Raw genomic sequence first — 115,343 nt, 5'->3', positions numbered from 1 at the left:
TCAGCAAGTACAAATGAAATTACGATTGCAGTTGACGAAGTTGACTCACAAATGGAGAAAACAACTGAGGGTCTTAAACAAGCAGCACAGTCTGCTAATGAAAGTGCCATTTCTATGCAGGAAACTGCAGATGGCATTGAACGTATTACCACGGCAACGCAAGATGTTTTTGATCATGCGAAAGAAGCAAATGACATTGCAGGCAATGGTGGGGAAATTTTACACGTAGCTAAAAATCAAATGAAATTTATTTCAACTTCCACTAAAAAAACAAGTGAATTAATGCAACAATTATCAAGCAATATGACAGATATCAAAGCGATGACAGACATGATTACGGCTATTACTGATCAAACGAATTTGCTGGCATTAAATGCTGCGATTGAAGCAGCGCGTGCTGGCGAGCATGGTAAAGGCTTTGCGGTGGTAGCGGAGGAAGTTCGAAAATTGGCAGAGCAGTCTAAGCATTCGGCTACTCAAATTGTCGAGCTAATCGTTGGCATTGAAAACGATACAAAACAAGTAGCTACTTCTGTCGAACAGGATTTGAAAAACGTTCAACAGGGCGTCTATGTCATTGATGAGGCTACAAAGTCATTTGGTACGATCTCTCAGCATGTAAGCAAAATGACGAACCAGCTAGAGGATATTTCCGCAACAGCTGAACAGCTTTCAGGTAGCGCTAATGAAGTAACAAAATTAGTATCGACAATCGCCAACGGAATGGATAGTTTATCTAATTATACAGAGGTCGTTTTACAATCAGTAAATGAGCAAAGTGCCTCCATGCAAGCAGTCAACATGGTAGTGTCACAGGATTTATGTGCACAAGCTGAAAATTTAAAAAAGCTTACACAGAGGTTTAATGGACAACAATGAGTAACAAATTAAAAGAAACAGTTACTAAATACAGAAGGAACTAATCTCCATATTGACCATTCATCATCGAAATCAGATACCTTCATATCATCAGGGACGTCTATTTTTTGATAAAATCGGAGCGCAGACTACTTTGAAGTAGATGCGCCCCTTCTCTCTTTATTTGTAGTAAAATATCTGGCTTAACCCGATAAGGATAAACAACTAATGCCGGCTTCACAACATGGTTGCGAGACCAATCAGCCGTGCAGTTTGCGATACACCTCATAGCTTCGCCGCGCGCAATCGGATATAGCGATCGGATGAAAGCCGTTAATTTCCGAATACATCGTGTCATTTAATTTGGAAGTCCAGTTTTCCGGAAGCTGCTTCGCCCCATCGATGGCGCCCATGATCGAACCGACGGTTGCCCCGTTGCAATCCGTATCCCAGCCACCGAGTACGGCGGTCGTGATCGCCGTCTCGAAATCGCCTTGGGCGAATACGAGCGCAGCCGCACACAACGCGGCGTTGTTATTCGTGTGCACCGGATGGTAGTGCTTGAACGATTCCCAAATCCGGTGAACCAGATCCAGCTGGCTCGTTGCTTCATTCGCGATGCTAACGGCTAATCGAATATCGCTAGATAACCGGCAATGACATGGAATTTCGCTTAAGCCGATCTCTACAATACGCTCCGGATCAGTTTCTACAAACGCCGCAGCAATCATGGCCGATACGAACATAGCTCCATAAATGCCGTTTTTCACATGCGAGAACGAAGCGTCGCGCCAAGCAAATTCTGCTGCGAGCTCAGGCCTTCCTGCCGCTCCGTAGGCCAATCCGTCAACGCGAATTTGTGCTCCAATCCATTCGCGGTACGGGTTCAAATGAGTCCGTACCCAATCCTTCTGTGCTTCGGAATCCTCTCCTCGGTTCCAGCCGCACTGGTTCGCCAGCGCCGCAAAATTCGCATACGATTGCGCCTCCGCGGTAAATACTTTGCCGAAAGGCAAATGCTTGAACCACATCAATCCGGTGTCCCACGAGTCCCAATCCACCCCCTTCTCCTCCAGCATCAGAAGGCCTAGAACGGTATACCGAATATCGTCATCGGTTTCCATATACTCAATGCGCTCTAGCTCACTTTGCCGTGCATAATCGGCCAATTCAATTCCATGTTGTTCCTGTGCCCGCGACTGTCCTGGCGTATAGCTCTTAATTGTCCAAGCGTTCGCTCCTTCGAACCACAGCTGTACGTTTTTCCAGCCCGGATTTTCGTGTGTACCGTTCATGAACGACCAGCTTTCCAGCGGTTTGCCAAGCGCGCAACCGACGCTTCTGCCGAGCCAGGCACCATGAAACTTGTCCCGCCACTGCTCCTCTGTCCAGTCCACATTCATATTACGAGGACCTTCCGGTCTCGCCGCACGAATCTCCTCTAGTCCGTTCGGTTCATAATACGGGAAGTTAGCAGCGATCGGAAGCGCTGCTAACTCTTCGTAAACTGCCGTCAGCTTGCCAGCATCCTGTCCCGCGTCTTCCAGCTTCTGTTGAAACCCTCCGACCTCACAGCCCTCTTCCGTCCGCTGCTTGATTTCCATTTGCACCAAATTTTGCAGCACTTGCCATCCCCAACTTGACATGAGCTTATCCCCCGATCTTCATCATCATAGTATCATAACTGAATGAATGGTTTACTTCTTCATTCTAACGAGGGAGAGCTTCTCACGTCGTCTTGTTTTCACCCGATAACTTCTCAAAAAGGGCTAACTTTGCAGTCTGCTCGCGGTAATCGAGCGGAGCGGCGCCAACGAACTGCTTAAACGCGCGGTAAAACGGCCCGGGACTTTGAAAGCCCGCCGCGTACATCACGTCCACAATCGGCAGATCGGAGCTCGTAAGCAGCTTTTTTGCTTCGTTCACTCGCAGTTGGAGCACATATTGCTTGAACCCGGTGCCGAGCTTCTCTTGAAACAGATGTCTCGCCCGGGATGGGCTCAACGCCAACCTTTCGGCGATATCTTCCAGCGATATCGGTTCCCGAAAACGCTCGTTAATATAGTCGAGCGCAGGCTTGATTCGATAATACGACGTCAACGTGCGATTCCAGTCGGCGGACGGGGTTTCTTCGACGTAATGGCGGAGCAACTGGGCACATATTTGCAAAATTTTCCCTTGCATCATCCCCCGATACCCTCGCAGCTTACTCTCATGCTCATCTGCAAGTTCAAGGAACAGATCCCCGATTTGCCGGGCTGCCGTAAGTCCGCCGGGAATCCTGTTCTGGAATTTCGTTGGCAAGTAGACAAACGGAAGCAACAGTTCCTGATCCGCCTGTTCGATAAGAATCGGATCAAAATACAAGAACAAATATCGGCTAGGGTTGTCCGCATTTGATGCGGCGGCATGCCGTTCCAAATGATTGACGACAAATACATCACCCGGTTGAACGGGAAACGTTTTATCCCCGAAATAAAACGTTCCGCTCCCCGACAAACAATAGCCGATTTCCAAATGGCTATGCGTATGGAAAGGATCCGCATGCACATGCGGCGACCACTCAAATAGATGAATCAATGGTTCTTTCACCATGCGACCAAACCGCTCCTTAATGGTTGTTTATTCTTATTTTCCTATATTCCCAGGTTAGTAGAATGATTGTTGAAAGTTGTCTGTTCTCAACAGATGCTATCTATGATAAACTTTGACTGTTAGAATTTACCAAATAGAAAATCAACAACGTTATTATACTAACGGAGCAGTGTAGTTAAATAAGGAGGATTTCTTATGCTATATGATAATCAAAATAAAACAATTACCACTAACAGGCTAGTATTAAGACTTTTTCAAAAATCTGATGCAGTAGCTGTCACTAAACTCTGTAATAATTATAATATTTATAACAATACTTTGTACCTACCTTATCCATACTCTTTAGAGGATGCTTTATCGTGGATTGAACATCATCTTGATAATTTTAATGCTAATAAATCATATGAATTTGCTATAACAGATAAGGAAAAAGGAGAATTATATGGAGCTATAGCGCTATCTAACAACCAAAAGTTTAATAATGGTGAAATAGCCTATTGGATTGGTGAAGAATTTTGGGGAAATGGATATGCTACAGAGGCAGCGCAAGCTATATTACAATTTGCATTTGATGAAAAGCAATACCATAAAGTATTTGCTCGTTACTTTAATTCAAATCCAGCTTCAGGAAGAGTTATACAAAAATTAGGCATGGAAAAAGAAGGGGTATTAATTGACCATGTGAAGAAAGAAAATCGATATGAAGATCTAGTATATTATGGAATTATTAACTCAATAGAATAAGGAAAGACCAAGTGCTGTGAACACTTAGTCAGTACAATTGGCTTGGATGGATGTTCCCTTCTTAGTCAGTTAAGGACGAGAACCCACCTTCTGCTTTCAATCTTAGGGTGGGTTTTTACTCGTCTCAGACCATCAATTTTCTGCTACAACATTGCTAAATCCAACAAGTCTCGTCTCCTGGTCCCATTGTCTTTATTGCTTATCCCAGAGGTAATCTGGTCTCGCCGTCGTCCAAGCGATGGACAAATTTCATACCCTATGGATTTTTTCTTAACGGCCAATAACAAATTCAACCATATACTGTTTGCAAATGAGTTCATAACCAATCGATTGATATAGACGAATTGCACCTACATTCTCCTCTAGGACATTCAGATATACGTTTGGTGTAACCACTCTCCCCGTGCGAGTTAGCTCTACACAGACCTTTTTCCCGTAGCCTTGTCTTCTCCATGCGACGTCCGTTCCGATATTTCCCAGTTCAACGTAATCCTCACTATAAACGTGGTATCCTCCTACCGCAACCAGCTCCCGTTGTTCCATCACACCATAGAACGGGTATCGTAATTCTTCTCGTGTAAAAGCCATTGAATGCAGTTCGGCCATTTTCGATTCAATAAGCTCAAAATAAGTCGATCCCAAGTGTAAGACACATTTATCCACTGGTGGCAACGCTTCCTGATGGATATGCTTCATTAAAAGCAGTTTTTTCGGAGACCTGAGAAACTCAAGCTGAGAAGCGAGAACTGCCATTTCTTCTTCATTAACAATAAAGTTACCGATGGCATCATTAGGTAAATGAAGTTGTTCTTTCACGAACGACAGCATTGACCGTAGACAAAATGTCTTTTGGACGGGAAATACAGAAAAAGCATAAAAGGGAAGTCCCCTTAAAAAAGCCAATACTCCGAGCAACTCGCCCTGGTCTGTATACTGTCCGTAATGCACCGTATTTTTCTTACGGACTGTAAGGTATGAATAGTAGAGAAAATGCTGTTCCCTATTTATCGAACTCAAAATTACCTTCAACTCTGTTGGCGTTAATTCTCGAAACATTTTCCCTTCCCCCATCAACGATTGCTGGTACAAGCTGCAAATTGTTATTCTTTTCATTATGCATTCAACAAAAGGGTTTTGTCGATGATCAATGACCAAATGAGTCGTTATAGTAGCACCATAACAATAAAAAGGTCTTGTCTCCTGAATATTTAGGAGGCAAGACCGATGGCTGCAGTAATTAACCTGAAATCACTTTATCCTTACCAAGCGAGTTCTTCTGCAATTTTGGTATTAAGGCATAGGCAAACGTGAACAATGGGCTTAACCATAAGAAAGTTGCATAGGGTACATATTCGATAACCGGAACACCAAGTGTAGCTGCAAAGAAAGCACCGCTGACGCCCCATGGAATCAATGGATTAACGAGCGTCCCGCAATCTTCTAGTGTACGGGACAGCGTCTTCGCTGGAATATTTCTGCGGGTATATTCATCCTTGAACATTTGACCGGGCAAAAGGATAGAAAGATATTGCTCACCGGTCATACCGTTTACTGCAATAGATGATACACCTGTCATGAGGACAATGTTGCTGTTACGCTTCAGTGGTTGAATGACTTTACGGAAAAAGGCTTCGATGACGCCGCAATGCTGCAACAATCCTCCTAATGATAAAGCAATTAAAATCAGAGATACGGACCACATCATAGATTGCAATCCGCCGCGGTTAACGATGGAAGCGACCGTTTCGTTGGCGATCGTGCTCTTGTAGCCGCTCTGCATCACACTGAACCAGACATCGATTGCCGTCTGCTGCTGAATCAAGGCGGTCACTAGAAGTCCGGTGACAATTCCGACGATTAGCGTCGGAAGAATCGGAACCCGCTTGAAGGAACAAGCAATAACAGCGAGTGGTGATAGCAACGTTAACCAATGAATATGGAATCCGTCATGCAATGCAAGCTTGATTTGTTCTATCGATGATAAATCGATGGTATTGGTTTTTGGCGCGAGCAGGAAAAAGACAGTTGTTACGATTAGAGCCGGCAGTGTTGTGTGTACCATGTTGCGAATATGAGTGAATATAGATACGCCAGCCACCGCGGGAGCGAAATTTGTCGTATCGGATAATGGCGACATTTTATCACCAAAACAAGCCCCACAGATGATCGCTCCAGCAGCCAGGGTTGGAGAAATGCCCGTCGTTAACGCAATCCCCATGAAGGCGACGCCGACCGTACTGACTGTCGTGAACGAGCTTCCGGTGAACATCGAGACGACGATGGTGATATATAACGTGCTCACTGCAAAATAATGCGGTTTAATATAATCCAAACCATAGTATAAAATCGTCGGTACCGTACCGCTCATCATCCATACGGCGATCAGAATTCCAATGAGCGAGAGGATGAGAATCGGCATTATAGCCGTTTGAATGCCTTGAATGATGGCAGATTCGAGCTTCTTCCAAGAAAAGCCGAATAAGCGCAATAAGGTGGCTGTGCCAACCGTTGTTGCGAGAAGCGGGAGATGCGGTTCCGCTTTTAAAAGAAAGATCGATACAAACAGAAGTGCCAGAATAAAAACGATGAGAATGATGCTTTTTGAGAAACTAAGCTGTCGATCCATGATGATAGGACTCCTTATACATTGTTATAGCGGAATAAGATTCATATCCCTGTGCTTTTTTACTTTTAAGCTTTTCTGCTTTTCTGCTTTTTAGCTTTTTTGCATTGAAGTACAGAGGTAATATTAACGATAAGTATGAATAGAGTCAATGTTATGAACATACAAAGCTGGATTTTTCAGCTAAATGGAGCAGGGTGATATTCATATCGTGATGGAGAGAATGGAAAAATGCCAAAAAAGGCGACAGCTTCGAGCAGTCGCCTTCAGACAAACTTGCGTATTTTTTATTTGGATTGAATGTACCCTTCAGCTTTAAGCAATTCAGCGATCAGGACGGCACCGCCTGCTGCGCCACGTAAAGTATTATGCGATAGTCCTACAAATTTATAATCGTATATCGAATCCTCGCGCAATCTTCCCACCGAGACTCCCATACCGCGCTCAATGTCACGATCCAGTTTCGTCTGTGGTCTGTTTTCTTCTTCAAAATACGTTATGAACTGCTTTGGTGCACTTGGCAGATCAAGCTCCTGCGGTCGTCCTTTGAATTGCAGCCAACGATCCATAATTTCTTCTTTCGAAGGTTTGTTCTCGAACGATACAAATACAGTAGCTAAATGTCCATCCGTTACGGGAACGCGAATACACTGCGTAGTAATTAAAGGTGAATTTGCTTTTATAATTTCGCCATTCTCAACGCTGCCCCATATGCGGAGTGGCTCCTGCTCGCTTTTCTCTTCTTCACCGCCAATATACGGGATTACATTGTCTAACATATCCGGCCAATCCGTAAAGTTCTTGCCGGCTCCGGATATCGCCTGATACGTTGATGCAACCACGTTTGTTGGTTTGTAATCGAGTAATGCATGAAGTGCCGGTACATAGCTCTGAATGGAACAGTTGGGCTTAACAGCAATAAACCCAGTCGAAGTTCCCAGTCGCTTTCTCTGTGCAGCAATCACTTCAATATGCTCTGGATTAATTTCCGGAATGACCATCGGAACATCAGGTGTCCAGCGGTGAGCTGAATTATTGGAAATTACGGGTGTGCCCGTTTTTGCGTAAGCCTCTTCTAATGCTTGAATTTCATTCTTTTTCATATCAACAGCGCAAAAAATAAAGTCGACCTGAGCAGCAACCTCCTCCACTTTCGAAGCATCCTGTACGACGATATTTTTCACTTTTTCAGGAATTGGGCTAGACAGCTTCCATCTGCCTTGCACGGATTCTTCATATGTTTTGCCTGCTGAACTGCTACTTGCTGCAATGGACGTTACTTTAAACCAGGGATGTTCATCCAACAATTGAACAAGGCGCTGACCAACCATACCTGTTCCACCTACAATACCAACTTTAAGTTTTTCTGACATGATTTATTCAAATCCTTTCGAAATGGTATCATATTTCCAAGCATCGACGATCATCTACAGTACGAACAAGACTAAGCAATAAGCCTCTTCTAGATAACTATTCAAACTGTCTGAATTGGTGTACGTTTCTTACATATGTGCTGCGTTTTCTTCTTGAAACAATAAAAAAATCCCACCCCCAAGACCGTAGTCTTAGGGACGAGATTACTATACTCGTGGTACCACCCCAGATTTGCCAATATGTCGCCATATTAGCCTCATCAAGTACAGCATTACAGTGAATGCATATACTCTAGCTCTGTAACAGGAGCTCCTGTCACACCATCCCTTTCTAATAAAGTTCCGATGTGCTGCTCTGAGGCTTTATTCAATAAGGAACCCTTTACTCCTTTTCACCTGCCGGAGCTCTCTGTAAAAGAATTCATTTATTTACTCGTCTCTTCATCGCATTTCATACGATTATAATATAAAAACATTTCAAGGGTAAACATTATTTTTTAATTACGCCAAAGTTCCAGCATGATACAGTAATTCGGCTTGTTATTTATACATGTCTTGAATAATAGCAAGATCGAAATCATTTACGACCTCGTAAGTCCAGGAGTATTTCTTATGCATACTGATACTATTACTAATTCTCAAGATGTTCTGATCGTTGAACAACACTGAAAACATAGGGCCGCCTTTGGGATGAATATACATCCGATAACAGTCTTCTCCTATTGGAGAATAGCTATCGCTGACCCTTAATTTGATATCAGAAAAAACATTCATGATCATGTTTATCGTCTTTCTGTCCGTAATTTTGATTCCTAGATCGTCGGGTTCGTGGAATTCTTTCATCAAATGGATAGAACGAATTTCTTGCGATTCACCCATCTGATCGAGGACTAACGCCTTAAATGAAGTTCGAGATTGGATCGCAGAGACCACGAATCCGCTCAGGATAATCAATAAGACAACGGTTATGAAAATTTTCCATGACCTATTACTCATGACGACACCTGCCAATCCTTATTTTTCCCAATCATTATTTCACTTAACTAATGATCTTCTTGTACCTTCCGAACGATCTTTTCTATACAGTTTTCTAAGCCATCTATAAATGTATCGACCTCTAAGTCATAAACCTCTTCCTTGTGTACAAACTTCAGTTGTTCTTGGGCTTGCCCTATTCTTCGGTCTCCTCTTTCTTTCTCTCTGCGTTCAAGCTCTTCTACCGGACAATGTACACCAATCAATAGCATCGGATATCCTATTATTTATATCCTCTTTATATTGTTGTATGAGATTGCAGATTCGCACGATCATATTTATATTCTTATCATTGTGAGTTGGATTATTAGGCAAATGTAAACCCCACTCATTGTAATACCCTTCTTCTTTACTGACAAATCCAGATGCATAAGGTCCTTTTCCATCTAGGTTTATATGCTCTAATGTAAGATTCTCTTCATGAAAAACAGATACTAATATGTTTTCTGTTCCCAGGAAGAATACAGGATATTTTATATTTTTAAAAAAATCTTTATACTCTTTTTTTGCTGCTTCTTCAAGATATTCTTTAGAGATTATTAATCCATCAAATTGTTGATTTTCGTCTTCAATTAGATCTTGAAGCTTTATATTCACGTAATTTACATTATCAATTACTGGCATTGGATTCGTTCCTAATACAGCTATTTTTAAAGCGATAGAGGGACCACTTGGAGTTTGATGTTCAGAAATATCTTCTTTTTGATTAGAACAGCTGACCAAAATAATAGAAAATAATAAGAGGAGTAAAGAGAATTTTTTTATCACTAAGACTGCTCCCTTTTAATTTTTCGTGCTTTCGGAATCATCGGTTAGCGCTTCAACTTTCTTAGGATGTGGTGTTCCGTCCAAGCCGTAAACCTCATCATAGGCATCGAAGATTTTACGAGCGACTGGGGCGGCGCTATAAGCTCCAAATCCACCTTCCGGAATAATGACAGCTACGGCAAGCTTTGGCTTCTCGCGCGGCGCGAAGGCGATGAAGACGCCATTGTCGGTAATATGCCTTTTGCCCCCAGGAAAAACAATTTGTTGTGAGGTCCCTGTCTTCCGGGCAAAGTCATACCTGAAACCGTCAAACGAAGACAGTCCCTGCGTATTCATTCCCTTGATGACTTTGTCCCAATATTTCTGGGGGAATTCTACTTTGTTTAGGACCTCACGACCGAATTTCTTAATTACATTACCTTCCTGGTCTACGATTTTACTGACCATCTGCGGTTTTATCCTGCTCCCCTGATTAGCCAGCGTGGCGGTGTACTGGGCAAGCTGAAGTGTTGTATAGGCACCGCCTTGACCGAAGGAAGCAAATGCAAGTGCAGCAAGGGGACTACCGGCTGCCTTATAATCTTCATACTCTGCTCTCCCGCGATGCTCTTTCGGAAGTCCCGACTCTGTACTGACTCCCAGACCAAATTCGTTCATATATTTGCCCCAAACTTTTATCCCTTCAATTCCGTACTTAGCAAAAAGTTTCTCTCCTACCCAATCGATCATAAAAGCGTTTGAAGAATGTTCTATAGCAGTTGCGGGATCAATTGAGCCCCATGCTTTACCTCCTGAATTACTTACATTGGCGTTGGAATCGTTTCCAATTTGAGCGGATCCTCTGTCGTAATAGTAGTCATTTACACTAAAGAAGCCTTCATTAAGTCCAATGAGGACACTCAAGGGCTTAATCGTTGAACCCATAAGCAAAACGGACTCTAGATTATTGGCCGATCTTCCAGAGCTGTAAGGTGAAATCGTCCCGTTCCCTTTAGAATTAAACACGCTTTGATCATTTGTGCCATCCTTCCACACATTCGGGTCGTAGTCAGGAATGCTTGCCATCGCCACCACATTCCCCGTCTCCACTTCCATCGCTACGGCATATCCGGTCAAGGCCTCGGGATGTGTTCTGCCTGAGAAAGGCGTTGTCCGGAGCCACTCCAACTGATCCACAATCGCCTGCTCCGCCGTCATTTGAATCTTTTTATGAATCGTTGTATATACATTGTGGCCCTTCTTCGGTGCAACCATTACCGGTTCGCCGTCGATCAAATTTTGCGGATTAATCGGGATGCTCATATAACCGTTTTTTCCGCGCAGTTCATCCTGAAACATCATTTCCAGACCATCCACCCCGACGCGTTCAGACTCTGTATATTTAAGTCCGGGATCTTCCTGTATCTTGTTTTCCTCATCAATCATTGCATATTTTTCGTGACTTTTAACTCCTTTAAATTCCTTCAGATAACCAATTGCCTGAACGGCAGCCGTGTCGGGATCGTAATATCGTATATTCTCTTCGACTATCTCAATACCCGGAAATTTATCCTTGTTCTCCATAAAAAAAGCGACCTCAGCATTGGTCAAATCACTCTTAACCCGTCGAGGCTCATAACCACCTTGCTTTTTTGATTTTAGGTCTAACGCCGTAATGACTTCGTCAGCCGTCATTTTCTCCGCTTTCGGATCACCGTATTTTTCAAACACCTCAACAATCCGTTTGGACACTTCATCAATCTCGGGATAATTTTCAACCCCTTTTTCATGCGTAGGGTCATAGTTTTTAAGCAACGTCACATATAACGTATTGGTTGGCTTGGAATAAGCCAAGGGGGTCCCGGTAGCATCCAGGATACTGCCTCGAATCGGCTGAAGCGGAAAATTTTTAGTGCGACTGCCAGTTTCTTGTTCTGTCAGTTCCGGTCCTTCGACAAACTGCAACATTGCAAGACGGATAATAATAACGCTGAATATTATAAAGGTAATGAAGAAATATAAATTAACTCTTAAATTAAATTGTCTTCCGGCATTCCCTTCATCCTGCTTCTGTTTGTCTGGCACAAAAAAAATCACCCTGAGTTCCCCCCCCCTTTGTTCACACTCACATAAGGTCATCTTATCATAAAGAGATACTCTGTTAAATATTTCTATATAAGTAAAGTAATATTTTATGAAGCTTATTAAGTATCGGTTGGAAACATCATGTTACTCTACCTATTAGCAACCGGTAAGCGTCCATAACAACTTAAGCTTTATCATTCAGAAAAGCTTTGAATTCTTCAAGAGATGCAAATCGGTTTATTTTGACTTCACGGTTTTTAAGATGACTTTCTAAAAGATTGTCTAAATTTTCTATTGCTGTTTGAAGTGGTGTTAAGTCATCAGGATTAAGAAGATGGATTAGGTTGGGAAACCCAAGCTCTTTATATAAATCCAGATGGACCATAGTGTGATCTAATGGGCTTGGCCAATGACCCTTTTCAGCGAAATAAAGAAAGTGGGCAATTTGATCCTGTACACCAATAGCCCCGTAAAAGGCTGTTGAATAATCGTTCTGTTCACATGCTGTTACAACCTTATCTAGCACCCCTTTTACCTCTTCGTAATATCCCGACATTCTATCCGGATATGAAGGGGAAGTGGTGTATGTTTCCTTTTTGCTCAAAATCAATTCAAGAGTATCCGATACTAGCTCTTCACAAGCTTGTCGAACTTTTGAAGCAACCTCAGCTGTCATAATTGCGTCAATCAAAATCTCTAAACGAGCTGGTTTCAATGGAAGTCCCATAATCTGATCCATGTTCTTGCCCCATCCCTTTGTGTAAAAAGTCTGGTTTAATAGTGCAAGACATTCAAGTACTTTCGTTAAGACTTCGTACGCTTCTATACGGAATAAGGTCAAACTATCAGATTCCTGATTCCGTCTCATCTTATATAAATGTACATAGACGTCTTGCAACAACGCTTCAGCTCTCTCTGTGAGATGCTGCCCATTCTTTGGATCTTGCATATCGTTGATCTTATCTCGCAGCTTCATAAAACGAGCATGGTCTTCATCCGATCGAACGTACAGTATTCGACTGTCCGCAATAATCGTAGTTTTTGAATCCTCCAGTTGAGCCATTTTTTCAGCCCGTTCCCAACTAATAGGCCAAAAGTCAAAGCTTATATCATTCACAATAAACTGAATGCTCGCACGGTAACCGTCAGATGTTGCTGGAATGAAAAAAAAGTCCAAGTCCGACCGTTTCGTCGCTGTTCCTTGAGCATACGACCCATAGTAAGCAATTATTGCAATGTCATCTGAAAAATTGGTCCTGATATGATTCACTAATACGTCAGAAACGTCAAATACGTTTAACAAATAAATTCCTCCTCTAGTCTTCATCACTTATCCCGAGATCTCAGCACAAAAAAGCCGTGAATGAACTATGTTCATTCACGGCTTCTAGTAAAAGACAACTATAAATAGACCAACGTCTACTAATAGCAATCTATACGAAGCAATGATGATCAATATGGTTCAATCAGACATGCATGAACATTGGTAAGACAAAATTCACCTCTCTATACTGAGTGTGAGATGCCTACTTAGCTCATGTGCTATTCAGTTAATTATTAACCGATAACTATTGTCTGGAACATATTCATCATCAAAGCACTGATCCCACCATTTCTTTAAATTATTCCAAGTATAACCCTTCCTTACTTAATCAGCCAGCATTTTTTTGGCGAAGCTGAGCACATCCGATTTCGCGCTTTCAGCCCAAATGGTGTAGCGGACTTGCTTTTCCTCATCCACCCAATCCAAATGGTCTGTTCCCTTCGAATCTGTTGTATATATACATTCTACACCGTTAATCTGAATGGTTTCAGTCTTCTGGTTAGGATTCGTAGACGGTACAGGCGTTCCGCCAATCGGCTGGGAAGGATATAGGTAGGTGGCAACTACAGAAACCTTCACTTTTCCTTTCTCATAATTGAGGATTGTGCTGAACGATTCACTAACCTTTACAGATTTAGAGTATACGGATTGTCTGCCTTTTGCTGCCTCGGCTTTCAGATCTTTTTCCAATTCCTTGTACAAAACAGACGTCTCATCTGGGCTCTTTAAATATAGAATCCCTTCCTTGAGTTTATATCCTTTTGGCAGAGCAGTAGGCTTCGTAAGGGACGGGGCTTTCATTTCCTTGGCTTTGGCTAAATAGTCGTTATATTTATTAAGAACGAAGCCTTTTCCTGTAAAGAATATTTTATCAAGCCGGTTATATTCTTTGTCTGAAACATAATAAGCGATCATTTGTCCCGGTTTAAGTCCTTTTGTCAGTTTGTCAATTTGTTCATCGATCGAGGCTGTTTTGTTCTCTGATTTGGTTGAAGCGGCAGCTATGGGCTTCATTTGTGTTGCTGATGTACTTGCTGCATATGCATTGGCTGATCCAACCATCATCGTTGCAGCGAGAATCAATGCGATTTTCATATTGTTATTCATCATGTAACTTTCGTGCTCCTTTCGGCGTAAGGCCTTTTGATTTAAATTACATTTCGTATAACACCTTACGAACAACAAAAGGGACACTTTGTTACAAATAATTCAAAATTTACATTTGAATATCTATTTATTTACGGATCATGCCCGCGGCTATATTAGCAAACTCGTCATTAGACAACGGATCCTTCGGATCGTCGGTAATCATATACAATACTTCCTCGTTCTCACTAAGCCATGTTAATCTGCGGCTTTGACCAGTAGAGGATGACAAGATCATTTCTGTTCCCTTTAACGTCAGTTTTACTGCTTGTTTTGAGGGAACCTTTACCGTCGAACCCTTAGATCTGGCGAATGCAATCATAGTTAATTGACTCTCCCCTTTACGGTATTGGATCACTGTTGAGGCTACCTGGGACCAAGGGACGATTTTGTAAAACAGCTCATGCTCCTCCTCAGTCTTCTCGGCCTTTTCCTTAAGTTCATTCAAAAGACTTTCATATTCCGGTGTATTCCATACAGGTTCGTTCGTAATTTGAATTCTGCCATGATCAAATGTATATCCTTCAGGGACATAGGCAGGATTCTGTATCTCAGGAGCACCTTTTTCCTCAATGTCTTTTGCAAGATCATCATAATCTTTGTGCTGGATCGGGAGATAGAAATAATTCAGGGGGTGCTCTTTGGCATCCGCAGTCATTTGCTTATCCTTGATATAATAAACGGCCTGCTCACCCGGTTTTAACTTTTTCTTCAGTTCCACCTCTGTCTCCTCTCTACGTTTTTGGTTATATTCTGAGACTGAGAATTTCCACGGCTCCATCGTAGATAGAATGATTTGTCCTTCCTTGTTTTTGATTTGTACCAAATATGTGCTCGCGTATACAGTAATGGAGGAAAGAACAAAAATAGCAGAAAGTGTAGCAATGAGAATGGATCTCCGACGATTACCCTGTTGTTTCCCATGTCTCAATTGGTGGATTTGGCGTACCTTTTGCATAATAGCGGGGGTCACGTCTACATCTGCATCAACGGAGTGTATTTCCATGCTTCTCAAAGCTCGATCTTGGTCCGGCTGTTCTGGATTTCGCATAGCTCCGCACCCCCTTTCTCCTTAATCAGCTTCATTACTTTCTGTTTCATCCGCGCATATTTTTTCTTCACTGCACTTGAATTCTTATCCAGAATTTGAGCAATCTCCGAAAACGGTTTATCTTCAAATACTCTTAGTACCAGTAGATTACGTTCTTCATCCGACAGCTTGGTCATCGCATATTCCAGCGGCTCACTGAACCATCGGCGTTCCAGCGTCTGCTCCGCACTTTCAACGACCCCTGCCGGTTTAATAAGCCGATTCACCCTTATGCGAACGCGTCTCTTACGCAGCATATTGAGACAGTAATGATAAGCAATCTTGTATAGCCAAGATGAGAACGATACCTTTACTTCATACAAGTGGATCTTAGTGAATGCCTTGATGAATATGTCTTGAACAGCGTCCTGGGCATCCTGCCTGCAGCCGAGGATTCGGCAGCAGTATATGTATATTTGTTTTTTGTACGTTTCGACGATCAGTTCGAAACAATCCACCTCGCCAGCTTTAACACGCCTTATGTGTTCCTCTATCGAGTCCAACTCTTAGACACACCCCGCTTTTTCCTTGTATAAGTTATATAACACTTATTCATACGTAAAAGTGACACCTAAACACTGAGTTCGAGTGGAGTGCCAAGAAGGAGTCGCTTTTGCTGCCCCTGACGCGTAGTATGTTTCTTCCACTTGAAGTAAAGCAATAGATGATGAAGACTCTGAACTTATCGTTGAACCAACAAAGAAGGCTGCCTCCGGCAGCCTTCTTTGTTGGTCGTTGAATATTTTTTTGGTTGTTACGGGTTTTGTTTATTTCATTAATGCTTTTTTACTCCATAACTCTTTAAAAGAGTCACAATGTTCTATTAAATAATCAAATTTGCCATCACCAACGACAGAACCATTCCCCACCACAATTATCTTATCAACATCTTTTATGAAATTTAATCTGTGTGCAATAATGATTATTGTTTTGCCCTTGAATTCATTGAAAATGGTTTCCATTATGCTTTTCTCAGTAATATTATCAAGCGCTGACACAGGTTCATCAAGTATTAAAACATTTCGTTTTTGTAAAATAATTCTGGCAAATGCTAATCGTTGTCTTTCTCCTCCCGATAATTTAACCCCTTTCTCGCCGACCAAAGTATCTAATTTTTCTGGTAAAGCTAATATTTTTTCCTTTAAATGAACTTTTTCCAAGATATCATAGATTTCTTCGTCTGAAATAGTATGATCAAAGTCAACATTGCCCCTAATTGAAGTATCAAAAATTGGAGTATCTTGTGATAAATATGAGATATGATCATAATAACTATTCAAATTAATATCATCAATATCCGTACCATCCAATAAAATATTACCTTCGTTCTTTTTTAGTAATCCTACTATTAACTTTATAATCGTTGATTTTCCACCCCCACTTAATCCCACAAAAGCGACAGACATTCCTTGCTCAATAGAAAATGATAGATTGTTCAATGTTCTAACTTTTCCATAATCAAAGGATACATTCCTGAATTCAATATTCCCTTTAATTTCATTAACTGCTACTCCAGATTCTAAATTTTCATCTTCTGGGGCGTTAATAAAAGTCTCAAATCTTTTATACGTGACTTTGTTAAGCTTATAATCTACAAATAAAATATTGAAAATTGCAATAGGTGTATAAATCTTATCAATAAACAAAAATAATGCGACCATTATCCCAATCGATGTCTCGCCTGCAAGAATGCTTTTTATGCCGTAAATCAATACAATTAATTTTATAAGTGTAATAAACAGCTCGAAAATAGCAAAGAAAGATTCATGTATCATCTTAAGTTGAGAACTTTTATTTACTATTTCACGTGCTGTTTGGGTCAGTTTATTTATCTCTTTATCATATCTTTTATTTGTTCTAAAAACGACCAATTCCATAAATCCACGTATTGAGTATCTGGACATATTTTCTTGTTCTTTGAGAATTGTTGACTTAATTTTATACAAATACTTCAAAAGCAAATTCGTTACAAAAAAGATTACGACATATCCAACTGCAATAACCAACATAATTCTTATGTCATAAAAACTAATAAAGAATAAGCTAAACAGAATGGTTGGTAATAACTCATGTGCTGTTCTAAGGAAAAAAGAGAAAATGATGCTATTCCCAGCTGATGCACCATTTTCAATAACCTTTATCATTTGTCCAGTACCAATATCTTGATACGCTTGATAATCAATTCTTGATATTTTGGATAATGCAATAATTTTTAATCTTTCTGTTATACTATTCGATAAGTGTACACTAGGATATTCGTCAAGATAATTGAAGATAACCGTTCCACCTAACAATACCCCATAAATAATGATTAAATTTGACATTTCCCCTAAACTGTTGATTTTCACAGCTTGATCTAATATTTTTTGGAAGACAACAATCCCTAAACTGCTTAAAAATTGAATTGTAAAACCTAAAAAGATATATAGAAATATCCACCATTTAAAATACAAAAGACACTTTTTCAACATTTTAGATAAACTCCAATCTTTTAAAAGAGTATAAAAAGCCAGGACCACGCAATTTAACTACAAAGAACCTTCATTTGAATAAATTCACGGTTCTTCATGTTAAATAGCTAAGTGCCCTGGCTTTAATAATGACTAGCCGACACCATTCAAAGTTCTAGTTTTAGTACAATCAAAAGGACAGACTACCCCCTTGATAGCTGGTACGCGTTTTTACCCAGCCCGATAACTAGTTACTTCGAACGATACGGAAAGACATCCTTTTCACCTCAACTAAAAGATTATTTATATTGTAGCTCTTCAATAGTTATTGTTCAAGAATTTTCCCGACATTACATTGATTGAAACACTCAGTCATCGTATTTTGTAAACTTCTAATAGTAAGGTACAATAAAAGAATATCCGAAATGGGAATTATTATCACAACTGGAGGTTTCGATAAACTTGAACATTGCACACGACCAACTATACGATTTGACTAAATTAGAAACGATGCTGCATGAAGACCATATCGCGTGGAGCTTTAGAAATATGAACAAAATTATGCCTAAAAACGATATTCAAGCCCCGGAACACAAATTTCTGTTTCAAAAAAATGAACAGCCCTTAACCGAAATAAATTATGAAATCGATGGCCGGAGCATCAAAGTCAGTGATTATTTACAAAAGGTGTTCGCCACTGGATTTCTAGTCATAAGAGACGATACGATTGTGGCCGAGCAATATTTTAACGGGTATAATGAGCATTCGACTGCAATGTCCATGTCCGTGGCTAAATCGATAGTTTCCGCGTTAATAGGCATTGCGCTTGATGAAGGGGCAATGAACAATGTTCATGATCCCGTGACCTTATACTTGCCAGAGTTAATCGGCAGCGGATATGACGGGGCGAGTATTAAGGATATATTGCAAATGTCTTCCGGCGTCCGCTTCAATGAAGATTACAGTGACAAAAACGCGGAAATTCACACATTCTTGAGTGATGTATTCAGCGAGAAGGCAGTGCCTATATCGAAATATGTGCAAAAATTGACAAGATTGCAGGAGCCCGGCCGTTTCCAATATAAAAGCGTCGATACTCAAATTTTGTGCATGCTGATTGCAAGAACAACCGGAAAGAAAGCTTCGGCCTATTTAGAAGAAAAAATATGGCAGCCGCTTGGTATGGAGCACGATGCTTATTGGAATACCGATCTACATGGCAACGAGATAGCATTCACGTTCGTTAACGCGACACTGCGTGATTACGCCAAGTTCGGTAGACTTTATTTACATAATGGAGATTGGAATGGCCGCCAAATCGTATCTGAAGAGTGGGTCAAGCAATCGGTTACACTAGATGGCCGGGTAGATTTGCTGCCTGGGGCAGCCGATGATTTCTTCGGGTACCAATACCAATGGTGGGTTCCGCAAGACAGCAACGGCACTGAATTTATAGCGCGCGGCATTTACGGGCAGCACATATATGTGAACCAGAAAGAACGCACGGTCATCGTGAAAACTGGAGTTGATCCGACGATATTTAATGTTCATGATTACGAAGCGGTCGCTGCTTATCGCACGATCATCGAGCATTTGAAATGATGGATAAACAAGCTGCAGTCCTAGTAAGGCTGCAGCTTGTTTTGCTTATATATACTTAGATCTACTCGTTTCAGATCACATTCCCCCAAGGTTTGGTATAATTATCTTGAATCCGTGATTATCATAATTTCTCATTAGCAGGGAGGTATTTTCCATCCGTAACGATGAGCTGAACGATCTTAAAACACCTGCCGAATCATTAGATGATACTACAGAGCCAGTTCATGAATGGGAAGAAGAATTTTGGAACATGGAGGACGACGATGAAGATGATGAGCTGAATCCCCCACCCCGTAGAACATGGATCAAAAAAACAATTATTGTGATGCTGGCCCTTCTGCTATTCGGCAATCTGATCGCTTTTATACCGCAGATATATAATCTTCCTTCACTCCGTTTTTTGAAAAAGGATTCAGAGTTATCGCAAGAGGAACAGATCCAGAAATATAAACAATCCGTTGTTAACGTCAGTGTCGGCAATCGTAAGGGCACCGGCTTCAATATTTCCGCAAGTGGCCTCATTATTACGAATCAACATGTAATGGCAGATGACAAAGCTGGCATTATCCAATTTCTTCATGGAAAATCCTATTTGGCAGATGTCATCGTCAGTGACATAGAGCTCGATATTGCCATACTTAAGATTAGAGACCATGAGACCAACCTGCCTACGCTGCAGTTGGAAACAGAGACATCGTATCAAGAGGGCGACCCTATATATGTCGTCGGAAATCCATTAGCTTTTTACCGGATCGCCACTGAAGGCACGGTGCTAGGATTAACGTCATCAGAGAGTCGCGAGCTTCCCATGCTCATGATACAGGCGCCTATTCATAGCGGAAACAGCGGCAGCCCTGTGATCAATAATAAAGGGAATGTTATCGCTGTTGTGTTTGCCACTACAACTACAACACAGGGAGATCAATCCATCACCGTAGGGCTCGCCATACCAACCGATTATTTGCAAAAATATGCAGAGATCATATTTGAATAAGGGAGCAAATTGAATCAGGGCGCAGGCAATTTTAACGAAGCTTTTAACCCTTGACCAGTGTCACTCTCTAGTAAAAGTTGACCTTTATGAGCCTGCGCGATGCGTGCAACCATAGGAAGACCAAGACCATGACCCTGGCGAACGGGACGGACACGTCCCGTGGTATAGGGAAGCACAACAACGTCGGATAAATACTCTTTGGGGATGCCTGTTCCGTTATCAGAGACTACAAATAGATAAAAGGAATCTTTCAGTGACCGTAAGGTTTCCAGCACAATCTCGCATCCTTCCGGGTTATGCAGCACGCTGTTATGTACAAGATTCGTTACAGCACGATACAATAATCTCTCATCCCCCATAATATGTAAGCTCTCTTCTTGGATATTTAAAGTAATTGAATAACGTTCATCCAGGCCATTATTCAGAAATTCAGTTGCCACCTGTCTAGCCATAACCGAAAGCCTGATTTGCTTCAAGTGAAGCGGCTGCATTTCGTACTCAAGCATAGAAACGAGGTTCAAGTCACTCACCAGAGAACGCAGCCTCTCCCCCTGACGGCGTATGATGCCTGCCTGCTGCTTCTGTTCAGTTGTCAGCCCAGGCTGGTCCTCCAGTTCACTGGCATAACCCAGAATCATCGACAACGGTGTACGTATATCGTGAGAAATGCCTGAAATCCAATTGGAACGTGCTTCATCCCTCGCTTTAAGAGCGTCATTTTTGTCCTGCAAAATATTGGACGTAGTATTTATACTTTCTGATAAATCGAAAAAAATCCCCTTGGTATCGACTTGAACCGGTTTCTCTTTTGCAAGTGATTGAATTCCGTTAATCAGGGGCCTTATACCGCGAATGAGTCGGGTACCGATCAGCACCGATAGCAATAAGGCCAACGCCACATTACACACCAGCAATAACAAAATTCTTATAGGTAGCGACTTAAGCCAGTCAGTCAAAAAATTGAATTGATATTTTCCATAACTGTTTTTAGGATAGCCAACAACCAGCAGTCCCTCTTTATGCTCCCATACATACACGGGATATTCTTTTAGATAATAACGTGAAAACTTGGCCACATCCGTGATGTTATAGGTATGGGGAATCTCTTCAGGGAGCCGGTCACTCCACTTCATCTTCCCTTCTGAATTCAATAGCATAGCCCAAGCCTGATTCGAATCCAGGAGACTTATCGCCTGTGGAGCCAATACATAGTTTCCATCCATACCTTCGAGCCCCCGGGCAATTTGCTCTACAACTGACTCTGGTGAAGGCTCTGTATGTATTTCCTTAAATATTAGAGAACCAAGTAGAATCAGGTTGAATAGCAGTAACATCAACGAAACCAGAATTGTCGATCCGACAAATCGCCGTAAAATCCGGACAACTCCATCCATCAACAGGACTCCTGAACCATAAGTTTGTATCCTAAACCTCTTACCGTAAGCAAAAACAAGGGGTTAGAAGGGTCCTCTTCTATTTTCTCCCGAATTCTTCGAACATGTACCATTAACGTATTCTCGTAACCATAGCAATCATCTCCCCATACCGCTTGGCATAAAGCATCACTTGTTACAATTCGGCCCTGATTATCGTACAACTTCATCAGGATGGAGTGCTCTTTGGCTGTCAGTGATAATTCTGTCTCTTCTCTCTTTACGACAGCACTTTCCAAATCGATTAACTGTCCACCGAGTCGAAAGACAGGTAGTCTCTCGACAACATTGGAAGCATACACCCGCTTCAGAATAGCCATCAGCCGCAAAATCAGTTCCCTCGGCAAAAAAGGTTTGACCATATAATCGTCAGCCCCCATCCCTAGGCCCAACAGCCGATCCTCATCCTCGCCACGCGCAGACAGAAACAGCACAGGCATGTCCGAAAAAGATCGGATTGATGAGAGAAGTGAGAACCCGTCTCTGTCAGGCAGCATCACATCCAGAATGGCCATATCCGGTTTCTCCAACCTGCAAATGGATAACGCAGTGTCATAATCCTTTGCTGTGTAAATACGATAAAAGCCCTCTTTCCGCAAAAATCGTTCAATCATTTCCCGAATTTCCGGTTCATCATCAACAATCAATATTTTTTTATTCTTCACCATGTCCAATTTATATCACCCTATTTATTATACATGATAAAGTTTTGCACCCGATATTCCCCACTTCTATTTAAGGTAACCGTAAGGTTATCTTCAGCTGAGTGCAAGAAGCTCGCTCTATATTATAAGCATGATTAAACACTTATTGAAATGGAGCTGAGTTGATTGATGAACGCTTCCCCTATAATCGAAACCCATAATCTTTCCAAATCTTATGATGGAACACACCGGGTACACCAGATTAATTTAGCTGTTCAAACCGGTCAGATTTTTGGCTTTCTCGGCCCTAACGGAGCCGGCAAAACCACAACGTTAAAAATGCTGCTGGGGCTTATCAAGCCTACTGAAGGCACAGTCAACGTGTTTGGTAAAGATTTGAAGAGCAATCGCCCGGACATTCTGAACAAAACAGGTTCTCTTATCGAATCTCCATCTTATTACGGTCATCTGACCGGCTTGGAGAACATGAGAGTTATGCAGCACCTGCGAAACATCCCGAGCAAAAATATTGATGAAGCACTGAAAATCGTTCGTCTTGAGAACCAGAAGCATAAACGAGCGGACCAGTATTCACTTGGCATGAAACAACGCCTTGGTATTGCCATGGCCTTACTCGCATTTCCGAGTCTGCTGATTCTGGATGAACCTACGAACGGCCTTGATCCGGCAGGTATCGGAGAGATCCGGGAATTAATCAAGTCCCTGCCGGAGCAATACGGAATGACCGTTCTACTCTCCAGTCACCTATTAACGGAGATCGAACAGATCGCTACTTCTGTAGGCATTATCAGTGACGGCAAACTTCTATTTCAAGGAACGATGGAAAGCCTTCAGATGAGCAACAAGGCAAAGATACTGATTCAAACGAATGATATGGCCCGAGCTGAAAAAGTGCTCTTAACTCAAGGGTACATGCCCAGAGTACTGGGAAAACGGCTTGTGCTCGAATATTTGCACGATGAAGAAGTAGCCCGAATGAACAAACTGCTAGTTGAACACGACATCCCCGTAAGTCGAATTGAGGAACAACAAAAAAGTCTGGAAGATATCTTTCTTGATCTTACCGGAAAGGAGCGAAGTTTGTGATTAAAGCATTAACGCTGGAGTACTTTAAAATTCGTCGTAAAAAGATATGGGTCATGCTGACTCTATTCCTTACTGCAGAGATGATATGGGCATCCATGTCCATGAGCATCTCCATTTCCCGCAATGCAGCTAATGCTAGCTGGGAAGCACTGATCTTTAGCATTTCTTCCATGAACGGTCTGTTTCTGCCGATTATTTCAGCCATTGTTGTGTCGCGTTTATGTGATATGGAGCACAAGGGCAACACCTGGAAAATGTTAATGACCACCAATACCGGACGTAATCATGTGTATGCGGCCAAATACATATGTGCCAACAGTCTCATTCTGTACGGAATCGTTGTGCAAGCCGTGTTTATCGTAGGGTTCGGATTATCCAAGAACATCTCCGGGCCGTTGCCCCTATCACTGTTGATACAATTCATTGCGGGAACGCTGTTAACCAACTTGACCATAACGGCTTTACAACAATGGTTATCACTTGCGGTGAAAAATCAGGCCTTTGCCTTATGTCTGGGCATGTTAGGCGGTTTTATTGGAACAACGTCAAGTCTATTTCCTTCGGCAATACGCCATTGGTTTATCTGGTCCTATTACATGGATCTGAGCCCGGTCACGTATATCTACGGAGCTTCCTCCGGAACATACGTGACGGAAACGATGCCCCTCGGTTTGCTGGTAGTGGCCATTATAACGACTGTAATCTTTTATTTTGCTGGTAATACCCATGTCTCAAGGCAAGCGATCTAAGGAGGGATCTAAATGTTCAGGAGCATTTCTGCCGAATGGCTTAAACTTCGTCATTCCCGAATCAGCCTGGTACTGGCCGTTCTGCCTGTCATCAGTCTGCTGATCGGAGGTTTTAACTTCTACTTCAATCAAGCTGCCCTGCAAAATGGTTGGTATAGCTTATGGACACAGGTCAGTTTGTTTTACGGGGAATTTTTCTTGCCCATACTCATTGCCATCTGCTGTGCTTATGTATGCAGACTGGAACATGCCAACCGGAACTGGAATATGATACTCGCTTCCCCTGTACCCATAACCAGCCTGTTTATCGCTAAATTGATCATTGTAAGTATTTTGATTTTATCTGCGCAGACGTTATTTATGGTGATGTACTGGTTGGCAGGCCAGTTGTTCTCCATCCCGGGCCCATTCCCAATGGAAACGGTGATTTGGAGCTTCCGGGGCTGGATTGCTTCCATCTCCATTGCCGCTTTGCAATTAGGTTTGTCGATACGTATACGGAGCTTTGCTACACCTATAGGTCTCGCTTTGTGCGCCGTTTTTCTTGGCCTGGGTATGTATATATTGAAAATCGGCATGTTGTTCCCCTACTCCCTGCTGACCATTGGTATGAGTGTACTTAGCCAGCAAAATCTTACACGTACGGAGAACTTAGCCTTCCTTCTCATGAATGGTATCTTCATCATATTGTTTGCTGTCTGGTCCATCCATCGACTAAAACACAAGGACACTCAATCCTCCTGAATATATTAAAGAAAGGTTAACTCAGAATGAAAAAAACATTTACATTACTTACTCTGGTTATTGTTATTTTGACTTGCATGTGGCTGTTCTTCATGGACCCGGAGAAGCTAACCCCCGACAATCCGGCAGGTAAAACGACGTATTATACCATCGTAGATAATTCTATAGCGAATATAGATGATAACGGCAGGTACAATTACGAATTAACAGGTTATACAGACCGAGGGAAGCCAAAACAACTGAGCTTCTCGGCCAGCAAACAACTTCAAACGGGGGCTTATATAAAACTGTATGTAACTGTGTTTCGTGGCGTAACGCACTGGGAAGAGATCACATCAGACGAACTTCCCAGAAGGTTAAACAGCAAACTTTAAGTCAGAACAGCGGATAACCTTTTTGGTATCCTTTTATCAAATTCAAAAAAAGTGCTCATCATACTTACCTAACCGATAAATCAATAAAACAAATAGGAGCTGCCTCATAGCAAGCTCCTATTATATGTCACGTAAGTTTAATCGTCTTCTTTTTTACGTTACTTTTATTTAAAATTTTTATTGCCCTTTTAATTCCTTCTGTCCCCATGATACTACTAGCAGATGCCGCTAATACACTTAAAGAAACTAATTTAACTACATAAAAAATTCCTGTTCCGATTATTAAATCTAGGATTACAAATTTCCTTATTGTAGAGCCTTTTATAACGTAAATAACCATTTGGTTGTTTTTATCCTTTTTCAACAGCATCACACCTTAATCTGTTTTACAAAAAGGGTATGATAAGATAGCCTGGTCATATAACTGGAGCTTAATTACCTTATTTTCTTAATACAAGTTGAATGACATGGGCTAAACCGGTGTGCGCCTTTCCTTCCACTCGCTCTTGTTCTCCATAGAAGAAATGGATCACCTCATGACCTTCGCACCAAGTAAGAATTTCTTTTGGTTCGTAAAGCATACCAAGATCTTCGGGTCCGCCTGTACCATACTTTAATTGGTCCTTGGAGTATACCTCAAGCATAATAATCCCTTCAGGCTTTATAGCATTTTTTATTTTATTAAGAACTATTGTCTGAGCATCTCTATAAAAATGTCCAAATACCATTATTGCAGCATCATATTCCTCGAATGGCACACTATCTGCCAAAAGGTCTAATTTTTTTGTATGCACGTCAACTGCATACTTCTGAGCTAGTTTTTTAGTTTTTTGCAGACCACTCTCTGCATAGTCAATTGCTGTTACTTCATGATCTCTTTTTGCCAAAAAAACAGCATTTCTACCTTCACCCTCTGCAAATGCAATAACTTTTTGACATTGTTCTAATCGAAAGGCTTGTTGTTGAATAAATACGTTAGCTTCTTCACCAAACATATATTCCTCTGAATTAAAACGCTCATGCCATGTAATTGCCATGCAATAGCCTCCTATGATTAATGTATTACTATCACTATGCCTATCTATCGCTCCCTAAAACTTAGGAAAGCAAATAAAATGGATTTGGCACCTTAAACTTGCGTTTGCTTTTGGGCCAGGTCCGCCAGTTTTGTATTTTTGAGATGCGACTCCATCTTCTCTTCCGCTTCCTTCATTACAGCTTGAATCGAGCATTCGTCACCGTGAACAAAATTACATTCAAATAAGGAGGCGCTGCCCTCAATGGCGTGGATAATATCCAAAAACGTAATGTCGTCTTTTTTGCGGGTTAACCGATAGCCTCCGTTAGCTCCGGAAATCGATTCGATCATCCCTGCTTTCACGAGCCTCGTTAAAATTTTGGAAAGATAGGTTGGTGAAACGCCCTGGGATTCCGCCAACTGCTGAACGCCTACCGGCTTAACCGGAGAAGCGGTAACGAGCATGAGCATGGTGTGCAGAGCATAATTCGTCGCTTTTGTAAATCTCATGGTAGCACCTCATTTATAGACTTATTGTGTCTATAATATCCTCGAATTCGCTAATGTGTCAAGTTTCGGATTTTCATAAAAATGTACCTGCAACTTAGGAACTTAGCGCAGATTGATCGCTGAACTCTCCACTTTTTCCATTCTTATGAACCAAACTGTCATAAAGGAAAATCTTGATTGGCATACTACAAGTGCGTGTTCAAAAAGGTCGGTTTTCAGCACCGAGAAGGTTGAATGAAGCTAGAGACTGAGGAGCGGAGCGTACGTTTTGGGTACGTGAGCGCCGGAAGGACCGGCTGAACTCGAGATTCGATGCCGAGCCCACTTCCTGATTCACTTCGTGATCAAAAGCGGACTTTTTGAACAACCTCTACAAGAGAAATCAAATCATTGTGTACCAGCGGAGTACTATGAACGAATAAAATGAACATGGAGCCTAATAAGATGACGAATAAAATGATGGATTTTATCAAATACAAAGGGGTTGTCTGGAAAACACCATTAGCTGCAGCACTGTCATGGGAGCTCGCGGAGTGGGCTGGATCTAAACATCCTTACTTAGCTCCTCTGACGGTTATTTTGACCATTCAATTAACCGTTGACAAGTCCCTACAATTTGCATGGCAGCGTGTCATGGGGACCATTGCCGGCGTCCTTTTTACAGCAGCAATAGCACCTTATGTTGCTTTAAACGGCTGGAGTATAGGACTCCTTCTTTTTGCTGGGGCTCTAATCATAATGTGGCTGAAATTGGATCATGCGATCATGATCCAATTTGCTCTCAGCATTTTATTAGTGATGTTCTTTCAAAGCAAGATGCCTAGCTATCTCTTTGATCGGATACGTGATACCGTGATCGGCGCTACTGTTGCGGTACTGATCCAAATACTGATATTCCCCCCCGATTCCATTAACAAAACCCAAAAAAAGATGATCCATTTCGCGGATCATCTAGCCAATCATTTTAAAAACACCGGATTCTGGGTAAAGGAAGGCTGTTCCTCGAGTGAAGTCCAAACCTTACAAACAAAATTGCAAACCTTATTTCAAGAACTTCATCAAACGACAACCGAGCTAGATAAAGCGGAGCAAAGTTTGCGTTACAATCCGCTAGGTCACAAAAAACGCCGTGTACTGAAACAATTAACCCAAAAAATGCTTCAACTTCGTTCTGGATATGCCAATATTGCTGACATGATGCGAGTTCTTGTGAAATGGTCCGAGAGCGGCAACTTTTCGAAAGAGGATCAACGAATTTGGGCAGATCATTTGAACGCGTTAGCAGAGCTTGTGGGGGGATGGAAAAGTGTGTTAGATGATCCAACAACATCCTTGGTTTACAATGGCTCAGCTCTGCACATAAAAGCGCCTGCACATGTAGAGGACTATCAGTACCCGCTAGCATTATATATGAACGCCGAACAAGTCATTCAAGATTTCCAAAATGCGGATATTCCCAATAAAGTCTTGTAATCTTCAGCGGTATTCACATCCATGAACAGATCCGGGTTTGCGAAATCGATGCAAACTCCGGATTTTTCCTTTCGTATCAGATGTCTGGCTCCTTGATCATTCTGCAATCGCAGGAGATTCGGAAACATTTGATGCGCAAAAATAACCGGTGGTCTTGCCAAGCCATCATAATTCGAGGCTACGAAACCAATGTTGCTATTCAACTGATGTTTTTGAAAACATTTAAGCAGTTCATTGATCATCTCACCTGTAATTAAAGGTTGATCCGCCAGCAATACCATCACGGCTGTCGCTTCCAGAGCAAGTGCAGCCTGTATACCGCACCGCAGTGAGTATGCTTGCCCCAAGTGTGCTTCGGGGCAGGTAATAACAGACCATTTTCGTTTGATCGGATCCCGGTAAAATGTACTATCTATCCAATCTGCCGAGGCGTCATTTACGATTATACAAACATAATCCAACATGGAGTTCAAAGCTGCAGCCAACGCATAATTTCCCAAGTTCATAGAACCGAGCGGAAGTCGAAGTTTATCCGAACCCATTCGGGTACTATGGCCTGCCGCTAAATAGATGCCAACGATATTATTCCGGCTCATGAATAGCAACTTTTTGCGTTCTATTTTTTCGATATGTATAAATGATTTCTGCGAGAATGCTTACTGCGATTTCCTCCGGCCCCTCTGCACCAATCGCAAGTCCTACAGGAGAATGAACGTTCATCGGAACGGGTTCACCGCTTATTAAACGTTCCGTTCTATTTTTCGATCCCAGAATGCCGAGATAACAAAGTTGTCGCTCCGAAAGAAAACGAACAAGCTGCTGATCCCGCCTGAAATGATGAGTCATTACAATTACATAATCATGAGCTGTAAAATGAATCATCCCTATCGTTTCCTCTGGAAAGCCCAATAAAATTGATTCAGCATCCGGAAAATAATGCCAATCGCAAAAAGCGGGTCTCCAATCGGAGACGATGACGGAGAAACCGGTGGCCGCTGCAAATGCGGCAAGCGGTCTTGCGTCCGGTCCCGCACCAAATATGATCAGACGTGGCTTGGGATAAAAGGTATGAACGAAAACATCCGATTGCATGGATGAGACAAACTTCATTCCACTCCTCCACGATTCCTCGGACGACGTCAAATCCAATAGTACCTGCGGAAATTCACCCCTCCACTCCCCGAATAGGTGCTGATCTATAGTCAAGAAACCATAATCGATAACAGATTCATCCGGGCCGAACCTTTTAACAATTGTGACCTCGGTCTGATGATCCAGATAATTCTTCAATGTAAATAAATGATCCTTAAACAGATCATTTACCGGTTCCATCGTTACATGAACAACACCACCGCATCCCGGTTCTTCCCCCCAGGACAGCGGATCCGATGTTTGCATATCGAACACAAAGCTGCGAGAGATACCTGTCGCCAAAATATTCGGTACGCGGGCGGAAAGATCAGCCTCCAGGCAGCCAGCGCTTAATACCCCTATTTGTGAACCATCTTCAAGAAACAACATGGAGGCTCCTTCTTTACGGTAAGCGCTCCCCTCCACATGGGTAATCGTCGCAAGCACACTTCTTAGGTCGGTACGTTGAATCGTTTCCAGAATACGATGAATTTCTTCCAAACTCGCCCCTCCTCAACTCTACGTTAACCATCATTTTTCGGCTTGAAGACGGTCTCAACTGCATTATGAATTTCTTCATAGGACATGCATCTGCAAATGTTGGACTCCAGCCATATTCTAATTGTTTCTTCATTTGCGTCTGGATGAGCGTTCCACAAGCCATGACAGTTCACAATAAAGCCAGGAGTACAATAACCGCATTGAAAAGCCTGATTTTGAACAAAGGCATGTTGTACTGTTGAGTTCATTAAACCCTCGATCGTTGTGATTTTCTTTCCATTGGATTCCACAGTGAGCATAAGGCATGCTTTCATAGGCAGGCCGTTTACCAGTATCGTACAAGTACCGCAGTCTCCGTTATCGCAACCGGATTTACTCCCCGTGAGTCCGAGCTTGTCTCGAAGTGTATATATCAGTATATCCGCTGCCCTTACTCGAATGGATCGCTGTTCACCGTTCACTTGGAATTCAACTGGATAATCGCAGGATGACATACTTCACCTTCTTTCCAATACAAGTACCGCGTCAGCCATCGTTTGTTTAAGGACAAATTCCCGATAAGAGGCGGATCCTTCCGCATTATTCAGTAATGGAGCAGGAAGTTTGCCGATCGCCTCTTCTATTCTTGCTGTTAGTGGTATTGAGGTGTCGTTCAACATCTGATCAATTTCAACGGATCGAAAAGGGAATGAACAAACGCCGCTGTATGCTGTGTGAATCTGACTATCTTTTTTAAGAGCGGCTACTGTTACGAGGGGGTAGCCGACATTACCTATCTGCCGTTTTTTGAAATGAACGAATGGCAACGATAAATAGTCACGGTCTGTTAGGATTTGTACAAGAAATTCTCCATTTTTCAATCTCAATTGTTGTAAGAACACATGGTGAATGGAAGTCTCTCTGATCCCTTGTATTCCTGCTATAATCATACGACTGTTCGCCAACAGAAGCGGGAGCACGGCCTCCCTATAATGAATTTTGCCGCAGATGTTTCCTCCGAGTGTAATTTTATTCCGGGCTGTTTGGTCGGCTGCTCCCTGTGCCGTTTCACTGAGAAGCGAGAAAGGGTTCGCTGCAGATAAAGCCGATAACGTGACACAAGCTCCGATAACCAGCTTATCCTTCTGAATTAGCATGACGTTGCACTCGGGAATGGACTTCAAATCGATAACAGCTCCCAGTTGAATGGAGTTTGTTCGAGCCCATGTGATGATCTCCGTCCCTCCGGCGTAATACATCGGTTTCTTCCCTTGTTTTTGCAAAGACTGAAACATTTCCACAGCCATCTGTATGGAAGAAGGTTTGTGGTATTCAAAATCAAACGGGATCATGGATCGCCCTCCAGATCATCTCGGGGGTCAGAGGCAAATGATTAAGCTCCACTCCAGCGGCCATTGTAAGGCTATTCGCAAGTGCGGCGGGCATGCCAATTAAGCCATGTTCACCGATTCCGCGCAATCCGTAAGGCGCTTCCAAATGAGGCGTCTCAACAAATTCAACACAGTACTCTGGCTGTTCTCCATAGCGAATCAATTTATATGTTCGGAATTGCGAATTTAGAATGGCACCTCGATCATTGAATAGAAAAGCCTCCCGACTAGCAAAACTTAACCCCATACTCATAGCGCCCGTGATTTGGCTGCGGGCGAACTCTGGATTGATCACCTTACCGGCATCAATAACCGTTGCCGCTTTAACGATTTTATATGTGTAATCTCTTGTATTTAATTCTACTTCTACTGCCTGTGCGCCTACCGTCCATTCTGGACCGGGATTTCCTTTGCCGGTTTCAGGATCCAATAATGTTAAATTACGCATCGAATAGCTTCCGCGTCCGATGATTTGACCACCGATCGTATTCCCATTCGGAAATTTGTATCCGTTGGCGATTTTTTCAATTTCTATCTCAATATCGGGGCGATATTTACAGTAAACCTTGCCTCCTCCAACATCCAAGTCTATTGGTAAGCATTGCAGTGCAATGGAAGCGATATTTTTTAGCTGTACGATGGCATCGTCAGCCGCATTCAAAATTGCATTACCCACTAAAAAGGTACTACGGCTCGCCACCGTCTTCCAATGTTGGGGATCCGTTTCGGTATTTACTTCCATAGAAATATGTATCATCTGGACATCCATACGTAGCCGTTCTGCTAACAGTTGAGTAAGCGCCGTTCTTGTGCCCTGGCCGATTTCTACTGCACCGCACAGCAGATTAATGCTTCCGTCGGAATTAAAAACTATAACTGCACCCGCTCCGGCATCTGTTGGCGTATTCGAAGTTTTCCAGAAACAGCATACCCCTCTCGCCTTGATGAGGTGGCCATTGATTTCACGTAGAGGACGATCGTCCCAATGGATTAACGATTTCAATTTTGCTATGCACATGGGCAAATCGCCCATATTACTTCTATTTAATAAGGTTTGTGTTGGGGATGTATCGCCTGGTCCCATCGCATTATGAAAACGAAATTCCAAAGGATCCATGCCCACTCGATCCGCCAATAAGTCCATCGCCCTTTCTATGGCGAACGTGAGTTCTGGATGTCCGAATCCTCGAAATGAAGTGGAATAGGGATGATTAGTGTACATGCATAAAGAATCGCAATGAACATTATCGATGCGATAGGGTCCCGTACAATCGACGGCTCCCGCTCGGCTCATGACCACACCTCGATCTGAATAAGCACCACCATCATACAGATGCAGAATTTCGGCGGCCATGATTTTCCCTTCACCGGTACAGCCAAGTTTGATTCTAGCATCTAATCCAATATGGACTGGTGAAGAGATCATGTCCTGCTCCCTGGAATTAACCAGTTTTACAGCTCTTCCACCAACTGCAACTGAAGCTAAATAAGCAAGATACTCCGTCTGAATTGCAGATTTTCCACCAAAACTGCCTCCAACCAGAGGCGTGTGAACAATAACTTTGTGAAGCGGAATATGAAACGATTGGCTGATTACCCTTCGGATTACATAGGGTGATTGTGAAGTGGAATGGATGATCACTTTTCCGCCCGGCAAAATTTGTGCCGTACTGCATCGCATTTCCATCGCAGCGTGATCTGATTGCGGTGAAGTGACCCGGATTTCGATGGTATGATCGCTATTCCTCCAACCTTCCTCCATATTTCCCTTACGTATTTTTGTTCGGTTCGCGATGTTGGTTCCCGGCTCCGGGTAAACCTCTTCCTGTCGCTTGTACGCGGCAAGCTGCTCATGAATGAGCGGCGCATCTTTCTGAAAAGCTTCGCTTGGAGAAAGGACAGCCGGTAAGAGTTCATAATCCACTTTGATATGAAGAGCCGCCATCTCTGCAATATATTCTTGTTCCGCGACAACAAGGGCGACGGGCTCGCCATAATATCTCACTTTATCAATAGCAATTGGCGGCCGATCTGCCAGTGGTGACCCGGTCAAAATCGGATTATCTACTCCTGTTATAACCGCCTTTACACCCGGTATTTTCATAGCTTCCGACGAATCAATTGATTTTATTTTTGCGTGAGCATGGGGGCTGACCGCTATTTTGGCATGTAAAAGCTCCGGTCTTGAGATATCATTTATATATTTGGTTGCCCCTGTCACTTTCTCCCATGTTTCCTTTCTGGGAACGCTTTTTCCAACCGACCGTCCGATCTCATCCCCCTCCTTTAATTCAAGTCCTCTATAGCCTATATATATACAGGATTTATTGTCCGTATTATTTAAAATTACACAAATGTACGAATGAATCTCATCCATTAGGACAACCTACATCAATAAAATACTAATTATGGTGAGTAAAATAATGATACAAAAAATACCATATTTTCCACTTCGGTCTATTGTAATATCTTTACTGATTATAGCCATGACTGAAGGAATTGCGCACAGCCCTGCCTATGCCGAACCATCCTTGCCGATTGTGGCTGACCAAGGCATTTATTCTATCGAAGTTTACCCTCAGTATCATCAACTGATTGTACGGGCACAGGGACAGAAATTCAAAACATATCGCATTGCTGTTGGAAATCCATCCACTCCTACCCCTGTTGGAGAATACCAAGTTGTATATAAGGGGAAAGATTGGGGACCTTCCTTTGGCCCACGCTGGCTTGGTTTAAACGTCCCATGGGGGAGTTACGGTATTCACGGTACAAACAGACCGTACTCTATTGGGCAGCCTCTGAGTCACGGGTGCATTCGCATGCGTAATCACGATGTCCTTGAATTATTCGAGATGATCCCAGTCGGTACTAAAGTAACCATTTATGGCCATGTATTAGGCGGGCCGAATCATGAACCAAGGGATTTAGCGGAGGGTGATGTCGGAGGAGATGTGCAACTGATTCAATCCCGTTTAAAAAGTTCCGGTTACTTCAATGGGATATGTAACGGCAAGTTTCGCTCAAATACAACTGCAGCTTTAAAAAAATTTCAACGCGATCACCATTTGGCACAGAACGGTGTCGTTTCGAAAAAGGTGTATGAAGCATTAGGATTGTTGGAATGAAGCATCTTACGTTTTGAATAAAAAAAAAACAGATCGGCATTTACGCCGATCCGAACAATGTGTGCTCGTGACCTCTGTTAGAGAAACATCTCATTCATGTTTTCTAGTTTCTTTTCAGTCCAATACCGCTCTCATATGCTCAATCGTAACCGCCCAGTGAGATGCAGTCCAATACTTGGCTTTGTTCGTCACAAAAATAATTTGTGGCGATTCATGCTTCATATTTAGATCCTCTGCAATTTTATTGGAAACCGGACGGGATTCGATGACTTTAACAAGAATGTAATCCAAATCACGATTTGGTGTCTCCTTCAGATAATGATCATACTCTGCAAGAGCATTAGCACTAACTGGGCAGGTCGTACTATGCTTTAAAATAACTTGACCGCGTTCTGAAGACTTCTCCAGAATCGCACTCCACTCTTCTAAGGTCATAATTTCTTTCCACTGCATTTTTTGGTTTATCTCCTTTGAATTTAATATAAGTGTACCCACAATACTTCAATTATCTATTTTACATAGTTTTGCATACTAATTCGAGATTTTCATTGGAATCAATCCGTAATCATGCTCGCAGCCATTTTTTTGAGCTCTTTTTTACTCAATACATCTTCTTCATTTACCCAAATCGTATAGGCAATACTGCGTTTACTATCATACCAGGCGATCGTATCTCCACCAGTCTCATTATTAATATAAATTGCCTCCACATGTTTCAGCTTGATTTTCTCAGAAGAACCATTCGTCGGCTGTGTTACGCTTAGCTTTGTACCATAACCCGCTTGGATAATAATAGCCCGGCTGTTCTTAACGCTAGATAAGTATAAAAACGTATTATTAGCCTTCGACCAATCCAGTTTTTCGATAAACAATTTCTCCTCATTCTTAGATGAATTTGCCTTCATCATCAAATTTTTCTCCAATTTATCATACTCTTCTTCGTAACTCAGAGGTTCCAGAGGAATTACTTGTCCAGAAGAGAAACTTATACCCTTTGGAAGATACCTTGGTTCCTTAAGAAGAGGCGCCGAGGTACGAACCTGCTCTGTTATAAAATCCTCATAAGAACAATATTCGATAGGAAGATATTGGAATTTAATCGAATTTCGGGTGTCATAGCCGTTCAGTTTATTGATGTAATCATCCTTGATATAATAGGCCGCCAACTCGCCGGGTTTAAGGACCGTCAATACTCTTTGTCTGTATTCCTCTAGTAAATTGCTTAATTTAGTAGGCAGCGACGACTGCGGGTCAATAGTTTGGACCACTACCTTCCCTTTACTATTAAATATTTGGATATGCCCGGTTGCAGCGTAAGCAGTGAATGAGGCTAGAAATATGCAAGATACAGCAATTGACATTACCGTTTTTCTCTTGAAGGAGCGAAGTCCAGAACGTTTTTTATGGTGCATCATCTTAATGTCATGCCAGAGTTTGGACGTAATATCAATATTACGAAAATGATCATCCGATACGGAATTCTTTTTCAATTCTTCGTTTGAATCAATGATTGCTCCCATTTCTCTTCCCCCTGCCATTTACTCATTTTATCTTTTACTTTTTTCTTTATTCGATTTATTTTTTTCCGAACGGCTTCCGGACTTTTGCCGGTAATTTCACCAATTTCCGTATAAGTCTTGTCGTGAAAAACACACAAAATCAATAAGCTTCTTTCCTCAACGGGAAGGACGGCAAGCGCTCTAGATAACGGTTCACTGAATGTCCCTCTTAAAACCTCCTGCTCTGCGCTTTCCGCGAATATCTGCCCTTTCAATAGTCTGCCTAGCTTCTCGTATAATTGACGTCTATGTATCAGATTCAGACAATGATGATAGGCGATCTTGTACAACCATGCATTGAAGCTGACTGTTGGCTTATAGCTTGAGATCGATTTGTAGGCTCTCAGAAAAATTTCCTGTACGGCGTCCTCCGCATCCTGATCACTACCAAGCAGCCGGCAGCAGTAAATATACAATTGCTGTTGGTACTCCCTTACGATAGGGATGAATGCTTCCTCCTGTCCAGCTTGAACTTGATGAACGTATTGTTCAATCATTGCCGTGTCGATCATCTTCCCCTCCTCTCTGGTAACATGTATACCTATATAACAATGCAATGAACGACAAACGGACACCGATCTGCATTTTTTATTGAATAAGAAAGTGGCGGCTTTAGCAGCCTGGAGTACTGCGCTTAAACGCAAAAAAGGCTGCCTATCCGTGGCAGCTTTTGTTCATTTCTATTCTCCACCCGTATATCAATTCGCCACTTCTCTTTAAGTGACCTTCCAATCGAGGTGGTTGCTTACATTTCTCTCCAAAATTGTTCTGGGTTGTTAATACTTGCATCATCATACCTGCCTACAATTTCTTGAAGTCCCACTGGTGCATCAAAATTGACAGAGTGCCATGGATTCATATCTGGCGGACCAAAACTAACTTTCAGTTTTTTATCTGTCACATCAAATACCATACTTCTGAGTGTACCCATTCCACTTGAATAATAATGGCAGCAAGGACCATATGGATACTCCGTGGACAGTAAGTTCCTTATCTTTTCATCATTGATGTAAGGTGCATCCCGCAATAATGAATTCCAGACGGATGAATAACGTATTCCGGAATTCCAGAAATGATGTTCATCGAATTCTTTCATTTCGTGGCTTACAAAATGATTTGTAGCTACCATTAAACCACCAACTGGTTTCCGCACAGATATTCTTTTTTTATTGGACGAAAAGCTTGCTACCTCAAAAATAGAAACATTATTAGCAGCATCTGCTACCATAATATTCGAATTGGTACATAACGGCATTTCTTCAATCAGACTTGTAATGAGAAACCCATATGTTTGGGTTTTCCGGTTACACGAGTAATGCATAAACTCCTTTCATCTCTTACGAAATATTCATAGCTCCGTCCAACATAAAAATGTCCATCACTAGTGTTTGAAGGAAGTACAGCAAATTGACAGCAGTTGGGTGAGTTGTGATATGAATTTGCATAACATATCATTTTTTCCGCTTCTGTATTTACTTCATCAGCAAAACCTTGTATTTCATCCGTGAATCCGGGACATATTTTATCAATCATCATCATTCTCTTATGAGCTTTTGCCGCAGATATATAGTCTTGCCCTTCCATCGGGCTGGTATAATAGGCGATATCACCTGGATAATGCTCCTTAAATGTAATCGCCCGCTGTTTACCTACCTCATAATTGCTTCCTTCCGTCACATGGATATCAAAAATCATCGGTTCTTTCTGATCGTTATTTTCCATATCTTTCAACCTTTCTGACATGAAATTTACTAACTTTGTTGCTTTCGTCGCAATCATAACATTTTAAAAAAATTAGGTCTAATGGATACTTGATCATAGATTCGAGGACCTTAAAATGTATACAATCCTGTTCATTTCGTAGTTTTAAACCGAAAAAAAATATAAGTGATCAGTTCATCTAACAACAAAAAAAACCGCGATTTACGCGGTTACTATATCGTTATCGTGTTGACTACGCCTCACCGACTTAAAGCCCGAAGAGCTCGCCGCGGCACTGTTAGTCGGTGCAGGTGTCCCGGCAACTACTTCCTCGCCTTGGACCAACATAGTGTATTAATGAATATACTCGTGCTAATAAGTGGATATGCACCATCCCATGAGGTAAATTGGACATTGGCTCTACTTCATAACAGCAATAAAAGTCACAAATCCTCTGTTCCCTTAATAGTTTGGCGGAGTAATGCCATAAGTAATATTCGGGTTTTTTACCTTTATTCACACCTGCGTACAAATGTTCTTATAATGATTTTGATCTTCTGATTTATCATATGGTTTAATACAATTCGCCGCCCTTTCAGATAACGTTGTTGTATCTACGAACCGTTTTCAATCTATCTTCTGTTCTGATTCATCCAGTCTAAGGCGAAATCAACCATTTCTTTCATTGGTATTAAATAACTCACCGCATCTCCTACCTTTCCCTCTTTTACCAACGTAGTCTTGGATTTGAACTCATCAAAAATCATATTAAAATCGTCAGATTCATTATTGATATCATCATAAGTAGTCCATTGTTCTTTTCCATCTACACTCATTTTCACTTCCCAAATTTTAGACTTGATATAAGAATTTTTCTGGCTATACTCAGCCAAATGTAATGAAGTATTCCCATTCGTAGAAACTCCAAGCAATAGAATATATCCTTCTAAATCATAGATTTTCCCCAAAGGAGAATCCTCACTTAACGCATAATCTAATCTATGATTCATAGTTATTTTTTTTGCATCTTTCCCCCACGCAGCAAATGACATATGAGGGTGTGAACTTCTTAACACTCCATTTTGTTTTCGAAATGTTTCAGGGATAAATCCCATATACGAAGTTGGTGTTAGATCAGGGTAATATATTGGCATATTTTCTTTTATTATTTTTATTTCCTCTAAGGTTAAGTCACCATCGTAGTTCGTCGGAGCACACAAATGTTCAGATTGAGTCGGCATAACAATATTCCCGTTAATTCCTACCGCCTCTTCCAATGCTAAAATTACAGTTACAGGTCCCCCTATAACATTTCCTAAAGATTTCAAAGAGGAGTGGACAATCAAAGTCATTCCCTCTTTTACACCAAGTCGTCTTAAATCATCATTAATTGTCTTTCACGTATTCACAGTACTAGATGCTTCCATTTTTATCTCCTCAAAAAATTATTGGTTGAAATATAAAGCAAGTCTTTCAGAAAACGTCTCTCGTATTCACGACGTTCAAGCGGCTTAAGGCATAGTACCAGGTGACTCTGCCACTTAACCGGCTGAATGTGCCGGGTGAATTCGCTCCATTGCCGCCTCCGGCTCAAGGGCCGAGCTTGTCTCGGCCCGCTACGTTGAATACGATGATATCTGCAGTACCCGACTCCATTGAATTAGCTTGAATATGTATTATTGAATTTATCTATTTCCAATTTCAAAAAGTTATCATCCATATAATTTAATATGCCAGTAAAGAAATAATTACATACCTCGTAGAGTAAGTCATAGGCTTCATTATAATATTCTATCAAATTCACCGAGAGGACGCCCTCTTCAAGCGACGCAGGAGCTAAGGGGGTGGTGAATCGGGGACATCTGTGAAATGCTTGTAACAATTCCTTTCAAATCACTCCCACAATCCAAACATATGTGGTAAAATGAAATAGAACATACGTTTGGTTTGAGGGGGGGGAATGTGTGTCAGAACCAACATACAGAACTTATCAAATTTGGATCAAGCCCGGCCATCGTTTGTATGCGTACGCGGAGCAGATGTGTCAGGACGCCAAGAACTTGTACAATACGACGAACTTTTATATCCGCCAAGTGTTTACGGCACTCAGGCAGGACAAGCCTTTTCAACCCTTGCAACAACAAGTCATGGACACGTTGCTGATGAACATCGGATTGATGAACGTACGCCAACTTGAAGCCCATCAGGCGAGACTTCAGAAGCAGCTTCTGAAACCAGCCGACCAGCGGAAGGATTCCCGCTGCCACCTGTTCGAATTGCCGACGAAGGCGTCTCCTTATGTGGATTATCCCTTTCTCGATTGTCTGTTCAAGACGATGGAACAAGCGGATTACCGGGCACTCCCTGCACAATGCAGTCAGTGGGTTATGAAGCGTCTATTTTCCAATTGGCAATCTTTCTTCGCCAGCATCACGGATTATCGAGTGCGACCTGACAAATACGCCGGAAGACCGCATATTCCCGGCTACGCCCGCACCAAGGCCAAGGAAGTCGTTTTCACCAATCAGGATTGTGAGATCAAGGATCGCAAGTACCTCAAACTCCCAAAGACGAAACAGCGGCTCAATATCGGCAAGCTCGGCTATACAGAGGGAGATTTGAAGCAGGTACGCTTCGTTCCGAAATACGGGCAATATGTCGTGGAACTGGTATTCGCTTGCCCAGTAGAAGCGACAGATGTCGCGAAAGAGAATGCGTTGGCGATTGATTTGGGCATTGATCAGCTTGCAACCATCGTCACAAATACGGGTCATCGACCGGTATGCGTGAAGGGCAAGCCGATGAAAGCAATCAATCAGTATTACAACAAGTTGAAGGCACATTATACTGGGATTCTCCGCCAAGGCAAACAACCGCAGGAAGGTGCATTTTCATCCAAGCGACTAAATCGGCTGCATCTGAAGCGTCATCGGAGGATTAAGGACTTGTTTCACAAGACGAGTCATTATATTGTCAGACTAGCTGCCGAGCAGAAGATCGGGACAATCGTCATCGGATACAATCAGGGATGGAAGGTAGAATCCGATATGGGTCGGAGCAACAATCAGTCGTTCTGTTACATTCCACATCAGATGCTTGTTTCGATGATCCGGTATAAAGCCGCGGCACTCGGAATCGAAGTGATTCTCACCGAAGAGGCGTATACGTCGAAGGCCAGTTTCCTGGATCACGACCCATTGCCCAAGTATGAAGATGGAGTTACAAGGGCCTTCTCGGGCAAGCGGATTCATCGCGGGTTGTATCGAAGTGGGAAGGGCCTGATCCATGCTGATGTGAACGGAGCAGCGAATATCATGCGTAAAGTATTCCCAAAAGCATCCGCCAATGGGATAGCGGGGTTGGTCGGTAGCCAGTCCGTCAACGTGTCAACTCCACTGATGTTAAGCATCCAGTAATAAGCAGAGATGATACATCAGAAACCCCCACTTCAATCGAAGCGTCAGCATAGGTAAGTGGTGGGAGTATTCATTGAATACCTAGTATTACTTTTTCTAAAGCTTTCATGTGAAGTCCAATCCTGAACAAAAGTAAAGATATACCATATTCCACTAGCAATTTGTCGATCTAGTTGAATACATGTATTTATATTTTCAGTATATTCATTAATTAATGTTATTAGGTTAACAAATTTATCATGATCCCAATTTATATTGCATCTAATATCCAATAAAAAGGAATCCTCTCCTGCTTCCAGTTCTTCAATAAGTAACGGTGTAATCTCTGGAATAAGTCGCTTATACTATATGTACTTTATTCCACTATTGTAAAGCTTTCTTCACCCTCTCTAATAGGCAGATCAATTATAGTCATTTTCTTTACAGACGCCCGTTTCAATGACCGCATGCAATTGACCAGAAAATCAATATGCGACTCTTCCCCTTGTAATTCTGCTTCCACACTTCCATCTTTTAAATTTCTCACCCATCCAGTTAGTTTCATTCTTCGAGCAATACAATATATTTCCAAACGGAAGCCTACCTTTTGCACCCTTCCAGAAAAAGCTACGTTTTTTCTGACTATAATGCTTGGTGTAAATTTTGGAAACTTAACACGATTTGCATGCCAAATTACATATTCATTTCTTAATTTCTTAAAAACACTCATTCATCCACAGACTCCTTTTTATTACTATTTTTGCTTTTAGATTATTGAAACATACCACCCTGCCTGTATCAGCTGCTTTGAAATTTCTCTGACGGACCGAGGAGCCGCCAGGCTCCGATGCGTGAATATAATGTTATGCGATACCGTCTCATCTTGAAATACCTCAGAAAAGTTCCTTACTCATATGTATTGATATGAATTTCTTTGCATCTATACTTGTAATCTTCATATCGAAAGGTTTAAAGCCATATTTCGAATAGAAAGCTAATCCTCTTGAATTCGTGCTATGACAGACTAATTTTATCTTCTCGATTCTTAAATTGTTCTTTGCTTTATCAAGCATTATATTTAAAAGATATTGAGATGCCCCTTTACCCCTATATTTAGGTGAAACAATAACATTTCCGAGCCAAAAACTACCTTCTTCGGAGTCATCTTTATAAATATTAGCATATGCCACCACCTCTTTCGTTGCATTATTGATGATGACAGTTGGTTCAAATCTATCTTTTACTTTATTTAAAATTTGGTCTGTTGTTAACGGATAAACAAACCTAGGACCAATATAAAATAATTCTTCTTCACATTGCGGAAACAAACAAATTGTTTCCAGATCTCTACTCTCAAGACTTCTTTGAGAATACATAACTACAACTCCTTTAGACGATTTCGGATAACGTTCTTGTATCTACGAACCCGAGAGGCTTAATGAAGCGCCAGCGACTGGGTCCAACGGACTTAGCCTCGCAGGGTTGTTCGCTGAATCCTCTCCTCTCTGCTTAACCACTTCTTGCGAACCAAGGGCAACGACCAGCGTATATATGTTGTTAAGCGATGTCGGATACTTCTTGAGTTACCTTCATTCTAGAATCCCTTGGTTTACTAATTCGCTTTTAGTTGATGGCCTTAAAGTAATGTCTCTTTTTAGACCAATTTTATTTCCATTTTTACCGTTATATAAACAACCGCACGTTCTACATTCTTTTAATACTGTTTTATTGATTGTATTTGTATAATATCGGAGCTCACCTTGGCAAACATCACATGATTCTTCATACGATTTATTATAAATAGTTAGACCTTCAACAATTGAAATATATAAATTAAAATATTCTTTAATCTTTCGCTCCTTAACTATTTTCTCCACTCTCTTATATGTATCTTTGACCATGTCTTCTGAAATAACCAATTCATTTGAATTTAATGATTCTAGTGTTTGATTCCAGTTACTTGTCCAATTTGGATGTGCATTTTTTATATACTTTTCGATATAAACCCAAGAATCCTTAAATTTATATATGATAACCTGCGGAACGAAGTTAGTTCGTTGTGAAACTAGATCTAGAAATATTTCATTAACCTTATTTAGATGGCCATATATATTCATGACATCACCCTAATATTTATTTTGACCGATTTCGCTTAACTACATATTCACGAACTTCGTTAATAACTCCATATTATGCGTATTGCTGAACTTCGTAAATACCCAATCTACAAGTATCTCCTTCCACTAGGCTTTCTACCGTATTTCTATATATGATAAATAAAAAAAACAGGAGAATGCAAGCTTTCAAACTCTAGCCCACATCTCCTCAAAATGTATTGAATCCTATTCATTTCGTAGTTTTAAACCGGAAAAAAATATAAAGTACACTGCAGCCCATATATATGATCATTCCTATAACGGTTAGGATTGTTTCCGTAAATATTTCAGATTCTTCTATCGTATGAGTAAATTGACTAACAAGATACATTAGTAATGTAATGACGAGCGCATCAATAATCAACCGATTATATCTTAACTCCTTCAGTACAGGGAGCATAACAAGTAGATTCCAACTAACAGCAACAAACTCCAATATAAGTATGCCAGCCGAAGCTCCCCGGTAACCTAGTCCCGGAATAGCTATAAGGAAGTAATGAACCGTAACGGCAATGCATATTCCGCAAATAAGACCAAGTAACGGCGCTTTTTTATGGTCCTGGACCCAAAGTATGCTTGTACTAATTTCACGTAAACCGACAAGCAGTGGAATGATAAATAAATATCGTATCGGCTCCGCGGCTTCGGTAGTGCCGAAAAGAGAAACAGAAATTTCTGTATTATAGACGTAAAGAAATAGACTGGATGTACAGCCCCACACCCAACATACCTCCATTGCTCGTCTGGTTCGCCGATGAAAACGCTCATAATTTCTTTCCCGCCAATCTGTTACCATTTTCATTGTTAATGTGTGAGAAAGCGCCGCAGTAACAAGGGTAGGCATATAAGTGACAAGTGCAGCCATACCTGTAAGGACTCCGAAAAAAGCTGTCGCTTGTACGGAGGAATAGCCCGCAATTTGCAACCTATTAGGGATGACTATAGCATCCAGAACATCGGACAACGGAATGAGCAATCTTGTAAGGGATATTATGAAAGAACTATGTAAAAACCACATCAGATCCTTTTGGAGATTCATATCCGTACCACTGATTGAGATCTTACTTTGTTGACTAAAATAATAAAAATAGTATGAAATTAACACTAAAAAAGCAGAAATCGCACCGAACGATGTACCTAACATACTCTTTCCCGCTGCAAATGCTGGACCACGATCCAAGAGAAGAAAAACGATAGACATCATAAACAACACTCGAACAGCTTGTTCAATGATTTCGGACACGGCGATCACATTGTATAACTCCATGCCTTGCAAATAACCGCGGAGTAGACTTAACAACGGAACTACGAAGAGAGCCGGGGCCAAATAGCGAATGAAATAATCGAGCTCCTCGTTGCCGAGAAACTTTGCAATGTCATCGGAGAAATAAAAGGAAAGAATGCTTGCGCTTCCCCCTATAAGGATTAAATACATGGAGATAATTTTAAACCAGATCCAACCATGAGAGGAATTTCTCGCGGTAAATATGGCTATTGCAGTCGGTAATCCACCTGTTAACACCATTAACCCTAAACCGAAATATGAGTAAGCGATCTGAAATAGACCAATGCCCTCTGCACCGATTAGCCTCGTTAGAGAGACTCTGCCAATCAGACCGATTGCTTTCACCATCAGAATAGCACTTATACGGAATGCCATTTGTTTGATGAAATGGGAACTATTCATCGTTCACCTCCATTGCATAAGACTTGTATCATCCTATGACAATGGAGATTGCGATATGATTGAAGCAATATTTTACCTGGCCTAATCGTTAATGTGAATCAGAATGTATTTCGTATGTTTATCCCAACCCAAATCAAAAGGTGCCCGAAAACGATCTGCTGAATGAGAATTTACAAGAGGATAACCTTTGTCATCAAATCCGGTTACTACTGAAAAATGGTCTACGTCATTGTCTATAACATGAGCGATTAAGTCGCCGGGTAATAGTTTGGCAAAAGCACTATTCGGATGCTTGCGTGTTGGTTTAATGAGATCTGAGAAATACCCGCTTGCAATGACCTTGCCATAACCGGAATGAAGAATGAAGTTCTTTAAGGCATCTGTCTGTACCCAAGTTCGGTTGCCTCCTGCAGAGTAATGGTAACGCCAGGGTCCCATCATTTTAAGGCCCCCGCCTTCTTCTTTATCTCCGATAACCTGGGAAGCAAAATTCGTGCAGTCTCCTCCTTTGACGTTATAATTTAAATATTTAGAATTGTATCGCCCTTTATTGCCAGCACCCCATGCAGTACCTGCATATTTATTCGCATAAGCGACGGCACTCTGCCGCTTGTATTTTTCCCCATCTTTAACCTCTTCATTATGAGGAGGAAAGTGAACGGTACCTCCTAATTTTCCCGCAATCAGCTTAGGGTTTTCTTCCAAAGGATCCAGATACCATTCTTTAAAAACAGTCCAGGCGCCATCCTTTTTTTTCAAAGTAATCGCATGCCATGTCCCTATCCCAAACGATTGAGGATGCAAAATTTTATCTACATATATATAGCTTAGTTTTTGGGAATGGGCTAATGACACTTTTGCTGTATCCCCTTCGATTCGAATTCGAGTGATCCGAATACCACTTTTGGAATCGGTAAAATGAATACCTCTATGATTCCCCCAAGTATTGAGATATGTCTTTCTTTTTTGCTCGACACGATAAGCATTACGGCTCGTAATAGAAGCTTGATCGTAATACTTCGCCACACTCGAGGGTTTGTTCACTAGAAAATTGGAACGAGCAACAAACAAATCGTTTAAAAATGTTCTTACCTCTTCCTCAGAATTTTTAGCGAACGTTTCAGATACACCACCGTACAACAGCACAATTATCGTGAATATGCTTATGCAAAATGTTTTAGTCATTTTTCATATCCTTTTTTTATGTTCAGGAAATATTATTTCCATTGTTGTGTGGTTTCCCACCTTATAGTTTATCCAAAAGCCATATATTACAAATGGTGATTATTGTTATTTTAACATTCGCGTATATACAACCAGTCTTTTTTCATGTTCGCCTTTTTGTCGGTTGTATTTACCTGTACAAGTAATTAAATTTAGTTGTTCTATATCGGTATCACCGAATATTTTTTCTATTGGTGCCTCAGCTGTAGGGTATGATTCTACGGCAATCACTTTGAAAACCAGGTATTTCCCTTCCCTGTCCGATAACACAACAGGCTCTCCAGGTTTTATTTTTTTAAGCGGATAGAAAATAGCCGGTCCAGTATAACTGTCAACATGCCCTGCCAAGATTGCGTTTCCCTTCTGTCCGGGTAAGATCCCATCAATAAATACTCCTGCCACCTTACTAGACGCTGGAACGTCCATCTGCCCATTCTTTAGCAGTCCCACTGGTTCAATCGGGGCCTTAAGTCCAATCGATGGAATCCAAACTTGATTCGGGGTAATAAATACAGGTTTTTGGTCAGTTATTGTTTTCTCTTCTTTTTTTTCTTCTGTTTTCTCTTCTGTTTTCTCTTCTGTTTTCTCTATCGTTTTCACCGATAAAGATGAGCTGGGTTGAGGCAAAGATTCTGGGGATGATTTCTTTATGTTTGAAGGTTTCGCATTATGTTGACAACCTGAAAACAAGAGGACAAAAAGAGTAATAAATACGATTAGAGTTAATTTTCGTTTATCATTCATAATTATCATCCTTTATTAAAAGAAAAGAGGAAAAGTAACTTTTCCTCTTTTCGATCTCTATCCTTACTCGCTTACGCCACCGTAACCTGTTTTCGGTAAAGCTTTAGGTTTGATGCTTTTGCTGTGTAGCTTATGCGCTTTGTGTTTTTTTGCATGCATTTTGTGTTTGTGCTCTTTTGCATGCAGTTTGTGTTCTTTCGCATGGTGTTCTTTTGCATGCATTCTGTGTTCAGCTTTATGGCTATCGACTGGTGCTGCAGATGCTGTGACTGCCGAAGCTGAAAGTAACAAACAAGTTGATAAGGCAAATGCTGCTGCTGCTTTTTTCATTTGTGATTCCTCCTGTTATTTATCTTTTCCCCGGCTTAATATCTGCATCGTCGCTTGAAGTTATTTCTGGTAAAAACAACCTGAGGATTTTTATTTATTTTTTTACATCATTAAATTTATCGATTTATTCTCTTTGTCATGCCAATGGTAAATTTCTCAAATCCAAAAGCTTCATAATATGATTCCAGATTTTCTACACACATAAGTTGAGGAATTACTCGATTATGCTCACAATGTTGAATTATTCGATTCATCATTTCTTTACCGATTCCCTCGGACTGATAGCTTGGTAGTACACATACACCACATACAATTCCAGTAATCACACCATCCGAAATAACACGTCCCATACCCACTAATTGTTCTTCATCAAATGCATAAATCGCATACCAACTTTGGTTGCACATTTGTTCCAAATCATTGACTGTTAGTTTAAGTGAATTCCATCCTAAAGATTCATATAAAGTTAGTAGTTGCTCAAAGTTATTAGGGGGTTCTATCGTATAATGTATAGATTTATCCATGTAATCACCTCATGTTTATCTGTTTATCGATAATTGGTATGCATTTCTAAGTGTTCATCGAGCAATTGTAGAAGCCGTTTCCGAGTGAACCGAACGCAGCTTCATGATCCGGTTGATTCTTTCAGAACCAAATAGCATGATTACAATATATATCGCCACGAAAAATGGTAATATCGCGATCGTTGTCTGCGCAGCAATCCAACCGAGTAGCGGAGGCAGCAGCGTTGTACCCGTGTATGCAGTCGCCATCTGATAGCCCATAAGCTTCTGCGTTTGCTTTTTGCCAAAGCGCTCAGGGGTTGCATGCAGCATACAAGGAAATATAGGTGCGAAGCCTAAGCCAATCAACATAAAACCGATAAGTGAAACAAAGATTGGTAATGGCAAGAGAAGCAGCGATGCTCCAGCCAACGCAATTAACAGTCCACTACGAATCAGGACACGATTGCTTACTTTTAAAGTAACAAATCCAGTAATGAATCGGCCCACAGTAATGCCACCGTAATACATGGATACCCATTGTGCTGCCGTAGCCGCCGATAGATCCTTTACGTTTACCAAGAAGCTGCTACCCCATAATCCCACTGTTGCTTCAGCACCGCAATAGAAGAGGAATGTTATTAAGGTTAGTTTAACACCCTTTATTCGCATCGGCCGTTCAGTAGACTCAGCATCATACAGATTATCTTGAGGCCCCTGACCTTCTATCACAGGATGACTCTGTACTTTCTCCATCCGTTTCCACAATGGAAGTGTAATAAACAGCACAACCACTAGCGCAAATTGTATAACAGCAACGGTCAAATACCCATCCCGCCATAAATTATGTTCACGAATGAATCCAGACATAATAATTGGACCAAGTGTAGCTCCCACACCCCAGAATGAATGCAGCCAGCTCATATGATGTGCTTTATAATTCGTAGCAACATAATTATTCAGCGCCGCATCGACAGAACCTGCACCAAGTCCAAGCGGCAATGCCAACACCATCAGCCATGCAATAGAAGGCGCAAAATAAAATCCGAGCAACGCTGCAGCCGTCATAAAGCAGCTTATCAGCGTGACTTTGCCTGTTCCAAGTCGTTTTAATACCGTACCACTTGCCAAGCTTGATACAATCGTTCCGGATGCAATAATAATCGATAGCACACCCGCAGCACCGAACGGTGCTCCAAAATCTGCTTGTATGACCGGCCAAGCTGCTCCAAGTAAGGAATCAGGCAGCCCTAAGCTGATAAACGACAAATAGATAATAATCAAAAATAATGTTGCCACCATTCCCCGCCCCTTATTTATTCATTTCTAGATAATACAATGCTTGGTTCTAGCGTAGCTAACGTTTGTGCGACCATGCCTTCCAAGTAGTCAGCTGAAAAATCCTCTGAAACTATAACTTCAGGCACCGCACTTACAGGCAGTTCTAGACTGCACAGTTCTGCGATTCTCCTTCCATTCGCCTGTTCTATGAAGCTGCCGTGTAAAACGACGCAATCTGGATTTAAAACAGCACAGATGGATACGATCAATTGGACAATGGCCTGCTCAACCTTCTCGGAAGATGCCATAAAGGTCGCCTCTCCCCATGGGATACCTAAGGGGATTTTCGCAATTTCACCTGCAAAGTTTCTTCGTCCTTTAAACAACTTTCCGTTTATGAGAAAACCCGCCCCTGGCGGAAAGCGATCTGGAAAATACAAATAAACCACGTCAGCACCTGAACGGATATGCTTCCTCTCGCAATAACCAACCACTGCAGCATTCACATCATTTTCCATAATGACTGGCATTCCATAGAGCTCTCTGAAATAGTCCACAATTGAAACACCAACTAAAGCTTTATAGTCGGAAACAATGATTTTTCCTTGCCATTCTGCACCAGGCAATCCAAAGCCTATCGCTCGTATAGCAGGATATGAAGCCATCAGCGAATCAATAATATGCTCGAAACATGCCAAATCCACTTGCTCTACTTCATCCATTCGCTCATAAATCATATTGCCGACAAGATTAACAATTGTACTGCGAATGATTATACGTCCTGTAGCTTCGTAGGGAAAAAGAGTCAGTGCGTATGCATAGTCTCCGTTATACTTAAAGCGCTGAGCAGGTCTGCCCCCTCCTGAAGAACAAAGCGCCGCTTCCTTAACCTCAGACGTTTGCAACAATTGCTGCAATATGGTTCCTACTGTAACGGCGCTAAGACCCGTTGCCTTCGCAATTTGTTGCTTGGTTGCTTCACCTTCTGCCTTCAGCACCTTTCGGACAAGATTGATATTCACTTCTTTCATCACAATTGCATTGCCGCCAATGCTTTTCATCGTAAACCTCCTCAATTAATAAAATACTTTATAAAAGTGTTTTATTAAGCTCACATAATGTATCTGATTCATGCGTAATTGTCAATTACTTAAGTAGCTGACCTGTCTAGGGTTTATAAAAAAATAAAAAGCCTGTAGATCAGGCTTTCTTAACATGAATATGTAAGTGATTTTAGATTTACGCGGATTCTTCGCATTGTGTTTCATTTAGAATTTATTAATAAAGAGAGAGCCATCTTTCTGAATTTCAGCATAAAATACCTCTTCAACAGACTGAATCCCATTTTTTTTCAATTCAGCAAGTACCCAACTTTCACTTAGGTTTAATTCCTTCAAGTTCTTTTCCACGATTTTACCATCTGAAATAATTTCTGATGGTAAATATGTAAAATCATCGGTTTTCACCTTCATATCCCCTTTTGTTACTGTTTGCTGGAATTCTTTCTTTAGAATGCTTAATTTTCCGTCGGGTTCTAGAATGGCATAGTGAACATCTTGGGTACTAAATACTTCTTTCTCTCGCAGCATCATACTCAAATCGTCCAGGTTTAAACGAGTACCTTTAAGTGCCTCTTTTAGGATTTTTCCATTTTTTATAACGATGGTAGGTTCTCCATCTAGAAAGACCCTTGCTTTGCTTGATTTTAGCGATATGTATTCAATAAGAACAGTTAATAAAGACCACCAAACTATACTTATTAGTCCGTTAATAAAGGGAGTTTTACTTTTCCCAGCAATTTCCGCAACTATTGAACCAATCGTAATACCTGTGACATAATTAAAAAAAGTAAGTTGGCTCAGTTGCTTCTTTCCGAGCACTCGCGCCAAGGTGAGTAATACAAAAAAAGAAACAGTTGATCTTAGAATCATCTCCCAAAAATCAACTTGTAATAATTCCCCCATAACTATCCATCCTTTGTACTTATTACACTTTCCGTTGATTATATTATTGGAATAATAGTTGATCGACATACTATCTTCAACAAAAAAACCGCGATCTACGCGGTTCCTTGTGGCTGTCCACCAATGCTTGGTAGACTCCATTCAACTTATTCTTTTGAATCGATTTGTACTTTAAGCATATCTATTACATTATTTAATGTATTTGTTCCTAGATCACCCTCGTTACGTTTTCGAACTGCTACAAGGTCAGAGTTAACCTCTTTCTCACCTAAGACAAATGTGTATGGAGTCTTCAATAGACCTGCTTCCCGGATTTTATATCCTAATTTTTCGTTTCTTACATCGACATCGACTCGTATACCTGCTTGCTCCAGACGTTTCTTCACTTTCAGAGAGTAGTCCAAATAATGATCAGACACCGGAATTATTTTGACTTGAACAGGAGCTAACCACAATGGAAAAGCTCCGCCGTAATGCTCTGTAAGGATTCCGATAAATCTCTCGATAGATCCGAAAACTGCTCTGTGAATGACAACAGGCCGATGCTTTAGGTTATCTTCTCCAATATAAGAAAGATCGAATTTTTCAGGGAACTGGAAATCCAACTGGATTGTACCACATTGCCAACTTCGTTTTAATGAGTCGAGGATGTGAAAATCAATCTTTGGTCCATAAAATGCGCCGTCGCCTTCATTGATCCGATATTCCAACTGTTGCTGATCCAGTACCTGTTTTAAGGATGACTCTGCGCGTTCCCACAGCTCTTCCGAGCCCATTGAATCCTCCGGTCTTGTTGATAATTCAATGCTGTAATCAAACCCGAAGACCTGATAAATCTGTCCAATGAACTCGATGATCCCCTTGATCTCATCTTCGATCTGATCCGGCCTTACAAAAATATGTGCGTCATCCTGACAAAACGTACGAACCCGCATCATGCCATTAAGGGCCCCTGAGAATTCATGTCGGTGGACTTGACCAAATTCTGAAATACGAATAGGAAGCTCCTTGTAGGAATGAAGCGTGTTCTTATAGACTAACATATGACCTGGACAGTTCATCGGTTTCAATGCATACTCCGTCTCATCAACTTGAGTAAAGTACATGTTATCTTTGTAGTGATCCCAATGGCCGGACATTTCCCAAAGACGCTTATTCATCATCAACGGAGTACGCACTTCATCATAATCACTATGAAACTGAAGCTTTCTTGCAAATTGCTCCAGTTCATTACGGATGATCATCCCATTAGGTAAGAAGAAAGGCATGCCTGGCGCTTCTTCTGAGAACATAAACAGTCCCAGCTCCTTACCCAGTTTACGATGATCCCGTTTTCTAGCTTCTTCAAGTAAAAACAGGTGCTCCTCAAGCTGTGACTTCTTAGGAAACGCTGTTCCATATATTCGTTGCAGCATTTTATTATCCGAATTCCCGCGCCAATAAGCTCCCGCAACACTCATCAATTTAAATGCCTTTATTCTTCCAGTGGAAGGAAGATGCGGTCCTCTGCACAAGTCGATGAACTCCCCTTGCTGATAAACCGTAATGACTTCGTCCTCGGGCAAATTATGAATCAGCTCCCGTTTGTAAGGATCGTCATGGAAGATTTGTTCGGCCTCCTTGCGGTTGACCTCTCTGCGGACTATGGGAATATCTTCCTGTACAATCTTCTGCATCTCCTGCTCAATGACGATCAGTTCATCCACTGTAATCGAATTATCCAGGTCCATATCATAATAAAAACCATCTTCAATAACCGGTCCAACTCCCAGGTTTACGGAATTATGGCCATAGATGCGTTTAACCGCTTGAGCCATCAAGTGGGCCGTACTGTGCCGATAAATATGAAGCCCATCCTCGGAATCCAGTGTAATCACATTCACTTCCGAATCTTCACGAAGTTCCCAATTCAAATCAACAAGATTTCCATTTACTTTTCCCGCTACAGCGTTTTTTTTCAGACCTGAACTAATGGATCCCGCGATTTGCATTATCGTCGTTTGTGCGGGATACTCCTTCTTACTTCCGTCTGGTAATGTTACTACAATAGACATTGTTATCCCTCCATAAATTTTGATTGAACGCAAAAAAACACACGATCCCTAAAGGGACGAGTGCGTTCAGCTCGTGGTTCCACCCTAATTTGATCCAGACTTGCAATCGCTACAAATAGCGTGCTCATCGGACCCTCATTCAGTCATCCTGTAACGGGAATGATTCGGTGTTTTCTAGTACCGTACCTATACTGATCAGCAGATCACGGGTTCAAAAACACAGCTACAAAGGGGTAATTTTTGAAACAAGTACTGAAGAAGCTTTCACCAATCGCTTCTCTCTCTGGACAGGTTGAATCAAGAATCATGTCTTTGATGATGGCTGATAGGTATGTATCTTAAACCAGTTATTTCTAATTGTCAACTATCGTTCTTCTCAGGGAATTGGTTTAAACGTCCGATGGGGAAATTTCAGATTCCTAGTCCGGCTATAATATATATTACATTCGAATCAAGTCATCCCGACTATTGGTACATATTTCGCTTCTGCTTAAAGCCAACCTGATCTGGTTTCCTTCTCTCTGCGCCATACAGGCATAATTGCCTGGCTCTAGCTCTATAAAAACTCCCTCACATGTATGATCTGGCTCTAGACCATCTCCCGTTACATCATCTGCGGCCCCCACAAATACGCTGCCGGAGGAAACGCGAAAGTACAGCACTTCAGTCATAGGCCCCCCATCCTCTATGCCCTCATCAGCTTCTATCCAATTGACTTCATAAACCCCGTCTTGACCCAGATTCAAAAATAAGCAGTTGCCCGCATTCACTTCTGCAAGCTCGTCTTCCGAAATAGACCACCAGTCTGGCGTGTCATCCAAGCGATGTTTCAGCTCTCCGAGATCGTAAACACACATTGTGGCCGTATCGGTTATAAAGCGAAATGAACCCTGCATCTTCTTTATCCCTTCCTTCCTATTGCTTAATATACTAAAGATATTGACCGAACCACTGCTCTGCCTTATCCCAATCCACGCGAAGTTGGATACATGAATTCAATTATATGGTAGCATATGACCTGGATGGATCGAATAGAGAATTAGCACTAAACAGACGCAGTTATGAAAGGATGATATCACTTGAACAATCTGCAGACAGCGATTCAGCTTTTTCTACATCAGCAAGATTTGTACAATCAGCAGTATGGTTTATTTAAAGATCATCACATCCAGTGGCATTCAGCTCCGGCTTCCTTTAAAGTTGACGAGCGAATAGAACTCTCGCCGGAACTAAAGTACTTCTACGAGCATTGCGAGATGATGGATCCCAATGCACAGCTGAGTCATAAGGTCAAAAATGCTGCAGTAGAAATCGGAGATGCAGCCGTGCTGTTTTTTGCAGCTCCCGATCATTTAGATCGTTATCAACAAGGATTTCGCTGGGTTGGTCAGCATGAACCTTATGAGGAATCGGATCGTTGGGATCGTTCGCTTGTCGTGATCGCTTTGCTCAATGATGACCCCATTACGGTGAATACGGCACTACCAGGGTCTCCGGTATATGCTTCCTGGGGGGCCGATACTCTAGCACCAATTGCTGCGTCGATGGCGGATTTTTTTGAGGCATTAGCGCTACTAATTGAAGCAGCCCGAGCCATGCAGGGTGATCTGGTAGATGAGGAAACCTGTGAAGTAAAAGAGTTATTCCTGCAGCAGATAGAGCCGAAGCTCCGTTCGCTGCTGAGTGACACTTGTACCCGACAATTGTTCCGGTTTCTCTCTTTTTGTGAGTAGCCTGTAAAGATGAACCACTGATATCTAGGCATTTTTCATATCGGAATTATACAAATGTTCTTATCCATTATAAAAAAATGAGCAGACACCGCAGTGCCTGCTCAACCATTTCGTTTTGTCATCTTTAGCTTCTCCGGTTAACTAAGCAGTCTAGCATTACACCTTAAGGGAATGCTTCTCGCGAGCAATCTGCGTGGCTTCAACCATGTTGCGCAAAGAATCAACGGTTTCTTCAATTCCGCGGGTTTTAAGTCCGCAATCTGGGTTGATCCAGAACAGGTTCGGATCCAGTACACGCAAGGCGCGCTCGATCATGCTTGTCATCTCTTCCACTCTCGGAACGCGCGGACTGTGAATATCATATACGCCCAACCCGATGCCAAGTTTGTAAGTGTTGATCTCAAAGCTATGGATAAGTTCACCATGGCTGCGCGAAGTCTCAATTGAAATTACATCCGCATCCATCGCTTCGATCGAATCAATCATGTCATTAAACTCGCAGTAACACATATGCGTGTGAATTTGTGTTGTATCCTGAACAGTGCATGTTGTCATGCGGAAGGCTTTTACAGCCCATGCCAGGTACTCTGCTTGATCTTCTTCCTTAAGTGGAAGTCCTTCGCGAACCGCTGGCTCATCCACTTGAATCATACCGATACCTGCCTGCTCAAGCGATTCAACCTCTTGTCTCAGCGCATAGGCCAATTGGTAAGCGATTTGTTCGCGTGTGATATCCTCACGGACAAATGACCAGTTCATGATGGTAATCGGACCGGTCAACATCCCTTTAACAGGTCTCTTGGTCTTCGTCTGGGCATACTTGGTCTCCTCGACCGTCATCGCTGCCTCGAATGCTACATCCCCGAAAATGATAGGCGGTTTTACACAGCGGGAGCCATATGACTGCACCCATCCATATTGAGTAAAAGCGAACCCTGCAAGTTTCTCACCAAAGAATTCGACCATATCTGTCCGTTCAAATTCACCATGTACGAGAACGTCCAGCCCAATCTCTTCCTGCAGCTTAATCCAGATATCGATCTGCTCCCGGATGAAGTCAGCATACTGTTCATTGTTCCACTCACCTTTACGCCACAGTTTACGGGCTTTACGTACCTCAACGGACTGCGGAAAGCTACCGATGGTCGTCGTCGGGAAAATCGGCAATTGCCATTTGTTCTGCTGAGCAATATGACGTTCAGCAAATGGCTGACTGCGTTCTGGATTTTTTGCACTAATGGCAGCAACGGTTTGCTGAATGTCTTTACGATTACGCTCATCCGATAGCTTGAGTACCTGAAGAGCGCTCTCGCATTGCTCCAGTTCTTCTCTAATTGCAGCAGCCCTGCCAGATGAGACTGCTTTCGTCAGAAGGATCAGCTCGTCTAGCTTCTCATCAGCAAAAGCGAGAGCATTTTTCAGTTCAGTTAGGAGCTTTACCTCATTTTTCACCGTGACGGGTACGTGAAGCAGACTGCAAGAAGATTGTACAATTAGCTTGTCGGCAGTCACGAGATCCGCAAGTTCTTCCAGTAAAACGAGTCTATCACGAAGTGATGCCTTCCAGATGCCACGACCATCGATGACTCCTGCACCTAAAACCTTATCCGCAGGGAAACCGAAAGTTTTAATCGACGACAAATTGTCAGAGAATCCATGCACGAAATCGAGCCCTATTCCTTTGACCGGCAGCTGGATAATATCACTGTAATTCTCTACCGATTCAAAATAGGTTTGCAGCATGATCTTCAGATCAGGCACTGATGAAGAAAATGTCTCATAAATCGTCTTTAACCGCTGGAGATCAGCTGTGCTTAATTTCGTAACAAGAATCGGTTCGTCTATCTGTACCCATTGCACGCCTTCTTGAGTAAGCTCCTGCAGAATCTGTACATAGAGCGGTAGTAAACGCTTCAGCCAAGCATCCGTCTCCGAGACGTCATATCCTTTAGACAGCTTCAGGAAGGTTAATGGTCCAACGATAACGGGCTTTCCTTCGATACCGAGCTTTTCCTTCGCTTCTCGATATGCCACAAGGGGTTTATTCTCGGTAATTACCGGTGTTGCCCCATCCAATTCAGGAACGATATAGTGATAGTTGGTGTTAAACCACTTGGTCATTTCACTTGCTGCAGCATCCTTTGTCCCACGGGCAATACCGTAATAAACAGACAAAGGTACAACACCGCCCTCATAAGGGAAACGTTGTGGAATAATGCCGAACATCGTAGCTGTATCCAGTACGTGATCATAATAACTGAAATCATTTACCGGTATGATATCTAGGCCCTTGTCCTTCTGCTTACGCAGATGGTCCAAACGGATTTCCTGCAGCTTGCTGTGAAATTCCGATTCTTCGAGCTTACCGGACCAGTACGCTTCGAGAGCTTTCTTCCATTCGCGATCCGCACCAATACGTGGATATCCCAAAACACTACTCTTTGCCATCTCGTAACACTCCCATACAAATTGTTACAAGTAAGATATCACGGATTCGTGGATATAGAGTAACAGTATTAAACTATATCTAGTTATAGCCTAAGGCTATATCAAAGTAGTGGACTCCCTATGTATTCCAGCATCAACTCCGTGAAGATGATACTGGATCTGTCGGACCAACATATCAACGAAAACCTCACATCTGATTGCAAATAAAATGACCGTCTTCCTGAGAAAACGGTCATAATCTTGAAAACTTACGGAGTCTCCACCATTGACATTCTTCTTGCAAAATCTACAAACTGGAACTTGTCTAAACGATGTCTCGACTCCGTATATTGAAAAAGCGTTGTATCCTCCAGGTGAACATAACCCCGTACGACAACCACATGGGTATCATCTCTGAGATCCATATACTGATGGTCCATCTCCGTAGCCCGTTCCACGCGAATAACCTTCTCCGCGTAGCTGATCTTTAAATGAAGCTCCTGCTCCAGATATTGATAAATGGAATCTGACGCAATCTCCTTTGTCAAATTCGTAACGATATCGGCAAGCAAATAATCGATATCCAGAATGATGCGTTCACCCTCAATTTCCCTGGCGCGTATGACCTTCCATACGGGCTGATCTGAACGGATATGAAGCTCCTTTGCAATGCTGTCCCCTGCTGGAACACATTCTGTTACATAAACAAGAGTTCGGCTCTTTTTGCCTAAGCGTTCGGAAAGCTCTTTATAACTGACCAGGCCCGATACTGGAAATTTTAATCTTCCTGTATCTAGTACAAAAGAACCTTTCCCTTTAACTTTGTTAATGTAACCATTCTGTGCCAGTAAGTTCAATCCCTTGCGTACGGTTTCTCTCGAGATCTGATATGTCTCGGAAAGCTCGTTTTCAGATGGAAGCTTACTTCCAGGTTGAAGGGTTCCCGCATCAATACGATCGGCGTAATCTTTGTAAAGTGTCAAAAATATATTGTTTGTCATCGCTTTATCACCATCATTATTGTACCATGTTTTGCAGCGATTTCATTACTCCTTGTCTAGATTAAGTGAAACCTGAAGGATCGGGGTCTTGCCTTGAATTGCTTTCCCCTCATATTCTTTAATCTCCTGAATACCATCCTGCCCGTCCGGGATAAGAATCGGGGTAATAATAGGCAAACCCGCTTGTTCAATACGCTTTTTATCAAATTCCAGTAAAAGCTGTCCTTTGGTTATCATCGATCCTGACTCCACATGGGCAGTAAAGCCGTCCCCTTTTAAGGAAACCGTGTTAATTCCCACATGAATCAAAATCTGAATTCCGTTAGGATCGGCAAGAATGAGTGCATGCTTGCTCTTGATCAGGTGTGCAACCATGCCGTCAAATGGAGCATACACTTTCCCTTCAGAAGGAATAATGGCAATGCCCTGCCCCATCTGTTTTTCCGAAAAAGCAGGGTCAGGGACTTCTGACAGAGGCACGATCTGTCCATTCAGCGGCGCAGATATGTCTATCTTAATCTTCTCCGAATTTACGTTCACTTCAGCTTCAGATTTTGGTGTAACCGGATTCTGAGCACTGGTGGCTTCCGTCATTACCGCCTGTTCACTCACTGCCGCAGCCAGCGAATTCCCCTTCTCCAATCGGTTAGCCTGTCTGGCCATCTGGTATCTGCCATACAAAAGCGTACCGGTAAAAGGAATCACAAGGACTATAGCCATTCCCAAGAAAAAGATTCCCCACTGGTTCGGGAAGATCGACAAGAATCCCGGAATGCCGCCTACGCCGATGGAAGAAGCAAGAACGTTATTTACGGCTAATAGTACGCCTGCGATCCCGGAACCGATCATTCCGAAAATAAAGGGGTATTTGAAACGTATATTGACACCGAAAATCGCCGGCTCGGTTACGCCCAAAAAGGCGGAGATGGATGAGGTTACGGCAAGGCCTTTCGCTTTCTGTTCTCTTACAATGAACATCATGGCAAGGGCTGCTGCACCTTGTGCAATATTAGACAAGGCAAGCATCGGCCACAGGAACGTTCCACCTTCACTTCCGATGAGTTGAATATCCACCGCAAGGAAGGTGTGGTGCATCCCCGTAATAACAAGTAATGAGTACAGTCCACCATAAATCAAACCGCCGAGAGCAGCAAAAGAATCGAAAATGCTGACAAGTCCCGAAGTAAGCGCATTACCTATCGCGAATGTGATCGGACCTACCACAATAAATGCAAGGAACCCCGTAACTAACAAGGCAACAGGTGCTACTACTAACAATTTAATAGAATCATGTACTCGTTTGTCTAAAAACTTCTCGATCTTCGCTAAAATGTAAGCGGAGACAAGTACAGGTAACACTTGGCCCTGATACCCAATCTTCTCGAGTTCAAATCCGAATAGATTCCATACCGGTACCGTGCCTTCCAGCTTGGCATCTGCATATTGATATGCGCTCATCAGATCCGGATTCACAAGAATCAGACCTAAAACAATCCCTAACAGCGGATTTCCCCCAAATTGCCGCACGGCTGACCAACCGATCAAGACAGGCAGGAAAGTAAAGGCCGTACTTGCAATAAGGTTAATGATGGAAGCCACGTCTGCCCACTCAGGGTGCACTTCGATTAGAGAGTTTCCTTCGTAGAAAATGCCGGCTCCGGTAAGAATGTTATTAATACCAAGTAGCAGACCTGCCATAACGATGGCCGGCAAGATCGGGATAAAGATATCAGCAAGCGTCTTAATGGCCCGCTGAAGCGGATTTTGTTTCTTGCTGGCAAGCGATTTCACATCATCCTTGGTTGCTCTGGCGCCCCCAGTAATTTCAATCATCTCATTGTAGACTTGGTCGACCAGACCCGGTCCGATCACGACCTGAAATTGACCCTGTGAAGAGAATTGTCCCTTCACCAGATCATTTTCATCAAGTGCTTTAGAATCTACTTTGCTTTCATCCGCAAGGGCAAATCTTAATCTGGTTACACAATGCATAGCGGCTTCAATGTTGTCTTTTCCTCCGACTGCCTCAATGATCCGCTCCACATTTTTACGATCTAATTTCGCCATAGCCTCCTGCTCCTAACTTTATGAGATTTTATTGTATGGTTTTAATCAGCCACATATATGACCCGTAAGGTGAAAGCTTAACGATTGGAGTGAGTTCTGGTTCTTCCGCTGTATTACCTAAGAGAAGCTCTGCTAACCGATCTTTGGGGAGATTCTCAGTGAACTTCTTGGGAAGTTCAAACCGAACCTCTTCCTTGCTGAAATTTGAAATAACGACAAGTGTTTCTTCTGAATTTATTCTGGCATAGGCATAAACCTGGGGATGTCCTACATCAAGACGAACGTATCTTCCATCTGTAAATACCGGGATACTTTTACGAAACTCGATTAACTTTCGATAGTGGTGATAAATCGAATTATAATCTTCTACCTGTGCCTTTGCATTGATTAACGGATAACGTTCATCGATCTTGATCCAGGGCGTGCCTGCCGAAAATCCAGCCTGATCGCTATCATCCCATAGCATGGGCAGCCGCGAATTATCTCTGGAGCGTACACTTACAATATGAGCAGCTTCTTCGGGCGTTTTTCCCTTTAGTTGGATAATTTCATACATATTCCGTGATTCAATATCCCGGAACTCGGAAATATCGTTCCATTTGGGATCTGGCATACCGATTTCTTCTCCTTGATAGACATAAGGCGTACCTTGCAATCCATGAAGCGTGGTTGCGAGCAGTTTAGCGCTTTCGTTCCGGTATTCGTCGTCGTTCGTAAACCGAGTAAGCGCGCGCGGTTGATCATGATTGTTCCAGAATAGCGCATTCCAGCCACCGCCCTGTTGCATGCCGATCTGCCAATCGGAGAGCACTTTTTTTAATTCCTCGAAATCATAAGGCTTAAGTTCCCACTTTTGTCCGTTAGGATAGTCCACTTTAAGATGATGAAAATTGAATGTCATGGAAAACTCGTTTTCCTCCGGATTAGAGTAACGGATGCAGTGTTCCAGCGTTGTCGAAGACATTTCTCCAACAGTAACCAAGTTATATGGAGTGAACACTTGTTCATTCAGTTCTTTGACATACTCATGCACACGAGGTCCATCGGTGTAGAATTTACGCCCATCTCCTGGCTGTGTAGAGCCGTCATCATTCGAGAAAGAGGGGTCCTTGGAAATAAGATTGATGACATCCATCCGGAATCCGCTCACACCCTTCTCAGCCCAAAACGTAAGCAAGTTCACAACTTCTTGTCTGACCTTCTCATTTTCCCAGTTCAGATCCGCTTGTGTTTTATCAAAGAGAGTCAAATAATATTGCTGTGTTCCTTCGTCAAACTGCCATGCAGGACCTCCGAATTTGGACTGCCAATTGTTAGGCGCCCCCCCATCCTCTGCGGGATCTCGCCAGATGTAATAATCCCGATATGGATTATCACGAGAAGACTTTGCTTCCTTGAACCAACGATGTTCAGTAGATGAATGATTGACCACAATATCAATCATAAGACGCATATTTCTGTTCTTAAGTTCCTGAATGAGCTCATCAAAGTCTTCCATCGTTCCGTAGACAGGATCGATGTTGTAATAATCCGCAACGTCGTAACCGTTATCATTTTGTGGAGAAACATACACCGGCTGAAGCCATACGATGTCGATACCCAATCCTTTTATATAATCAAGCTTCTCAGTAAGCCCGCGAATATCGCCTGTACCACGGCCGGTTGTATCATTGAAGCTCTTCGGGTATACCTGATAAACCGTAGAAGTTTTCCACCAATCTCGAGGTTGGTTTCCCCTAGTATGCATAAAAATCACCTTCCTTTTCATCTTGTATATACAGGATGATTATAGCTGAATCATACACTTGTATATACAGGAAGTCAACTACCTAAGAATATATACCCACTTCTGTGGGTTACAGACTAATATTTCGAAAAAAATACTGCAAGCAGCATTTCAAGTACAAATGGATCATACTTGCGCCGATTGCAGTATTTAGGGACAAAATAAAGGATATGTTATGAATCAAACGTAACCTTTTGGTTTTAACATCGCATATAACTTGTAAAGACGAGAATCCTTCGTTGTGTCTATTTCGATAGTCAACACAAAATGCCGCCTAGTCCTGAGATATCAGATTTCAAAATCCGTATCTCAACAACACACCTCCCGCATCATCGCTTTACCATTCAAAACAAGAAAATCAGAATATAAGCGACACCAACGATTAATAAAATCAGCGAAATAATATGCTCCTTCGATTCCCTGATGTACTTCCATTCTGCGAATGCATTAAAGCTAGATGCAATGATGAGAACGCACAGTAAAAACCATCTCATAATATTCATATCTGAGAGGTCGAGATTCAAGAGAACCACGAAAGTGATCAAAAAAAGGATCCATCCTCCCCAAGAGTAGAACTTTTTTCCGCTCGTCTCTGAAATTTTGATCTTTTCCCCTTTAACGAACCATAGTTTTAATAAAATTCGAACGATGACCAGAATAATAAATAATGATGAAATTGAGTTACTCATAAGGATGCCTCCTCCATCAATGCATCTCCAACAATATGCATTAATTCCCAATTTATACCTTCTTGTTCCCTAATGGATTATATCATAATTTTATAAATGAAAAAGCCGCATAGCTGCGGCTTTTTGGGTTTAACTTCGTATTCTCAGACAATGGACAGTGACTTAAACACATATCGTCAAAGATTTTAAAAGCGACTGATCGCTTAAAATACTTTTGTCGTCCATGATTCACAATTCCAGATATCTGTTGCAATATCGCTGTAGAACTCCGGTTCGTGGGAAATCATCAGAATGCTACCTTTATACGCTTTTAAGGCCCGCTTCAGTTCATCCTTCGCATCCACATCCAAATGGTTTGTCGGTTCGTCAAGTACAAGCAGATTGGTTTCGCTGTTGATGAGTTTGCACAAACGTACTTTAGCCTTTTCACCACCGCTCAGAACAGCAATTTTACTCTCAATGTGCTTTGTTGTGAGACCGCATTTGGCTAACGCAGCGCGTACCTCAAACTGGCTCAGGGAAGGGAAGGTTTCCCAAATCTCCTCGATGCACGTATTGTAATTGCCTTCCTTCATTTCTTGCTCGAAATAACCGATCTCCTGGTTGTAGCCCAGCTCCACAGAACCGGATAATGCAGAGATTTCACCTAAAATACTGCGCAGCAGTGTCGTCTTCCCAATCCCGTTCGCACCAACAAGCGCCACCTTTTGTCCGCGTTCCATCTGCAGATCAAGGGGTCTGGAGAGTGGACTGTCATAACCGATGACTAATCCTTTAGTCTCAAAAATCACTTTACCAGAGGCTTTGGCTTCCTTGAAGTTAAATTGCGGCTTCGGTTTTTCTTTCGTTAGTTCAATTACTTCCATCTTGTCGAGTTTCTTTTGTCTCGACATCGCCATATTCCGGGTAGCCACGCTGGCTTTGTTACGGGCAACAAAATCCTTTAACTCCGAGATTTCTTGCTGCTGCCGGTTATAAGCCGATTCAAGCTGTTGTTTCTTCATTTCATAAACCTGCTGGAACTGATCGTAGTCACCTACATACCGGCTCAGCTTTTGACTTTCCATATGGTAAATCAGATTGATTACGCTGTTCAGGAACGGTATATCGTGCGAGATCAGTATAAATGCATTTTCATACTCTTGAAGGTAACGTTTAAGCCATTCAATATGCTGCTCATCAAGATAGTTGGTTGGCTCATCAAGAAGCAAAATATCCGGTTTTTCCAGCAACAGCTTGGCCAGCAATATTTTTGTCCGCTGACCGCCGCTAAGGTCGTTAACGTCACGGTCAAGTCCAATGTCAGTTATACCCAAACCGCGGGCTGTCTCCTGCACCTTGGCATCAATCATGTAAAAATCCTGGCTGGTGAGCGTATCTTGAATAGTTCCGACTTCTTCCAGCAGTTTTTCTAGCTCTTCCGGGGACACTTCCCCCATTTTGTTGTACATTTCATTCATTTCTTGCTCTAGGTCGAACAAGTATTGAAACGCACCCCGAAGTACATCTTGAATCGTCATCCCTTTGGTCAAAACAGCATGCTGATCAAGATAACCCACGCGTACCCGCTTGGACCATTCAACCTTGCCTTCATCCGGCTGCAGCTTGCTCGTAATAATGTTCATAAAAGTAGATTTGCCTTCGCCGTTTGCGCCGATTAATCCGATGTGCTCGCCTTTTAAAAGTCTGAACGAAACATCTTTAAAGATAGCGCGATCTCCAAAACCATGACTTAATCCTTCAACATTTAATATGCTCATCTATACACCTTTTTCTAATATTATCGATCTATTATAAGCTTGATGAAGTAAAAAATTCAATATGAAGCCAAAACGTTTACTAATTCGGAAATATTATTAGCATAACGTTTGATGTCATTTAGCGTCCTAATTACTTGATCAGTCCCCAACTGATATTCTTCTTCGTTTGTACACTCAATCCACAAAGAACGCTTAAAATTATATTCTAACCAGCCTAATTTGCCTAAAAACCCACTCTCTAAGACCGTCTTCCAATCTGCTTGTAGTGTTCCATAGTTCTTTATATATCCGTTTATAAAAGCCTTAAATCTTTCTTGATCAATGCCACCCATGTCATCTTCAGACCAGTAAATTGCTGTTTCAATCAAATCTTGCATAGGATTTATATAGCCAGCTGACTCCCAATCAATAACAAAGGGGTTGTCTTGGCTCCACAAAACATTTTTAGGGTCTAGATCTCCATGACTAATTACCTTATCTGCTGCAAGCAATCCAACTGCTCTATTGGCTTCAGCATTCCAATCGTAAAGCTTGTCGATGATTTCAAGTAGCGAGGTAACCCACACTGCGTTATTTTCTTGTCCTTTTTTCAAATAATAAGACCAATTTATTAGCTGTGTAAGATCTGAAACATCATCATTGATTAAGCGCAACTCTGAAAAATCCGTCATATGTATTTTCGCAAGAATCGCACCAATCTCAGTACAATTGGCTTTAGTGATTTCATTAGGTTTCAGATTTTTTCCGTCGACCCAATTGAACACAAGATAGAATTGATTATCTATTTCATGCAAAAAAACATCATTAAATTTTTTTGCTGGAATAGCAGATACATTATTTACTACGAGATTGGCAATTCGTTCTGATCTGATAAAGTTCTGATATGCCGTAGGCCTAAGCATAATTTGAGGGTTTAACGCTTTAACAGCATACTTCCCTTGAGTCGTCTCAATAGCGTACATTCTGTGTAGAAGTCCGCCCGACAATTCTTTAGGAACGCTGACTATCTCACCGAGTTGCAGAATTGTACATAGTCTTTCAAATTGAAAATTATATTGCATATTCGTCGTTCCCCCTTACACCCATTTCAAACGGATCTTCTCATGCTCCAGATCTTCATGAACGAATGCGTGACATTTAAGCAAGAAAAGCGCCTCCATTTTATCCATCATATCATCTCCTATCACTTACACGGTGTACGTTTACTCCTAAACTTTCTTCCCCGTTATGACAAAGCCTTTAAGCATCAGCTAGAAGTTGTCTTCGGTATAGCCTGCTATGGTACAAGCAAAGGCTGCCAATCTACCGGCAGCCTTACGTGGATTATTTGTTTTGCGTTGTCAATGAATCAATTATTTTACTGATGGCATCCACATTAAAATTCTTTTCTGCCATCTGATATAATTCGTAGGTGAACCCTTCATATTCCCAAATCACGATTCCGTTTGCAAAATATACCTTTTTCCCGTCAATCGTTTCAGTCTTGACCTCATCTGTGGTGCTGATAGCGTGTTTTGCCCCACTTGAAATCAACAACGATATAAATTCTCCCTCTTTTTCATATTGCAGCTCAACCATCTGATCATCATGAAGGACACTATTCATGAACTGATAGTTATCTGACAACCAAGTTGGTGCTGGAAAGTCGGTTTCCATTGCTGCACGGGCTTCTTCTAACGACATCTGCTTAGAGGCTTCTGGTTGGATTCGCTGTGATTCATCCCCTTGCTCCCCGACATCTGAACTGCTTACTCCCGCATCGGGTTGTTCTTTATCGTACTGAGTAATTTCCATATTCCCCACCTGGAAGCGTGCCAATATGTTCTGAATTATTTCTTGGGCAAATGATGTCGTTGAGAATACACCGAAGAGAAGAACCGTTACAGCAGCGCTGACAACAATAGATTTCCCTTTGTTTTTTTTCAAGAATACCCCATCCTTTTTCGTATCAAATGTTTGAATCTTTCCTGCTTCTATTTTAAATTTTAGACGATTGAAAATTTGCTCTTTACGAGCGTTGTCATCTATTTCGACACTTGTGAGCAAGTTCGTTAAATCACTAAATTCACTGAGATCCTGCTTTTTATTCAAATTTGAACCCTCCTTCATCTAATTCTTTTTGTAATTTTTTTAAACATCTATAGAGGACTACGCCTATATTTGAACCACTTACTCCTAGCAGGTCTGCAATTTCGGAGTTTTTTAAACCAGTTGCATATTTCATTGCAATGATATTCCGTTCCTTGTCACTTAGCTTTGCAAGTGCCTTAAATAATGCTTGATTATTGTCATCTTGGATAATGATTTCTTCTGGTGATGACTTTGATAGGACCATATCCAAAATGGAATCCAGTGAAAAGACAACTCTTCTTTTCTTCTGTAAGCGGAAATAATCTGTCACGGAGTTTCTCGCAATAGCAAACAACCACACTTCAAAGTTTGATTTTTCCGGTGAGAAGCTATTGTATTTTGAGATAACAACTTCGAATATATGACTGCATATCTCTTCAGCGGAATAGTGATTATGGATTCGATAGCAAACATACTTATAGACCCGTTTATAGTACGTATCATATATTTCCGTAAATTTTTCTGCCGACATGAATTCGTCATGTAAGTCACTTTTGGTGGATCGGGAAATTTCTGTGCTCACTTGGGCGATCTCCAATTGCAACCCTCCCTTCATTACGTCATAAACAAATTGCGCAATTTGTTCTTATGAGTCTTACAATAGTTAATACGAAAAACTTATTAAAGTATTAACAAATAAAAACCGTAGAGAGTAGTTTTTGTAATGAAGAAAACAAAAAAACCGCAGTTTACGCGGTTCCTTAAGCCTATATTTTCTTGTTTTCACACTACAAAACCAAACAGGCCGGCCAAGGATGACCACCTTAGCCGCCCCCGTTTCATTTCTCTTCTTGTTCTCGTGTTTAATAATCTTTCAGATAAAATTTAGAGACAGCATGTTAGTCAGTACAATTTGCATATTCCTCAACAGAGGATTGCTCTCCTTGCCACAGCAGCTGCATCTCTTCAGAAGTCGCCAGCAGTTCAGACAAGCTGCCTTCCGCTTCGATCCGGCCATCTTTCATGACGATAATATGATCTGCCTTCGCAAGAGCTGCCCTCCGGTGGGATACCGCAATACAAGTAACATCACGCTCCTTGAACAGCCCATCCCAAACCTGCTGCTCCGTCTCCACATCCAGCGCACTAGATAGATCATCAAAGATGAATAGATCCGCACCCGTCATCAACATACGCGCAGTCGCTGCACGTTGGATCTGTCCACCTGACAGCATGACGCCCCTTGGACCTACGAATGTTTCCAGCCCTTGATCCAAGTTCTGAATGTCCTTTTCCATGACAGCTAGACGAATAGCACGTTCCAAGGATTCTTCAGCACGCTCTTTCTTCCCTTGAACAATATTCTCTCGTAAAGTATCGCTAAACAGACGAGGGACCTGCGGCGTATATGCAGCTCTAGGCGGCATTAGAAAGGTAGCAGGATCGACCTCCTCCCTATTCCAGCGAATTCTGCCCTCTTGTTTGGGCAGCAGCCCAAGTAGTGTCCGAACAAGTGTAGATTTACCGGCCCCGATACGTCCAGTGATAACTAAGAATTTGCCGCGTTCCAGACGGAGACTGATATCCGATATCCCATTCTCTGAATTTGGATAATGATATGACAAGTTGCTAACTTCGAGCTCTCTCAGCTTCTCGTTCGGATCTCTGTTGATCGTGGGTAGCTCTGGAGGATCCTCATTAAGATAAGTATCCCGTGCCTCAATGATTCGGTCTTCCTCGCCCGGGCGGAACAGTGTCCGCATCCGGTCAAAGGATACCTTTAACCGCTTGTGCTGAAATATCATGTAACCGAACAAGGAAATACTGTAGCCGATGTTTGCCATATAGGTCGTAAACAAAGCAAAATCCCCTACGGTAAAATGCCCAGCCTGCATCTCAGCAGCACACATCAGAAGGGTCAGCCCTGTACAGATGCTGAGTACATGTTGATTAAGTGATCTCATCCACTGTTTGAACAGATTGTCCTTTAGCGCTGCCTGACGGCGATCTTCGTTCAGCTTCGTAAAACGCTCATGCACATGATCCTCAGCCTGCCCCAGCTTCAGGGCTTGAACCGCCCCAAAGGTTTCCGCAATAAAGCTAGTAATGCGTCCAGTAGCTTCACGGTTCTTCTGTCCATATCGACGGGCCCGGTTACCAGATAGATTGTTAAGCAGCGTCACAACCACAAACGGCAAAACAGCGACCAGCATAATCTTCCAATTAATGCTCGCCATAATGACAACTGAAACCACTGTAAATACAAGCTTCCCCCAGAAATCTACCCAGGATTCCACATACTCGACAACCTCATCCACATCATCACGGAAGCGACTCATCGCTTCCCCAGGTGATGCTGGAAGGTTCCGTCCTGGCCAGCGCATAATGCCTGCCAGCATATTCGTACGTAGAATGGCCTGAATGTGATAGATATAGGTTACCCATTGGTAGAATGCTGCAAAAAATGTCCCCACTCTTGCGACCCTCACAACGGCAATGAAAATCAGTGGTACAGCCAGCCACAAGTAATCGGTAGAATTAGACGTGGCACGATCAAAGAACCACTGCATTCCAATCCCAATCAATAGCGGTAGGGAGTGAAATATACACCATAACAAGCCGTTAATTAAAAACAATGAAGGCTTAAATCGAAATAGGCGCCCTATAAAACCAGCGATCGTCATGCCAATTCCTCCTCTCTGCCTGTAATCAGCAGCCTGGCATAATGTGAATCCGGATCTTGCGCCAGTGCCTCACGTGCTCCGAATTCCAATATCCGACCATCACCCAGTACCATAATTTTATCCACCTGCTCCAGTGTTGCCAGGCGATGGGCAATAATGATCCCTGTACATTGACTCATTAGCTGATCCACCGCCACCTGCAGCATCGTTTCCGTTGCAGCATCAAGGCGTGAAGAAGGTTCATCCAGAATCACCAAACTCGGCTGTGTCAAAAATACCCGGGTTAACGCAAACAGCTGCGCTTCCCCTGCAGACAAGGAGGCCCCGCCTGTCGTCAGATGGGTATCCAGTCCTTTCGGCTGCGCATCGATCCATTGACGTAATCCCAGCCGCTCCGTTGTTTCCAAAATGAACGCATCCGATACACGGTTATCAAACAATGTCAGATTGTCACGCAGTGAGCCATCGAACAGCTGAACATCCTGGGTAACCATACCGACCCGGCGATACAGTGCCGGAAGCTTCAACTTCGTAATATCCGTACCACCGACACGAATAACCCCACTGTCGATATTGTACAAACGAAGCAGGACACGGCTGAGACTCGACTTCCCGCTGCCAGTGCGTCCGATAATGCCAAGGCGTTCCCCTTGCTTAACCGTAAAGTTAATGTCTTTTAACACTGGCTTATCTTCGTTGTAGCTGAAGTTGACTCCCATAAATTCCAGACCCAGCGCTCCTTCAGGAAGATGATCCTGCTCCCCGTCCACGATCTCACTGCGGTTCGAAAGCAATTCTCTGGAACGAAGCATGCCGGATTTTGCTTTTTGAAACTCCTGAACCTGGTCACCTAACATTTCAATCGGGTCGTTCAACATCTGTGTATATTGATAAATGAGGAACAGCGTTCCCAGGCTAATCTCACCGATCAAGTAGTAACGAACCCCTAATAACAGTACAGCGGTAACCGCAAGAGCAAACAGGATGACGGTGGTGTTCCACGGAATGACCCGGAGCATCCAAGCTTTTCTTCCTTTCAGAAACACGGTGCGCATCATGCGGTGAAATCGATTCATCACATAAGGCACATTACCGTTGGCCTGCACATCCTCGATCCCTGCAATGCGCTCTTCAATTAATCCGAATAGGGAAGCGCTGGCTTCACGTTCTTTTTTGGATGAATTGACGCCCAGATTACGGATGAACACCATGAACATAATCGACAGCAGCGTAAATCCCGTCATCACAATGGCAATTGGCAAGTTCACGGTAAACATAAAGCCTAAAATTCCGGCCAGCAGCACAAAACTTCCGATGACCCGCACGATAAACATCGCGAAAAAGTTCGAAATGCTCGTCACATCACCATCAATCCGTTCAATCATCTCACCTGGCGTTTTTACGTTGTGAAACCTCATATCCAGCCGCAAGCAGTGCTTCAAGAGATCCCCGCGAAGCCGGTTCGTTGCCCGCCACGAAATATCGTTACCAAGATAACTGACAGCTACCGTAATCAACTGGTTTAATACAGCAACAACGAGGAATAACCCCGCAAGCTGAATCAGACTGGCTAATATTCCGCCACCTGCTGCCGTATCAATAAAGCGTTTGATAATCTGTGGATTCAGAAGCTGCAAGCCTGTCGATGTTAACAGCAAGATGAGCAAAATCATCAGCCGCCCTTTGACCGGGATCAAATACCGTAGCAGCCATGACATTGATATTTTCTCTTTTTTGGGCACTGTGCCCACCCCCATATGCATACAAGTGTGTATAGATCAATACCACCCAAGACCTTATGTCAGACATTAGTAAATCATGACCAGTCTAGATGAAAGGCCTGGGCATTCCGATGTTTCAGTCGGAAAGTCGCTACGAAGTATCGTATAACGCAACATTACAACAAGGGACAAATTCTGACTTCGCGTAAAAACAATTCATGATTTCCAAATGATTCCTTTTCATTCTTCAAACTTCTCCTTCCTATGTGAAGAGACTATTGGAGACGCAAAAAAGCCATAGATGAACAAATGTCCATCTACAGCTTATAACAACAAGAGAACAGCATAAGTAAATACACTTTTGCAGATTCCTTGTATGCATTGCAATAATGATGAAGGTTCATAACAGGGAGTGCACAAACGTTGGCAATACAAACAACCTTAACTAGGGCTTGTTAGAATCACCTTAATCGTTCATACCTTATTCAGTTATCGATTAATCGATAGTTCCTGTCATAAACATTTTCATCGTTACCAACCCATTCACATAATTTGTTCTCATTGTATCCGTTTACACAATAAACGTCAAGATATTATTTACTATAAATACATCTATATCCATTTATATGTCGTATATTTAGAAATAAAAAGAGTCCCTAATTTTTTCGAGACCCTATTCAACATCATAACAAAAATGAAATTATAAGTCTACTTTTTTTTGCCGGATTGTGTAAGAATATGATTTGTTAAAGGAAAAGAGGAGGCAATATATATGATTCCAGCAAAAATATCAGCTTATTGTTCGAAGACGCCCTTGTTGAATGAGGTTACTGAATGGTCACCCTTGAGGAAATGGGCTCTTTCCGAAGTTTACAGAGTACAGTTTTTACAGGGTGAAACCCGCATTATTAAATGGAGCGGAAATGAGATGGCTAGGGAAGCTACAATTTATAAAGAGTTGGTTCACCCATTGGAGTTAAAGGCACCGCAGATCTTTGAGATCATTCAAATGAAGGACAGCGCAATTATCATCATGGAGGATGCCGGAAAAAGAGATTTGGAACAGCAGATAGAACCTAAGTATTTTCTAGAAGCTGCGAGGGAATTAGCAAGGCTTAGAGTGAAAGCAACAGTCAACCTTGAAAGGTTGCTCTCAAGAAAGATCATCGAAAAATATTCAGTCTCAAAAGACGACTTTCTTCAGATGTTAGACGATCTTCTGAAATCGGATAAATTAGCAGGGAACAAATTATTACTAGACGTTAAGGGAGTATTACCACAACAATTAGAGATGTTATATCAAAAGGTCCCTACTTCGCTAATACATGCTGATTATCATGCAAAGAACCTTCTGATTCAAGACAATGGAATTATGGCAATTGATTGGTCCCATGCTTATTTAAGTCCTCATCTTGGTGACTTGTATTGCTTAATTAAGGAGGCGCATCACTGTAGTAATCTATCAAGAGAAGATTTACTATCAGCATTTCTAGAGGTAACTGATATAAATATCGATCATCTGAACTGGCAAGTGCAAATCGGAGGTTTATGTTGGCTGATAAAAACTTTGCGATGGCTTGTAAATGGCGGCACAGAGACAATCCCAGGATCTGAAGCCTGGATCCCTGATCTAATGAAAGATTTAGAGAATATACATCAGCAATTCTAATATTCTCCCCTTTAATAGACAGTAAAATTACTGTTGATCTTGGAGGGGATTTATATATATATCCTCTTTCCTTCTCATCATTTCTTCCATCTATACTAAAAGTTTACCATTTCACTATACCACCGCGCCTGTGCATGATACATATCGGCATATTGACCGCCTTTGGCTAGCAGTTGTTCATGATTGCCTTCTTCTATAATTCGTCCATCTGCAAACACTAATATGCGATCTACAATCGAGGTAATACCCAAGCGATGGGAAATTAGGATCGTGGTTTTGTCACCCGTAATCTGAGTAAAATCTCGGTATAGCTGCGCCTCAGCAACAGGATCTAGGGCAGACGTAGGTTCGTCTAGCACCATGATTCTTGCCTTGTCACGATACATTGCGCGAGTAATAGCAATTTTCTGCCATTGTCCGCCGGAGAGATTATTGCCACCCTCACTAAAAGTTCCTACCATTTCATCCAAACCGTGAGGCTGTGATTGAATAAACGAATACGCATCCGTCTTACTCGCTAATGTCATGAGTTCTTCATCCGTTACTTGACGGTCCTTATCTGAAATCGTAATATTCCCCCGTATAGAAGTCTCGTACCTACCGAAATTTTGAAACACAACTGAGATGGCATTACGCACGGTAGACAAATGATCCTTCATATTGAGTCCACTTATTCTAATCTCACCTGTGGTAGGCTGATGCATGCCACATAACAGATTAGCAAAGGTGGATTTACCTGAACCATTCTCACCAACGATCGCAATTTTCTCACCTTGCCTGATGGTTATATTCAGGTTCTTCAGTGCCTGTGCCGCCGAATTAGGATAGGTGAAATTCACATCATTAAATACAATATCTGCATGATCTAGAATCTGTGGGTTATCCTCAAGCTTTTCTTGGGGCGTAGCAGCCAGTTCGAAGAAATCATGCATGAATTTAATATCACCAAAGAATTGTGCCGCACCCACAAATACTTTTGTAGTAGCGGTCTGTAGTTGTACAGCGAGTGTAGACACTAACATAAAGATTCCTAGCCCAATAGTTGGGGTCTCATAAATCTCCTTTGCAACTAGCAGCAAGATACCAATATACACACAGTTCCGTAGAATATCCGCAATTGAATTATAGATAACGTGCTTGCGAGTTAAGCTATTCTTTTTCTTAAGATAACGTAGAGATACGGTGCGCCATCGCTCCTTAATCCACGGATAAATACCATTAAATCTAACATCATTCATAGACTTACAATTTTCATTCGCACCCGATGCCATATAAAACAAATGAACGGACATGGCACCATCTTTCATGTTTTTGGTCTTGTTCTTGTAATCCTCATCTTTTTGCATAATAGAGAGCACAACAGCTGGAATGCACGTTAAGAGCAGAATGACAACAATCCACACACTAACATCTGCTAACACAGTAATAATGGTAAAGAAAGCAATCAATTGCTGAAGTACCACAATGGTCTGCTGCATACTTTGCGCCACTTGTGCGCCTCCAAACCTCTCAGCAAATTCCAACTTTTCGCGAAAATCGCCTTCATTCTCAATGTACTTGTATTCCACTCTGCTCGCACAATCGATCACGGTCTTCTTGATATACTTAGTCGTACGTTGCCGATCAACCTCTGAAAAATAATCATGAGCAAATGTATAGCCCGTCTGTATCAGATAAAGAACAATAAGGATCAGGAAGATCATAAGGGCATTCATCAGCGTTTCCTGTCCCTGAGACATCAATTGCACATGATCCGTAAACCGCCGTAGCGTAATGGAGATCCACGCAGGTACAAAAGCTACAGCAAAACCTAATAGATTTACCAATAGAGATAGCTTACTTTTGGTACGAAAGCTAACTTGTAATGCCTTCCATGCAACGCTTAGAACTGCACGGGTACCAAGCTTTTCATTAAGCTCTTTGTGTTTCATTCTCTACAACCTCCTGATCGTACCACTGCGCTTGCTCCTGAAAAAAGTTAGCATATACGCCTCCCTGTGCCATCAACTCTTCATGGGCACCATCCTCAACAATTCTACCGCCATCAATCACCAGAATACGGTCTGCTAGACGAGCAAACCCAATACGGTGGGAAACCAGAATGGAAGTCCTTCCTCCTAATTTCTGTTTGATGTGAAAGAACTGCTCCATCTCCGCAATTGGATCTAACATCGAGGCTGGTTCGTCAAATAACATAACTTCCTTATCGCTCATATGAGCCCGAGAAACAGCCACACGTTGCCCCTCTCCACCAGATAGCACAGCACCATCTTTATAAACTTGCTTACCAAGAAGGTGATTGACCCCCTGCTTCAGCTTCTGGAGCACCTTACTAGCTCCCCCCTTATGAATCGCATCTAGAATCATCGTTTCGTTCTCGATTTCTTTTACATTCCCAATGCCTACGTTCTCGCCAAGCGTCAGATGAAATAAGTAAAAGTCTTGGAAAAAAGCCCCCATCTTCTCATTCATATACGCTTTGCTGTAATCCGAATAGGGTCTACCCCAGAATTTCACTTCTCCCTCTGTAGGGTGATATAATCCGAGCAGAATTTTAACGAGAGTCGTTTTGCCGCAGCCGTTACTACCAACTAGTGCAACTGTTTCTCCACGCTTAATTGTAAAATTAAGATCCTTAAGAATAGGCTTTTCTTTGTTATAGGCAAAAGACATATGGTTCACTTCAAAGCAGATTTCCTCATCAAGTGCCGTATTTGCTTTATGCTGCTCTTCTTTGAGATCTATCGTTGGGGTGTTTTCAAAGAAGCGTCTTTGAATGTCCAGACCATAAAGACCATAATCTAACTGTTGATAGCTCTTAGGTATAGTGGACACCGCATCCGCAATACTGGTGCAAAGAATATAGATCATCAGAAGGACATCTGGTCCCATTTTGCCATTAGATACTTGAAACAAGGAATAAAGGATCATCAACACCATAAATATATAAAAACCTATTTTGCTGAAAAAGGTCAGCTGAGCGATACCATAAGCACGGCGTACCTGACTCTGCTCGATCTGATTGTAAGCGTTCTCCCATTCCTGTTTAATTTGATCAGCACTATTAAAAATTCTCGTCTCCTTAGCCGTATCACCATTCTGAGCAAGCTTCTCAAAATAATCTGCCTTGCGAAGCATTTCCCTCATCTCTTTCCATACCGTACGTGCCTTATTCGAGAAAGCAGAGTTCAGGCAAATGACCACAACAATATAGATCGCTGTCATGAGAAAAATGAATTTGGATGTTATGAACGCCACCACCATCAAGGAAATGATAGAGGCAAGCTTTGCAAGAAGTGCACAGCCTGAACTAGTTAAATCAGTAAGTGACCCACATCGAGAAATGGCTGCGTAATAATCATCGTTGACCTCCTTCTTCACAAGCTCAGTGAGATCAACACGTTGTGCGCTGTCCATCATGACCTCTTCCAGACCCAAATAGTAGGAATCATACATCATCATGTACAATAGGTCGTCATTCAGCCTTGCCGAAAGTCCAGATACGGTAAGGATAATTCCAAGCACTACAATATCGGGTATAACGGATGAATAGGTACCTATTCCCGAGGAGATAAATCCAGATAAGTTCGCGATTACATCTCGGTTATAGGCAAGTGCCACTGCAGGTAGTACTGCAAGACCGATGCTAATAACCAGCCAGATCAGAAACATTTTCTTATCAATTTTCCACGCAAGCTTAATTCCCCACTGAGCTGCCAAAAGCTTATCTTTAAAAACTGCTTTTTTGTTTTTAGACACGACAAATCTTTGTCCCTTCTAACTAAGATATATGTTAATTTTTTCTATCATATAGATTAATTCCACGAAAATACTTTTTTGCACAAAAAAAGACGCTTAGAATCCAAATAAATCCCATAATTGGATTTTGGATTCTCGCGTCTCTTCCATTTCCTATTGAGTACATATTGTTATTGTTTTTAATACTATCAAAATGTTTCCTCGTTAAACATAACTTCCCATTTTATATTTGTCAATTATTATCTGGGAAGGGTTTCCCTTCATATTCCAAATAAATTTTGCTGCCGAGGAGCAGTAGCTTTAAGACAAGTTGTCAGCTGGAATATAAAGAACAATAGGTATGAGCAAAATTTCCCGCAAGCAAATCCTCTTTACGGATATAAAATTGCAGTTCTCCGGCATCCCACCAACAGAAGCCCACCTCATCATCCGAATCGATGGCCAGTAGCAGCAAGGTATCCCGAATCTCCTGCTCAGCCCGTTCCGAGCTGCCGCCAAAATGATCGGTGATTTGCTGTATAGCTGCTTCGGGAGAATAGGTGTATTCCTTCCCTGTTAACATCATTAAAGCGGCCTCATATTCACAATCTCCGTGCTGGGTGGCGGGATAGCCGAAGATTACAGCCAGATCGTCACTATCCGAGCCGCTCAACTGGAAACACAGCTCTTCATAAGCTTCAAAATCATGCTCATCGTCTTCTACCTGTTCATCATCCACATATGCATAGTTGGGAGGTTCAAGTGACGCCCTTGTTTCAACGTGATAACCGGTATATTCCTCTTCAAGCGTAGTCAATTCTGGAGAAGGGCGCCGACGAGCGTTAACAATTTGATCTTCTTGCAAAAACAGAACCCGATGCTCAATGTTATAGGCAGGCTCATCCACACCTATAAAGAAATACAACATGCCGTTAACCGGAAGCAATGAAGAATCATCATGCTTGGCCAAATCCTCCAATTGTAGCTGAGCCAAGAAAGTCATCGGCTTCCCCTCCGAATTCTGCGGCCATTCAACATGTGGGAGAAGATCCGGATCTCCGCCTATTCGGGAGGTACAGGGTATGCCATAGTTAGCCAATCCCTGTTTGGATAATCGAATACCTTGTCGTGTATGTTCCAATAGATATTCCTCAGCATGACTAAATTGATGCTCACTGATGATGTGCTGTAACTTTTTCTTATTTTGTTCGTTTAGCTGCATGTTTTTTAAACTCCTCCTATGGCTTCATATACTAAAAATATTGACAGAACCACTTCGATAAAATGCAAAAATCATATCTATAATTGCCGTTCTATAACTATTAAAGTTTCTCTTCCCATATCCAAATTGGCTGCTGAAGAACGATGGATGTAAGATTACGGTTGATTCTTTTTGAATTCACCGTCATCTCGTTGCTAAGAACGATCACTGTTAATTCCTCGTCATTTAGCCGTGCAACATAATGACGGAAACCACTTGGATATCCTCCTGAATGCCCAACTGCTTTTTTCCCCATAACATCTTGAGTATACCATCCATATCCATATTGATACGGAAACTTTTTAGCATGGGTCATACTCATCAGTTCTGATGTTTCTTTACTTATCAATAAATTATTACGCAGGGCTCTGTCAAACAGTTCTAAATCTTCAGCTGTAGAAATGATATCCCCAGCTGCATACGCTGCAGAATTATGCATTAAGGGTCCTACTTTCCCCTCTACATGTCCTTCCGCTTTTGGTATACCAGCCGAAACCGTAAACATAGAATTAAACATGTTACTTGGCTCAAAAATATGCTCTTCTATGTAATTTGCATATGACTGTCCGCTGACTTTTTCAACAATAAGTCCTAACATCACATAACCAGTATTACTATAACTAAAGCTTTTACCTGGGGTAAACTCTAATTCAGAATCGCTAACGGTTTTTACAATATCATTTGGATTCCATTCTTTGCTGTAGTCAAATTCGAAATTCGCCTTTAGATAATCCGGAATTCCCGAGCTATGACTTAGTAGATGACTTATTGTAATAGACTCTCCATTCGGAAAGTCTGGAAAGTATTGCGAAATTGGATTATCTAAGTTTAGAAGTTCCTTTTCTACTAGTTGCATGACTGCTACTGCAGTGAATGTTTTAGATAATGAAGCAATCTGATAGAGCGTGCTTGGGCTATTAGGTAAATCAGTGGCTGCCAATCCATAACCTTTTGTAAATAAAACTTCACCCTCCTTTGCAATTAGGACGGTTCCCTGAAATTTTTCATTTGTCAAATACTGATCGATTTTATCAGAAACGCTTCCAGATAAATTACTATGGTTGTTACGTCCAAATAATAGCAAAGCTACTATAGACATGATTACAATAACAAGAATAGTAATAGAGAAAATTTTTAAGGATTTTTTCAAATTTATACCTCTCAGTCTATTTCTTTATAGCTTATTAAACACTCCCTAATTATAAGACAGAATTAGACATAACACACGAAAAAATGAAAAAATCACCAATTATATTGAGTTATATTATCGAAATTCTTTTATTCCATTTTCAAAAGCTTCCAGATCATCATGTTCTAATCCATGTAGAGCTTCCTGTAAAGCAAATGTACTCCTATAAAAGTGAACACGGTTTGAAATTTGCTTTCCACCTGGGTACAAATAAGTGCATCTCTCAAAAAACTTTTCTCCGTAACTGGAAAGAATCCCTGCAAAATCGTATGCAGGATCCCCGAATCCCGAGCCTCCGAAATCGATAATTCCTGCAATTCTACATTCCTTTGGATCCCAAATAATATTACTTGCTCCAAAGTCTCCATGAATAAAGGTTTGTTTTAAATTTTGATTATGATGGTTATTCAGAAAGGCAATAAAATTATTCTCTACTCTTTCTCTTGCTTCTGTTCGCATAAACTGGAACAGATTCTCTTTAATCCTTAAAAACAATTTTTCGATTTTTTTATGTATACTCTCAAATTCCTTTTGAGAAACAATTGTTTCCGGTATATTCATGGAATGGAATTCAATCAAAAAAGTGACAAGTTGAGAGGCAATGATATCATAGAGGTTTTGATTATTAATATTCAATAATTCTTTTTTCCAAAATGGGGAACCTTCAATTAACTGATATCCCATAAAAGTTTTGCCCACTTTCATTTCATCAAATGATTGATAGGCTGGGTAAGGAATTGGTATTGATACGTGATTTTTTATAACTTCTAATAATTCAGTTTCTCGTTTCAACTTTTCTAAACCTTGCTCATACTTAGGAAACCTAAAGACGAGAGAGTGATTAAGAATAAATACGTCATTGTTCTGTCCTATCTCATTTAGTTTAATATCATGTATAAGTAAATTTGGATAAACTTCTTGAATACGCTGAATATATGCAGAGACCATGTCAACACTCCTTCAAAATATGAATAAATTGATTTTTGCTTTCGGCTGATTTCCTATAATCTCGTTTCCCACGCTTTAAGCTCATTTATGCGAATGAGTCCGGTTCTCTATCGTAATCACTGGATGGTACGGTTCGTCTTTCGGGAGCATAGTCAACAGGAGTGGAACTAGCAGAGCCATACTTACTGCAAATATAATATAAGGAATAGTAGGGCCATATGTATCAAACAAAAAGCCACCCAATACAGGTCCTATGATCATCCCAAGATTTGAGCCAATGGAATATTTGCCAAAGGCATCCCCAATATGTCCTTCTGGAATCCCCCTAAAAAACATGGCATCGAGAGAAAGATAAACGTAGAATAGAAAATGATAAAAATTGTCCAAAGTAAAGCAAAAATGCTTAGACTAGAAGAAAATACAATTGTCGAAATGATTATGAAGGATATAACTATTGATAAAGTAGTAGCCTTACGATAACCTACGCGATCCCCAATTTTTCCTAAAAGGGAACCTGAAAAAGAGGAGACAAGCAATGGCAACAAAAAAGTAATTGCGATTTCTTTGATGTCCGCATCAAATTCAGCCTGTAGATAGGGGATTAATAAAACACCAATCATACTGTATAACAAACAGAAAAGCACATTAACAAACCAGATTTTGCGCTTTTCTGGAGATAAAACAAGTTTAGGTATATAAGTCATACGTTGCTGCTCAGATGCTCTGGATATGACCAAAGAGTAAACAAATGCCAATGCGGCAACTGCTCCACAAGCCGTAAATAATACTGTCCATCCGTTCAGCAGCTCATATCTGTTTAGAATAAAAAAACTTAATCCAACGCCAATAAGACCGCCAAAATTTCGGTTACTGCTAAAGCTTCCTAATTTTTGTGCAAAACCACTTTTTGTATCTGTGATCATTCCGTACATGGATATTGTAAGCAAAATACCTGCTACACCATGTATCACTCTGGCGAGGAGCAGAATCGATAATTCAGTCGCAACGGCATAGACAAAGTACGCTATGAAAAAACACAATAAAGAACTTATAAATATGGAGCGCCGACTGTATTTATCTGAGACCCTACCAAGAATAAGTCTCATGATCAATTGAAACATTGAGAACACAGAAATTAAGATAGTGAGTTGAAATGTAGTAATTCCCAGCTCTTTTGTATACACAGGCAATAAAAAGTCAAAAAAAATGATTGGTAAAGAAATCATAATAATAGGAATCTTTAATTTTTTATAATCCATGACAACACCTTTCTATTTTTTCTGAAGCCGATATAAATCCTTATGAACAAATCACAACGCAATATCAATTTATCCTTAAATGATGGGATTGATAGAAAACGCTTGAGTAATTCTGATTATCCCTGTTACCCTCTGTTACTAATATTTCTTTGTCGTTGCATGCTAAAACAATACCAATATGATCAAATGAATCAGTAGAAAGCAGTTTATCATATTTGTTCCCACATTGTTCCAAAGCTTTAGCCCCCATGATTAGCTTATTATTTCATACCTTTGTTCTAGATTTACTTCATGATCTTGAGGTTTTTATTTGTAAAGATTTAATGAAATGTAGTCCTCTAGTCCTCCGACCATCTCTTCAAGGGGTAAAACATGACCGATCCCGCCAAGGTAAACAATTCTTAGAAATTCCCCAAATACTCTAGCTCGACCTATATCCGTATCCATCCACCGCCTGTGACTATAATTTATTTACTCAACCCTTTTTGATAGGCCTGATCAAGTGTTAATTTCGGTACAATGGGTTCTTTGGGTATTATTGGTTTTTGCATCTTGAACCTCCTGACATTTATGATTTCGCACTGATTTCTTATAACATTAAGGTATTCACGAAACGACCCACCCTAGATAGCTCTTATCTTGGGCTGGGTCGTTTGTTGACTGATCTTCTTCCATGACTATACATCTGTCAATCAAGGGTCGATAGCATCGCTGCGTAAATATGTTGTTATAGGATTGTATGCGTCCTTCTTGAATAAACAACAGAATCTATTCAAACTTGACACAGTAATTTATCCCCTTCAATATTTCTAAGTCAGATAATTTCAAATCCAATAATTTTAGTTCCATATTTTTAATCTCTTGATGTCCATCCCCAAACCATATAGACCATATTTCAAGTCCAGCCTTATTATTCTGTAATCCTTTCAGATAATCATAAAGTTGTTCGTTCCAAGATCCTCGAAGACAATTTCCGTTAATCCAATAAACAAATTCTTTTTTAATATACACCTCTAAACCATAGGGTGGATTTGTACAAAGGGATATTTTAAGATCATGTATTTTTGTTTCATCTTCTGCATATAGCAAATCTGCGTCATCATCTAATTCAGCTGTCATGGAGTGTCCTTTTGTTTGAATATTCAATTTCTTAAATTCCCCAACCTTCATTCTAACAAAACCGATCAGGTCTATTTCAGGTAATGGACTATTTGAAACTATAAAGGAAAATCTACTCATGTTTTTCAACCTCTTTTTTGTTTTATGAGTTTCACTCCTATTTCCTATAACGTTGTGTCTCTACGAACCCGAGAGGCTTAAGGAAGCGTCAGCGACCGGGTCCAACGGACTTAGCCTCGTAGGGTTGTCTGCTGTGTCGCTTCTTCGAAACGCCTCTTGCAGACCAGGACGAACAGCCCGCAGCGTAGATACGTTGTTATGCGCTGTACCCTCTTCTTTAAACTAGTTTCAAGTATTCTTAATCCAATATCTCTTAATTACGTTTCCATCTTCTTCTATGTAATCTCTATCGGACTTCCCACCGTTCTTAATAATGGCTCTTTCAGATCCCACATTACAAGCATCACAGACAACTAATACATCTTTTATTCCCAGTTTCTTGGCCTCAATCAAGGACAGTTCCAATAGTTTTGTCGCATAGCCTTTTAATCTCTCTGACGGGCGGATACCATAACCTATATGCCCACCAGCATTATACAAATGTTCGGTTAATTGATGTCTAATATTAACTGCACCTAATACTCTATTATGTTTATCGACCAACCAAAACGTTGAATCGGAGACCCAACCTTCAGGTAAGCCAACACCCTCCTCATTATTAGACAGTGACTTCAACATCCCTTGAAAATCACTTGGATCCATACTTATGACCCAAGGAACCATATCCTCACCAGATACTTTCCACTCTTGATAAAATGATAAATACTCATTTTCAAGCTCTATTTGAGGCTTTACTAATTTTAAGTTGTTCATATGTTTCCACGTCCTTTGATGATTTTTTTGACCTTAGGGTATTGCACATAACGTTCCTGTATTTATATACGAACCCGAGAACCTTAAGCCCCGTATGGGGCGGCCGCGACTGCGGTTAGGTTCGCAGGGTTGTTCGCCTGATTCCACTACTCTGCCGATCCCTTCGGGCGAACCAAGGAGCCGCAGCTCCGCCGCGTGAATACTATGTTAACTGTTGTCTCCGACATCTTGAGCTGCTTTCAAAATACGCTAAGCTATTATTCAAGCCCTTATTTGGAATTGTATCCCATTCCCTTTCTTATTTCACTACTTCTTTTAAATAGGCTTTGTTAAACTGTGTTGTTAATTTTTTTGTTAAAGTAACGGACAGCATAGTTGTAAGGATTGCATGAATACCCGTGGAAAAAGATAGTAAAAACGAGTTGACATTGGAGTTTACTCCAATGTTATTGTGAATGTATGGAAAAACAATATTCTATAAATGAGGTTTCACGGATACTTGGTATTCCGAAGGATACGCTCCGGTATTATGACCGTATTGGAATCGTATCGCCGTCTCGGGGACACAATTCTTATCGCAGGTATTCTAGGGACGACATCGTCGATTTGATGAATATTCAAATCATGCAGTATGCGGACTTTTCTCTAGAAGAAATCAAGGGGAAGTTTCAGTTCCACAGAATGCAGAGTGTAGATCCTGCTTATTGCCAGGAGGTCGCTGAATTTCTTGATGCCAAGAAAGCAGAAACACGCAAGAAAATCGCACATCTTGAAAAGGTCAGTCAGTTGCTCGACGTAGCAGTTAAAACGCTAAGGGACTTTAATCATGAAAGTGACCAGCAGCTGGCAGTGTTCGTTCGGGAGATTTACCGGGATCTTCACAAAAAGGAACCTGAAATAACTAAGGAGGATTGTGATGGACATCAGAATTAAGAATTATTATTGTTTGATTGCCGGCGTTCTTGCAATACTTTTTGCTGTTACGCACGCATGGAACGGGCAATCCGCTGTACTGCCGACGCTCTTAGTGAATGATATAGCCTTGGATACACGGATAACATTTACGTATGTCTGGCACATTATCACCGCTGAGAATCTGGTTTTTGGCATAGTATTCATTATCCTGTCATTTCAAAGCGAGAAATCTAAGATCCGGTTTGCTGCGTGGATGATCGTGTCACTTCTGCTCATTCGTCTGATGGTCATTCTCGGTGTAACCGCATTTTATGATGTTTCGGTACTTACGAATACGTTAATCGATTCGATTGCCATCTTAATCTATGCCGCTTTCATTATACTGGGCACAAGAATAAAGAAAAAAGAGTAAGGAGGTCAATCATCAAAAACCAGTAGAAGGTTTGAAGCACTAAACTGCGTTTCACTGCCAGTGATTTGCAATACGCAAACGGGAAATTAGTTCAGAATAAACCGCCTAATGTGGCGGTTTTTCTTTTAGTCGCAAATCAACAATCAAGGATAACAGAGCCTATAAATAAAAAATTCCCCTGGTCATTCACTTTCGACCAAGGACATTTCACAATATCATCTCTTATTAAACGCACGTACTTTCTAGGTAACCCTATGCATTCAATTCGGATCTAGACATCGCAAAATCCAAACAAACTCCAGCGGTTCATCTCCTTATATTCTCTCATCAGCGTTTATGGTGTAAGTAAAAGCCGGTCCCAACTACATATGGGACCGGCTAATATTGACTTATATAGTCTAACCAAACAATAAATCCAGAATCTTTTCATCCGCTCTTCTATTCTTCCCGATATAAGGGTAACAGTGGATATGAATCGCTGGATTAAAATTGATTTCGATGATGCTGTAATTCGCATCTGTTGCTTCCTCTTCGATATGATCAATCATCATATCTACACCACAGATCGTTGCCCCTGCAGCTTTAGCCGATTGAATGGCTAGATTTTTATAACTTTCTGGTATGTCATCCGTAAAATCGATACTGTCCCCACCTGTACTAATATTTGAGTTTTCTCTCAGATAGATAATTTCCCCTAATCGGGGAATATCGTCCCAGGTTTTGAAATGATTCTTTAAGAACATCTCTTCAGCTTCCCCTAATTGAATTTTTTCAAGAGGAGTCTTATACCCTTGACCTCTAAGTGGGTCTTTGTTTTTCTCAAGAACAAGTTGTTTTATCGTGTGAATACCATCTCCGACGACATTAGCAGGAACACGATGCAATACTCCAACCACTTCATCGCCCATGACCAGAAAGCGATATTCTTTGCCTGTCATGAATTCCTCTAGAAGCACCGTCCGATCATGCTTAAAAGCTATTTCAAATGCTTTTTGCATATCTTCTCTCGAAATGTCGCGATTGAAGATCGTAATACCTAGTCCGAAATTGGTCGATTTAGGCTTGATCACAATGGGTGAGCCACGATACGTTTCATAGGCGGTCATCGCTTCATCCAGACTTTGGAATGCTTCGCCTAACGGTACACGAATTCCATGTTGTTTGAGAACTTCTTTTGTAACAATCTTATTCTCCATAATTAACACGGTACTATAGGAATCCAAGGACGTTTTTGTGGCTTGTTTCACATATTCATTGTGATTACCTTCTGAAAGCACTATAAAATTCTCATCCCGATCCATCAATTTAAACTTAATGCCTCGTTTCACAGCTGCTTTCAAGAGCAATTGAGTCGATAATTCAAGGTCCTCATATCCAGCGAAACGATATCCATTTATAATACTTTCCCCAGCGTACTTTTTTGCTTTATCCAAATGGTACGTCAGATAGGATGATTCTTGAATGTCGGTCATCACCATAGATGCAGGGCTCAAATCTGAATGAAGGATTTTTTGCTTTTCCCCATTCAGTATATGCAGGTAATCCTCCCCCCTAGGGAACAAGAGTCCCACCATTTCCTGCATCTCATGGATACAAGCGAGTGCCATCTCTTCCATCGTTGACTGACAATCTTCATGATCGTTTAAACGTCCTCTTAGGCCCTCCATTATTAATTGATCATGATTCAAATCGGCTATCCTTTGATCTTTTACATCGAAGGGTTCGTCTACTTTAAGTAGCATAAAAAGAATAAACAAATGTATAAACTGCATCGTTTCTTTACTGATACCAATCTTATGAAGTGGATTTAAATCGATTAAGCGAAGCTCTAAATAAGCTACTCCATCTTCAATAAGTTCCTGCAAGGGGTTAATACCCTTTGCTGTTTTCATGCGAACAGGGCTATAAAATTCTTTTTCGCTCAGCAATTCATTCTTTCGAATCAGCTCATTCATATCATGAACATAGTCTTTTGCCGAATCAAAGGATACATAAAACGGTTTTTCATTCCGATATCCGCATACGCTATTTCGAAGTGAGTTCATGTTCGGAAAATAGTAACTTTTATCATCATGTGAATCCCCTAGTGCAACGCATCGTTCCATATAGGTTTTATCAAAAACAGGACTTGCCCCTGTTAAATAGATGAGCAACCAGCGGTATCTCAACAGGTTACGAGCTAATTTAAAATAGATCGCATCTTTGAATTCTTTATAATCTTCGTTCCGCCCCTCTATTTTATGTAGCTTTCTAAGGAGTCTTTCATCGAACGAGAAATTATAATGAATTCCACTTAGCAATTGTCTTTTACGCCCATACTTATCCGCCAATTCGCTTCGATAGTCGTCCGCTATAGGATCGTTCATTTTTGCGATCGGAATCTCTTGCTCTTGGGGCAACATGGGAGGATTACTGCTTGGCCACAAGTATTCCCCGCTTCCGTTCAATTCTAAAGAAACAATATCCTGTAAGGCTTCCATGAAACGATAAGTCTCATCAATCGAGTCAAAAGCTGGGGTAATCATCTCGATCTGGCTCTCTGAGAAATCAGTTTGAATATAAGGATTTTTCGTTTTACTGCCAAAAGCTTTAGGGTGAGGTGTCAATGCAAGTTTTCCATCTTGATCAACCCTCACATTTTCTTTTTCTAAACCGAAATGGCCACGAAGTAGATCTTCATTTAACGATTTGTCTATCAAAATCTGTATGAGTTCACGATTTAGCAAATTCATCTTAACGACCTTCCTTTATCATCTGTTTAATAACGAATTGCTTGTGGAACATTCATTTTGCGAAAAGATCTCTTAAACCAGAAGACTAAAATGACACCCTTGAACACACTACTCAGCGCAATCGACATCCACACCCCGTTTAGGCCAAACGGCTCGGATAAGATCAAAGCTAGCGGTATTCTTAACGCAGTAAATAAAATACTAAAAATCGGCGGAACATGTGTTTTACCGATTCCGTTAAATGCACCTACTGTCATCAGTTCCATACACATAAACATTTGGGAAAAACCAATGATTCGCATATAATCCGTTCCTAACGCTAAACTAGCCTCATCGGTTAGGAATAGCGAAAAGAGTGGTTGTGGAAATAAAATAAATATAAGCGATATGATAATGCCGAATATAGACGTCAACAGCAATGCTTTATGATACCCCTGCTGAATTCGATCCAATCGACGGGCTCCGTAATTTTGTCCGAAGAAGGCAGCAATCGCTCCTTGTAGACCACCGATGGTCATATAGGAAATCGATTCAATTTGTATCCCGACTTTTTGAACCGCAATGGCATCAGCACCCCAACGCACAATGATCTTAGCAATGATGATCGAAATAACCGTAAAAGTGACCCGTTGAATTGTAATCGGAATCCCCATTCCGATGACTTCTTTCATAAGACGGCTATCCCATACAGACGAAATAGAGATCAATTCCGAATTTCTTGTTTGGATGATAAATAACACGGTCACTAATAAATTGGCTGTTAGTGTGGCAATGGCTGCCCCTACAACTCCCCAACCCTCAAAACTGCCCACTCCAAAAATCAACAATGGATCGAGGATAATATTCAAAATGAGACCTACGGAGAAGATATGAAACGGCTGCTTACTGTTTCCCATAGCGTTCAAAATGGTCGCATACAAGGTATTTAGAATTGAAAATACAGTACCCATAATGGATATCAATAAAAATTGCTTGGCCATGAGCTCAACTTCATCACTTCCCAGATCAAAGAAACCAATGAGCTGATCCCGAGTTAAAACGATAAATACCATATACAGAAGTCCCAATAATACAGACATGATTAATCCGTTCTTCACATAGGACTTAGCTTTATCTGCCTGACCGGCCCCCATACAATGTGATACCTTGATCCCTGTACCAATCGTTATCATTGTTGATAAAGCAATCGCTAGATTAATGAAGAAACTAGCCGTGCCAATCGCTGCAACAGGTCCGCTTCCTAACCTTCCAACCCATATCATGTCGACAAGACCATAGGTTGTAGATATGAAATTGGTTCCGATGATAGGAAGTGTCAATTTCATTAAGGTAGGCATAATAGGACCATGGGTCAAATCATTTATGCCCTTCATAACTAGTTACTCCTTCTTAGCCTAATGTAAAAGCCGACCACGAGGGTCGGCTCAAAGCGTGAATTATTTTCCGTCGGTTAGGAAATATTCAATTCTTGCTTTTATTGCGTCCCGTACATTTCGAAATTGAGTCATAATTTCTTCTTCTGTACCCACTGCTTTCGCTGGATCATCAAATCCCCAATGCCACTTGATTACGTTAGTATTGGTTATGATCGGGCAATGCTCATCTGCATGACCGCATAAAGTGATTACATAGTCAGCGCGATTTAATATTATAGGATCAATCACATCGGATGTATGGTTTGTTATATCAACCCCTGCTTCATTCATCACTTGAACCGCTCTTGGATTTAATCCATGAGCTTCTAAGCCAGCACTCTTCACATCATAGCGGTCGCCACCGAGCACTTTTAGCCAACCGTCTGCAATCTGACTACGACAAGAGTTTCCTGTACATAGAAAATAAATTAATGGACTTCTCATCTCTACTCTCTCCTATTTCTCATTTCTATATAGTTGGCTCGAAATACTTTCGTTTAATCCAAAGCGACACATTTACAAGCCCGATTAATACTGGCACTTCAACTAACGGACCGATGACCGCAGCAAATGCAACCCCTGAATCCAAACCGAAAACACCAATCGCTACTGCTATCGCTAACTCAAAATTATTGCTTGCCGCCGTAAAAGATAATGAAGAAGCGACTGGATACGAAGTACCCGACTTTTTTGATAAGAAAAAGGATACCAGAAACATCACAACAAAATAGATGATCATTGGAATAGCAATACGTACTACATCAAGTGGCAGCTTCACAATCAAATCCGCTTTTAATGTAAACATCAGTACGATCGTGAATAATAAGGAAATGAGCGCAAGTGGGCTGATCCTCGGAATCAAGACTTGTTCATACCACTGTTGACCTTTCAATTTAATCCCAATAATACGAGTAAGTAATCCTGCTGCAAACGGAATTCCTAGGTAGATAAGCACACTCTCTGCAATTTGTCCCATGGAGACATTTACAACGGCTCCTTCGACACCAAACCAGCCAGGCAACACCGTAATAAACACATACGTGAAAACGGAATAGAACAAAATCTGAAAGATGGAATTGAATGCTACGAGACCTGCTGTGTATTCAGGATCTCCCTTCGCTAGATCACTCCATATCAAAACCATCGCAATACATCTAGCCAGCCCAATCATGATGAGTCCAATCATATACTCGGGCATATCACTTAGGAATAGAATCGCTAGGAAAAACATTAAGAAAGGACCTATAATCCAGTTCTGTACTAAGGACAATAAGAGAACCTTCCAGTCCTTAAAAACTCTTCCGAGCTTCTCATATTTCACTTTCGCAAGCGGTGGATACATCATGACAATGAGGCCGATTGCAAGTGGTACAGAAGTAGTACCTATTTGCATACTGGATAACACTTCTGAGAAGTTGGGTATCATATACCCTAAACCTATACCAACAGCCATGGCTCCGAAGATCCAAAAGGTTAAGTAACGATCTAGAAAAGATAATCTCTTCGTCTTTCTCTCACTCATAGGATTCATCCCCTATTCGCACATCATGCTGTTTATTTTTTGTTGGACATCTTCTTCAAGCTTCGGTAAATATTGAAGAGCATCCTGAATGTGCGGATGTTCTGATACTTGGAGTGAATATATAATCCATTGTCCTCTTCGCTCTTCTTTAACTAAACCAGCATCCTTTAGTTTTCGAAGATGTTGGCTGATGTTCGGTTGCGTAGTTTGAAGCAGTTCAACCAGTTGACAGACACACATGTCCTGTTGATTTAAGATCGATACAATCTTTAATCGAGTTTTATCTCCTAACAGCTTAAAATGCTCAGCCATTTCTTCGATTGAAATCATGATTTGAAGTTCATCCTCCTCCATAAATAACTACTACATTATATAACTACATACTTATATAAGCAATCGATTATTTCATCATAAACGGTAATTGAGGTCAGTGACGGTACGGAGATGTCTAACATGGAGGATTTTCAAAAACTATCTGATAGAGAAATGGAATTGATGCAGGTTATTTGGGGATTTGACCATCCTGTAACTTCCAGCAAGTTGCTGAATATTTTTTCTCAAAGCAGAGGGAAGGAATGGAAAAGACAAAGTTAGAGGGGGCATTTTATGAACTCATTTCAGTAAGTCGATCAGACGAAAGTAGATTTAAACCTGAAACATGGAAAGAGATACTTTCCAAAATTGAAAGTGGCGAGATCATCTGGGAAGATTAATGAAGTAATATTGAAGTTCAACGCTATAAAGAGCCGATTACATTCATCGGCTCTTTATTTTGCTTTATCGTAAATAACGGATCTCATATTCACAATGATCATCTCCGCTTACGTTGCACAGAACTTCTCGCACGGATACCCTGTCTTCCCATATTTTATTGATAGCCCCCTCCAATATGGCCCCTTCCAAATCGCAGATCATCTTCCCTTCCATCACTGGAAGCCCCTTGCAGAAACATTCCTCAACTGCTATCCGAAGCTTATACTCATCCTGATATACAACTTTTGGAATACCAATCTGAAGCTCTTCGAACAAAACCAAGATATCCTCTAATGTAGATACAGGCAGTGATTCTCCTATTTTGCGACCAATTGTAACGGTAGTTCCCTTCCCGCCCATTGGTAGAGCTTGATGTAAACCAATCAACCGAATTGTCCGGAACAACTCCAGTGGCACCTGGGTTCCCAGCTTCTTCCGACCGATTAACTTCATGTCCTCGTATGTAAATACCTCTTTCATGCCTACTGCGCCTCCCCTTTATTTACTCTATTGGGTACTGATACAGTTTAACATTTCACAATTGGAAGAGAGTGATCCTGCACACATTTATGAATAACAGTGAGCTCTCTTTAGTGAGAACCAATTTGAGAATCACCGGCTTACAAATAACCCATAAGATGATCACTTTCTTGTAAAGTGTCACCTTACGGGTCATGTTGAACATCATTATATTTGTTACATCAAAACAATTGGATTTGGTGTAATTCCCTTCTCCTTAGCTTGTACTATAAATGCCTTTTCAAGAACTCAAATGTTTGACGTTTCTGGTAGCCGCCGACAGCATGGCCCGTAAACGGATATATGTTCAGAATCTTCTCGGACGAAATACGATTGTACGCCGCGAACACGGTCTCCGGCATGCACACTGTATCCTTCAGCCCGACGGACATCATCACCGGAATATCGATGCGGTCCGCCAGATGGAGTATATCGAAGTAACTCAGTGTTGTCAGAACGGCGTTCAGATGCTCCGGAAATCGTTCTACGAACTCGGCCGCCTCTGTCAGGGAACTAGTTGAATTCAGCAGCCCGAAGTCCATATGGCACATGTTCGGAATATTTGCCACAACGATGGACGGCGTGTCGCTTATAGCGGCTGCCAGCAGGCTAATACCTCCGCCCTGACTGCCACCGGCCACGACGATCCGCGACGCGTCGATCTCCAGTTGTGAGGCCACCCATTCGATCGCCTTCATAGCATCAACTGCGACGGCTTTGTAATAACAGGTGTCCTTATCAAGGATCCCCTGTGTTATCCAGCCCTTCGTCATCCCGTATTCGCTGTCCATCCGGTTACCCGTCTCTCCGCCTTGTCCGCGCACGTCTACGGCGAAAACTGCGTATCCCAGCATAAGCCAATCTGCATACTGTTCCGGATAGCCTTTGCCCCCCGTATATCCGTGGAAGAGCACTACGCAAGGCAAACTCCGCTCCAGCGTATACTTCGGTATGATGTACCAACCCTTCAGCGGCGTGTTATCATATCCTTCATAGGTAACATGATAGACGTCCATTGCTGGGAAAGGTGTCTCCGTTTGTACCCGGATGCCGACACACGGACACTCCCCCGCCTCTGTAATCGTCCGGTTCCAGAACTCGGTGAGGTCGGGCGGTGCCACCACGTCCGGGTTGTATCGATACAATTCCTCGATTCTTTTTTCAATCGCGTTCATAAGCTGTTACCTGCCCTTCCACTTCATCTTGTTTACCATCTCCCACCATACATCATTCCGATTCGCCGCGCTATACCGAATGTAAAAAAGAGATCGCCGAAAGTTATCATCCTTGTATAATGAAGAATAAATAACTTTTTAAAATTGGAATGATGCCATTTGTCTCATTATGGGTATGCCTTCCTGATAATTAATAGGAGAAATGATGGATAAAATCGCTTACTTGTCACAATTCAATCTGCTGCAGTGCCTCTCTTTGGAGGATTTAAAAGAGATGGACCAAATGACCTCCATTACAACCATTCCTAAAAACAAATATATCCAAACTCCGAGTTCTTTCACAGAAGGATTATACTTTATAAAAAAAGGAAAAGTTCGAATTTACAAACTGAATACCGATGGTAAGCAGTTTACCTTGGATATACTCAATGAAGGGAATGTATTTGGCGAGCTGTCCGGGATTTCTTTTGGCACAAGAGAAATGTTTATTGAAACACTAGAAGAATGCGACATCTGTCTGATGGATAAATCTCGGTTTGAGACTTTTTTAATCGATCATCCCCGCTTCATGATGAATTTGCTTCAAGTGATGAGTGAACGAATTGTCAATATGAACCATTTAGCTTATAGTCTGGCTCTCGGCAAATTACGAATAAGAATTTTACATGTTTTGATTAAGCTTGCTGACCAATTTGCAACTGAAATTAGCGACAGTTTTGTACAAATCGATCTCTCTGTATCTCACCAAGAAATTGCTAATATGGTCGGAGCAACCCGGGAAGCGGTGTCCTCCGTGTTACAAGATTTTGTGAAAGAAGGACTGATTCGAACAAGATATAAAACCATCAGTATTCATAGAGAAAAACTGATACGAGAACTAGATCGGGAAGATTTGTAAACTGCATTACAGTTTTTACTGAATCCAGTTATGTATAGTAAAAGTGAATTAACAAATATTCGATATGGGACTGATTATTATTGAAAATATGATTTCGATTTCAGATGCCATTTTACAACGAAAGGGTGCTCGGAAGGTTACGGAGATTCCTCCAGAAGTTGTTAGTTTATTGCAAAAGGGAGTTTTGGAAAGTGTCAATCTAACAGAGTGGCTGGCTGTTGATCACCTGGAACTACTTCGCAATATTTTACTTGAAATAGGATTACAGCAAGAGTCAGAACCCATGCTAACTGCACTGTATGCTCAGAATGAAAAAAAGATAATGAAAATTATACCGGCAGTAGCAAATGAATGGCTGGTACTGTTGGAAAGACAACAGCCAGTAGAGCAATCACGTATTTTTTCGTTACTAGCTGACCATCGTTCTGACAGTGTACGCTGCTGGGCTGCTTATGTCGTTGGATTAAACAAAAAACTGAATCTCGATCAGAAGCTTGCAGGCATTCGCCCTTTTGCTGCCGACTCTCATTTTGGTGTACGTGAGATTTCTTGGATGGCTGTAAGAGAGTTGATTATCAATAATCTGGAACAATCATTGAATATTTTAATCAACTGGGTCACAGACTTGGATCCGAATATCAGAAGATTCGCGATCGAATCCACTCGTCCACAAGGCGTTTGGGCCAAACATATATCTGCTTTAAAAGAAAATCCTGCTCTAGCCTTACCGCTTTTAGAAGCAGTAAAGTCTGATCCATCCCGATATGTGCAGGATTCGGTTGGCAATTGGCTCAATGATGCCAGTAAATCTAATCCGGATTGGATAATTCAGTTGTGCAAAGATTGGTCTGAGACTTCCAATACTAAAGAAACGAAACGCATTGTTAGTCGTGCTCAACGAAGTTTATCTAAAGACGGGCTTGTATAGTTATATTAGTGGAAAACAGCACCTCAATAATGAGATGCTGTTTTCATGTTATTCTTTAGAGGCGATCTTACCGATTTCACTAGGATTGTAACCAAATGTTTTTCGAAAGAGTGATGCAAAATGACTTACATTGTGGTACCCAACCTGGATGGAGGTTTCGCTAACGTTCGCTTTTCCCTGCTCTAATAGATTTCGAGCCTCGTTCATTCGTAGTCCACGCACATAACCGAATACTGTCGTTCCGAACAATTCTTTGAAGCCAAGCTTCAACTTGTAATCATTAAGCCCAGTTAATCTCGCAAGCCCAAGTAAACTAGGAGGTTGCTTCCAGTTACGAGATAATATATTCTTCGCTTCATGAAGGCATTGGATATCATAGGACGTTAACTTCGATGTAACTTCTTTTTTCATCTCTACTTTATCTGTTCCATCTAAGTGAAAAGCTAGTAGCTCTAGTGCCTTTCCTTCTAAATAAAGTCTCTGAAGCGAGCCGTTATAGGGACAGTTCTTCATTTGTTCTACGAGCTGTGAAATATGAGGTGAACCTGCGATTTGTCTGCAAAAGACTGGGTTTGCAGTCAATCGATCCAGCTCAGGAAGAATGGTGTTGAACTGCCGCATATCGAATCGAAGCTCCATATGCAGCATTCGTTCATTGTGTGACATCTCTGCATGCATTTTTGTGTCTTTAATATAGAGAAGCGTCGATACTCCTGTAGACAGTTCGAAATCTTGCGCCTTAGCAGATGTTTCCCAGCAGCCTTTGCCCGATATGGTATAAGAGATCTCCAGATGCGGATAGTGGATGCCAACATCCATCGTCATCGGCTCATACATTTGTGTATCGATCCAATTCACCTCGAGCCCTCTTCTTAGATGAATTCGTTGTAAATGCCCCGTTCCGCTCTGTGTCGGAAAAGAATAGTATTGATGATACGGATTCTGTGCCGAGGTTGATGGTTTAAGCTCGTTAAACTCGCTGTATACGCCTTCCAAATCCCGGGTTTCTAGCTGTAGTCTCAAAACCATTCTCCTTCCGTTCTATTCTAAAAAAAGCAGCAGGATGAGTGTGGCTTACACAAAAATGCCATTCATTTGATTCCTGCTGCTCTTTCATTCACCGTCTCTTCACGCTTCAGATCATGATTCATTAACTATATATTAACGAGATCGATAATCATTATCAATACATTCTTTAAAAATAAGTCCTTTCTCCAAGGACGCATCCCTCCACTATCTATGCCTCTAAATCAATTGTGCGGAGAATCAGAGGGTTAAATGATCGTAGTGGCTATGTTGCCGAGCTTCGTTCCACTCGCTTATTGTTCACCGTAAATAACGTTATGCCCAAAACAAGAACCAATCCAGCAATGACTGCAAAAGGAAGATGTCTATCCAATTGATACAGGCTTGTGCTTAAAATTGGCGCGATCACAGCCGATACACCTTGAACAAAACCTACAAGTCCTGCTAGGCCTCCTTGCTGGTCGTGGGCAACTGCTAGCGACGCACCCGCCATAAAGCCCGGCATCATTAGACCTGATCCTACCCCGAACAAGAAAAATGCGATGTAATAGCTTATTAAATGATTGGCTAACAAAAATAGCGCTATGCTAATGATAAACAATATTGATCCAACCATTATAAGCTGCTTAGGTAGCCATTTTTGCTTTTTCATTTGAATACCCTGTGTGATGATCATCGCTACCCCTGTAAACATTAAGCCCAATGAGAGCATTCGAGCGGTTTCCTGTGTGGTCAAAGATAATTGGTCTTGGAAATAGAATCCTCCGATTACCTGCAAGGTAACAATACTTAGCATGGTTACGAGACCTGCAAATAGATAAAGGCGCACACCTTTTTGAAACGGATTCACCTTTGGTGGCTTTTCTTGAACAATTGGTTTGTGCGCAGGGATTAGTACTAGTACAACGATAATAGCTATTATCGGCAGCAAAGCTCCAATATAAAGGGGCCAGATTAGTCCGATCAGGGCGAACACCCCTGCGATCGCCGGACCAAGCACAAGGCCAAGTCCATTGGCGGCTCCAATGAATGCCATACCTGCAGAACGTTCTTGTTCATCGGTGACGTCCGCCATATACGCTTGCGCCGACGAAGGGACGGCCGGGATAAATAGTCCGACCATAGCACGTGCTGCAATGAGCAATACGACTAAAAGTCCACCGTTAATTAGTCCGTTGAGTCCAGCATACATGGTCGCTGTAAACGCGACGTAGCTTACAAACATTCCTATGAAGCCAACTATAATCACAGGCTTTCTTCCTTTTACATCACTAAGACGTCCCCATACTGGAGCCATTAATGCCATCGCAACGGAGCCTAAAGAAATAATTAAGCCCGAGTGCGATTCACTCAAACCCAATTCTCGAATAAGTGGAGGCATGACAGGTGCAATAATCATCAGTCCCACCATCGCAACAAAGACACTAAAAAATATACTAAATCGAATTCTAGCCATATAACAAATTTCTCCTTTCGCAGCATCTTCGAATGACGCTTTACTTCCTGAATGTTAAGAGAAATTCGTAACTTCTGCTACCTTGAAACGGATTGATTCTACGGATAAACGGATTTAGTTTTTCTAATGCTAGTTTAAATAGTGAGCATTCATCTTTCACCTACGCAGTCATAAAAAGTAACTGAGTTTACAAAACTCAGTTGCTAACCTCACTTATCGCTCCAGTAACTGGTCGCGCACCTCGGTCAGTGCAAATCCAAGTAAGTTCTTCCCCCGCCATTTCAATGGGTTATCTACGTTCGGATTGTCCTTCGACATTCCAATTCCCCAGATCCGGTCAACAGGACTCGCTTCTACCAATATTCGGTTTTTCGTAGTTTTCATAAAATCCCAAAGCTGTGAGTTTTGCTCGAACTTAGCATAGTTGCCTCGTTTAACAATTTCGTAGCAATGTCTTTCCCAAACGTCGTTATTGAAAGATCTAACCGCACGTCCGAACTCTTTCATCTGTTTTGGATGCTTCGCATTCATAATCGCTTCAAGCATTTTTTCATCACCGAACAGCCGCGCCTTTTCCGCCATCATATATTGCTCGGTACAACTGTAAGATTCGCCCTCCACAATGAAATGGCATTTCCACCATTGGCTAAAACAGCTCGAATTAACGCCTCCGCTAGCGGGGGGCGTGTGGCCCCAGAAGTATAGGAACTTCCGTCTTTCTCCCGCTCGATATACTTTTTGCAATTCATCAATGTTATATATCATTCTATCCTCCGTCAGCCCATTGTGGTCTCTTGCTACCAATTTTACCACCTATTCGCGGCTATTAGTTATTCACAACTTGTTATTATCAAAGTGTTAATAACAAGATACACTCTTTGGGACTCTTTGTCAACTGGAGTAGTCGAAAGCTTTGCTGTATCTGAATGATTTATCCGACTACAAGTGGTGTTACCCATTTCCCATTCCCCTCTTGATCACCCTGGACAAACAGTGTTTCGAAGACATATATCCCCGTATACAGAGCATTCGGTTCATATTCTTTTCTATTTCCTTAAACAAAAAATCCGCTAAGCTAGCGGATTTTTAGGTTCAAAAATAATTTGTCACGCTTTTGTTCATACTTCATCTCTTCTTCCAAGTATCTTTCAACGGTACGATACGATTAAATACAAGTCGGTCATCGGTAGTGAACTTCTTGTCTACACAAAAATAGCCATGACGTAAGAATTGAAATTTTTGTTCCTGGCAAGCATGTTCAATGAACGATTCGATCAAAGCGTCCTTTATAACAACATGTGAGTTTGGATTGATGGCATCCGTCCAATCAACACTGTCATCCTTTGGAATGTTCTCTTCAAGAAGTAGTTTCTCGTACAAATGAACGTCTGCTTTTATGGCGTGATCCGCTGAGACCCATTGGATCGTTCCCTTCACCTTACGCCCGGTAAATCCTGTACCACATGAAGATAACCGTTAGGCTCGGGTGGAAATCGCGTGCACATGTCTCGCTCGAGTGGTCTCGATTCAAGCTCATCATTAATCAATCTAACTAAAAAATTTTCGGTTGGATACTTCGTTTCCTTACTCATGTCGACTCCTCCTAATGAATTTGATACGTGGTAATTGCAAATAAAAAAACTTCACCTCCAAGACATCATGTCTTGGGGACGAAGTTATTCGCGGTACCACCCCAGCTTCATTAATATGTCGCCATATTAACCTTATCAAGTACGACATTGCAGGCAATGTTTATACTCTAGCTCTATAATGGGAGCTCCCGTCACGCCATCCCCGATTACGGTTCCGACATGCTGCTCAATTGCAATATGATAACAAATCATTCCCTTTTTTGTAAACGACTATTCTCCGATATATACGCTCACTGTATGTTTTGTCTTAACGTGATTTATAGATCATTTTTTGGCTGTTTCGATAAGTAAATTATAGACAATCGATAGTGCATCTTTAGGCTCAAACTGGCTCATGTTGCGAATGAATACTTCCTTGTTTTGAGATATTTCATCAATATAATCAAGCAATGTTTCCGTGGAGAGATGCTCCTCGTACAAAACTTTACAATAACCGTTTCGTTCAAAAGAAGCCGCATTAAGAAGCTGATCCCCTCTACTCTGTTCTTTGGTGAGTGGTATCAGAATCATCGGTTTCTTAAAGTATAAAAATTCAAAGATCGAATTGGACCCTGCTCGAGAAATCACAAAATCGCACATGGCCAATAGGTCTGGTAATTCTTCGTTTATGTATTCGTATTGGCGGTAATCTGAATTTGTTAGTGAGGAATCCAACTGCCCTTTCCCACACAAATGAACGATCTGAAAATGTTCAGTTAATTTGGATAAAGAATCTCGAACAACTTGGTTAATCCTTCGTGCTCCAAGACTCCCTCCCATGATTAAAATGATCGGCTTACTGTATCTCGTAAATCCAGTGAACAATCGTCCTCGTTCCGCATTTCCCTGTTTTAATTTTTCCCTAAGTACCGGACCTACATAGTGACATTTATTTTTGCCTAATGAATCTGCTGTTTCCGGAAAGGTAGTACATATTACACTAGCAAATGGTATGGCAAGTTTATTGGCTAATCCAGGAGTAAGATCCGACTCATGAATGATCACCGGTATTTTGTTTAGCCATGCTCCAATGACAACAGGTACAGAAACAAATCCACCCTTAGAAAACACAATGTCTGGTTTTTGACTTTTTATGATCCGAAAAGCTTGAAAGACACCTCTTACAACTTTGAATGGATCTTTTATGTTTTGGAAATCCAGATACCTTCTCAACTTTCCTGTTGAGATTGAATAATAGCTAACGCTTGAAATAGGAGTGACTAATTCCCTCTCTATGCCATTGTTAGATCCGATATATCCAGTTGACCAGCCTGCCTCAATAAATTTTGGTATTAACGCGAGGTTCACTGTAACATGTCCTGCAGACCCGCCACCAGTAAAAATTATTCTTTTCATCTATTCACCCGAAATGTTTGTATTGGTTAGAGTATACTCGATGTACATTCGATGTAGTACGGTATTAAGGGAAATGAGCATTTTCCTCGATACTATCTCTAAGGCTTTTTGCCATGAGCCATTACAAAAGTCATCATTGCATATGCATCTGGAGAATTGGATATTTTCTCAGATGCTGACTTCAATTGGTCGAATTCCTCTTGATTTATAAGACCATTATTAAAAAATCCCACAAAGCGGTTAATATCAAACTGTCGTTTAAACCCTTCAATACCATGTATATCACTATGTTGAATTACAGCATCGATATCGACATCTACATAGCCCGCATTCGTTAAGAGACGTGGTAAGCTCCTGCCAATATATCGGTTGCCCCCTTTTGCAGCCTGATGATCTGCTAATTTCTTTAGAACGGACGGTAGTACTTGAACATCCGGATTAACAGCACCAAATATTCCATCGTCAATGTCAATGATTACAAGTTTACCTCCGGGTTTTAACACACGAAATATCTCTTGCGCAGCTTCCATTGGATCATGTAAATGTAAAAAAAGTAACCGTGCAATTGCAAAATCAAACGATTCATCAGGCAATCTAGTATCATAAATTGATGATTGAACAAAGCGTAGCCGATCTTCGGGAATGTGATTTAACATGTTTTGGGCTTTATCTAATAACGTCTTATCAATCTCTAGCGCCGTGATCAGACTGTCGGGTAAGCTATTTACTAGTTGTTGCGTAATAAATCCTGGACCGCTACCCAGTTCAACTACGCTCATTCCATTCTCCAAACCATACCACTTTAAGTTACGAAACTCTTTATCCCAACCCATTAAAGCCTGTACTTTTAGCCTCTCAATCTCTGTTTGTAAACCCAGATTTGCATTGTGGATATTATACGTTGAATTATATTGCACGATTATCCCTCCTTTGAAAATTTAGAAATCTCTCCCATATTATATACTTTTGTCGGAGTAGCTGATAACTATTTAGTAATATAATTTGCTTATTCGGAACATTTAGCATCTAAAAAAGAAGCCGATTTTCTATAACAGAAAATCGGCTTCTCGATGCTGATGTGATTACTTGCATTCATAACCTATGATCTTTTTCATGAAAGTAGGTTACCTTGTTTCATGTCGAACAATCTTCCTGCTTACAAGTACCATGATAAACGCCAGTACGAGAAAATACAAAGGCATCGTTGCTAATGATCCATTGTGAAGATAACTCATGCCACTCGTAATAAGGCTGACAACAATGTAGTAACCTAATCCAAAAATCGCACCTGCTGTACCAAGTACATCACTATAATGAACAAGTGCTAAACTCAGACAATTCGGAATGGCCATACCAATCCCCAACAGCAGGGTAAAGATACAAGCTACCATAATAGCCAAAAATATAATGGAAGGACTAATTCCATAAAGAGCAAGGCCCGTGAGACATACGGCCCCCACTGTCGTAACCATAGAGCCGAAAAGGATAATTTTTTCTGCTGGATATCTGGTTAGCATTTTCTTCGAAAGCATCGCCCCTAGTATGGATGACAATGCCACAAAAATACCAAAAAAACCAAACATTCCAGGACTCATATCAAAAAATTCAATAAAAATAAATGGAGCTTCGGCATAGTAGCTAAACAGTATACCATTGGTTGCTCCGATAAGAAAACCAAATCCCCATACTCTTCGGTCTGAAACCAGACGCTTGGCCACAGAAAGTGTGTTAATTCTTGAGGTTGTGGGCACTCTTGTTTCAGGCAGAGAAACGAACGTATACGTAAAAATAGCAACGCTCATCACAATAAGAGTGAAGAAAACAGCCCGGAAACCAAGCCATTGATCTACCCATCCTCCAATGAGTGGCCCAATTGCCGGCGTAAAAGCAAGAGCTGCAGAAATTTGAGCAAATACAGCGTGACGCTTAGCTCCATCGATACTCTCGCGCAGAATCGTTTGTGTAACGACAGAACCAGTACTTGCACCAAAAGCCTGAACGAATCGACTTATTAATAACCATTCGGCGGAATCAGACAGGAAGCACCCCAGACTTCCTACTCCATAAACTAATATTCCCCAAAGCAATGCGGGACGCCGCCCAATAGAATCCGAAAGCCTACCCCAGCAAAAAACGCCAACGGCGAAACCTAGAAAATAAATACTGAGTGTCAGTTGAATCATGTTACTACTTGCATTTAGATTACTAGCTATATCCGGTAATGAAGGTGTATATATCGTTTCGCTAATTTGTGGGAAACCCACAAGGATAATTAATAATAACAATGATGGTGTTGAGATTTTTCTTTCCACAGCTAATCCCCCTATAATTCAAAAATCTCAGTTAACTGATGAAGAAATCACGGGATAGGGGGTTTGCATTTGATCAATCTAGTAAATGAGAGCATGTTTTTCACCTTTTATTCTTTATAGGGGGGAAGATATATCAAGCATTATAGCAAGTTTTGGGACAAAAAGAAAAAACGGAGTAAATATCAGGCGAAAACCCTGTATCTACCCCGCAGCTGCTATGTAACTTTATGATCTCTAATGGAATCCGTTTTGGCGTGAAATATACAAATAGAGGTTTTCCATCATATTCTGCACATCAAGAATAATAATCTCTCGATCACCCTGCTTCGAAAGACCGATGTAATAATCGAAATCTGTATCCATTTCGAAAGGTTGAATCGTGTCCTCTGAGATGTCCATCACATCCATTGCACTATCAACGATTATACCTACGAGGTCATCATTCCGTTCAACAATAAGCAATCGGGTCATCTTAGAATCTGAGCTGTTCTCATTCCCTAGAAAATTGGTGCGTAGGTCAATAATAGGCGCAATCATCTGACATTTTGTGGGGCTTCCCTTCATATATTCAAGGTTTTTGGAATTATTCAATACAGGTGGCATCTTTTTATAAGCTACGACATGATTAATATCGATTCCGAATTCTCTATTCCCAACACTGAATATAACTGCTCTTAAATAATTCATAGGTGCACCTCACATTTCTGTCATAAGAAAATACTCGCTCTACACTTATCCGTAAATTTTGAATTGATTAACCTTGTCTTGTAAATCTTCCGCCATTTGGGATAACGAAGATGAGGATGCCGATATTTCTTCCATGGATGCGAGTTGCTCTTCTGTTGCGGCCAAAATATTTTGCGTCCCGACGGCTGAAGTTTGAGCAGCTTCATTAATGTGTTCTACTGAACGAAGCATGTGATCTGTCCCTGATGCTAAATTTTGAACTTCTGATGAGACTTCTTGAATTTGACTGACCACCTCATTTACAGACTGCTGAATTTGTTCAAAGGATTGACCAGCTGAATTGACGGTATCCATGCCACTAAATACTTCAGTTGTAGCCCGTTCCATTGAATGAACTGCTTTTTCCGTTTCTGACTGGATGGTGGTAATGAGTACCGAAATTTTATTAGCAGAAATTGCCGATTGCTCGGACAACTTACGAACATGATTAGCGACAACAGCAAACCCCTGGCCATGTTCTCCAGCCCTAGCCGCTTCAATAGCCGCATTTAAAGCAAGTAGATTGGTCTGTTCGGCAATCTCTGTAATAGCCCCTACAATTGCGCCAATTTCTTCGGATCGCTGTTTCAATCCATGAATGACAAGATCTAGTTCGTTAATAGCCCCATGGATCGAATTCATCTGATGTACGACGGTCGTGATGGCTTGATTACCTTCTAATGATTTATCCGACGCCTGTATAGCTGTTTCGGACACAACTTGCGCATTCCGTGCAATATGTTGTATTCCATTTCCCATATGTATCAGCGTTTCTGCAGTTTTCTCAACCACTTGGACCTGCCGATCTGCTCCGCTTGCCACTCCTTGAACGTTGGATGCAATATGCTCGCTAGCAAGGCTCGTCTGTTCAGCATTTGCCGTAAGTTCAAGCGAGAACGCTGCTACTTGCTGTGAAGTTTCTGCAATCTGACCGAACAAGCCTCTTAATATATGAAGCATACTATTTAATGAATCGGTTAATTGCCCTAGTTCATCTTTGGAACGATAGTTTACTTGACCAGTGAAATCCCCACGCTCCGCTTCTTTCATTAATTTCTGTACGCTTTGAATTGGCTTTACAATCATACGAATGATCAATATCCCTAATCCACAGCATATCGCAATCATTACAATAGAAATGAAGACTGTAAGCTGAATGCTTTGTTCGGCACGGTCTGCATTCGTTCGGTTAATTGCATCAGCACTATTCATAAGATCATTCTCTAACTGAACACCTAACGGATAGATCACATTATAAGCTTGTTCTACTACCGATTTGTAATAATCGTAAGCTTCATCATTTCGATTCTGTTCTCCCAAAGCGATTACTTGTCTCATTGACTCAATATAGGCCGGATACCCTGCGTTAATATCGGTTACCACCTTCTTTTCATCTTGCGACATCCCAGACTCGAGAAACATATCTAGATACTTCAAGTTTTCGGTTAACAATTCCTCAAATTTAGCTTTTAATTCCTCCGTTTCTTGCCTCGATGTGTTCTGCATCAATTGAAAAACAATCGTCTCCATGGCCCGATTATTAGCACGATACTTTATAAAGTTAGCTTGAGGTACCATGTGATTGAAATATATCGCATCCGCATTCTTAGCCATAGAGGTCATAGAAAGAAATCCAATCACTGAAAGCGTTACCATGGAAACGGTAAAAAATCCGATTAACAGAAACAGTTTTGTTCGTACTTTTAAGTTGCGTAAAATTCGCACTGCACAATCCCCTTTTTCACTGAATAGTCAAATTAATAATCAAATGATAAACGAGGTTTATTAAAACAATTCTAAAATAAGTGTTTGATATTTATGTTTTTTCCTTATATTTCTTGCTATTTTCTTAGTTCTATCTTTCTAGACAGAAAAAAACCTTCTAAAAGAAGGTCTCAAAAGACAAATCTAATTTGGCGAAAATTTATACCCTATTCCCCAGACCGTTTTAATATATTTCGGATTTTTGGGATCTTCCTCAATTTTATTCCTTAATTTCATCACGTGTACATCGATTGAACGCTCATTGACCAACGTATCTATTCCACGTAAATAAATAATCAGTTCCTCTCGGGTAAATACGCGTTCCGGATGATTATAGAGCAAATTCATAATTTCAAATTCTGAAAATGTTGTCTCTACACGTCGTTCCTGAACTTTAATCGCTCGATACTCATGTTCAATGATAATGCTCTTTCCTTCTGTACGGGATCCAATGTCTTTATCGTCTGATCCTCGCTCGATAGATCCCTGGTATGCTCTTCGCGTAAGAGCAAACATTCTCGCCAGAAGCTCCTTCATACTGAACGGCTTGCATAAATAATCGTCCGCTCCGGCAATCAAAGCTTCTACTCGATTCAGCACTTCTGTATTCATTGATATCATAATAATGGGTACAAAAGAATCTTTACGAACCTCCCTGCATACTTCCGTACCGTTTAGATCTGGCAGAAGAAAATCAATGATAACGATATCCGGATTAAATTCTTTTATGATGCTTAATCCCTGAACCCCTGAATCAACTCTTAATACGATGTACCCCTCATCTGTCAAATACATTTTGATCATTTCACCAATGATTTCGTCATCTTCAATTAGAATTACTTTCATTGTTAGTCCCTCTCACCATCATTTTCATGAATAATGTTACTTTCGTATCCGATATCTATATAGTTTTGTAGCGAAGAAATTATCATTTGCATTTCCCAATCCAAATGTTCCATGCTAGCTTTAATATCTCCGCCTTGATCTAGAATACTTTCAAGCTGATTGGCTGCTGCAAGCAGTCCATCTGCAGATATATTTGCAGCTACGCCTTTCAGCGTATGAAGCATTCTTCGGGTATTTGTGAGATCGAATCGAGACAATGTCTCCTGTAATCGGTTCGTAAAATCACGGTAGTCACGCAAGAATACGATGAACATATGAACCAAAATATTTTCTTTTCCATTGACCCTTCGTCGAATCGCTTGAATATCAATCCCTTGTAAGTCAATTTCGATATTGTTTTGATCTTCACGTTTCTTGTACACACTACCATCTTTTGAAGCATCCCGTCGGTTAATCAATGAAAAAAGTTGATCGACTTCAAGCGGTTTCGTTAATACGCCATTCATTCCAATACGGTAGTACATCTCATGATCTTCCTTCACCGTATTAGCCGTTAAGGCAATGATCAGCAATTGATCAAATCGGTGATCTTCGCGAATTTTCTTCGTTGTTGCTACTCCATCAAGTTCTGGCATATGAATGTCCATTAAGAGCAGATCCCATTGTTCTCGATTTAGTAATCTAAGAACTTCGTTGCCATGATTAGCTATGGTTACCGAGAACCCGTAGGATTTTAATAACTCTGTTACAACTAGCTGATTAATTGCATTATCTTCAGCGAGCAAGATATTCATTTTTCGATTTCTCAGGGCATTGAATTGGGTCCTCTGAATCACTGTTGACTCTTTGAATTTATGCCAGAACAAGGATCTCATCGTTCGATACAGTCCAATCCGACTAACCGGCATCAAAATTATTGCATCCGGCTGCAAATGCTTGGGGAGTTTCATGATTTCTTCACGAACCATTGGAGTTAAAATAACGACATGACGAACTGATATAGCAGAGGTCCGTCGCTTTAGATTCAACCAATCATTAAGGTCATTCATTGTATCCTTACTTAAATCTGTCAGTATCACTTCTAAATGAATACTTGAAAAATCAACATTCATATAATTGTCGCAGCAAATCACTTGAAAATTCATAGATTCCAACATGGAGCATATTCCTTTGCTGACCACCTCATTACTTTCAATTACGAGTACGTTCATCCGAGAGAATTCGATTGGATCTTCCCTCCTTATCTGGGCATTCAGTGGCACATGGTCAAACGGGAGTGTAAATGAAAACTTACTTCCATACCCAGGCTGACTATTAACCGTAATGGTCCCCCCCATCAACTCAATGAAATACTTACAAATAGATAACCCTAAACCCGTTCCTCCATATTTATGTTTTGAAAAATGTCCAACTTGAGTAAATGGTTCGAACAGATGACTCATCTGATCACTTGTGAGTCCAATCCCCGTATCTTTAACAGAAAACTCTAAGTAGAACATGTCATCTTCATAGCTAAGCAGTTCCGCTTTGACATAGATATATCCGCTGTCTGTAAATTTTATAGAATTGTTAATCATGTTAATTAAAATTTGCTCAATACGCAAAGAATCGCCATAAAGCGTTTCCGGGATATCCGCTGACGTATCAATAATAAATTTCAATCGCTTCTCTCCTACGAGAACGGTTAAGATATCGGATAATTCCTGCATCAAATGATGTAAATTGAACTGTACCTTCTGAAGTTCAATTTTGCCAGCCTCGATTTTTGAGAAATCGAGAACATCATTAACAATCCGAAGTAATGTTTTAGAAGATGAGAGAATCTTATCTAAATAATCTTTCTGTACAGGTGACATCTCCTGCCTCATTAACAACTCTGTTAATCCAATGATTCCACTTAATGGTGTACGAATTTCATGACTCATTCGAGCGACGAACTCACTCTTGGCCTTATTGGCCTCATCAGCTTCTCTACTCATCTTAAGATTCTTGATATCATGAGCGGTGCACATAATCCCTATGATCACTTGATTGATATCAAAGAATGGAGACAGTGTGACATGATAATCAAATTCTATGTTATTGAACTTGAAACTGTATTCAAAACTTTCCATTTCCCTTCCAGAAATGACCTGGTTAAAATAATACAACCACGACTCAATATGTTCTCCTGGAGGTAGATGATCGGTAATGAATTCCCCTATAACCTTTTCTGGCTGTGTTCGGAAGGTCTCTAGTACTTTTTTATTCACTGATGTCACACGCCCATCAACATCAAAGTGCACAATAAAATCTTGCGAGCTTTCAACAAGAGAACGATATAATTCTTCGCTTTCCACGAGCTGCCTCTCTGATTGTTTACGTTCTGTAATATCAATCGCTGAACCAATGACAGAGACAACATTGTTGTTGCAATAAATCGGTTTTAATGTAACTAAAAGAGTGCGCTTCGCAAAGCATGTTTCAAATGATAGTTGCTCGCCACGCCAAGCCCTTTCATTTTGACATTGTAAGAAACTGCTTAGTTCATCAGGAAATACAGAAATATTGTCAATGGATTTTCCTACAATATCTTCATTACATAATCCTAACTCTTCAAAAAGAGCCCCCCCTCCAATTTTATATATAATCTTCCCATTTTCTTTCGTTAATTTATAAATTAATCCGGGTTGAAGGTGAAGAATTTCTAATAAATCGCTTTGTAAAACATCAAATTGATGCTTTAATTTTTGAGCATTGCTCATGTAATACAACTTCGCAGCGATAAATAAGCCGAATGCCTGATAAGCGAGAAAGTATTGTAATTGAACAGATATTAAAGGAGGATTTTCCATGTAATAATAAATAGTAAGAATAACGAAATTGGAGCATGTAACGGATATTAACCACTGCATCCAGTAATGCTTAATAAATCGAACAGATGTGTTGCTAATGATCAATAGGAGTGACATGATGATTGTCCCTTGAATCATAATATCTATTGAAGAGACGTAGGATAACTGAAATATGAGGATCACTAACATCGTGATCACTGCTGAGAAGGGACCTCCGATGTAGGACGAGATCAAAATTGGAATCGTTCTTAAATCCGCTAAAAAATAATTATCGAAATGGTGCCCGAAGTACATTAACAGGACACCCACAATTCCTTGATAGAGCCCTACCTTCCATACATACCATGTTATAATTTTTAAATTCATGTTGACTTTCATCATAAAATGCTCGAAAAAAAATGTGAAAATCGTCAATAAACAGAAGCTAAGCATTAAATCCCGAATCATGATTGTTCTCACCTGCAGTATGGATTCAATTTGTCTAAAAAGAATAGCATATATGCAACCGTTAATATATTGAGTTTCACTGGAAAAAACTACGATATAAATCAATAATAAATTCATCGTGCTTATATGAATTAATATAAAACTAAGATGTTATAAAACATATTCATGAAATATTAAATTTTTCTTAAATTATTAAATATAATATTAATAAATCGATCACAAAGAACCCGATCCAATTGGATCGGGTTCTTAATCTTATAGATTCGCAACTTAGCACAATCGGTTTTTGTTTAATCGATAGGAGTCTTGAGAGCATGGGCTGCGAATTCATAAAAAGCATACGCATCCTCCCAAGTTGGGAATCCCGCCTGTGCAAGATTATTGCTGCCCCCGCCTTTTCCGCTGTAATTCCCCAGATGTGCTTTGAAGAATGCACCGCAGGAATGTCCGGAATTGCTATTCCGTGATAGAACAACTTTATTCTCGGCTTTAGTAGCCAGCAGTACTGGTACATCACTTTGCGAGGTGATTTTGGCCGCCAAGTTTTGTAGATCTTTAAGACTTTTGTCTTCAAATATATGTGCGATTAGAGTGCTTCCATGGTTAGATAACAATTCTTGCGCAACATACTCATCATTTTTATCTTTAAGAATGGACAGCTCGGCTTGAAGCTGTTTTTGCTCCTTCTCCCATTTTTCAATTCGGTCTAAGATTTCATCTTTGCCGGTTTTGAATTTGGTAGACAAGGCACCCAATATCCGTTGGCTATCATTAAACTCCTCTAAGGCTCGGTATCCGCATTTAAAATAGATCCGAATGTTCCCCTTTTGTTTCTCCGCTTTGAGTAGCTTGATCATTCCAATTTCGCCGGTTGAAGAGACATGTGTCCCTCCGCATGCGTTGTATTCAACTTCCTTGATTTCAACAATTCGAATATTCTCCGTCACCTTTGGCTGCTTTACAAGATTCAGTTGATTGGCCTCTTCCCCAGAAACGAAATAGCTCAGAATGTTATGGTTCGAATAGATTTGCTGGTTGACCTCGCGCTCAATGGATTCAAGCTGACTTGTACTCAGCTCAGAAGCTTCCACGTCAATCGTGCAGTAATCGGTTCCTAAATGAAAACTTAAGGTCATGGCTTGATACAAGTCCAGACAAACCGCCGAGAGCAAATGCTGTCCGCTATGCTGCTGCATATGGTCAAATCTTCGATTCCAATCGATGGAACAGCTTACTTTGCTTTCTTCAGGAATACGCTCAAGCTTGTGTAATATTTGGTCCGCTTCACTCAAGACATCTAGCACAGGAATTCCTTGGATATATCCTACATCACATGGTTGCCCACCCCCATGCGGATAAAAAGCCGTCTCTTCCAAAATGACATAATAGCCGTCATCTTTCTCCACCGTTTCTAAAATGCTTGTTTCCCATTGGGCCAGATAAGCAGAATCGTAATATAGTTTTTTAGTCATGACAATTTTCCTCTCTAATCTCGTACATTATTTTAAATATATAGTTGTTTGATTATACAGTCAAAAAAAGACGTAGCATCTCTTGTAACTTTTAAAAGTCTTTTCATTTGAGGTACATTTCCAACAGGAAGATATGCAAATTTTTACATATGTGATTCCTTTTATACAAGATTAGTAATTAAGTTCGGATTTATTTTGCTTTTGTGGCATGATCAAAGGAGAGATGACTCTGTTTTAATTACTATTGTGAATTTTTCATATGTTGATATTTTCACTTCCTACGCAATGCATGAAAAAACCGAGCAAATATCAGGAAAAATCCTGGATCTGCTCGGCTATGCAATATATTCGTTATGGTTGAAACATCAACGATGGTTAGCTTTCATTTAAAAATGATCCATAAGGAAGGTCTGCCCCACAGGGACCATGGACTCGAGCTGCGCTACTTTCAATGGATTACCGTTTAGACGATTCATCTGGTGTAACTCTCGAGGGCGCTTATAACCCATTAAGAGTGCAGAAAGCGTCTGAATATCTGTAGATATATCGGTTTGATTGTCATCATTTGAAGACAGTTGAATGACATCTGCTCTTCCATCCTTGTTTACTGACAGTTTCCACGAGCCGTTATTCCACGTAGCCGCTGAATCCTTGACTGAAATCGATAGCTCAGCCTCTCTATTCGCCTCGAACGAGTATTGTTCTATAAATGATTTCAAATCTACAATACGCGCCATGAAATAAGGGACTAGTTCCTGAGTTATACGGGGTTCGGGTAGCATGTATGGCAGCTGATCGTCACCTGGCACCATCATCATCTTTACTTGTTCAATACGGGAATCATGGTTTGAAAAGAACGTCCACAGCGCACTTCGTGCTTCTTCATTCAAATAAATGAATTCATCACACTCGATCTCTTTATCGTTTAACTCATATAAAACATAACCTTGCGGTTCACCATCAGCTGAAAAATAAACAGCGCTATGTACAGATTCCTGCAGCACCGACTTTTTCCACCAAGCTTCATCGCGCACCAAGGTTCCATTATATCGATTTACAAATGATTGGTATAATGAATTGAGAACGGAGAAATCGGTTACGCCTCTCACAATTTTTCCTGGGACATCTATTTTAGACGGAAATTTCTGTACAGGGATCGTATATCTTTTATACTCTGTATAGAGCTCCCATCCGAATTTACGGTAGAACGGAATTGAAAATGGATGTAAAAAGGAAATGGTCTGGCCCTGGTTTTTCATTTCTTGAAGCGCATGCTTAAGGAGTGTGGATACATGTCCCTTTCTTCGGTTCTCCGGCCAAGTAGCCACCCCTGCAATACCGCCCATATCTACAACCCTTCCTTGCAGATAGATTTGAAAAGGTATTATTGTCAGTTTTGCTTGCAGTTCTTCTCCATCAAAGATCCCCCAGAATTGTTCGGGCTTGAAAAGCTGCTTGCTGGATTCTTTTTCCTCTGGAGTTTGTGTATATTGAAAGGCATACTCAGATAATTTCACGCTTGCTTCAAATTCATTCTGCCTTAGCTGCCTAAGTTCCATATTTCCACCTCTTTAATCATTGTTTTTGTAAACCCCTGTTATAGGAATACTCTATCATAATTCCTCTGTCATATATATATTCGTCGAACAAACTTTTTGTAAGTTACTTGACAATGTATACTTACAAAGTTTATTATTAGCTCATACAAAAAAACGAAGTCAGAACATAAATTCATGTGAAAAGAATCAGGAGGGAAAAACAATGTCAAAGTTGAATATCGGAATCATTTTGGGAAGCACGCGTCAAGGTCGTTTAAGTCCACAAGTTGGAGAATGGGTAAAGAGTGTCGCAGATCAACGTGGGGATGCTAATTATGAAATCGTAGATATCGCAGATTTTAAACTTCCACTTTTAGGAGAAGCCGATGCTACAGAACAAGCAACTGCCTGGAATACCAAACTTTCAAGTCTGGACGGCTTTATATTTATCGTACAAGAGTATAACCACAGTATTACAGCATCATTAAAAAATGCTCTGGATTATGCTCGTGAAGGATGGAACAATAAAGCAGCAGGTATTGTAAGCTATGGTTCTGTTGGTGGTGCACGGGCAGCAGAGCATTTGCGTGGAATTTTGGGAGAATTGTCTGTAGCGGATGTTCGTGTACACCCAGCCCTCTCCATATTCACTGATTTTGAAAATGCATTTGCACCTGAAGCTGTTTTCAAGCCAGCTGATCTGCATCTCGTAAATGTTAATGGTATGCTTGACCAAGTGCTTGCATGGAGCGGAGCACTGAAAACTTTGCGTTAATACAATGATAGTTAGGTAAACCTTTCGATCCGTAATATAGGAAATTGTAATCTGTATTCAAAAGAGAGACCGGCAACTTGTGCGGGTCTCTCTTTTGCTTTTTTGCTAGTTATTATTTAACTGGAATAGTCAGCCCCAGATCCTTCAGATACGTTTTATCACCAACACTGTTCTTTCCTTGTCCAACCACACTTCAATCCTTCTGGTTTACAGTCAAGGTAAATGGCTTGATCGTAATGGTTTTAGGTGTTTCATTAAACGGACTGAACAGTTGATCAATGTGATTTTACTGGAATTTTGAACTCAAAGGTTCCCTTTACCCCTGTGACATTCGCCTGTATCGTTAACTCGAATTGGTCAGGCAAGTTCAGGCCCTTTGTCAATTTAACGATATAAGCATTATCCTTCTCTGGATAATCCCCAAACATACCTTCGCTGAAATCCACTTTTTGTCCATTCGCAAGAATGGTTGGCGTCTTAATATATCCTTTCTTCTGATCCTTTTCAGGAACCTGCCTGGATTTGATATATTCAGGAGATGAGATTATCTCCGCATCTTCACTAATATATGGAGATGCAGTATTCGGCAAATCTACCCCTTCACGATCCAAAATGAAGGATAAACGGTCTCCGTCATACAGTAAATCAGCTACCGTCAGCGTGATTCCATCATGAGTTGCACTCAAGTTAGGCTCAGATACGACTCCTTGTTTAATGGCAGCTTGCACAGATTTTTCGAGCGCTTTATTATCTATATTTACTGGAATTTTGAACTCAAAGGTTCCCTTTACCCCTGTGACATTCGCCTGTATCGTTAGCTCGAATTGGTCAGGCAAGTTCAGGCCCTTTGTCAATTTAACGCTATAAGCATTATCCTTCTCTGGATAATCCCCAAACATACCTTCGCTGAAATCCACTTTTTGTCCATTCGCAAGAATGGTTGGCGTCTTAATATATCCTTTCTTCTGATCCTTTTCAGGAACCTGCCTGGATTTGATATATTCAGGAGATGAGATTATCTCCGCATCTTCACTAATATATGGAGATGCAGTATTCGGCAAATCTACCCCTTCACGATCCAGAATGAAGGATAAACTGTCTCCGTCATACAGTAAATCAGCAACCGTCAGCGTGATTCCATCATGAGTTACACTCAAGTTAGGCTCAGATACAATTCCTTGTTGAATGGCAGCTTGCACAGTTTTTTCACTAGTTCCCTCATAGAGCGTGCCAAACATTGGAACTTTCTTCAAGCTATCCGCCATTGCTGGCGATATAAATCCTGTGCCAATCACTGCTGCGCCGAGAACTGCTGTGGCAGATGCCACCATGATGGTTCTTTTAATTAAATTAGGCTTTCTTTTGGATGTTGTTCTTGTCATTTGGACTCTCCCCAATCTTAATCATAATTTGATAACTCATACTGTCTTGAGCTGGCGGCTCTGCTTTTTCTTCATATGGATCAAATGATGGTAGGCAATTTTATACAGCCAGGCAGAGAAGGATACTTGTCTGCTATACTGAACAATATTTTCATAGGTGCGGATAAAGATTTCCTGTACAGCATCTTGTGTCTCAGCATGATTTTTCAGAATATAGTAGCAGTAAGTATACATTTGTCGTTCAAACTGGATAATGATCACTCTGTATGCCTGTTTGTCTCCTGCTTTGATCTGTTCTATAACCGCTTCAATTGCATATCTTTTTCCTTCCACTTCCCCGGGGATGGGTGACTGCAAGAGCGCACCTCCTCTCTTCTTTACCTATATAACAATCCCGAACACCGATTTTGTGACACCATCTTATTATTAGGGGGAATACTTGTTAGATTATCTTAACTTCGGCGGTAAGTATGGCAGCATTAAGATATTCCACGGCAAAATGAGTGAAATATGGCTTTCTTCCCGAACAAAAAAAGGAATCCGCGCTGGCATCAGCGTGAATTCCCCTCATCGATCGATTGTTACTTCATTGTAATCTTCATTTCCAAGTTCTTGTAATACGTCTTGGCCCACTTTCTGCCACTACTGTCTTTCATAATTTCACCTTTAGTGTCTATGGTATATGTAAACGGCTTAATCGTGATTGTTTTCGGCACTGCTTTGAACGAGGAAGCATAGCTCAGGTCTTCTTTACTGTTTGATCCAGACTTTGACTTTACGTCGATATCGCTAACGGTTACCTCTTTTATATTTCCTTTTTCATCTACAATGTCATAAAACATCTTGCTCGAGAGCCCCTTCGATTTGGCTACTGCCGGAACTTTGCCTTGGCTGTTCACCTTGAGTTTCATCATTAACGGCGTCATCTCGAAATAGTCCACGGTATAGCTAAAATCCCCACTTTTTTTAGTGGTACCCGGCTTCAATGTTACGAGACTATCAAGCTTTTTCACTGGGACGTTAAAGATAAACGGTTCCGTAACGTTTTTAGCGTGCAACTTCAAAGTCA

Annotated in this window: 106 protein-coding genes, 1 pseudogene and 1 other annotated feature (2 of these 108 cut by a window edge); of the genes and pseudogenes, 20 read left to right on the top strand and 87 right to left on the bottom strand. The window is 41.2% G+C overall.

Annotated features, from left to right (window positions below; genetic code table 11):
* Positions 1-879: the 3' portion of a methyl-accepting chemotaxis protein gene (locus AC2TF5_RS12500; RefSeq protein ID WP_491302459.1), read on the top strand. 375 nt of this gene lie to the left of the window's left edge; the window shows 879 of its 1,254 coding nt (coding positions 376-1,254); its start codon lies off the left edge, out of view; the stop codon is at positions 877-879.
* 239 nt (positions 880-1,118) lie between these two features.
* Here AC2TF5_RS12500 and AC2TF5_RS12495 read toward each other — a convergent pair whose 3' ends face one another.
* Positions 1,119-2,504 (bottom strand): ADP-ribosylglycohydrolase family protein, encoded by a 1,386-nt coding sequence (locus AC2TF5_RS12495; protein ID WP_491302458.1) that lies wholly within the window; start codon positions 2,502-2,504, stop codon positions 1,119-1,121.
* 82 nt (positions 2,505-2,586) lie between these two features.
* A complete protein-coding gene (locus AC2TF5_RS12490) occupies positions 2,587-3,453 on the bottom strand; it encodes an AraC family transcriptional regulator (RefSeq protein WP_491302457.1) in 867 nt (288 codons plus the stop codon).
* A gap of 195 nt (positions 3,454-3,648) precedes the next feature.
* On the opposite strand from AC2TF5_RS12490, the gene AC2TF5_RS12485 reads away from it, so the two are divergent.
* The gene (locus tag AC2TF5_RS12485; protein ID WP_491302456.1) at positions 3,649-4,197 is read left to right on the top strand and encodes a GNAT family N-acetyltransferase; all 549 of its coding nucleotides are present in this window, start codon (positions 3,649-3,651) and stop codon (positions 4,195-4,197) included.
* A gap of 270 nt (positions 4,198-4,467) precedes the next feature.
* Here AC2TF5_RS12485 and AC2TF5_RS12480 read toward each other — a convergent pair whose 3' ends face one another.
* The 12 genes from AC2TF5_RS12480 to AC2TF5_RS12425 form a co-directional block, all read right to left on the bottom strand.
* Entirely contained in the window at positions 4,468-5,253 is a 786-nt protein-coding gene (locus AC2TF5_RS12480; protein WP_491302455.1) for a GNAT family N-acetyltransferase, read from the bottom strand.
* A 181-nt stretch (positions 5,254-5,434) separates the two neighbouring features.
* Entirely contained in the window at positions 5,435-6,823 is a 1,389-nt protein-coding gene (gene nhaC / locus AC2TF5_RS12475; RefSeq protein ID WP_491302454.1) for a Na+/H+ antiporter NhaC, read from the bottom strand.
* Between the two features lie 284 nt (positions 6,824-7,107).
* Positions 7,108-8,193, bottom strand: a complete 1,086-nt coding sequence (gene asd, locus AC2TF5_RS12470) for an aspartate-semialdehyde dehydrogenase (RefSeq protein WP_491302453.1) — start codon at positions 8,191-8,193, stop codon at positions 7,108-7,110.
* A gap of 191 nt (positions 8,194-8,384) precedes the next feature.
* Positions 8,385-8,647: a binding site (T-box leader), on the bottom strand.
* Positions 8,648-8,733: 86 nt separating this feature from the next.
* A complete protein-coding gene (locus tag AC2TF5_RS12465) occupies positions 8,734-9,189 on the bottom strand; it encodes a hypothetical protein (RefSeq protein ID WP_491302452.1) in 456 nt (151 codons plus the stop codon).
* Between the two features lie 47 nt (positions 9,190-9,236).
* Positions 9,237-9,440, bottom strand: coding sequence for a phosphotransferase-like protein (locus AC2TF5_RS12460; RefSeq protein WP_491302451.1), 204 nt, complete (start codon positions 9,438-9,440; stop codon positions 9,237-9,239).
* Positions 9,400-9,996 carry a hypothetical protein gene (locus AC2TF5_RS12455; RefSeq protein WP_491302450.1) on the bottom strand — a complete coding sequence of 199 codons (597 nt, stop codon included), beginning with the start codon at positions 9,994-9,996 and terminating at the stop codon, positions 9,400-9,402. Before AC2TF5_RS12455 ends, AC2TF5_RS12460 begins: the two co-directional genes overlap by 41 nt.
* A 15-nt stretch (positions 9,997-10,011) precedes the next feature.
* Positions 10,012-12,072 carry a peptidoglycan D,D-transpeptidase FtsI family protein gene (locus tag AC2TF5_RS12450; RefSeq protein ID WP_491302449.1) on the bottom strand — a complete coding sequence of 687 codons (2,061 nt, stop codon included), beginning with the start codon at positions 12,070-12,072 and terminating at the stop codon, positions 10,012-10,014.
* Positions 12,073-12,244: 172 nt separating this feature from the next.
* Positions 12,245-13,363 carry a kanamycin nucleotidyltransferase C-terminal domain-containing protein gene (locus AC2TF5_RS12445; RefSeq protein WP_491302448.1) on the bottom strand — a complete coding sequence of 373 codons (1,119 nt, stop codon included), beginning with the start codon at positions 13,361-13,363 and terminating at the stop codon, positions 12,245-12,247.
* 345 nt (positions 13,364-13,708) lie between these two features.
* Entirely contained in the window at positions 13,709-14,494 is a 786-nt protein-coding gene (locus AC2TF5_RS12440) for a hypothetical protein (protein WP_491302447.1), read from the bottom strand.
* Positions 14,495-14,618: 124 nt separating this feature from the next.
* Positions 14,619-15,581, bottom strand: a complete 963-nt coding sequence (locus AC2TF5_RS12435; protein ID WP_491302446.1) for a hypothetical protein — start codon at positions 15,579-15,581, stop codon at positions 14,619-14,621.
* On the bottom strand, positions 15,542-16,123 hold the full coding sequence (locus tag AC2TF5_RS12430; RefSeq protein WP_491302445.1) for an RNA polymerase sigma factor: 582 nt from the start codon (positions 16,121-16,123) through the stop codon (positions 15,542-15,544). Before AC2TF5_RS12430 ends, AC2TF5_RS12435 begins: the two co-directional genes overlap by 40 nt.
* A 264-nt stretch (positions 16,124-16,387) precedes the next feature.
* Complete coding sequence (locus AC2TF5_RS12425; protein WP_491302444.1) at positions 16,388-18,091, bottom strand: ABC transporter ATP-binding protein; 1,704 nt, start codon at positions 18,089-18,091, stop codon at positions 16,388-16,390.
* 441 nt (positions 18,092-18,532) lie between these two features.
* Between AC2TF5_RS12425 and AC2TF5_RS12420 the strand changes: the two genes are divergently transcribed.
* Together AC2TF5_RS12420 and AC2TF5_RS12415 are read left to right on the top strand one after the other, a co-directional pair.
* Positions 18,533-19,672 carry a serine hydrolase domain-containing protein gene (locus tag AC2TF5_RS12420; protein WP_491302443.1) on the top strand — a complete coding sequence of 380 codons (1,140 nt, stop codon included), beginning with the start codon at positions 18,533-18,535 and terminating at the stop codon, positions 19,670-19,672.
* Positions 19,673-19,922: 250 nt separating this feature from the next.
* Entirely contained in the window at positions 19,923-20,666 is a 744-nt protein-coding gene (locus tag AC2TF5_RS12415; protein ID WP_491302442.1) for a S1 family peptidase, read from the top strand.
* A 14-nt stretch (positions 20,667-20,680) separates the two neighbouring features.
* On the opposite strand, the gene AC2TF5_RS12410 is transcribed toward AC2TF5_RS12415, so the two are convergent.
* Positions 20,681-22,060 carry a sensor histidine kinase gene (locus AC2TF5_RS12410; protein ID WP_491302441.1) on the bottom strand — a complete coding sequence of 460 codons (1,380 nt, stop codon included), beginning with the start codon at positions 22,058-22,060 and terminating at the stop codon, positions 20,681-20,683.
* Positions 22,060-22,767: a response regulator transcription factor gene (locus AC2TF5_RS12405; protein WP_491302876.1), complete on the bottom strand. Its 708-nt coding sequence runs from the start codon at positions 22,765-22,767 to the stop codon at positions 22,060-22,062. Before AC2TF5_RS12405 ends, AC2TF5_RS12410 begins: the two co-directional genes overlap by 1 nt.
* 165 nt (positions 22,768-22,932) lie before the next feature.
* On the opposite strand from AC2TF5_RS12405, the gene AC2TF5_RS12400 reads away from it, so the two are divergent.
* The 4 genes from AC2TF5_RS12400 to AC2TF5_RS12385 are packed head-to-tail and all read left to right on the top strand — an operon-like array spanning position 22,933 to position 25,717.
* Complete coding sequence (locus tag AC2TF5_RS12400; protein ID WP_491302875.1) at positions 22,933-23,850, top strand: ABC transporter ATP-binding protein; 918 nt, start codon at positions 22,933-22,935, stop codon at positions 23,848-23,850.
* Positions 23,847-24,599, top strand: coding sequence for an ABC transporter permease (locus tag AC2TF5_RS12395; protein ID WP_491302440.1), 753 nt, complete (start codon positions 23,847-23,849; stop codon positions 24,597-24,599). Before AC2TF5_RS12400 ends, AC2TF5_RS12395 begins: the two co-directional genes overlap by 4 nt.
* 12 nt (positions 24,600-24,611) lie before the next feature.
* The gene (locus AC2TF5_RS12390) at positions 24,612-25,343 is read left to right on the top strand and encodes an ABC transporter permease (protein ID WP_491302439.1); all 732 of its coding nucleotides are present in this window, start codon (positions 24,612-24,614) and stop codon (positions 25,341-25,343) included.
* A gap of 26 nt (positions 25,344-25,369) precedes the next feature.
* Complete coding sequence (locus AC2TF5_RS12385; RefSeq protein WP_491302438.1) at positions 25,370-25,717, top strand: YxeA family protein; 348 nt, start codon at positions 25,370-25,372, stop codon at positions 25,715-25,717.
* Positions 25,718-25,844: 127 nt separating this feature from the next.
* On the opposite strand, the gene AC2TF5_RS12380 is transcribed toward AC2TF5_RS12385, so the two are convergent.
* From AC2TF5_RS12380 to AC2TF5_RS12370, 3 genes are all read right to left on the bottom strand, one after another.
* Positions 25,845-26,081 (bottom strand): hypothetical protein, encoded by a 237-nt coding sequence (locus AC2TF5_RS12380; protein WP_491302437.1) that lies wholly within the window; start codon positions 26,079-26,081, stop codon positions 25,845-25,847.
* A gap of 76 nt (positions 26,082-26,157) precedes the next feature.
* The gene (locus AC2TF5_RS12375) at positions 26,158-26,754 is read right to left on the bottom strand and encodes a class I SAM-dependent methyltransferase (protein WP_491302436.1); all 597 of its coding nucleotides are present in this window, start codon (positions 26,752-26,754) and stop codon (positions 26,158-26,160) included.
* Between the two features lie 92 nt (positions 26,755-26,846).
* A complete protein-coding gene (locus AC2TF5_RS12370; RefSeq protein WP_491302435.1) occupies positions 26,847-27,245 on the bottom strand; it encodes an Rrf2 family transcriptional regulator in 399 nt (132 codons plus the stop codon).
* Between the two features lie 444 nt (positions 27,246-27,689).
* Here AC2TF5_RS12370 and AC2TF5_RS12365 point away from each other — a divergent pair, with 444 nt between their 5' ends.
* Positions 27,690-28,718, top strand: a complete 1,029-nt coding sequence (locus tag AC2TF5_RS12365; protein WP_491302434.1) for an FUSC family protein — start codon at positions 27,690-27,692, stop codon at positions 28,716-28,718.
* Here the strand turns inward: AC2TF5_RS12365 and AC2TF5_RS12360 are convergent.
* From AC2TF5_RS12360 to AC2TF5_RS12340, 5 genes are read right to left on the bottom strand one after another with little or no spacing between them, the layout of a single operon-like run.
* Positions 28,676-29,314, bottom strand: a complete 639-nt coding sequence (locus AC2TF5_RS12360) for a nucleotidyltransferase family protein (protein WP_491302433.1) — start codon at positions 29,312-29,314, stop codon at positions 28,676-28,678. The two genes, AC2TF5_RS12365 and AC2TF5_RS12360, sit on opposite strands and share 43 nt — an antisense overlap.
* On the bottom strand, positions 29,301-30,350 hold the full coding sequence (locus AC2TF5_RS12355) for an XdhC family protein (RefSeq protein ID WP_491302432.1): 1,050 nt from the start codon (positions 30,348-30,350) through the stop codon (positions 29,301-29,303). Before AC2TF5_RS12355 ends, AC2TF5_RS12360 begins: the two co-directional genes overlap by 14 nt.
* Before the next feature lie 23 nt (positions 30,351-30,373).
* On the bottom strand, positions 30,374-30,844 hold the full coding sequence (locus AC2TF5_RS12350) for a (2Fe-2S)-binding protein (RefSeq protein ID WP_491302431.1): 471 nt from the start codon (positions 30,842-30,844) through the stop codon (positions 30,374-30,376).
* A gap of 3 nt (positions 30,845-30,847) precedes the next feature.
* Positions 30,848-31,681, bottom strand: a complete 834-nt coding sequence (locus AC2TF5_RS12345) for an FAD binding domain-containing protein (protein ID WP_491302430.1) — start codon at positions 31,679-31,681, stop codon at positions 30,848-30,850.
* Entirely contained in the window at positions 31,668-34,097 is a 2,430-nt protein-coding gene (locus tag AC2TF5_RS12340; RefSeq protein WP_491302429.1) for a xanthine dehydrogenase family protein molybdopterin-binding subunit, read from the bottom strand. The genes AC2TF5_RS12345 and AC2TF5_RS12340 overlap by 14 nt, the downstream gene beginning before the upstream one ends.
* A 109-nt stretch (positions 34,098-34,206) precedes the next feature.
* Here AC2TF5_RS12340 and AC2TF5_RS12335 point away from each other — a divergent pair, with 109 nt between their 5' ends.
* Positions 34,207-34,848: a L,D-transpeptidase family protein gene (locus AC2TF5_RS12335; RefSeq protein ID WP_491302874.1), complete on the top strand. Its 642-nt coding sequence runs from the start codon at positions 34,207-34,209 to the stop codon at positions 34,846-34,848.
* Between the two features lie 114 nt (positions 34,849-34,962).
* Here the strand turns inward: AC2TF5_RS12335 and ytxJ are convergent, their stop codons facing one another.
* The 6 genes from ytxJ to AC2TF5_RS12305 all read right to left on the bottom strand — a co-directional run bounded on the left by ytxJ (position 34,963) and on the right by AC2TF5_RS12305 (position 39,460).
* Complete coding sequence (ytxJ, locus tag AC2TF5_RS12330) at positions 34,963-35,301, bottom strand: bacillithiol system redox-active protein YtxJ (protein ID WP_491302428.1); 339 nt, start codon at positions 35,299-35,301, stop codon at positions 34,963-34,965.
* Positions 35,302-35,402: 101 nt separating this feature from the next.
* Positions 35,403-36,368, bottom strand: a complete 966-nt coding sequence (locus tag AC2TF5_RS12325; RefSeq protein WP_491302427.1) for a hypothetical protein — start codon at positions 36,366-36,368, stop codon at positions 35,403-35,405.
* The gene (locus AC2TF5_RS12320) at positions 36,335-36,919 is read right to left on the bottom strand and encodes an RNA polymerase sigma factor (RefSeq protein WP_491302426.1); all 585 of its coding nucleotides are present in this window, start codon (positions 36,917-36,919) and stop codon (positions 36,335-36,337) included. The genes AC2TF5_RS12325 and AC2TF5_RS12320 overlap by 34 nt, the downstream gene beginning before the upstream one ends.
* 233 nt (positions 36,920-37,152) lie before the next feature.
* Complete coding sequence (locus AC2TF5_RS12315; RefSeq protein ID WP_491302425.1) at positions 37,153-37,635, bottom strand: carcinine hydrolase/isopenicillin-N N-acyltransferase family protein; 483 nt, start codon at positions 37,633-37,635, stop codon at positions 37,153-37,155.
* 35 nt (positions 37,636-37,670) lie between these two features.
* A complete protein-coding gene (locus AC2TF5_RS12310) occupies positions 37,671-38,129 on the bottom strand; it encodes a C45 family peptidase (RefSeq protein ID WP_491302424.1) in 459 nt (152 codons plus the stop codon).
* Between the two features lie 611 nt (positions 38,130-38,740).
* Complete coding sequence (locus AC2TF5_RS12305) at positions 38,741-39,460, bottom strand: AAC(3) family N-acetyltransferase (protein ID WP_491302423.1); 720 nt, start codon at positions 39,458-39,460, stop codon at positions 38,741-38,743.
* A gap of 612 nt (positions 39,461-40,072) precedes the next feature.
* Between AC2TF5_RS12305 and AC2TF5_RS12300 the strand changes: the two genes are divergently transcribed.
* Positions 40,073-41,524, top strand: coding sequence for an RNA-guided endonuclease InsQ/TnpB family protein (locus tag AC2TF5_RS12300; RefSeq protein WP_491302422.1), 1,452 nt, complete (start codon positions 40,073-40,075; stop codon positions 41,522-41,524).
* 355 nt (positions 41,525-41,879) lie between these two features.
* Here the strand turns inward: AC2TF5_RS12300 and AC2TF5_RS12295 are convergent, their stop codons facing one another.
* The 13 genes from AC2TF5_RS12295 to AC2TF5_RS12235 all read right to left on the bottom strand — a co-directional run bounded on the left by AC2TF5_RS12295 (position 41,880) and on the right by AC2TF5_RS12235 (position 54,342).
* Positions 41,880-42,233 carry an acylphosphatase gene (locus AC2TF5_RS12295; protein WP_491302421.1) on the bottom strand — a complete coding sequence of 118 codons (354 nt, stop codon included), beginning with the start codon at positions 42,231-42,233 and terminating at the stop codon, positions 41,880-41,882.
* A 163-nt stretch (positions 42,234-42,396) separates the two neighbouring features.
* Complete coding sequence (locus AC2TF5_RS12290) at positions 42,397-42,879, bottom strand: GNAT family N-acetyltransferase (RefSeq protein WP_491302420.1); 483 nt, start codon at positions 42,877-42,879, stop codon at positions 42,397-42,399.
* Between the two features lie 213 nt (positions 42,880-43,092).
* Positions 43,093-43,620 carry a hypothetical protein gene (locus tag AC2TF5_RS12285; RefSeq protein ID WP_491302419.1) on the bottom strand — a complete coding sequence of 176 codons (528 nt, stop codon included), beginning with the start codon at positions 43,618-43,620 and terminating at the stop codon, positions 43,093-43,095.
* Between the two features lie 229 nt (positions 43,621-43,849).
* On the bottom strand, positions 43,850-45,346 hold the full coding sequence (locus AC2TF5_RS12280; protein ID WP_491302418.1) for an oligosaccharide flippase family protein: 1,497 nt from the start codon (positions 45,344-45,346) through the stop codon (positions 43,850-43,852).
* 81 nt (positions 45,347-45,427) lie between these two features.
* Positions 45,428-46,531 (bottom strand): amidase domain-containing protein, encoded by a 1,104-nt coding sequence (locus AC2TF5_RS12275; protein ID WP_491302417.1) that lies wholly within the window; start codon positions 46,529-46,531, stop codon positions 45,428-45,430.
* 105 nt (positions 46,532-46,636) lie between these two features.
* Positions 46,637-47,314, bottom strand: a complete 678-nt coding sequence (locus tag AC2TF5_RS12270; RefSeq protein WP_491302416.1) for a class F sortase — start codon at positions 47,312-47,314, stop codon at positions 46,637-46,639.
* Positions 47,315-47,377: 63 nt separating this feature from the next.
* Positions 47,378-47,644, bottom strand: a complete 267-nt coding sequence (locus AC2TF5_RS12265; protein ID WP_491302415.1) for a hypothetical protein — start codon at positions 47,642-47,644, stop codon at positions 47,378-47,380.
* A 116-nt stretch (positions 47,645-47,760) separates the two neighbouring features.
* Positions 47,761-48,168, bottom strand: a complete 408-nt coding sequence (locus AC2TF5_RS12260) for a GNAT family N-acetyltransferase (RefSeq protein WP_491302414.1) — start codon at positions 48,166-48,168, stop codon at positions 47,761-47,763.
* A gap of 54 nt (positions 48,169-48,222) precedes the next feature.
* Positions 48,223-49,446, bottom strand: coding sequence for an MFS transporter (locus AC2TF5_RS12255; RefSeq protein WP_491302873.1), 1,224 nt, complete (start codon positions 49,444-49,446; stop codon positions 48,223-48,225).
* Positions 49,447-49,463: 17 nt separating this feature from the next.
* Positions 49,464-50,489: an ROK family protein gene (locus AC2TF5_RS12250; RefSeq protein ID WP_491302413.1), complete on the bottom strand. Its 1,026-nt coding sequence runs from the start codon at positions 50,487-50,489 to the stop codon at positions 49,464-49,466.
* A 207-nt stretch (positions 50,490-50,696) separates the two neighbouring features.
* Positions 50,697-51,392 (bottom strand): YetF domain-containing protein, encoded by a 696-nt coding sequence (locus tag AC2TF5_RS12245; protein WP_491302412.1) that lies wholly within the window; start codon positions 51,390-51,392, stop codon positions 50,697-50,699.
* A 146-nt stretch (positions 51,393-51,538) separates the two neighbouring features.
* Complete coding sequence (gene thrS / locus AC2TF5_RS12240; RefSeq protein WP_491302411.1) at positions 51,539-53,446, bottom strand: threonine--tRNA ligase; 1,908 nt, start codon at positions 53,444-53,446, stop codon at positions 51,539-51,541.
* A gap of 440 nt (positions 53,447-53,886) precedes the next feature.
* Positions 53,887-54,342, bottom strand: coding sequence for a DUF6386 family protein (locus AC2TF5_RS12235; protein ID WP_491302410.1), 456 nt, complete (start codon positions 54,340-54,342; stop codon positions 53,887-53,889).
* Between the two features lie 183 nt (positions 54,343-54,525).
* On the opposite strand from AC2TF5_RS12235, the gene AC2TF5_RS12230 reads away from it, so the two are divergent.
* A complete protein-coding gene (locus AC2TF5_RS12230) occupies positions 54,526-55,179 on the top strand; it encodes a hypothetical protein (RefSeq protein ID WP_491302409.1) in 654 nt (217 codons plus the stop codon).
* A 156-nt stretch (positions 55,180-55,335) separates the two neighbouring features.
* Here the strand turns inward: AC2TF5_RS12230 and metE are convergent, their stop codons facing one another.
* The 11 genes from metE to AC2TF5_RS12175 form a co-directional block, all read right to left on the bottom strand.
* Positions 55,336-57,627, bottom strand: a complete 2,292-nt coding sequence (metE, locus tag AC2TF5_RS12225; RefSeq protein WP_491302408.1) for a 5-methyltetrahydropteroyltriglutamate--homocysteine S-methyltransferase — start codon at positions 57,625-57,627, stop codon at positions 55,336-55,338.
* A 248-nt stretch (positions 57,628-57,875) separates the two neighbouring features.
* Positions 57,876-58,607 (bottom strand): trehalose operon repressor, encoded by a 732-nt coding sequence (gene treR / locus AC2TF5_RS12220; protein WP_491302407.1) that lies wholly within the window; start codon positions 58,605-58,607, stop codon positions 57,876-57,878.
* A 45-nt stretch (positions 58,608-58,652) separates the two neighbouring features.
* Positions 58,653-60,674, bottom strand: a complete 2,022-nt coding sequence (gene treP / locus AC2TF5_RS12215; protein ID WP_491302406.1) for a PTS system trehalose-specific EIIBC component — start codon at positions 60,672-60,674, stop codon at positions 58,653-58,655.
* Between the two features lie 28 nt (positions 60,675-60,702).
* Positions 60,703-62,421, bottom strand: a complete 1,719-nt coding sequence (treC, locus tag AC2TF5_RS12210) for an alpha,alpha-phosphotrehalase (protein WP_491302405.1) — start codon at positions 62,419-62,421, stop codon at positions 60,703-60,705.
* Between the two features lie 383 nt (positions 62,422-62,804).
* Positions 62,805-63,149 (bottom strand): DUF4181 domain-containing protein, encoded by a 345-nt coding sequence (locus AC2TF5_RS12205; protein WP_491302404.1) that lies wholly within the window; start codon positions 63,147-63,149, stop codon positions 62,805-62,807.
* A gap of 203 nt (positions 63,150-63,352) precedes the next feature.
* Complete coding sequence (locus tag AC2TF5_RS12200) at positions 63,353-64,909, bottom strand: ABC-F family ATP-binding cassette domain-containing protein (protein ID WP_491302403.1); 1,557 nt, start codon at positions 64,907-64,909, stop codon at positions 63,353-63,355.
* Between the two features lie 56 nt (positions 64,910-64,965).
* Positions 64,966-65,970, bottom strand: a complete 1,005-nt coding sequence (locus tag AC2TF5_RS12195; RefSeq protein WP_491302402.1) for a phosphotransferase — start codon at positions 65,968-65,970, stop codon at positions 64,966-64,968.
* Positions 65,971-66,232: 262 nt separating this feature from the next.
* Positions 66,233-67,000: a hypothetical protein gene (locus AC2TF5_RS12190; protein WP_491302401.1), complete on the bottom strand. Its 768-nt coding sequence runs from the start codon at positions 66,998-67,000 to the stop codon at positions 66,233-66,235.
* Positions 66,993-67,577: a sigma-70 family RNA polymerase sigma factor gene (locus tag AC2TF5_RS12185; RefSeq protein ID WP_491302400.1), complete on the bottom strand. Its 585-nt coding sequence runs from the start codon at positions 67,575-67,577 to the stop codon at positions 66,993-66,995. Before AC2TF5_RS12185 ends, AC2TF5_RS12190 begins: the two co-directional genes overlap by 8 nt.
* Before the next feature lie 301 nt (positions 67,578-67,878).
* Positions 67,879-69,663, bottom strand: a complete 1,785-nt coding sequence (locus AC2TF5_RS12180; RefSeq protein WP_491302399.1) for an ABC transporter ATP-binding protein — start codon at positions 69,661-69,663, stop codon at positions 67,879-67,881.
* Entirely contained in the window at positions 69,660-71,381 is a 1,722-nt protein-coding gene (locus AC2TF5_RS12175; RefSeq protein ID WP_491302398.1) for an ABC transporter ATP-binding protein, read from the bottom strand. Before AC2TF5_RS12175 ends, AC2TF5_RS12180 begins: the two co-directional genes overlap by 4 nt.
* Before the next feature lie 775 nt (positions 71,382-72,156).
* On the opposite strand from AC2TF5_RS12175, the gene AC2TF5_RS12170 reads away from it, so the two are divergent.
* The gene (locus AC2TF5_RS12170; protein ID WP_491302397.1) at positions 72,157-73,053 is read left to right on the top strand and encodes a phosphotransferase family protein; all 897 of its coding nucleotides are present in this window, start codon (positions 72,157-72,159) and stop codon (positions 73,051-73,053) included.
* A 95-nt stretch (positions 73,054-73,148) separates the two neighbouring features.
* Here the strand turns inward: AC2TF5_RS12170 and AC2TF5_RS12165 are convergent, their stop codons facing one another.
* The 9 genes from AC2TF5_RS12165 to AC2TF5_RS12125 all read right to left on the bottom strand — a co-directional run bounded on the left by AC2TF5_RS12165 (position 73,149) and on the right by AC2TF5_RS12125 (position 83,440).
* Entirely contained in the window at positions 73,149-74,984 is a 1,836-nt protein-coding gene (locus AC2TF5_RS12165) for an ABC transporter ATP-binding protein (protein WP_491302396.1), read from the bottom strand.
* Positions 74,965-76,812, bottom strand: coding sequence for an ABC transporter ATP-binding protein (locus AC2TF5_RS12160; protein WP_491302395.1), 1,848 nt, complete (start codon positions 76,810-76,812; stop codon positions 74,965-74,967). The genes AC2TF5_RS12165 and AC2TF5_RS12160 overlap by 20 nt, the downstream gene beginning before the upstream one ends.
* Before the next feature lie 313 nt (positions 76,813-77,125).
* Positions 77,126-78,013: a YwqG family protein gene (locus tag AC2TF5_RS12155; protein WP_491302394.1), complete on the bottom strand. Its 888-nt coding sequence runs from the start codon at positions 78,011-78,013 to the stop codon at positions 77,126-77,128.
* 100 nt (positions 78,014-78,113) lie between these two features.
* A complete protein-coding gene (locus AC2TF5_RS12150; RefSeq protein ID WP_491302393.1) occupies positions 78,114-79,202 on the bottom strand; it encodes a serine hydrolase domain-containing protein in 1,089 nt (362 codons plus the stop codon).
* Positions 79,203-79,316: 114 nt separating this feature from the next.
* Positions 79,317-80,189, bottom strand: coding sequence for a phosphotransferase family protein (locus AC2TF5_RS12145; RefSeq protein ID WP_491302392.1), 873 nt, complete (start codon positions 80,187-80,189; stop codon positions 79,317-79,319).
* 81 nt (positions 80,190-80,270) lie between these two features.
* Positions 80,271-80,525, bottom strand: a complete 255-nt coding sequence (locus tag AC2TF5_RS12140) for an MFS transporter (RefSeq protein ID WP_491302391.1) — start codon at positions 80,523-80,525, stop codon at positions 80,271-80,273.
* On the bottom strand, positions 80,447-81,448 hold the full coding sequence (locus tag AC2TF5_RS12135) for an MFS transporter (protein ID WP_491302390.1): 1,002 nt from the start codon (positions 81,446-81,448) through the stop codon (positions 80,447-80,449). The genes AC2TF5_RS12140 and AC2TF5_RS12135 overlap by 79 nt, the downstream gene beginning before the upstream one ends.
* Before the next feature lie 768 nt (positions 81,449-82,216).
* Complete coding sequence (locus AC2TF5_RS12130) at positions 82,217-82,687, bottom strand: hypothetical protein (protein WP_491302389.1); 471 nt, start codon at positions 82,685-82,687, stop codon at positions 82,217-82,219.
* 228 nt (positions 82,688-82,915) lie between these two features.
* Positions 82,916-83,440, bottom strand: coding sequence for a GNAT family N-acetyltransferase (locus tag AC2TF5_RS12125; RefSeq protein ID WP_491302388.1), 525 nt, complete (start codon positions 83,438-83,440; stop codon positions 82,916-82,918).
* Between the two features lie 459 nt (positions 83,441-83,899).
* On the opposite strand from AC2TF5_RS12125, the gene AC2TF5_RS12120 reads away from it, so the two are divergent.
* Both AC2TF5_RS12120 and AC2TF5_RS12115 read left to right on the top strand, forming a co-directional pair.
* On the top strand, positions 83,900-84,373 hold the full coding sequence (locus AC2TF5_RS12120; RefSeq protein WP_491302387.1) for a MerR family transcriptional regulator: 474 nt from the start codon (positions 83,900-83,902) through the stop codon (positions 84,371-84,373).
* On the top strand, positions 84,357-84,767 hold the full coding sequence (locus tag AC2TF5_RS12115; RefSeq protein WP_491302386.1) for a hypothetical protein: 411 nt from the start codon (positions 84,357-84,359) through the stop codon (positions 84,765-84,767). The genes AC2TF5_RS12120 and AC2TF5_RS12115 overlap by 17 nt, the downstream gene beginning before the upstream one ends.
* Before the next feature lie 398 nt (positions 84,768-85,165).
* Here AC2TF5_RS12115 and gshAB read toward each other — a convergent pair whose 3' ends face one another.
* The 5 genes from gshAB to AC2TF5_RS12090 form a co-directional block, all read right to left on the bottom strand.
* Positions 85,166-87,499, bottom strand: a complete 2,334-nt coding sequence (gene gshAB / locus AC2TF5_RS12110) for a bifunctional glutamate--cysteine ligase GshA/glutathione synthetase GshB (protein WP_491302385.1) — start codon at positions 87,497-87,499, stop codon at positions 85,166-85,168.
* A gap of 26 nt (positions 87,500-87,525) precedes the next feature.
* Positions 87,526-88,872, bottom strand: a complete 1,347-nt coding sequence (locus AC2TF5_RS12105; protein WP_491302384.1) for an MATE family efflux transporter — start codon at positions 88,870-88,872, stop codon at positions 87,526-87,528.
* A gap of 63 nt (positions 88,873-88,935) precedes the next feature.
* The gene (gene arsC, locus AC2TF5_RS12100) at positions 88,936-89,358 is read right to left on the bottom strand and encodes an arsenate reductase (thioredoxin) (RefSeq protein ID WP_491302383.1); all 423 of its coding nucleotides are present in this window, start codon (positions 89,356-89,358) and stop codon (positions 88,936-88,938) included.
* 25 nt (positions 89,359-89,383) lie between these two features.
* Positions 89,384-90,436, bottom strand: coding sequence for an ACR3 family arsenite efflux transporter (arsB, locus tag AC2TF5_RS12095; RefSeq protein ID WP_491302382.1), 1,053 nt, complete (start codon positions 90,434-90,436; stop codon positions 89,384-89,386).
* Positions 90,437-90,448: 12 nt separating this feature from the next.
* Entirely contained in the window at positions 90,449-90,766 is a 318-nt protein-coding gene (locus tag AC2TF5_RS12090) for an ArsR/SmtB family transcription factor (RefSeq protein ID WP_491302381.1), read from the bottom strand.
* A gap of 123 nt (positions 90,767-90,889) precedes the next feature.
* Between AC2TF5_RS12090 and AC2TF5_RS12085 the strand changes: the two genes are divergently transcribed.
* Positions 90,890-91,030, top strand: coding sequence for a hypothetical protein (locus AC2TF5_RS12085; RefSeq protein ID WP_491302380.1), 141 nt, complete (start codon positions 90,890-90,892; stop codon positions 91,028-91,030).
* Positions 91,031-91,213: 183 nt separating this feature from the next.
* Here the strand turns inward: AC2TF5_RS12085 and AC2TF5_RS12080 are convergent, their stop codons facing one another.
* On the bottom strand, positions 91,214-91,669 hold the full coding sequence (locus tag AC2TF5_RS12080; protein ID WP_491302379.1) for a V4R domain-containing protein: 456 nt from the start codon (positions 91,667-91,669) through the stop codon (positions 91,214-91,216).
* Positions 91,670-91,935: 266 nt separating this feature from the next.
* The gene (locus AC2TF5_RS12075) at positions 91,936-92,883 is read right to left on the bottom strand and encodes an acetylxylan esterase (protein ID WP_491302378.1); all 948 of its coding nucleotides are present in this window, start codon (positions 92,881-92,883) and stop codon (positions 91,936-91,938) included.
* Between the two features lie 205 nt (positions 92,884-93,088).
* Between AC2TF5_RS12075 and AC2TF5_RS12070 the strand changes: the two genes are divergently transcribed.
* On the top strand, positions 93,089-93,781 hold the full coding sequence (locus AC2TF5_RS12070; protein ID WP_491302872.1) for a Crp/Fnr family transcriptional regulator: 693 nt from the start codon (positions 93,089-93,091) through the stop codon (positions 93,779-93,781).
* Positions 93,782-93,845: 64 nt separating this feature from the next.
* On the top strand, positions 93,846-94,709 hold the full coding sequence (locus AC2TF5_RS12065; RefSeq protein WP_491302377.1) for a DNA alkylation repair protein: 864 nt from the start codon (positions 93,846-93,848) through the stop codon (positions 94,707-94,709).
* 48 nt (positions 94,710-94,757) lie between these two features.
* Here the strand turns inward: AC2TF5_RS12065 and AC2TF5_RS12060 are convergent, their stop codons facing one another.
* The 14 genes from AC2TF5_RS12060 to AC2TF5_RS11995 form a co-directional block, all read right to left on the bottom strand.
* Positions 94,758-95,732 (bottom strand): helix-turn-helix transcriptional regulator, encoded by a 975-nt coding sequence (locus tag AC2TF5_RS12060; RefSeq protein WP_491302376.1) that lies wholly within the window; start codon positions 95,730-95,732, stop codon positions 94,758-94,760.
* A gap of 268 nt (positions 95,733-96,000) precedes the next feature.
* The gene (locus tag AC2TF5_RS12055) at positions 96,001-97,191 is read right to left on the bottom strand and encodes an MFS transporter (RefSeq protein ID WP_491302375.1); all 1,191 of its coding nucleotides are present in this window, start codon (positions 97,189-97,191) and stop codon (positions 96,001-96,003) included.
* Positions 97,192-97,404: 213 nt separating this feature from the next.
* Positions 97,405-97,956, bottom strand: a complete 552-nt coding sequence (ybiA, locus tag AC2TF5_RS12050; RefSeq protein WP_491302374.1) for a riboflavin biosynthesis intermediates N-glycosidase — start codon at positions 97,954-97,956, stop codon at positions 97,405-97,407.
* A gap of 360 nt (positions 97,957-98,316) precedes the next feature.
* On the bottom strand, positions 98,317-98,628 hold the full coding sequence (locus AC2TF5_RS12045; protein WP_491302373.1) for a hypothetical protein: 312 nt from the start codon (positions 98,626-98,628) through the stop codon (positions 98,317-98,319).
* Positions 98,625-98,783 carry a hypothetical protein gene (locus tag AC2TF5_RS12040; RefSeq protein WP_491302372.1) on the bottom strand — a complete coding sequence of 53 codons (159 nt, stop codon included), beginning with the start codon at positions 98,781-98,783 and terminating at the stop codon, positions 98,625-98,627. Before AC2TF5_RS12040 ends, AC2TF5_RS12045 begins: the two co-directional genes overlap by 4 nt.
* Positions 98,784-99,107: 324 nt before the next feature.
* Complete coding sequence (gene murG / locus AC2TF5_RS12035) at positions 99,108-100,178, bottom strand: undecaprenyldiphospho-muramoylpentapeptide beta-N-acetylglucosaminyltransferase (protein WP_491302371.1); 1,071 nt, start codon at positions 100,176-100,178, stop codon at positions 99,108-99,110.
* Between the two features lie 98 nt (positions 100,179-100,276).
* Positions 100,277-101,095 (bottom strand): methyltransferase domain-containing protein, encoded by an 819-nt coding sequence (locus AC2TF5_RS12030; RefSeq protein WP_491302370.1) that lies wholly within the window; start codon positions 101,093-101,095, stop codon positions 100,277-100,279.
* 207 nt (positions 101,096-101,302) lie between these two features.
* Positions 101,303-102,490 (bottom strand): multidrug effflux MFS transporter, encoded by a 1,188-nt coding sequence (locus AC2TF5_RS12025; RefSeq protein ID WP_491302369.1) that lies wholly within the window; start codon positions 102,488-102,490, stop codon positions 101,303-101,305.
* Positions 102,491-102,724: 234 nt separating this feature from the next.
* Complete coding sequence (locus tag AC2TF5_RS12020) at positions 102,725-103,177, bottom strand: chemotaxis protein CheW (protein ID WP_491302368.1); 453 nt, start codon at positions 103,175-103,177, stop codon at positions 102,725-102,727.
* 45 nt (positions 103,178-103,222) lie between these two features.
* Positions 103,223-104,941: a methyl-accepting chemotaxis protein gene (locus AC2TF5_RS12015; RefSeq protein WP_491302367.1), complete on the bottom strand. Its 1,719-nt coding sequence runs from the start codon at positions 104,939-104,941 to the stop codon at positions 103,223-103,225.
* A 183-nt stretch (positions 104,942-105,124) separates the two neighbouring features.
* Positions 105,125-105,826: a response regulator transcription factor gene (locus AC2TF5_RS12010; RefSeq protein ID WP_491302366.1), complete on the bottom strand. Its 702-nt coding sequence runs from the start codon at positions 105,824-105,826 to the stop codon at positions 105,125-105,127.
* A 2-nt stretch (positions 105,827-105,828) separates the two neighbouring features.
* Positions 105,829-109,107, bottom strand: a complete 3,279-nt coding sequence (locus tag AC2TF5_RS12005; protein ID WP_491302365.1) for an ATP-binding protein — start codon at positions 109,105-109,107, stop codon at positions 105,829-105,831.
* Between the two features lie 290 nt (positions 109,108-109,397).
* On the bottom strand, positions 109,398-110,579 hold the full coding sequence (locus AC2TF5_RS12000) for an alanyl-tRNA editing protein (RefSeq protein WP_491302364.1): 1,182 nt from the start codon (positions 110,577-110,579) through the stop codon (positions 109,398-109,400).
* A gap of 386 nt (positions 110,580-110,965) precedes the next feature.
* The gene (locus AC2TF5_RS11995) at positions 110,966-112,138 is read right to left on the bottom strand and encodes a GNAT family N-acetyltransferase (protein ID WP_491302363.1); all 1,173 of its coding nucleotides are present in this window, start codon (positions 112,136-112,138) and stop codon (positions 110,966-110,968) included.
* A gap of 202 nt (positions 112,139-112,340) precedes the next feature.
* Between AC2TF5_RS11995 and AC2TF5_RS11990 the strand changes: the two genes are divergently transcribed.
* The gene (locus AC2TF5_RS11990) at positions 112,341-112,892 is read left to right on the top strand and encodes an NADPH-dependent FMN reductase (RefSeq protein WP_491302362.1); all 552 of its coding nucleotides are present in this window, start codon (positions 112,341-112,343) and stop codon (positions 112,890-112,892) included.
* Positions 112,893-113,167: 275 nt separating this feature from the next.
* On the opposite strand, the gene AC2TF5_RS11985 is transcribed toward AC2TF5_RS11990, so the two are convergent.
* Together AC2TF5_RS11985 and AC2TF5_RS11980 are read right to left on the bottom strand one after the other, a co-directional pair.
* Positions 113,168-114,274, bottom strand: coding sequence for a DUF4179 domain-containing protein (locus AC2TF5_RS11985; RefSeq protein ID WP_491302361.1), 1,107 nt, complete (start codon positions 114,272-114,274; stop codon positions 113,168-113,170).
* 39 nt (positions 114,275-114,313) lie between these two features.
* Positions 114,314-114,631, bottom strand: a pseudogene (locus tag AC2TF5_RS11980) (RNA polymerase sigma factor); the annotation flags it as partial.
* An 82-nt stretch (positions 114,632-114,713) separates the two neighbouring features.
* Here AC2TF5_RS11980 and AC2TF5_RS11975 point away from each other — a divergent pair.
* On the top strand, positions 114,714-114,869 hold the full coding sequence (locus tag AC2TF5_RS11975; protein WP_491302360.1) for a hypothetical protein: 156 nt from the start codon (positions 114,714-114,716) through the stop codon (positions 114,867-114,869).
* Here the strand turns inward: AC2TF5_RS11975 and AC2TF5_RS11970 are convergent.
* Positions 114,856-115,343, bottom strand: the 3' portion of a protein-coding gene (locus AC2TF5_RS11970; protein WP_491302359.1) for a DUF5643 domain-containing protein. The gene runs 400 nt beyond the window's last position; the window shows 488 of its 888 coding nt (coding positions 401-888); the start codon falls outside the window, past its right edge; it ends in the stop codon at positions 114,856-114,858. The two genes, AC2TF5_RS11975 and AC2TF5_RS11970, sit on opposite strands and share 14 nt — an antisense overlap.

It is taken from the genome of Paenibacillus sp. JNUCC 34, assembly GCF_058269055.1.
Note: the sequence above shows the minus strand (reverse complement) of the source record. Positions and strands in the feature narration are given on the sequence as shown.

Coding starts and splice junctions, on each gene's coding strand:
- AC2TF5_RS12495 (WP_491302458.1), bottom strand. CDS start 2,504: ATGTCAAGTTGGGGATGGCAAGTGCTGCAAAATTTGGTGCAAATGGAA.
- AC2TF5_RS12490 (WP_491302457.1), bottom strand. CDS start 3,453: ATGGTGAAAGAACCATTGATTCATCTATTTGAGTGGTCGCCGCATGTG.
- AC2TF5_RS12485 (WP_491302456.1), top strand. CDS start 3,649: ATGCTATATGATAATCAAAATAAAACAATTACCACTAACAGGCTAGTA.
- AC2TF5_RS12480 (WP_491302455.1), bottom strand. CDS start 5,253: ATGTTTCGAGAATTAACGCCAACAGAGTTGAAGGTAATTTTGAGTTCG.
- nhaC (WP_491302454.1), bottom strand. CDS start 6,823: ATGGATCGACAGCTTAGTTTCTCAAAAAGCATCATTCTCATCGTTTTT.
- asd (WP_491302453.1), bottom strand. CDS start 8,193: ATGTCAGAAAAACTTAAAGTTGGTATTGTAGGTGGAACAGGTATGGTT.
- AC2TF5_RS12465 (WP_491302452.1), bottom strand. CDS start 9,189: ATGAGTAATAGGTCATGGAAAATTTTCATAACCGTTGTCTTATTGATT.
- AC2TF5_RS12460 (WP_491302451.1), bottom strand. CDS start 9,440: ATGCTATTGATTGGTGTACATTGTCCGGTAGAAGAGCTTGAACGCAGA.
- AC2TF5_RS12440 (WP_491302447.1), bottom strand. CDS start 14,494: ATGATGAATAACAATATGAAAATCGCATTGATTCTCGCTGCAACGATG.
- AC2TF5_RS12435 (WP_491302446.1), bottom strand. CDS start 15,581: ATGCGAAATCCAGAACAGCCGGACCAAGATCGAGCTTTGAGAAGCATG.
- AC2TF5_RS12425 (WP_491302444.1), bottom strand. CDS start 18,091: ATGTTGAAAAAGTGTCTTTTGTATTTTAAATGGTGGATATTTCTATAT.
- AC2TF5_RS12415 (WP_491302442.1), top strand. CDS start 19,923: ATGGAGGACGACGATGAAGATGATGAGCTGAATCCCCCACCCCGTAGA.
- AC2TF5_RS12410 (WP_491302441.1), bottom strand. CDS start 22,060: ATGGATGGAGTTGTCCGGATTTTACGGCGATTTGTCGGATCGACAATT.
- AC2TF5_RS12405 (WP_491302876.1), bottom strand. CDS start 22,767: ATGGTGAAGAATAAAAAAATATTGATTGTTGATGATGAACCGGAAATT.
- AC2TF5_RS12400 (WP_491302875.1), top strand. CDS start 22,933: ATGAACGCTTCCCCTATAATCGAAACCCATAATCTTTCCAAATCTTAT.
- AC2TF5_RS12390 (WP_491302439.1), top strand. CDS start 24,612: ATGTTCAGGAGCATTTCTGCCGAATGGCTTAAACTTCGTCATTCCCGA.
- AC2TF5_RS12385 (WP_491302438.1), top strand. CDS start 25,370: ATGAAAAAAACATTTACATTACTTACTCTGGTTATTGTTATTTTGACT.
- AC2TF5_RS12375 (WP_491302436.1), bottom strand. CDS start 26,754: ATGGCAATTACATGGCATGAGCGTTTTAATTCAGAGGAATATATGTTT.
- AC2TF5_RS12370 (WP_491302435.1), bottom strand. CDS start 27,245: ATGAGATTTACAAAAGCGACGAATTATGCTCTGCACACCATGCTCATG.
- AC2TF5_RS12365 (WP_491302434.1), top strand. CDS start 27,690: ATGACGAATAAAATGATGGATTTTATCAAATACAAAGGGGTTGTCTGG.
- AC2TF5_RS12360 (WP_491302433.1), bottom strand. CDS start 29,314: ATGAGCCGGAATAATATCGTTGGCATCTATTTAGCGGCAGGCCATAGT.
- AC2TF5_RS12350 (WP_491302431.1), bottom strand. CDS start 30,844: ATGTCATCCTGCGATTATCCAGTTGAATTCCAAGTGAACGGTGAACAG.
- AC2TF5_RS12345 (WP_491302430.1), bottom strand. CDS start 31,681: ATGATCCCGTTTGATTTTGAATACCACAAACCTTCTTCCATACAGATG.
- AC2TF5_RS12340 (WP_491302429.1), bottom strand. CDS start 34,097: ATGGATGAGATTCATTCGTACATTTGTGTAATTTTAAATAATACGGAC.
- AC2TF5_RS12335 (WP_491302874.1), top strand. CDS start 34,207: ATGACTGAAGGAATTGCGCACAGCCCTGCCTATGCCGAACCATCCTTG.
- ytxJ (WP_491302428.1), bottom strand. CDS start 35,301: ATGCAGTGGAAAGAAATTATGACCTTAGAAGAGTGGAGTGCGATTCTG.
- AC2TF5_RS12325 (WP_491302427.1), bottom strand. CDS start 36,368: ATGGGAGCAATCATTGATTCAAACGAAGAATTGAAAAAGAATTCCGTA.
- AC2TF5_RS12320 (WP_491302426.1), bottom strand. CDS start 36,919: ATGATCGACACGGCAATGATTGAACAATACGTTCATCAAGTTCAAGCT.
- AC2TF5_RS12315 (WP_491302425.1), bottom strand. CDS start 37,635: ATGGTAGCAGATGCTGCTAATAATGTTTCTATTTTTGAGGTAGCAAGC.
- AC2TF5_RS12310 (WP_491302424.1), bottom strand. CDS start 38,129: ATGGAAAATAACGATCAGAAAGAACCGATGATTTTTGATATCCATGTG.
- AC2TF5_RS12305 (WP_491302423.1), bottom strand. CDS start 39,460: ATGACTTTGATTGTCCACTCCTCTTTGAAATCTTTAGGAAATGTTATA.
- AC2TF5_RS12295 (WP_491302421.1), bottom strand. CDS start 42,233: ATGAGTGTTTTTAAGAAATTAAGAAATGAATATGTAATTTGGCATGCA.
- AC2TF5_RS12290 (WP_491302420.1), bottom strand. CDS start 42,879: ATGTATTCTCAAAGAAGTCTTGAGAGTAGAGATCTGGAAACAATTTGT.
- AC2TF5_RS12285 (WP_491302419.1), bottom strand. CDS start 43,620: ATGAATATATATGGCCATCTAAATAAGGTTAATGAAATATTTCTAGAT.
- AC2TF5_RS12280 (WP_491302418.1), bottom strand. CDS start 45,346: ATGAATAGTTCCCATTTCATCAAACAAATGGCATTCCGTATAAGTGCT.
- AC2TF5_RS12275 (WP_491302417.1), bottom strand. CDS start 46,531: ATGACTAAAACATTTTGCATAAGCATATTCACGATAATTGTGCTGTTG.
- AC2TF5_RS12270 (WP_491302416.1), bottom strand. CDS start 47,314: ATGAATGATAAACGAAAATTAACTCTAATCGTATTTATTACTCTTTTT.
- AC2TF5_RS12265 (WP_491302415.1), bottom strand. CDS start 47,644: ATGAAAAAAGCAGCAGCAGCATTTGCCTTATCAACTTGTTTGTTACTT.
- AC2TF5_RS12260 (WP_491302414.1), bottom strand. CDS start 48,168: ATGGATAAATCTATACATTATACGATAGAACCCCCTAATAACTTTGAG.
- AC2TF5_RS12250 (WP_491302413.1), bottom strand. CDS start 50,489: ATGAAAAGCATTGGCGGCAATGCAATTGTGATGAAAGAAGTGAATATC.
- AC2TF5_RS12245 (WP_491302412.1), bottom strand. CDS start 51,392: ATGGGGGAATTATTACAAGTTGATTTTTGGGAGATGATTCTAAGATCA.
- thrS (WP_491302411.1), bottom strand. CDS start 53,446: ATGTCTATTGTAGTAACATTACCAGACGGAAGTAAGAAGGAGTATCCC.
- AC2TF5_RS12235 (WP_491302410.1), bottom strand. CDS start 54,342: ATGCAGGGTTCATTTCGCTTTATAACCGATACGGCCACAATGTGTGTT.
- metE (WP_491302408.1), bottom strand. CDS start 57,627: ATGGCAAAGAGTAGTGTTTTGGGATATCCACGTATTGGTGCGGATCGC.
- treR (WP_491302407.1), bottom strand. CDS start 58,607: ATGACAAACAATATATTTTTGACACTTTACAAAGATTACGCCGATCGT.
- treP (WP_491302406.1), bottom strand. CDS start 60,674: ATGGCGAAATTAGATCGTAAAAATGTGGAGCGGATCATTGAGGCAGTC.
- treC (WP_491302405.1), bottom strand. CDS start 62,421: ATGCATACTAGGGGAAACCAACCTCGAGATTGGTGGAAAACTTCTACG.
- AC2TF5_RS12205 (WP_491302404.1), bottom strand. CDS start 63,149: ATGAGTAACTCAATTTCATCATTATTTATTATTCTGGTCATCGTTCGA.
- AC2TF5_RS12200 (WP_491302403.1), bottom strand. CDS start 64,909: ATGAGCATATTAAATGTTGAAGGATTAAGTCATGGTTTTGGAGATCGC.
- AC2TF5_RS12195 (WP_491302402.1), bottom strand. CDS start 65,970: ATGCAATATAATTTTCAATTTGAAAGACTATGTACAATTCTGCAACTC.
- AC2TF5_RS12180 (WP_491302399.1), bottom strand. CDS start 69,663: ATGACGATCGCTGGTTTTATAGGGCGCCTATTTCGATTTAAGCCTTCA.
- AC2TF5_RS12175 (WP_491302398.1), bottom strand. CDS start 71,381: ATGTCATGGCTGCTACGGTATTTGATCCCGGTCAAAGGGCGGCTGATG.
- AC2TF5_RS12170 (WP_491302397.1), top strand. CDS start 72,157: ATGATTCCAGCAAAAATATCAGCTTATTGTTCGAAGACGCCCTTGTTG.
- AC2TF5_RS12165 (WP_491302396.1), bottom strand. CDS start 74,984: ATGAAACACAAAGAGCTTAATGAAAAGCTTGGTACCCGTGCAGTTCTA.
- AC2TF5_RS12155 (WP_491302394.1), bottom strand. CDS start 78,013: ATGCAGCTAAACGAACAAAATAAGAAAAAGTTACAGCACATCATCAGT.
- AC2TF5_RS12145 (WP_491302392.1), bottom strand. CDS start 80,189: ATGGTCTCTGCATATATTCAGCGTATTCAAGAAGTTTATCCAAATTTA.
- AC2TF5_RS12140 (WP_491302391.1), bottom strand. CDS start 80,525: ATGTTTTTTAGGGGGATTCCAGAAGGACATATTGGGGATGCCTTTGGC.
- AC2TF5_RS12135 (WP_491302390.1), bottom strand. CDS start 81,448: ATGGATTATAAAAAATTAAAGATTCCTATTATTATGATTTCTTTACCA.
- AC2TF5_RS12130 (WP_491302389.1), bottom strand. CDS start 82,687: ATGAGTAGATTTTCCTTTATAGTTTCAAATAGTCCATTACCTGAAATA.
- AC2TF5_RS12125 (WP_491302388.1), bottom strand. CDS start 83,440: ATGAACAACTTAAAATTAGTAAAGCCTCAAATAGAGCTTGAAAATGAG.
- AC2TF5_RS12120 (WP_491302387.1), top strand. CDS start 83,900: ATGGAAAAACAATATTCTATAAATGAGGTTTCACGGATACTTGGTATT.
- AC2TF5_RS12115 (WP_491302386.1), top strand. CDS start 84,357: ATGGACATCAGAATTAAGAATTATTATTGTTTGATTGCCGGCGTTCTT.
- gshAB (WP_491302385.1), bottom strand. CDS start 87,499: ATGAATTTGCTAAATCGTGAACTCATACAGATTTTGATAGACAAATCG.
- AC2TF5_RS12105 (WP_491302384.1), bottom strand. CDS start 88,872: ATGAAGGGCATAAATGATTTGACCCATGGTCCTATTATGCCTACCTTA.
- arsC (WP_491302383.1), bottom strand. CDS start 89,358: ATGAGAAGTCCATTAATTTATTTTCTATGTACAGGAAACTCTTGTCGT.
- arsB (WP_491302382.1), bottom strand. CDS start 90,436: ATGAGTGAGAGAAAGACGAAGAGATTATCTTTTCTAGATCGTTACTTA.
- AC2TF5_RS12090 (WP_491302381.1), bottom strand. CDS start 90,766: ATGATTTCAATCGAAGAAATGGCTGAGCATTTTAAGCTGTTAGGAGAT.
- AC2TF5_RS12085 (WP_491302380.1), top strand. CDS start 90,890: ATGGAGGATTTTCAAAAACTATCTGATAGAGAAATGGAATTGATGCAG.
- AC2TF5_RS12080 (WP_491302379.1), bottom strand. CDS start 91,669: ATGAAAGAGGTATTTACATACGAGGACATGAAGTTAATCGGTCGGAAG.
- AC2TF5_RS12075 (WP_491302378.1), bottom strand. CDS start 92,883: ATGAACGCGATTGAAAAAAGAATCGAGGAATTGTATCGATACAACCCG.
- AC2TF5_RS12070 (WP_491302872.1), top strand. CDS start 93,089: ATGGATAAAATCGCTTACTTGTCACAATTCAATCTGCTGCAGTGCCTC.
- AC2TF5_RS12065 (WP_491302377.1), top strand. CDS start 93,846: ATGGGACTGATTATTATTGAAAATATGATTTCGATTTCAGATGCCATT.
- AC2TF5_RS12055 (WP_491302375.1), bottom strand. CDS start 97,191: ATGGCTAGAATTCGATTTAGTATATTTTTTAGTGTCTTTGTTGCGATG.
- ybiA (WP_491302374.1), bottom strand. CDS start 97,956: ATGATATATAACATTGATGAATTGCAAAAAGTATATCGAGCGGGAGAA.
- AC2TF5_RS12040 (WP_491302372.1), bottom strand. CDS start 98,783: ATGAGTAAGGAAACGAAGTATCCAACCGAAAATTTTTTAGTTAGATTG.
- murG (WP_491302371.1), bottom strand. CDS start 100,178: ATGAAAAGAATAATTTTTACTGGTGGCGGGTCTGCAGGACATGTTACA.
- AC2TF5_RS12020 (WP_491302368.1), bottom strand. CDS start 103,177: ATGAATTATTTAAGAGCAGTTATATTCAGTGTTGGGAATAGAGAATTC.
- AC2TF5_RS12010 (WP_491302366.1), bottom strand. CDS start 105,826: ATGAAAGTAATTCTAATTGAAGATGACGAAATCATTGGTGAAATGATC.
- AC2TF5_RS12005 (WP_491302365.1), bottom strand. CDS start 109,107: ATGATTCGGGATTTAATGCTTAGCTTCTGTTTATTGACGATTTTCACA.
- AC2TF5_RS12000 (WP_491302364.1), bottom strand. CDS start 110,579: ATGACTAAAAAACTATATTACGATTCTGCTTATCTGGCCCAATGGGAA.
- AC2TF5_RS11995 (WP_491302363.1), bottom strand. CDS start 112,138: ATGGAACTTAGGCAGCTAAGGCAGAATGAATTTGAAGCAAGCGTGAAA.
- AC2TF5_RS11990 (WP_491302362.1), top strand. CDS start 112,341: ATGTCAAAGTTGAATATCGGAATCATTTTGGGAAGCACGCGTCAAGGT.
- AC2TF5_RS11985 (WP_491302361.1), bottom strand. CDS start 114,274: ATGACAAGAACAACATCCAAAAGAAAGCCTAATTTAATTAAAAGAACC.